General features: G+C 60.8%; 95 protein-coding genes, 3 tRNA genes and 2 pseudogenes. 47 read left to right on the forward strand and 53 right to left on the reverse strand.

Translation table 11 applies throughout. The annotated features are described in order from the left end of the window. Positions 1 to 84 precede the first annotated feature (84 nt). Positions 85 to 627: a lipopolysaccharide assembly protein LapB gene (locus tag NLM33_RS46205; protein ID WP_254105462.1), complete on the reverse strand. Its 543-nt coding sequence runs from the start codon at positions 625 to 627 to the stop codon at positions 85 to 87. Positions 628 to 899: 272 nt separating this feature from the next. Between NLM33_RS46205 and NLM33_RS46210 the strand changes: the two genes are divergently transcribed. The 4 genes from NLM33_RS46210 to NLM33_RS46225 all read left to right on the forward strand — a co-directional run bounded on the left by NLM33_RS46210 (position 900) and on the right by NLM33_RS46225 (position 3,362). After that, the gene (locus NLM33_RS46210) at positions 900 to 1,316 is read left to right on the forward strand and encodes a His-rich protein BRANT (RefSeq protein WP_254105466.1); all 417 of its coding nucleotides are present in this window, start codon (positions 900 to 902) and stop codon (positions 1,314 to 1,316) included. Between the two features lie 199 nt (positions 1,317 to 1,515). Beyond that, positions 1,516 to 1,938 (forward strand): hypothetical protein, encoded by a 423-nt coding sequence (locus tag NLM33_RS46215; protein WP_254105469.1) that lies wholly within the window; start codon positions 1,516 to 1,518, stop codon positions 1,936 to 1,938. Positions 1,939 to 2,224: 286 nt separating this feature from the next. After that, positions 2,225 to 2,932 carry an outer membrane protein gene (locus NLM33_RS46220; protein WP_254105472.1) on the forward strand — a complete coding sequence of 236 codons (708 nt, stop codon included), beginning with the start codon at positions 2,225 to 2,227 and terminating at the stop codon, positions 2,930 to 2,932. A 190-nt stretch (positions 2,933 to 3,122) separates the two neighbouring features. After that, positions 3,123 to 3,362 (forward strand): hypothetical protein, encoded by a 240-nt coding sequence (locus tag NLM33_RS46225; protein WP_254105475.1) that lies wholly within the window; start codon positions 3,123 to 3,125, stop codon positions 3,360 to 3,362. Positions 3,363 to 3,371: 9 nt separating this feature from the next. Here the strand turns inward: NLM33_RS46225 and NLM33_RS46230 are convergent, their stop codons facing one another. Beyond that, positions 3,372 to 3,626, reverse strand: a complete 255-nt coding sequence (locus tag NLM33_RS46230; protein ID WP_254105478.1) for a hypothetical protein — start codon at positions 3,624 to 3,626, stop codon at positions 3,372 to 3,374. A gap of 304 nt (positions 3,627 to 3,930) precedes the next feature. Continuing rightward, positions 3,931 to 4,311 carry a hypothetical protein gene (locus NLM33_RS46235; RefSeq protein WP_254105480.1) on the reverse strand — a complete coding sequence of 127 codons (381 nt, stop codon included), beginning with the start codon at positions 4,309 to 4,311 and terminating at the stop codon, positions 3,931 to 3,933. Between the two features lie 103 nt (positions 4,312 to 4,414). Between NLM33_RS46235 and NLM33_RS46240 the strand changes: the two genes are divergently transcribed. From NLM33_RS46240 to NLM33_RS46250, 3 genes are all read left to right on the forward strand, one after another. Then, positions 4,415 to 4,579: a hypothetical protein gene (locus NLM33_RS46240; RefSeq protein ID WP_254105483.1), complete on the forward strand. Its 165-nt coding sequence runs from the start codon at positions 4,415 to 4,417 to the stop codon at positions 4,577 to 4,579. 87 nt (positions 4,580 to 4,666) lie between these two features. Continuing rightward, on the forward strand, positions 4,667 to 5,152 hold the full coding sequence (locus NLM33_RS46245; protein WP_254105487.1) for a GNAT family N-acetyltransferase: 486 nt from the start codon (positions 4,667 to 4,669) through the stop codon (positions 5,150 to 5,152). Positions 5,153 to 5,302: 150 nt separating this feature from the next. After that, on the forward strand, positions 5,303 to 7,000 hold the full coding sequence (locus NLM33_RS46250) for a methyl-accepting chemotaxis protein (protein ID WP_254105490.1): 1,698 nt from the start codon (positions 5,303 to 5,305) through the stop codon (positions 6,998 to 7,000). A gap of 78 nt (positions 7,001 to 7,078) precedes the next feature. Here NLM33_RS46250 and NLM33_RS46255 read toward each other — a convergent pair whose 3' ends face one another. After that, a complete protein-coding gene (locus NLM33_RS46255; protein WP_254105493.1) occupies positions 7,079 to 7,810 on the reverse strand; it encodes a dienelactone hydrolase family protein in 732 nt (243 codons plus the stop codon). Between the two features lie 100 nt (positions 7,811 to 7,910). Here NLM33_RS46255 and NLM33_RS46260 point away from each other — a divergent pair, with 100 nt between their 5' ends. The 3 genes from NLM33_RS46260 (at position 7,911) to NLM33_RS46270 (ending at position 11,772) form a co-directional block, all read left to right on the forward strand. Further along, positions 7,911 to 8,627: a class I SAM-dependent methyltransferase gene (locus NLM33_RS46260; protein ID WP_254105497.1), complete on the forward strand. Its 717-nt coding sequence runs from the start codon at positions 7,911 to 7,913 to the stop codon at positions 8,625 to 8,627. 103 nt (positions 8,628 to 8,730) lie between these two features. Next, a complete protein-coding gene (locus tag NLM33_RS46265; protein ID WP_254105500.1) occupies positions 8,731 to 10,572 on the forward strand; it encodes a PQQ-binding-like beta-propeller repeat protein in 1,842 nt (613 codons plus the stop codon). A 1,026-nt stretch (positions 10,573 to 11,598) separates the two neighbouring features. Then, complete coding sequence (locus tag NLM33_RS46270; protein ID WP_254105503.1) at positions 11,599 to 11,772, forward strand: hypothetical protein; 174 nt, start codon at positions 11,599 to 11,601, stop codon at positions 11,770 to 11,772. A 261-nt stretch (positions 11,773 to 12,033) separates the two neighbouring features. Here NLM33_RS46270 and NLM33_RS46275 read toward each other — a convergent pair whose 3' ends face one another. From NLM33_RS46275 to NLM33_RS50085, 3 genes and pseudogenes are all read right to left on the reverse strand, one after another. Next, positions 12,034 to 12,294 (reverse strand): hypothetical protein, encoded by a 261-nt coding sequence (locus NLM33_RS46275; RefSeq protein WP_254105506.1) that lies wholly within the window; start codon positions 12,292 to 12,294, stop codon positions 12,034 to 12,036. Positions 12,295 to 13,021: 727 nt separating this feature from the next. Continuing rightward, positions 13,022 to 13,138: pseudogene (locus NLM33_RS46285) on the reverse strand (IS5/IS1182 family transposase); the annotation flags it as partial. Positions 13,139 to 13,465: 327 nt separating this feature from the next. Further along, complete coding sequence (locus tag NLM33_RS50085; protein WP_371930094.1) at positions 13,466 to 13,627, reverse strand: hypothetical protein; 162 nt, start codon at positions 13,625 to 13,627, stop codon at positions 13,466 to 13,468. 403 nt (positions 13,628 to 14,030) lie between these two features. Between NLM33_RS50085 and NLM33_RS46300 the strand changes: the two genes are divergently transcribed. Continuing rightward, positions 14,031 to 15,371: a hypothetical protein gene (locus NLM33_RS46300; RefSeq protein WP_254105509.1), complete on the forward strand. Its 1,341-nt coding sequence runs from the start codon at positions 14,031 to 14,033 to the stop codon at positions 15,369 to 15,371. A gap of 139 nt (positions 15,372 to 15,510) precedes the next feature. Here NLM33_RS46300 and NLM33_RS46305 read toward each other — a convergent pair. Continuing rightward, positions 15,511 to 15,585 (reverse strand) — tRNA-Thr (locus NLM33_RS46305). Positions 15,586 to 15,934: 349 nt separating this feature from the next. Beyond that, positions 15,935 to 16,375 carry a hypothetical protein gene (locus NLM33_RS46310; protein WP_254105513.1) on the reverse strand — a complete coding sequence of 147 codons (441 nt, stop codon included), beginning with the start codon at positions 16,373 to 16,375 and terminating at the stop codon, positions 15,935 to 15,937. Between the two features lie 314 nt (positions 16,376 to 16,689). Between NLM33_RS46310 and NLM33_RS46315 the strand changes: the two genes are divergently transcribed. Together NLM33_RS46315 and NLM33_RS46320 are read left to right on the forward strand one after the other, a co-directional pair. After that, positions 16,690 to 17,184 (forward strand): hypothetical protein, encoded by a 495-nt coding sequence (locus NLM33_RS46315; RefSeq protein ID WP_254105516.1) that lies wholly within the window; start codon positions 16,690 to 16,692, stop codon positions 17,182 to 17,184. A gap of 60 nt (positions 17,185 to 17,244) precedes the next feature. Next, on the forward strand, positions 17,245 to 17,715 hold the full coding sequence (locus NLM33_RS46320) for a hypothetical protein (protein WP_254105519.1): 471 nt from the start codon (positions 17,245 to 17,247) through the stop codon (positions 17,713 to 17,715). 75 nt (positions 17,716 to 17,790) lie between these two features. Here the strand turns inward: NLM33_RS46320 and rlmB are convergent, their stop codons facing one another. Next, the gene (rlmB, locus tag NLM33_RS46325; protein WP_254105523.1) at positions 17,791 to 18,621 is read right to left on the reverse strand and encodes a 23S rRNA (guanosine(2251)-2'-O)-methyltransferase RlmB; all 831 of its coding nucleotides are present in this window, start codon (positions 18,619 to 18,621) and stop codon (positions 17,791 to 17,793) included. A 212-nt stretch (positions 18,622 to 18,833) separates the two neighbouring features. Between rlmB and NLM33_RS46330 the strand changes: the two genes are divergently transcribed. Then, positions 18,834 to 18,919: transfer RNA gene (locus NLM33_RS46330), tRNA-Tyr, on the forward strand. Between the two features lie 80 nt (positions 18,920 to 18,999). On the opposite strand, the gene NLM33_RS46335 is transcribed toward NLM33_RS46330, so the two are convergent. Beyond that, complete coding sequence (locus NLM33_RS46335; RefSeq protein WP_254105526.1) at positions 19,000 to 19,899, reverse strand: LysR substrate-binding domain-containing protein; 900 nt, start codon at positions 19,897 to 19,899, stop codon at positions 19,000 to 19,002. A gap of 270 nt (positions 19,900 to 20,169) precedes the next feature. Between NLM33_RS46335 and NLM33_RS46340 the strand changes: the two genes are divergently transcribed. Genes NLM33_RS46340 through NLM33_RS46380 form a run of 9 tightly spaced genes read left to right on the forward strand, consistent with a single transcriptional unit; the run spans position 20,170 to position 28,311 of the window. Next, positions 20,170 to 21,204: an ABC transporter substrate-binding protein gene (locus tag NLM33_RS46340; protein WP_254105528.1), complete on the forward strand. Its 1,035-nt coding sequence runs from the start codon at positions 20,170 to 20,172 to the stop codon at positions 21,202 to 21,204. 4 nt (positions 21,205 to 21,208) lie between these two features. After that, entirely contained in the window at positions 21,209 to 22,252 is a 1,044-nt protein-coding gene (locus NLM33_RS46345) for an ABC transporter ATP-binding protein (protein ID WP_254105530.1), read from the forward strand. Beyond that, on the forward strand, positions 22,249 to 23,136 hold the full coding sequence (locus NLM33_RS46350; protein ID WP_254105532.1) for an ABC transporter permease: 888 nt from the start codon (positions 22,249 to 22,251) through the stop codon (positions 23,134 to 23,136). Before NLM33_RS46345 ends, NLM33_RS46350 begins: the two co-directional genes overlap by 4 nt. Next, the gene (locus tag NLM33_RS46355; RefSeq protein ID WP_254105533.1) at positions 23,133 to 23,939 is read left to right on the forward strand and encodes an ABC transporter permease; all 807 of its coding nucleotides are present in this window, start codon (positions 23,133 to 23,135) and stop codon (positions 23,937 to 23,939) included. Before NLM33_RS46350 ends, NLM33_RS46355 begins: the two co-directional genes overlap by 4 nt. Positions 23,940 to 23,947: 8 nt before the next feature. Next, positions 23,948 to 25,084 carry an FAD-binding oxidoreductase gene (locus NLM33_RS46360; protein WP_254105536.1) on the forward strand — a complete coding sequence of 379 codons (1,137 nt, stop codon included), beginning with the start codon at positions 23,948 to 23,950 and terminating at the stop codon, positions 25,082 to 25,084. 31 nt (positions 25,085 to 25,115) lie between these two features. Beyond that, positions 25,116 to 25,412 carry a (2Fe-2S)-binding protein gene (locus tag NLM33_RS46365; protein WP_254105538.1) on the forward strand — a complete coding sequence of 99 codons (297 nt, stop codon included), beginning with the start codon at positions 25,116 to 25,118 and terminating at the stop codon, positions 25,410 to 25,412. Beyond that, complete coding sequence (locus NLM33_RS46370; RefSeq protein ID WP_254105540.1) at positions 25,409 to 26,827, forward strand: NAD(P)/FAD-dependent oxidoreductase; 1,419 nt, start codon at positions 25,409 to 25,411, stop codon at positions 26,825 to 26,827. Before NLM33_RS46365 ends, NLM33_RS46370 begins: the two co-directional genes overlap by 4 nt. Further along, positions 26,824 to 27,945: an FAD-binding oxidoreductase gene (locus tag NLM33_RS46375; protein ID WP_254105542.1), complete on the forward strand. Its 1,122-nt coding sequence runs from the start codon at positions 26,824 to 26,826 to the stop codon at positions 27,943 to 27,945. The genes NLM33_RS46370 and NLM33_RS46375 overlap by 4 nt, the downstream gene beginning before the upstream one ends. Positions 27,946 to 27,963: 18 nt before the next feature. Beyond that, a complete protein-coding gene (locus NLM33_RS46380; RefSeq protein WP_254105545.1) occupies positions 27,964 to 28,311 on the forward strand; it encodes a RidA family protein in 348 nt (115 codons plus the stop codon). Positions 28,312 to 28,320: 9 nt separating this feature from the next. On the opposite strand, the pseudogene NLM33_RS46385 reads toward NLM33_RS46380, so the two are convergent. Then, a pseudogene (locus tag NLM33_RS46385) lies at positions 28,321 to 28,481 on the reverse strand (LLM class flavin-dependent oxidoreductase); the annotation flags it as partial. 75 nt (positions 28,482 to 28,556) lie between these two features. Here NLM33_RS46385 and NLM33_RS49440 point away from each other — a divergent pair. Beyond that, complete coding sequence (locus tag NLM33_RS49440; RefSeq protein ID WP_256570599.1) at positions 28,557 to 28,682, forward strand: hypothetical protein; 126 nt, start codon at positions 28,557 to 28,559, stop codon at positions 28,680 to 28,682. Here the strand turns inward: NLM33_RS49440 and NLM33_RS46390 are convergent. The 4 genes from NLM33_RS46390 to NLM33_RS46405 form a co-directional block, all read right to left on the reverse strand. Beyond that, a complete protein-coding gene (locus tag NLM33_RS46390; RefSeq protein ID WP_254105546.1) occupies positions 28,679 to 29,866 on the reverse strand; it encodes an acyltransferase in 1,188 nt (395 codons plus the stop codon). The two genes, NLM33_RS49440 and NLM33_RS46390, sit on opposite strands and share 4 nt — an antisense overlap. Positions 29,867 to 30,266: 400 nt before the next feature. After that, entirely contained in the window at positions 30,267 to 31,904 is a 1,638-nt protein-coding gene (locus tag NLM33_RS46395; RefSeq protein ID WP_254105547.1) for a beta-(1-6) glucans synthase, read from the reverse strand. Next, entirely contained in the window at positions 31,819 to 32,094 is a 276-nt protein-coding gene (locus NLM33_RS46400; protein WP_254105549.1) for a hypothetical protein, read from the reverse strand. Before NLM33_RS46400 ends, NLM33_RS46395 begins: the two co-directional genes overlap by 86 nt. Positions 32,095 to 32,228: 134 nt before the next feature. After that, the gene (locus NLM33_RS46405) at positions 32,229 to 33,095 is read right to left on the reverse strand and encodes a LysR family transcriptional regulator (protein ID WP_371930183.1); all 867 of its coding nucleotides are present in this window, start codon (positions 33,093 to 33,095) and stop codon (positions 32,229 to 32,231) included. A 178-nt stretch (positions 33,096 to 33,273) separates the two neighbouring features. Here NLM33_RS46405 and NLM33_RS46410 point away from each other — a divergent pair, with 178 nt between their 5' ends. From NLM33_RS46410 to NLM33_RS46420, 3 genes are read left to right on the forward strand one after another with little or no spacing between them, the layout of a single operon-like run. Further along, entirely contained in the window at positions 33,274 to 34,632 is a 1,359-nt protein-coding gene (locus tag NLM33_RS46410; RefSeq protein ID WP_254105553.1) for an MFS transporter, read from the forward strand. After that, entirely contained in the window at positions 34,629 to 35,126 is a 498-nt protein-coding gene (locus NLM33_RS46415; RefSeq protein ID WP_254105554.1) for a GAF domain-containing protein, read from the forward strand. Before NLM33_RS46410 ends, NLM33_RS46415 begins: the two co-directional genes overlap by 4 nt. Positions 35,127 to 35,143: 17 nt before the next feature. Then, positions 35,144 to 36,391, forward strand: a complete 1,248-nt coding sequence (locus NLM33_RS46420; protein ID WP_254105555.1) for an amidohydrolase family protein — start codon at positions 35,144 to 35,146, stop codon at positions 36,389 to 36,391. A 24-nt stretch (positions 36,392 to 36,415) separates the two neighbouring features. Here NLM33_RS46420 and NLM33_RS46425 read toward each other — a convergent pair whose 3' ends face one another. Beyond that, entirely contained in the window at positions 36,416 to 36,661 is a 246-nt protein-coding gene (locus NLM33_RS46425) for a hypothetical protein (RefSeq protein WP_254105556.1), read from the reverse strand. A 47-nt stretch (positions 36,662 to 36,708) separates the two neighbouring features. Beyond that, the gene (locus NLM33_RS46430) at positions 36,709 to 38,772 is read right to left on the reverse strand and encodes an ATP-dependent helicase (RefSeq protein WP_254105557.1); all 2,064 of its coding nucleotides are present in this window, start codon (positions 38,770 to 38,772) and stop codon (positions 36,709 to 36,711) included. 129 nt (positions 38,773 to 38,901) lie between these two features. Here NLM33_RS46430 and NLM33_RS46435 point away from each other — a divergent pair, with 129 nt between their 5' ends. Then, positions 38,902 to 39,504 carry a TMEM175 family protein gene (locus NLM33_RS46435; protein ID WP_254105558.1) on the forward strand — a complete coding sequence of 201 codons (603 nt, stop codon included), beginning with the start codon at positions 38,902 to 38,904 and terminating at the stop codon, positions 39,502 to 39,504. 16 nt (positions 39,505 to 39,520) lie between these two features. On the opposite strand, the gene NLM33_RS46440 is transcribed toward NLM33_RS46435, so the two are convergent. Next, a complete protein-coding gene (locus NLM33_RS46440) occupies positions 39,521 to 39,907 on the reverse strand; it encodes a YciI family protein (RefSeq protein ID WP_254105559.1) in 387 nt (128 codons plus the stop codon). Positions 39,908 to 40,124: 217 nt separating this feature from the next. Here NLM33_RS46440 and NLM33_RS46445 point away from each other — a divergent pair, with 217 nt between their 5' ends. Then, on the forward strand, positions 40,125 to 40,304 hold the full coding sequence (locus NLM33_RS46445) for a hypothetical protein (RefSeq protein ID WP_254105560.1): 180 nt from the start codon (positions 40,125 to 40,127) through the stop codon (positions 40,302 to 40,304). Positions 40,305 to 40,362: 58 nt separating this feature from the next. On the opposite strand, the gene NLM33_RS46450 is transcribed toward NLM33_RS46445, so the two are convergent. Beyond that, positions 40,363 to 41,079: an ABC transporter substrate-binding protein gene (locus NLM33_RS46450; protein ID WP_254105561.1), complete on the reverse strand. Its 717-nt coding sequence runs from the start codon at positions 41,077 to 41,079 to the stop codon at positions 40,363 to 40,365. Between the two features lie 334 nt (positions 41,080 to 41,413). Here NLM33_RS46450 and NLM33_RS46455 point away from each other — a divergent pair, with 334 nt between their 5' ends. Beyond that, on the forward strand, positions 41,414 to 43,810 hold the full coding sequence (locus NLM33_RS46455; protein ID WP_254105562.1) for an ATP-binding protein: 2,397 nt from the start codon (positions 41,414 to 41,416) through the stop codon (positions 43,808 to 43,810). Positions 43,811 to 44,116: 306 nt separating this feature from the next. Here NLM33_RS46455 and NLM33_RS46460 read toward each other — a convergent pair whose 3' ends face one another. Continuing rightward, positions 44,117 to 44,278, reverse strand: a complete 162-nt coding sequence (locus NLM33_RS46460) for a hypothetical protein (protein ID WP_254105563.1) — start codon at positions 44,276 to 44,278, stop codon at positions 44,117 to 44,119. Between the two features lie 93 nt (positions 44,279 to 44,371). Between NLM33_RS46460 and NLM33_RS46465 the strand changes: the two genes are divergently transcribed. Beyond that, a tRNA-Gly gene (locus NLM33_RS46465) sits at positions 44,372 to 44,445 on the forward strand. Between the two features lie 57 nt (positions 44,446 to 44,502). Here the strand turns inward: NLM33_RS46465 and NLM33_RS46470 are convergent. The 6 genes from NLM33_RS46470 to NLM33_RS46495 form a co-directional block, all read right to left on the reverse strand. Then, positions 44,503 to 45,393 carry a hypothetical protein gene (locus NLM33_RS46470; protein WP_254105564.1) on the reverse strand — a complete coding sequence of 297 codons (891 nt, stop codon included), beginning with the start codon at positions 45,391 to 45,393 and terminating at the stop codon, positions 44,503 to 44,505. A 356-nt stretch (positions 45,394 to 45,749) separates the two neighbouring features. Then, complete coding sequence (locus NLM33_RS46475; RefSeq protein WP_254105565.1) at positions 45,750 to 46,055, reverse strand: hypothetical protein; 306 nt, start codon at positions 46,053 to 46,055, stop codon at positions 45,750 to 45,752. A 161-nt stretch (positions 46,056 to 46,216) separates the two neighbouring features. After that, positions 46,217 to 46,432, reverse strand: coding sequence for a phage head-tail joining protein (locus tag NLM33_RS46480; RefSeq protein WP_254105566.1), 216 nt, complete (start codon positions 46,430 to 46,432; stop codon positions 46,217 to 46,219). A 1-nt stretch (position 46,433) separates the two neighbouring features. Then, positions 46,434 to 48,200, reverse strand: coding sequence for an HK97 family phage prohead protease (locus NLM33_RS46485; RefSeq protein ID WP_254105567.1), 1,767 nt, complete (start codon positions 48,198 to 48,200; stop codon positions 46,434 to 46,436). Then, entirely contained in the window at positions 48,193 to 49,611 is a 1,419-nt protein-coding gene (locus NLM33_RS46490) for a phage portal protein (protein WP_371930095.1), read from the reverse strand. The genes NLM33_RS46485 and NLM33_RS46490 overlap by 8 nt, the downstream gene beginning before the upstream one ends. Then, entirely contained in the window at positions 49,608 to 49,961 is a 354-nt protein-coding gene (locus NLM33_RS46495) for a hypothetical protein (RefSeq protein WP_254105568.1), read from the reverse strand. The genes NLM33_RS46490 and NLM33_RS46495 overlap by 4 nt, the downstream gene beginning before the upstream one ends. Positions 49,962 to 50,131: 170 nt before the next feature. Here NLM33_RS46495 and NLM33_RS46500 point away from each other — a divergent pair, with 170 nt between their 5' ends. The 4 genes from NLM33_RS46500 to NLM33_RS46515 all read left to right on the forward strand — a co-directional run bounded on the left by NLM33_RS46500 (position 50,132) and on the right by NLM33_RS46515 (position 53,160). After that, the gene (locus NLM33_RS46500) at positions 50,132 to 50,614 is read left to right on the forward strand and encodes a hypothetical protein (RefSeq protein WP_254105569.1); all 483 of its coding nucleotides are present in this window, start codon (positions 50,132 to 50,134) and stop codon (positions 50,612 to 50,614) included. 29 nt (positions 50,615 to 50,643) lie between these two features. Beyond that, complete coding sequence (locus NLM33_RS46505; protein ID WP_254105570.1) at positions 50,644 to 51,996, forward strand: AAA family ATPase; 1,353 nt, start codon at positions 50,644 to 50,646, stop codon at positions 51,994 to 51,996. 665 nt (positions 51,997 to 52,661) lie between these two features. Next, positions 52,662 to 52,898, forward strand: a complete 237-nt coding sequence (locus NLM33_RS46510) for an excalibur calcium-binding domain-containing protein (protein WP_254105571.1) — start codon at positions 52,662 to 52,664, stop codon at positions 52,896 to 52,898. A 100-nt stretch (positions 52,899 to 52,998) separates the two neighbouring features. Beyond that, a complete protein-coding gene (locus NLM33_RS46515) occupies positions 52,999 to 53,160 on the forward strand; it encodes a hypothetical protein (protein WP_254105572.1) in 162 nt (53 codons plus the stop codon). Between the two features lie 200 nt (positions 53,161 to 53,360). Here the strand turns inward: NLM33_RS46515 and NLM33_RS46520 are convergent, their stop codons facing one another. Continuing rightward, positions 53,361 to 54,302: a serine protease gene (locus NLM33_RS46520; RefSeq protein WP_254105573.1), complete on the reverse strand. Its 942-nt coding sequence runs from the start codon at positions 54,300 to 54,302 to the stop codon at positions 53,361 to 53,363. A 148-nt stretch (positions 54,303 to 54,450) separates the two neighbouring features. Here NLM33_RS46520 and NLM33_RS46525 point away from each other — a divergent pair, with 148 nt between their 5' ends. Then, a complete protein-coding gene (locus tag NLM33_RS46525; protein WP_254105574.1) occupies positions 54,451 to 54,690 on the forward strand; it encodes a hypothetical protein in 240 nt (79 codons plus the stop codon). A gap of 125 nt (positions 54,691 to 54,815) precedes the next feature. Here the strand turns inward: NLM33_RS46525 and NLM33_RS46530 are convergent, their stop codons facing one another. Both NLM33_RS46530 and NLM33_RS46535 read right to left on the reverse strand, forming a co-directional pair. Continuing rightward, positions 54,816 to 55,256: a hypothetical protein gene (locus NLM33_RS46530; protein ID WP_254105575.1), complete on the reverse strand. Its 441-nt coding sequence runs from the start codon at positions 55,254 to 55,256 to the stop codon at positions 54,816 to 54,818. Positions 55,257 to 55,621: 365 nt separating this feature from the next. Beyond that, positions 55,622 to 56,272, reverse strand: coding sequence for a hypothetical protein (locus NLM33_RS46535; RefSeq protein ID WP_254105576.1), 651 nt, complete (start codon positions 56,270 to 56,272; stop codon positions 55,622 to 55,624). A gap of 413 nt (positions 56,273 to 56,685) precedes the next feature. Between NLM33_RS46535 and NLM33_RS46540 the strand changes: the two genes are divergently transcribed. Beyond that, a complete protein-coding gene (locus NLM33_RS46540; protein WP_254105577.1) occupies positions 56,686 to 57,996 on the forward strand; it encodes a tyrosine-type recombinase/integrase in 1,311 nt (436 codons plus the stop codon). Here the strand turns inward: NLM33_RS46540 and NLM33_RS46545 are convergent. From NLM33_RS46545 to NLM33_RS46570, 6 genes are all read right to left on the reverse strand, one after another. Further along, a complete protein-coding gene (locus NLM33_RS46545) occupies positions 57,960 to 58,154 on the reverse strand; it encodes a hypothetical protein (protein ID WP_254105578.1) in 195 nt (64 codons plus the stop codon). The genes NLM33_RS46540 and NLM33_RS46545 overlap by 37 nt on opposite strands. 207 nt (positions 58,155 to 58,361) lie before the next feature. Then, positions 58,362 to 59,306 carry a hypothetical protein gene (locus NLM33_RS46550; protein ID WP_254105579.1) on the reverse strand — a complete coding sequence of 315 codons (945 nt, stop codon included), beginning with the start codon at positions 59,304 to 59,306 and terminating at the stop codon, positions 58,362 to 58,364. A 219-nt stretch (positions 59,307 to 59,525) separates the two neighbouring features. Further along, positions 59,526 to 60,968: an SEFIR domain-containing protein gene (locus tag NLM33_RS46555; RefSeq protein ID WP_254105580.1), complete on the reverse strand. Its 1,443-nt coding sequence runs from the start codon at positions 60,966 to 60,968 to the stop codon at positions 59,526 to 59,528. Between the two features lie 10 nt (positions 60,969 to 60,978). Beyond that, positions 60,979 to 61,758 (reverse strand): hypothetical protein, encoded by a 780-nt coding sequence (locus tag NLM33_RS46560; protein WP_254105581.1) that lies wholly within the window; start codon positions 61,756 to 61,758, stop codon positions 60,979 to 60,981. A gap of 259 nt (positions 61,759 to 62,017) precedes the next feature. Beyond that, positions 62,018 to 62,860: an IS5 family transposase gene (locus tag NLM33_RS46565; RefSeq protein ID WP_254099474.1), complete on the reverse strand. Its 843-nt coding sequence runs from the start codon at positions 62,858 to 62,860 to the stop codon at positions 62,018 to 62,020. A 61-nt stretch (positions 62,861 to 62,921) separates the two neighbouring features. Continuing rightward, entirely contained in the window at positions 62,922 to 63,950 is a 1,029-nt protein-coding gene (locus NLM33_RS46570; protein ID WP_254105582.1) for a nucleotidyl transferase AbiEii/AbiGii toxin family protein, read from the reverse strand. 283 nt (positions 63,951 to 64,233) lie between these two features. Between NLM33_RS46570 and NLM33_RS46575 the strand changes: the two genes are divergently transcribed. Both NLM33_RS46575 and NLM33_RS46580 read left to right on the forward strand, forming a co-directional pair. Next, positions 64,234 to 65,088 (forward strand): type IV toxin-antitoxin system AbiEi family antitoxin domain-containing protein, encoded by an 855-nt coding sequence (locus NLM33_RS46575; protein ID WP_254105583.1) that lies wholly within the window; start codon positions 64,234 to 64,236, stop codon positions 65,086 to 65,088. After that, entirely contained in the window at positions 65,075 to 65,986 is a 912-nt protein-coding gene (locus NLM33_RS46580) for a nucleotidyl transferase AbiEii/AbiGii toxin family protein (protein ID WP_254105584.1), read from the forward strand. Before NLM33_RS46575 ends, NLM33_RS46580 begins: the two co-directional genes overlap by 14 nt. 14 nt (positions 65,987 to 66,000) lie before the next feature. Here NLM33_RS46580 and NLM33_RS46585 read toward each other — a convergent pair whose 3' ends face one another. Both NLM33_RS46585 and NLM33_RS46590 read right to left on the reverse strand, forming a co-directional pair. Further along, on the reverse strand, positions 66,001 to 66,360 hold the full coding sequence (locus NLM33_RS46585) for a hypothetical protein (RefSeq protein ID WP_254105585.1): 360 nt from the start codon (positions 66,358 to 66,360) through the stop codon (positions 66,001 to 66,003). A 321-nt stretch (positions 66,361 to 66,681) separates the two neighbouring features. Next, a complete protein-coding gene (locus NLM33_RS46590; protein WP_254105586.1) occupies positions 66,682 to 68,628 on the reverse strand; it encodes a DUF4209 domain-containing protein in 1,947 nt (648 codons plus the stop codon). Positions 68,629 to 69,234: 606 nt separating this feature from the next. Here NLM33_RS46590 and NLM33_RS46595 point away from each other — a divergent pair. The 4 genes from NLM33_RS46595 to NLM33_RS46610 all read left to right on the forward strand — a co-directional run bounded on the left by NLM33_RS46595 (position 69,235) and on the right by NLM33_RS46610 (position 72,391). Then, a complete protein-coding gene (locus NLM33_RS46595; RefSeq protein WP_254105587.1) occupies positions 69,235 to 70,140 on the forward strand; it encodes an ArdC family protein in 906 nt (301 codons plus the stop codon). Positions 70,141 to 70,262: 122 nt separating this feature from the next. Continuing rightward, complete coding sequence (locus NLM33_RS46600) at positions 70,263 to 70,739, forward strand: hypothetical protein (RefSeq protein WP_254105588.1); 477 nt, start codon at positions 70,263 to 70,265, stop codon at positions 70,737 to 70,739. 137 nt (positions 70,740 to 70,876) lie between these two features. After that, positions 70,877 to 71,173 carry a hypothetical protein gene (locus NLM33_RS46605; protein WP_254105589.1) on the forward strand — a complete coding sequence of 99 codons (297 nt, stop codon included), beginning with the start codon at positions 70,877 to 70,879 and terminating at the stop codon, positions 71,171 to 71,173. A gap of 3 nt (positions 71,174 to 71,176) precedes the next feature. Then, positions 71,177 to 72,391 (forward strand): HNH endonuclease signature motif containing protein, encoded by a 1,215-nt coding sequence (locus NLM33_RS46610; protein ID WP_254105590.1) that lies wholly within the window; start codon positions 71,177 to 71,179, stop codon positions 72,389 to 72,391. Between the two features lie 10 nt (positions 72,392 to 72,401). On the opposite strand, the gene NLM33_RS46615 is transcribed toward NLM33_RS46610, so the two are convergent. The 9 genes from NLM33_RS46615 to NLM33_RS46655 all read right to left on the reverse strand — a co-directional run bounded on the left by NLM33_RS46615 (position 72,402) and on the right by NLM33_RS46655 (position 84,458). Beyond that, positions 72,402 to 72,986 carry a hypothetical protein gene (locus NLM33_RS46615; RefSeq protein ID WP_254105591.1) on the reverse strand — a complete coding sequence of 195 codons (585 nt, stop codon included), beginning with the start codon at positions 72,984 to 72,986 and terminating at the stop codon, positions 72,402 to 72,404. A 202-nt stretch (positions 72,987 to 73,188) separates the two neighbouring features. Beyond that, positions 73,189 to 74,235 carry a hypothetical protein gene (locus tag NLM33_RS46620; protein WP_254105592.1) on the reverse strand — a complete coding sequence of 349 codons (1,047 nt, stop codon included), beginning with the start codon at positions 74,233 to 74,235 and terminating at the stop codon, positions 73,189 to 73,191. Between the two features lie 199 nt (positions 74,236 to 74,434). Beyond that, entirely contained in the window at positions 74,435 to 74,614 is a 180-nt protein-coding gene (locus tag NLM33_RS46625) for a hypothetical protein (RefSeq protein WP_254105593.1), read from the reverse strand. A gap of 342 nt (positions 74,615 to 74,956) precedes the next feature. Continuing rightward, positions 74,957 to 75,139, reverse strand: a complete 183-nt coding sequence (locus NLM33_RS46630) for a hypothetical protein (protein WP_254105594.1) — start codon at positions 75,137 to 75,139, stop codon at positions 74,957 to 74,959. A 137-nt stretch (positions 75,140 to 75,276) separates the two neighbouring features. After that, complete coding sequence (locus tag NLM33_RS46635; RefSeq protein ID WP_254105595.1) at positions 75,277 to 79,938, reverse strand: S-layer family protein; 4,662 nt, start codon at positions 79,936 to 79,938, stop codon at positions 75,277 to 75,279. Between the two features lie 192 nt (positions 79,939 to 80,130). Beyond that, positions 80,131 to 81,260, reverse strand: a protein-coding gene (locus NLM33_RS46640; protein ID WP_254095161.1) for an IS3 family transposase whose coding sequence is annotated in 2 segments (ribosomal slippage) — positions 80,131 to 81,008 and positions 81,008 to 81,260 — 1,131 coding nt in all. Because the reading frame shifts where the segments join, the coding sequence is not laid out codon by codon here. Positions 81,261 to 81,297: 37 nt separating this feature from the next. Next, on the reverse strand, positions 81,298 to 82,878 hold the full coding sequence (locus NLM33_RS46645; protein WP_254105596.1) for a hypothetical protein: 1,581 nt from the start codon (positions 82,876 to 82,878) through the stop codon (positions 81,298 to 81,300). Continuing rightward, positions 82,875 to 83,471, reverse strand: a complete 597-nt coding sequence (locus NLM33_RS46650; RefSeq protein WP_254105597.1) for a hypothetical protein — start codon at positions 83,469 to 83,471, stop codon at positions 82,875 to 82,877. The genes NLM33_RS46645 and NLM33_RS46650 overlap by 4 nt, the downstream gene beginning before the upstream one ends. A gap of 642 nt (positions 83,472 to 84,113) precedes the next feature. Next, a complete protein-coding gene (locus NLM33_RS46655; protein WP_371930096.1) occupies positions 84,114 to 84,458 on the reverse strand; it encodes a DNA -binding domain-containing protein in 345 nt (114 codons plus the stop codon). A 380-nt stretch (positions 84,459 to 84,838) separates the two neighbouring features. On the opposite strand from NLM33_RS46655, the gene NLM33_RS46660 reads away from it, so the two are divergent. Continuing rightward, on the forward strand, positions 84,839 to 86,686 hold the full coding sequence (locus NLM33_RS46660; protein WP_254105599.1) for a ParB/RepB/Spo0J family partition protein: 1,848 nt from the start codon (positions 84,839 to 84,841) through the stop codon (positions 86,684 to 86,686). Between the two features lie 67 nt (positions 86,687 to 86,753). Here NLM33_RS46660 and NLM33_RS46665 read toward each other — a convergent pair whose 3' ends face one another. Then, positions 86,754 to 87,854 carry a tetratricopeptide repeat protein gene (locus NLM33_RS46665; protein WP_254105600.1) on the reverse strand — a complete coding sequence of 367 codons (1,101 nt, stop codon included), beginning with the start codon at positions 87,852 to 87,854 and terminating at the stop codon, positions 86,754 to 86,756. A 142-nt stretch (positions 87,855 to 87,996) separates the two neighbouring features. Between NLM33_RS46665 and NLM33_RS46670 the strand changes: the two genes are divergently transcribed. Next, entirely contained in the window at positions 87,997 to 88,614 is a 618-nt protein-coding gene (locus NLM33_RS46670; RefSeq protein WP_254105601.1) for a site-specific integrase, read from the forward strand. A 317-nt stretch (positions 88,615 to 88,931) separates the two neighbouring features. On the opposite strand, the gene NLM33_RS46675 is transcribed toward NLM33_RS46670, so the two are convergent. The 4 genes from NLM33_RS46675 to NLM33_RS46690 form a co-directional block, all read right to left on the reverse strand. Further along, positions 88,932 to 89,384 carry a hypothetical protein gene (locus tag NLM33_RS46675; protein WP_254105602.1) on the reverse strand — a complete coding sequence of 151 codons (453 nt, stop codon included), beginning with the start codon at positions 89,382 to 89,384 and terminating at the stop codon, positions 88,932 to 88,934. 9 nt (positions 89,385 to 89,393) lie between these two features. Continuing rightward, positions 89,394 to 90,653, reverse strand: a complete 1,260-nt coding sequence (locus tag NLM33_RS46680; protein ID WP_254105603.1) for a DUF4407 domain-containing protein — start codon at positions 90,651 to 90,653, stop codon at positions 89,394 to 89,396. A gap of 328 nt (positions 90,654 to 90,981) precedes the next feature. Further along, positions 90,982 to 91,647, reverse strand: a complete 666-nt coding sequence (locus NLM33_RS46685) for a hypothetical protein (RefSeq protein ID WP_254105604.1) — start codon at positions 91,645 to 91,647, stop codon at positions 90,982 to 90,984. Between the two features lie 12 nt (positions 91,648 to 91,659). Beyond that, positions 91,660 to 91,971 (reverse strand): PadR family transcriptional regulator, encoded by a 312-nt coding sequence (locus NLM33_RS46690; RefSeq protein ID WP_254105605.1) that lies wholly within the window; start codon positions 91,969 to 91,971, stop codon positions 91,660 to 91,662. 748 nt (positions 91,972 to 92,719) lie between these two features. Here NLM33_RS46690 and NLM33_RS46695 point away from each other — a divergent pair. Beyond that, the gene (locus NLM33_RS46695) at positions 92,720 to 93,373 is read left to right on the forward strand and encodes a hypothetical protein (protein WP_254105606.1); all 654 of its coding nucleotides are present in this window, start codon (positions 92,720 to 92,722) and stop codon (positions 93,371 to 93,373) included. On the opposite strand, the gene NLM33_RS46700 is transcribed toward NLM33_RS46695, so the two are convergent. Then, positions 93,367 to 94,938 carry a type IV secretory system conjugative DNA transfer family protein gene (locus NLM33_RS46700; protein ID WP_254105607.1) on the reverse strand — a complete coding sequence of 524 codons (1,572 nt, stop codon included), beginning with the start codon at positions 94,936 to 94,938 and terminating at the stop codon, positions 93,367 to 93,369. The two genes, NLM33_RS46695 and NLM33_RS46700, sit on opposite strands and share 7 nt — an antisense overlap. Before the next feature lie 172 nt (positions 94,939 to 95,110). Here NLM33_RS46700 and NLM33_RS46705 point away from each other — a divergent pair, with 172 nt between their 5' ends. Beyond that, positions 95,111 to 95,953, forward strand: a complete 843-nt coding sequence (locus NLM33_RS46705; RefSeq protein WP_254099474.1) for an IS5 family transposase — start codon at positions 95,111 to 95,113, stop codon at positions 95,951 to 95,953. The last annotated feature ends 8 nt before the right edge of the window (positions 95,954 to 95,961 follow it).

Below are 95,961 nucleotides of genomic sequence, written 5' to 3' on the forward strand. Positions count from 1 at the left end.
TTCGCGAAAGCTAGCCGACAAGACAGAACCGGCGCAACCCCCGAGAGTTGCGCCGGTTCATTCATCTCTGGAGTGGAGCGGTCGTCAGTAGACGAGCGTCGCGCCGGTCGGCTTGTCGAGCGCAGCCGCAAGCGAGCGATATTCGTCGCTGCTGGTGCCGGCGAGCGATGCGATCTTGTTCAGATGATACTGCGCCTGTTCGCGGTTGCCCTGCTCGAGCTGCCAGAGCCCGTAATACTGCCAGGTGCGGACGTGGTTCGGATCGTCCTTGAGCGCGAGCTCGTAATAGGTCTGCGACTGCTTGTAGTCGCCGAGCTTGCGATAGGAGTAGCCGATCAGGTTGGCGACGTCGGCAACGTTGTCGCGCTTGAGCGTCTTGAGCTGGTCGATCGCGCTCGCATAGTCGTGGCGATCGTAGATCGTCGTGTAGGCCGTGCGATAGGCGGCGAGGAATTTGGGATCGCTGACGGAGGAGCTCTTCTTCTTTTTCTTGGTCGACGTCGTGTCTGATGACCCGGAGCCGGAGGGGCTATCGCTGCCATTGGCATAGGCGCTCTGGATAGCCGGCACGGCGACCAGCGTCACGCAGACGAGTGCCGGAACCAGAAACTTTGCAACTTTGCTCATCTATCTCTCCCGTATGGAATGCGGCGATCCTACACGATTGCCTCAAGACGGGAACACCCGCGCCGCAAAAACATTCCCGGCCGCCCGGCTTATTCCCAGGACAAGCATGGCCAGACGCTCCGCCGAAACATGACAAAGATGTCATCGAGATGAACGGAAGCGAACATTGCGCTTCAGAATGGGTTCAGCGCGTCCCGCCTAACGTCTGCTCCATGATCGAAGGGTCGGCGAGAGGGCGCCGCCTCAAGATCCTTCAAAGAGGAGACAACACCATGTTGAAGACCATTTCCGCAGCCTTCCTTGCAGCTTCCGTCATCGCCGCTCCGGCCTTCGCCGCAGAGTCCGGCAAGACCACGACGCAGGCCCCGGTGATCAAGTCGGAGCAGACGCAGACCAAGGCGTCGAACACCGGCGCCAAGACCGACGTCAAGGCGGATGCCAAGACGGATGCCAAGACGGGTGCCAAGACGGATGCCAAGACCAGCATCAAGACCGACGCCAAGACTGATGCCAAGCTCGACAGCAAGACGAAGGCGATGAACGCCAACGCCGCGATCACCCCGAGCGAGCACAAGTCGCTCCACAAGCATCGTCATCACCACAAGATGCTTTCGGCCAAAAAGCAGCCGAAGGCCCAGCCCGACGTCACCAAGCCGGGCGCGCCGGTGACGACTGAAAAGCGCAGCTAGTAGCTGATCCTGCGCGGTGGCGACCACATTGCCCCGCCACCGCGCGCAGGGTTCAGGCCCGGCCCGACTGCCATCGCGGCTCGCGAAAGCGTGAGCGATGGCGGCGGGCCGGTTGAGCCGTTTCAGGCGCGAGAAGCGAATTCCCTCGGCCCGACCTTGCGGCTAGAACGGATTTGCGTCCGGTCGAGAGAGGGGAGTCGTGGGGGAATTGGCAAAACGCGCGAGCGTCCTGATGTTGCCGCTGATGCTTGCGGCCTGCTTCGGCAGCGACGGCGGCCGGCCGTCCCTGGTGGACGACGCGGGAAACCCAGCCCAGCAGCCCTTTCCGGACAATTTCCGCAGCGAGGCGCTCGCCATCATGCACAGCTATTTGAACGACCCGGTCGGCGTGCGCGATGCCGCCATGGCGGATCCGGTGCTGCGCACGGTCGGTGGCCGGCCGTTCTATGTGAGCTGCCTGCACTTCACCCCGCGCGAGAGCGACGGCAGTTATCGGGGCATACGCGAGCGGGCGATCGTCTACGTCAATGGACGCGCCGACCGGGTCATCGAGCGCGCCGGTGAGATGTGCGCGGGTGCGGTTTACGCACCCTTTCCAGAACTGGAAAAGATGACGCGGTAGCGCAAAGCGCGTCTTCACCTGCGCCTGCTAGGACAGGGGCGGCCGGAAGCCGCTGATCACATTTCGGGGAGCTTTGAACGAGGCCGTCGGACCTTGCGACAAATCATCACGGCAGTGTGCGCGCAGCGAAAAAATCTGTCGTGACGAGGGAACGCTGGAGCACAAAAAACCGTTGTTGCGGCCTCGTCACGGCACCGAACGATCAAGGCTCCGGCATCGCCGCGAAGCAACCAAATTCAGGCCACGTTGTTTGCTGAGGGTGAATTCGAAATAACGGGGATCATCCATGAAGACGTTCTTGCTTGGCGCAGCCGCTGTGCTTGCGCTGGCAGCGCCAGCCGCCGGAGCCGACATACAGGCGCGTCCCTACACCAAGGCGCCCGCCTATACGCCGCCGCAGGTCATTTATAACTGGACGGGCTTCTACATCGGCGGCCATGTCGGCGGTGCGTTCGCCGGCGACAACACCTTCCAGTCGAGCGACGCCCGCTTCCTCGGCGGCGTGCAGGGCGGCTTCGACTATCAGTTTGCGCCCAACTGGGTGATGGGTATTGAGGCCCAGTATTCCTGGCTGCCGTCCAACAACCACGGCGCCCTGTTTCCGGGCGGCGCGCTCGTGACCTCCAACACCGACCAGCTCGGCTCGGTGACGGGCCGCATCGGCTACACCTGGGGCCCGGCACTGGTCTACGCCAAGGGCGGTTACGCCTGGCGCAACAACAATTTCGGCGCCAGCGTCGGCGGCGTGCCCACCGCGGTCACCACCACCGGCAACAACAAGGACGGCTACACCGTCGGTGCCGGCCTCGAATACATGTTCGCGCCGAACTGGTCGGCCAAGGCCGAGTACCAGTACTATAATTTCGGCAGCACCACCGTCACCGCCGGGCCGGCCGACGTCGTCGGCGTCCGCGGCAAGGAGGACGAGCATACCGTCAAGGTCGGCGTGAACTATCGCTTCGGCTGGGGCGGCCCGGCCGCCTCGCGCTACTGATCCTCAGGCAGCAAACGAAAGACTGCAAAGGCCGGCTTCGCCGGCCTTTGTTTTTTGGGAAGCTGGTCGCACAAGCGTGGTCTCACCAACGTCATGGGCACGCGGTAAAGCAAAAATAATTTTTGCCGCTTACGGAACACGCGCCGGAACGCGTTATTATGTGATTGCCGGGCTGGGTGGGATGACGAACATGCGTATCTTGGCGTCGGTGGTGATCTTCTTATTCGTCACGCTGCCGTGCTCGGCACAGACGATCCTCAAATCCGAACCGCTGGTATTGGCGCCCTATGAGGTGGCCTTCGTGCAGGATTTCTCCTGCGGGCAGGGCCGGGTGCTGAAGGTCACCGGCGCGATCCGCGGCCTGCATCGGCGCAAGGCCTGCGTGGTGCTCTCGGGCGAGCAGGCATCGTTGGTGATCGCAACGCCCTGACGCTCGTCTTCACGAACTGAACTGCAGCTCCATCCTGGATTGCTGCTCCGCGTCGGCCTTGTTCTTGGCAGGATCCTCGCCAGGGCCTGTGGGGCACAGCTTGATCTCGTAGTCGTTGTCCAGGACGCGGCGCGGCCCCGGCCTGTCCTCGTCGGTCGCGACGTCCACGACAAGGCCGCTCTCCTGCGCAATTTTCCAGACGTCGGCCTCGCTGGGGTAGGCCTTGCTGAGCTGGGCATCGTTGCAAAACAGCGCGTAGGGCATCGGTGCTGCCTTTCGGAGCGGCCTTAACGCTTGAGCGGATCGAGGGTTTCAGCCCGGCTTCAGCGGACGGTTCGTCATCACGGATACGTGAACAGAGCGGCCTGGGCGTGAGTCGTAAACGAGTCCTGAATCCCAAAAAAAGAATCCCTGGGACTCCCAGGCTGGAATCAGCGGATGTTTCTGGCCATGACGACCGGCCTGAAAACCTCCTGCGAGCACATGCTCCTGCCGCTCACGCTGGCGCTGTTCGGCGCCTGTACGGCCAATCTGCTGCTGGTCTGGTCCTGGCTCTGATGGCCGGGGCTCACGTCCGGGCAGGCGGCCGGGGCGGAGGATCGCGGATGGCGTCCCTCACCTTGGCGAGGGTCGACTGGCAAAATTCCTCGCGCTCGCGCTCGAAACGCTCCTGATTCTTGCGGAAGTTGGCAACCCTGGCCTGCACTTCGCTGCGGAAATCGCCCGATCTTCTGGGTGGCGCGACCTGGGGGGGCGGGGGCGCCGCCTGCGGCGGCTGGTCGACCTCACGGGCCTCTTCGATCACCACCACGGAGGTGACCTCCACGGTGGTCGGAGGGGGCACGGAATCAGGCTCCGTCAGGAGCTGCTCCTCCTTCCGCCCGGTCACGGATTGAACAAAGGCCAATGTCTGCGCGATCAGCGCATCGCGTTCCCTGATCCACTTCATGGTCCACCTCTGCGCACGTCCCATTCCAGCAAACCGGCTGCTCCGAATCAAGGCATGCTTGCAGGGGATTGCATATTTTTCCCGATCGCCCGAAACTGCGGCAATGAAACCGAAGGATGAATGGTCGGAAGAGGCCGAGGGCCTGAGCCTGGTGCGCGCCTTCCTGTTGCTGCCACCCGACAAGCGGCGTCTCGTGCTCAAATTCGCCGATGAGCTTGCGCGCGCACAGGAGCGCCACGAGGAAGGGGCGGAAGCGTCCCCGACCTGAGCAATATCGAGCGGCGCCCTCGTTCTGGCTGTAGCCGTTTCCCGGCACAGCTTGCGCGTTCGTGCGGCCTCGGCTCTTATCGGCGCCGTGGCTGAGATAGAGACCTACATCGTCAACCCCGACACGCCCGAGATCGACATCTGCGCGCGCTGGCGCGCGGAGACGTTTTCGGTGCTCGGGGGGAGCGTCGAGCAGGAGCGACGCACGCTCAATCGCTTCGCGGCGGACCAGACGCGGCAGGTAGCCCTGATCGCCAAGCGCGGGACGGTGCCGGTCGGCACCTGCCTGCTGGTGCCCTCCGAGATCGAGCCCAATCACCAGGTCTCGCCGTGGCTTGCAGGATTGTTCGTGGCGCCCGACCATCGGCGGCATGGGGCCGGCGCCGTTCTGGTGCGCGCGATCGAGGCGCAGGCCCGTCTGCGCGGCTTTGCACGGATCTTCCTCTACACGACCAGCGCTGCGGGATTCTATCAGCGGCTCGGCTGGGACCTCGTCGAGCATACCGACTGGAAGGGTTTCGGACGAACCGCCTTCATGTCGCGCACGATCCAGTTGACGTCGCTGCAGACATAGAAAGCTTACACGAAGCTTACGAAGCCGCGGCCAAGAGCTATTTTCCAGTAATTTTACGCGCGGCAAATTGTATCAAATATTAATGTCCGTGGGTTCCATTGGGTTCTACTTCGGGAACGCTGGCGCGTGGATCCAATCGGATGGGTTGCAATGGGCTTTTTGAATAATCTGAAGATTGTCTTGAAAGTCGGCCTGATCGTTGCGGTGTTGGGCTGTGCGCTCCTGGGCGTGGCGGCGTTCAGCGCCGTCCAGCTCTCTTCGACGGTCGATAGCTTTTCGGCGCTGACGGAAGCCGAAGCGGCGGGGCTGGGCCTGACCCGCGCGCAGCGGCGGGCGGAAACCTATCACGCCGCGCTTTATGCCACGCTGACCGAGACCACCGAGGAGGGCAACGCCAGGCGCCTGAAGATCGCAAGCGAGAACCGCGATCAGATCGCCGGCTTCCTCGAGACCGCGATCAAGGAGGATGCGGGCCGTGCTGGCGAAATCCGCGCTATCCGCGACAAGCTGAAGGGCGTGTTTGCCGCCTGCGATCCGGTACTCGAAGCCGGCGCCAAGGCGAGCACCAGCGAGGAGAATGCCAAGGCTGCGGATCGCGCCCACAAGGAGTGCGATCCGGTGATGGATGCGGCGCTCGCTGATATCGCCAACTTCGCCGCACGGACGGCCGATCAGGTTACCAAGCGCAGGCAGGAGCTCGGCGCGCAGGCCAGCGCCTCGATCCAAACCGTGATCGGTGTCAGCGCGGCCGGCTTGCTGCTCGGTGTCGTGATCGCGCTCTTCATCGGCCTCAAGGCGATGTCGCAGCCGATCGCCCGCCTCAAACTCGCGATGGAGGGATTGGCCCGGAATGATCTTTCGACCGAGGTGCCCGAGAAGGATCGCCGCGACGAGATCGGCGAGATGGCGAAGACGGTCGAGATCTTCAAGACCAATGCGCTCGAGGTCGAGCGGCTCAAGAAGGTCCAGGAGGACGCCGAGCGGCAGGCCGCCGCACAGCGCCGGCGCGATATGGTCGATCTTGCCGATGGATTCGAGCGCGCGGTCGGCGAGATCGTGGACACCGTCGGCTCCGCCTCCACCGAGCTCGAAGCGTCCTCCTCGACGCTCGCGACCACGGCGCAGCGCGCGCAGCAACTGACGTCGGTCGTCGCGGTCGCCTCGGGTGAAGCCACCGGCAACGTCCAGTCGGTCGCCACCGCGACCGAGGAGCTGTCGTCCTCGGTCAACGAGATCAGCCGCCAGGTGCAGGAATCCGCACGGATGGCCATCGATGCGGTGGGCCAGGCGCGCTCGACGACCGAGCGGGTCAGCCAGCTCTCGACCGCGGCGACGCGGATCGGCGACGTCGTCGAGCTGATCAACACGATTGCCGGCCAGACCAATCTGCTCGCGCTGAACGCCACCATCGAGGCGGCGCGCGCAGGCGAGGCCGGCCGCGGCTTTGCGGTCGTCGCCTCCGAGGTCAAGTCGCTGGCCGAGCAGACCGCGAAGGCGACCGGCGAGATCAGCCAGCAGATTTCCGGCATCCAGACCGCCACCCAGGATTCGGTGACGGCGATCCGCGAGATCTCGGCAACCATCGAGCGGCTGTCGGAAGTGTCCTCGACGATTGCCGCGGCGGTGGAGGAGCAGGGCGCCGCGACGCAGGAGATTGCGCGCAACGTTCAACAGGCCGCCCACGGCACCCAGCAGGTGTCCTCGAACATCGGCGACGTGCAGCGCGGCGCCGCCGAGACCGGCTCGGCCTCCTCGCAGGTGCTCTCGACCGCGAAGATGCTGGCCACCGACAGCAACCGCCTGAAGCTCGAAGTCGGCAAATTCCTGTCGACGGTACGCGCCGGTTAGGCGAGGGAGCACCAGTGACCCGGCGGCCTTGCGCCGCCGGCGCGTCGCAGACCCTACGCTTGATCGCGCTGCTGTCACCTAGCCCGCGAGCCGCGCCGCAAAGAACCGGCTGACGCGGTCGATCGCATCCGCGGTCATCGGATCGCTGTCGGAGAAGTCAAAGCCGTGGGGCTTGCCGGGATAGGGCACGAACTCGGCCTCAGCGCCGACGGACTTCGCAAGCGCGATCAGCTTCTTTCCGTTCGCGATCGAAACGTTCTGGTCCGCCTCGCCATGCAGCTCGATCATCGGCGGCATGTGCTTGACCTTGCTGGCTGTGGCATTGGGCATGCCGCCATAGAGCACCGCGAGTGCGGCGATGCGCGCGTCACGCGCGGCCGTGTTGGCGGCGATGAAGCCGCCGAGCGAAAAGCCCAACAGGCCGACGCGCCCCGAACTGTCGGGCCGGCCGAGGATGCTCGTCACGGTCGCGGCGACCGTGTCGGACCAGCCGTCGAACCGTGTCGTGTCATAGGCTTCGCGGCTTTCCTTCGTGCTCATCTTCGAATTCAGCGTCGCCATGTCGGTCTCGGTCATGTAGCGGAGAAGATAGGCATCGATGCCCTTGGCCGACAGGGCGTCGGCATATCGCTGATAGGCGCGCGGCCTGATCTCGATGCCGCGCGAGCCGTGCAGCAGAATCACGGCGGGGCGTTTTCCGGAAACCTCCGCGGGATAACGCGTCAAGGCGTCGTTGCCGGGCTCGGCGCGCGCCGCAGGCGACAGCGAGAGCAAGGCCAGACCTGCAAGGGTGGTTCGTCGCGTGATCATCACTCAGCTCTCTTCAGACGGGATTCCGATCGGCGAGCGTCGCCTGTATAGTGCACTGCGACGGAAATTTGACCGCTCATTTTTCTCGAGGCCTTGCCCGATGATCCCCGATCGTCCGCCCGTGCTTGCTCACCAGCGCTTCGTCGCCGACCGCGAGAATTTTGCCGGTCTCGATCTCGCCGGACGGTTCGAGCGCATCGTCCGCACCAATCTGTGGGGCGCTCCGACCTCGGTGTCGGGGCTCGGCTCTGAACACCCGGCGGCCGCCGAGATCGAGGTCGCGCTGCCGCCTTTGCTCCGACGCCTCGGCGTGCGTTCGCTGCTCGATGCGCCCTGCGGGGATGCCGGCTGGATCGGCAGATGTGGGCTCGACGTCGACTATATCGGCGTCGATATCGTGCCGTCGCTGATCGAAGCCAACCGCCAGCGGGTCGCGCAAGGCGAGCTCCTGGGCCGTTTCATCAGCGCCGACATTACGCGAGATGAGCTGCCTCAGGCCGACGTCATCCTGTGTCGGGATTGCCTGGTGCATCTGAGCTTTCAGAACATCTCCCGTGCCCTGGGGCGTTTCCGCGCCAGCGGTGCGCGCTTCCTGCTCGCCACCACTTTTCCGGAATGGCACGACAATCTTGATTGCGAGGATGGCGACTGGCGCGCATTGAATCTCGAGCGGGCGCCGTTCGGCTGGCCGGCGCCGCTGGAGCTGATCAACGAGCGTTGCGAGGAGGGCGGAGGCGGCTGGCGGGACAAGAGCCTCGGGCTGTGGCGGCTTGCCGATCTGTCCGGCGAGGCAGGAGACATCGCGAGGACCGTGTGACTGATGTGGCCACGACGCCCGGTTGCGCTCTCCGGCGCCTTCGCACTACACTTCGTCTTGCGTGACAAGATTTTGCTTCGCTGCTCTTGCCGGGGTGTGAACGATGAAGCTGAACGCGATCGTGGCCTTGTTGCTTATCTCCTGCGGCGCTCCTGCGATCGCGCAGCAGGATGGCGCCGCGCTCTATGCCGGGCAATGCGCCCAATGCCACGATAGCAGCGACGCGCAGAGCCGGGTGCCGCCTCGCAGCGCGATGCAGGCGATGTCGTTCGAGCACGTGCTGGCGACGCTCACGACCGGCAGCATGGCGGCGATGGCGCAGGGGCGCAGCGATGACGAGCGCAAGGCGATCGCGTCCTTCGTCACCGGCAAGACGGCCGTGAGCGGCGCGGCTGCGGCCGCCGACGCGTCCGGCCGCTGCACGCAAGCCATCACCGCCTTTCCGCAAGGCATCGACGGGCCGCGCTGGAATGGCTGGGGCGCCGATCTCAACAACAGCCGCTTCCAGCCGGACGGGATGGCCGGGCTGACAGCGGAGCAGGTGCCGCATCTGACGCTGAAATGGGCGTATGCCTTTCCCGGCGCGTCGCTTGCCTTTGCGCAGCCGACGGTCGCCGGCGGGCTGTTGTTCGTCGGCGGCGCCGATCGCAAGGTGCGTGCGCTCGATGCGAAGAGCGGCTGTACGGTGTGGACATTTGCACCCGACCTCGCGGTCCGCGCGGCGATCAGCTTCGGGCAGGTCCCGGGCACGGATCAGTTTGCCGTGTTCTTCGGCGATGGCCGCGCCAACGTCTATGCCGTCAATGCGCTGACCGGCGCGCTGATCTGGAAGGTGAATGTTGAAGAGCACCCGGCCGCCCGAATCACCGGCTCTCCGGTGCTTTATTCCGGCGTGCTTTACGTGCCAGTCTCCTCGCTCGAGGAGGTGGCCGGATCGCAGCCGAGCTACGAATGCTGCACCTTCCGCGGCAGCCTCGTCGCGCTGGAGGCTGCGACGGGCAAGCTGATCTGGAAGGCCTACACGATCCCCGAGGTGCCGCAGCCGACGACGAGGAATGCGCGCGGCACGCAGCTCTATGGTCCGTCCGGCGCCTCTATCTGGTCGGCGCCGACCATCGACACCGAGCGGAAGGCGGTCTATGTCGCGACCAGCAATTCCTATTCGGACCCGCCGGCCGCGACCAGCGATGCCGTGCTTGCGTTCGAGCTTGCGAGCGGACGGCTGCTCTGGAAGCAGCAGGCGACCCCGAAGGATGCCTTTGTCGTGGCCTGCTTCACCACCGACCAGACCAATTGTCCGAACGCTCACGGGCCGGATCATGATTTCGGCCAGTCGCCGATCCTGGTGAAGCTGCGCGACGGCAAGCGCGTCCTGGTCATCGGCCAAAAGTCCGGCGTCGTGCACGCGCTCGATCCGGATAGCGAGGGCAAGATCCTCTGGCAGACGCGGATCGGGAAGGGCGGTCCACTCGGCGGCAGCGAATGGGGCTCGGCTGCGGACCAGGACCGCATCTATGTCGCGATCTCCGACGTGCGCTTCCTGCGCGACGGCTCGCGGCGGCTCGACTCCACGCAAGGCGGCGGGCTCTTCGCGCTCGATCTTGCGAGCGGCAAGGTTGCGATGGAGGTGGCACCGGTGCCTTGCGGCGAGCGCCCGAAATGCAGCCCCGCGCTCTCGGCCGCGATCAGCGTCATTCCCGGTGTCGTGTTCTCCGGCGGCGTCAACGGTTACTTGCGCGCCTATGCGACGTCGGATGCCAAACTGCTCTGGGAGTTCGACACCTCGCGGGACTACAAGGCCGTCAACGGCGTTCCGGCGTTCGGTGGCGCCATCGACGGCCCGGGCCCGGTGATCGTCGACGGCATGCTCTACACCAACTCCGGCTATGGCCAATGGAGCGGCACCGCCGGCAACGTGCTGCTGGCGTTCGAGGTGGGGAAGTGAGGCGAGGGCGATGACAGTTGAGGGTGTGGAGCGCACGTGCCTCAATCTCGCGAGTCGCAATGACGGAGGATGTCGCAGCGGCTCTCTTCCAATTCGCATCTTGTTGCAGACACAGCTTCGCATTCTCGCGGCGCATTTCGCCCGAGCTTTGCTTCCGTCATACCCTCCATCGGAACAGAGGGCGCAGGGAAGGCCGGGTGCCGGCTGGCACCCGCGGTCCGCTGCGCGCAGGTCAAACAAGAGAACTGCACAGCGGCATACAGGTTAAGCCGGAAACAACACCCGGCCTTCCCTGCGCAGTGGGCTTACGGCTTATGTCGCGCTCTCCCCGGGGAGCGATGCACTATTGCCCCCGTCGCCTTGCAGCGCAACGATGCGAGCCGCCCGGTCGGACCGACCCGCATCACCGCAAGACTTGACGCACAGACTCCGGGCGCCAGGACCACACGATTTTGCCGTACGCCGACAGCGTTGTCGTACCGCGCGATGCCGTCGCTCACGGGGACTACCCGCCCTGCGACCGCCCTTCGCGCCGACGCTGCCTGCGTCCACCGCCGCTCATCCCGCATACCGTGACGATCGCGATACGCCCCTCTGCGTGGGATGAGGTGTGGTGAAAATACGATAAATCAGAATTCCGTCAATCGATATATTTTGGTCGATGCGAATTGCCCCAGCGCTGGCGTGATTTGCCCGTCGGGCAACACAAGATATTGCAGTAGGCCAGATGGGCCGTGAGCCGGTTCCCGGCGGCCGATTCACATAGGCAAGTGCGGGAACCCGCGAAGCAGAGCAGCTTGTCGGCGTGCCGTTTTGACACCGGCGCGGACGTGCGGCCTCAGCATTAAGCCTCCACCAGGGCCCCCAGATGCTGAGGCCGTTTTTTTTGCTCGTCTCCAGACTGTCTCGCTGCGGGACGAACGCCAGTCTCCATAATTTACAAGCTGTGCACCATGAAAAATGATCGGAAAATTTTAGCGAAACGATCTGCGGGCCCTTTGCGTCAGTCTGCTGGAGGGTGCAGCGATGGTCACAGATGCAGGTTTCGACGAGCGTGAAAGCGAGATCGCCCGCTACAGGATTTTGGCGCAGGAGGTGACGGACCCGCTCGCCGCGCGCCTGTTGCAACACATCGTGATCGATCTCGAAGCCGACCTGCTGCGCGATCGCGCCGCCAGTGCAGGCAGGCCGGATGGATGAGGTGAGCACGTCAGCGTTCAGACCGGCGGCTTTGGTCTGATCGCAGCGGCCAACATCTTCAATGTCGCCGGCTCTTTCACGGGTACGTTTGGCGTCGTCTCCAGCGGCGCTGACGGAGTGACCATCGGCAACGTTTTTAGTGCGGTGGGGACGCCTGGATCGGATTCTTGCACGACGGCAAAGGCGCCAACTTTGTGACCTTGCGCCCGAACGGCATGTCGGTGTCAGTAGGGGCAGCACGAGGCAAGGGCGTGCTCGCAGTTATCGACGGTGCATGCACGCCTGCACGTAATCCTTCATGGCGGGATCCAACATGCTCCGGTTGAGACCCATCGATAGGGCTTCCTCTTTGCACCGTTCTATCTTTGCACCAACCTGCGGATGGTTTGCTTCGACGCACTGACGGCGGAAAGGACCGGGGGGATATTGCACGCAGTTTTGCGCTTGAGCGCTGGTGCTGCCTAGAACCACTGCGACGGCAATCAGCTTTCGGATCATGTCTGAACGAATGGTCTGTGTCATACCATTTCTCCTCGCCCTGATCTCGACAACGCCACAGAGGCTCGGGCAACCGCAGGTCGCGCGCAAGCAGATTTCCCCAAGCGGGGGGACTTAATTGACCGTTAGGGCAAATCAGCGGAGGAGATGCAACTAGGCCGGACGGTTGAGCAAGCGCTCGACGACCTCGCCCAGGCAGGGAGAGCGCAGCAATGAGCAACGTGGTCGACCTACGACGGACCGTCTATTTCGAGAACGAGTGCGACATCGAGGACATCGTCAGGCTCAGCCAGCGGCTGGCTGCTCATGCCCGCCGGCTAAGGCGGTGACAAACAGGAAGGCGCCGGGATCTCCGGCGCCATCCTCGTCTTGGTCGTGTAAGGTCGATGTCAGTTTGCCGTGTGATCCTTTCGTGGTCGTCGATTCCCTGCACGGGATAGGCGCCTGCGAGGTCCGGTTGGATTTGCCTCCAATGCCGGGCCTCGCTTCCGGCCGCCGTTCAAGGCTCGCATGATGCCAATGCGTGCAAACATCGTCGGGTCGCCTTGCTCTGCCACGAGGATCAGCGCTTCCATCGCCGTTTGCCATTCTGGCCGATCGGGCTCAGCCTTGGGCAGCTTGGCGATGTAGTGGCCGGCATCACGCAAGGTGACGAGCTTGCGTCGGCCAACCTCGATCGGCTCCTCGAAAGGACGCCCCCAGCCCCGATCAGTCTTCTTGCGCGGCCTCACCGTTCCGCTAGGGTCCGGACTCAATTGAGCCAATAGGTGACTGCGGCGGCGATGAAGGCTGCACTGAGGTAATTCCTGGCGAGTTTGTCGTATCGGGTGGCGATGCGACGCCAGTCTTTGAGTCTGCACCACATACGGCATTTAGGGTTGTGCTGGGGCCGTTTCTAAAAAAATGTTTCGATCGGGTGCCTCATGATCAGAACACTGATTGGCGCTACGATAGTGCTCGGCAGCTTAGTATCGCCGCCGAAGCGCAAAATTGCAGGCAGTATCCGCCAGGACCTTTCCGCTTCCAGTGCAAGGCGGAGAGACATCCGGAAATCATCGAGAAAAAGGAAATGTGCCGCGATGAGGCCCGCGCGATGGGTCTCGTCAAAGCCAAGAAAGATCCCGGCTTTAAAGATTACGTGCACGAGTGCATGCACCGTCGATAATAGCGGGCCAGTATGCGCTCGGCGTTGGGGCTAGTCTCGGCCCTTCGAGATCCGGACATAGGTGCCGCTCTCGTGCAGATCGAGCCAACCGCGTTCGATTGCGTGCTTGATGCCCGCGCCGAACTCCTCGCCGCTGGCCTTCAGTGTGTAGAGGAACGGGGCGTTGATCTTCTCGATAATGAATGCGCCCATCTTGGACGGCTTCGATGCCGGCGGCGAGCTCGACGAGCTTGCGCGCTGCGACTTCCGGGTTGGCGAAGGGACGTTCGGCGGTGAGCTTCATCGATATCCCACAGCCGGAGTCGGAGGCCTACTCCAATTGAAGTCCGGCCGGACATCTGCACCGCGGCGGCCGCAAGCAGAGCAGGTAAAGCGCTGTTCGATGTCCGATAGCCGCAGCTCGTCCGGCCAGTGATCGGCGCTTAAGGCGATGTTGTGGCTGCAACGATAGTCCTGGCAGTAAACCAGGACGCCGCGCACGCCCATGTCGCTGCGACCCGGTTGCGTGCCGCCTGTGACTGATTGCGCTTACCGCCGCGGTTGAGTAGCCTGCGCCGGGGGCTGGGAAATGCATAGTCGAACGCGCATTTTGTGCGTGGGTATCCTTGCGGTGCTCGCGTCGTATTTTTTGATTTGGCCGGTCTGGCGGGCTCAATTCCCGATCGAGATTTGGTTCACCGAGTCGTGGAACGCCTTCCATCAGGACGCTGCGGCGGCTGGGCTGGGGCTATATCCGGGTGCCGACCAGCTTATCGTTAACAACTATCCTCCGCTGTCATTCTTCGTCGTTGGCGGGCTCGGTAAGCTGTTCGGCGATAGCCTCTTTGTAGGGCGTGCTCTATCAATCATTGGACTTCTCGCCATTGCCGTAGAGATTGTATTGGCCGTCAGGATGCTGGCGGGCTCGCTTCTCGCGGGCGCGGTCGGCGCAATGTGGTTCGTCGCCATCATGGCGCACAACGCGACGCGCTACGTGGGCGCGAACGATCCTCAGATTGCGGGGCAGGCAATCATGGGGGCCGCGCTGGTTTGGTTTCTCCATCGGGACAAGGCGAAGGCGTCGCCATTGCCGCCGCTGTTGCTGATGGTTCTGGCCGGCTTTTGGAAACACAACATCATCGCCATCCCAGCGACCGCGATACTCTGGCTTTGCTTCCATGACTGGCGATCGGCGGCGCGGCCGGTGCTGATCAGTGTCGGTGCTGTTGTGCTAGGGCTCGGCGCCTGTGGCGCCATCTTCGGTTCTGCTTTCTTTGCGAACCTGCTGACCGCCAGAGCCTACTCACTGGGGCATCTGGTCAGCCAAATCGGGCATCTGCAATGGCTGGCGCTCGCTGCCGTCATGTGGGGCATCTGGGCCTGGTTCGATCGCGCGAGCTACGCCGCGCGCTTTACAGCGCTGCATACCGCTGTTGCGTTGCTCTCCTGTCTTACGCAATGGCTCGGGGATGGCGTCTTTGGGACCGCTGCATTCGATCTGACCATTGCGCTCGCGATTGGCACAGGCGCGGCACTCGCGCGGATCGCCGCTTCGCCGGCGGCCGTGGCGATCGGCCTAAACCGTGCGCGAGTAGCGGTGGTTGTTGCGCTCGCGCTGCGCCTCGTCTTATCCGGCCGGCAAGAGAGCGCCCAGGTGCTGCTTGATCCACAGTTCCGCGCGCGGTACGCGGCGTCAGCCGAGATCATGGCCACGGCAGCCGCGAGCGTGTCCAGGATTCCCGGGCCGGTCTATTGCAAACTGAACAATCTTGTTTGTCGCGCTGCCGGCAAAGCCTTCGTGGTCGACGATTTCAAGACGGATCAGTTCTTGGCGACGGGGAAGGCGACCGAGGCCGATATCGCTGCCATGTTGCAGAGCCGGGGAATTACCGTGATCGAGAGTTCGGCGCTGCTTGTCGCCGCAGGCCCCCAGAGCGCCATCTTGAAGAGCCCCTAGCCGGGCTCGAGAGAATAGAACGTGGCGTGAACAACTGTGCCTGTTTTTGCGACTGGCACACCCGCCGGTTGTTTCCGGTTTGGCCGCATTTTCCGCACCTGCGAAAACGCTGGAGCCTCTATATTTACAGGCAATTTCATGGTGCCGGCTGAGGGGATTGAACCCCCGACCTTCGGTTTACAAAACCGCTGCTCTACCGCTGAGCTAAGCCGGCCACTTTCAGGGAACAACAAGCCGGCTGGGCCGGCGGGTCCGCTAGGGTGCGGTCGCAATACCAGACTTGTCCGAAAAGTGCCAGAACCCGCCGACGCTGTCTCAAGGAGCCGCAGCTCGAGCGTAAGCATCACCGGTGCGGCCCAGATCGTCGCCGTGACCGGGCGGTCACCGGGTCCAGATCGTCGCGGTGACCGGGCGGTCACCGGATCCAGATCATCGCCGTGTCCGGCCGGTCACCGGGGCAGATGTCGGCTGTGTCCCTTGGCGGGGAGACTTGTCTGAAAAGTGCCGGAAGAACAACAGGCGGCCCGAGGGCCGCCTGAACCATTCAGCTTGAGAGCGAACGCCTACTGGCAGAGGTGCCGGCGGCCGTCGTCGCCTTTAATCCAGGTGCCGGGCCTGCAGACGATGCCGTTGCGGGCGGCATAGCTGTTCCAGTCGCCGTGCCAGCCGGGACCGCCTTGGTCATAAGAGGCGTAGGAATTGTTCCAACCTCCGGACGGCGCTGTTGCGATAGCGCCCGCGGTGCCGACGGCGGCGCCAGCGGCAGCACCTGCCGCATCGGCCGGCCAGAAGCCGGTCTGATCATTCGGGTTCGCCTGCTGGTAGGCGGCGTGGCGGTGACGATAGCGCCGGTCAGCGGCCGTGCCAGGCGTCATGGCCTGGCAGGCGGGATCCTGGAAGAGACCCGTGCAGCGGGGGTTGTCGGTCATGGTTTGTGCGAAGGCAGGCGTCGCCAGCGCGGACGCGAGAAGGGCCGCCGCGCCAAGAAGTTTGGGGCTCGTCATGGCATTTGCTCCATGTGGTTGAGACCTTGGGTAAGTACGACGTCCGGCCGTGGTTCCGCGGTTTGTCGCCTGCGGAGTCACATCGACGTGAACCCGTGCAGGATGTTTGTTTGCTACCACGCAACCGCGCAGCAATGGCATCATGCGACGGGCGCCGCGCGCCGTTGCCGTTAACGCTTCGATAGCGCCTGCGAGCGCATTTGAGCGCCCGCCAATCCTTACGCGTTAGGCTTACCGGAATTTCAGCGCCAGGCCTTAACACTCTGACCGTGGTGATCGGATAGGTTCTCGGCCGATTAACCCGGGACATTTTCATGCGCGCTGTCGCGCTCCTTGCCGCTTTGATCGTATTGCCTGCGACGGCCCTTGCCGGCGAGGGCTTCGACATCGTGATTCCAGGCCGTCCCGGCGTGCCCATCATCATCAATGGCATCGATGCTTCCTACACCGTCGTCGAAGGCGAGTGGGGGCTGGCGAAGAACCTGCAGGTGCAGCCCACGATCTATGGCGGGCGCTACATCGGCGAGCGACAGCCAAGCGATGTCGGCCACTATTATCCGAGCATGGGCTTGCGGCCCGGCTATGGCCGCCTCGAGGTCGAGCCGCCCACGAACCGCAAGCTGCCGCAGCCGGCCGAGAGCTACTACCGGAGCTGGGGCGTGCAATCGGCGCCGCTGCCGCCGCAGATGGATGTGCCGGCCAATCCGCCGCCGGTGATCCTTGCGCCGCAGATCGACGTCGATCCGCATCGTCGTGTCCACCCGTCGCCTCATGCGGAGGCGCCCGGCAATCATGAGCTGCACAGGTAAGTCCAGGCAGATCAATACCCGAAGCAAAATCCAACAAACGGAAATCGACAGGAGAGAGTAATGCGTCAGATGATTTCAGGATTGGTCGCGGCGGCAGCCGTGATGGTGGTGGGGGCGGCGCCCGCCATGGCCTGCGGCTGGAGCCCCTGTGCGGCGCCGGTTGCGCCGGTCTATTCGGGCTGCAACACCGGTTGCGGTGGCTGGGGCTTTGATCGCCTCGCCGAACCGAGCACGCAGTATTACTACGTCAACCAAGGCCCGACCTACACCGGCCCCGGCGCGTTCGCACCGTATCCGACCTATCGGGAAGACGCTGTGGTGAACTATGGCCCGCGGCATTACGGCTATGGCGCGGCCGTCGCAGCGCCCGCCTACTATCACCACCGGCCGTACTACCGTCCGTATCGCTACGGCTACGGTCCGCGCTACGGCTATCTGCCGCGCGTGCACTATGGCTACGGCCCGCGCTATGGCTATCGTTACGCGCCGTACCATTATCACGGCCACCGCGTGCTGCGTCGCTATTACTGATCGCCTGATCGGTTGAGTTGAATCACGAAGCGCCCGTTCGCATCACGCGGACGGGCGTTTTGCTTTGTCTCGCGTTCAGCTCTTCATCAGCCCGAGCCGGCTTGCGCCGACATAGAGCGAGAGCACGGCGGCGTTGGAGACATTGAGGCTCTTGATCTCGCCGGGCATGTCGAGCCTCGCCACCACGCTGCATGTCTCGCGCGTCAATTGCCTGAGGCCCTTGCCTTCGGCGCCGAGCACCAGCGCAAGCGGCTCGCGCAAAGCGACCTCGGAGAGATCCTCGCCGCCCTGGCTGTCGAGGCCGACGGTCTGGAAGCCGCGTTCGTTGAGCGCGGTCAGCGCGCGGGCGAGATTTTGCACGGTCACGATCGGCACGAGTTCGAGCGCGCCGGAAGCGGCTTTCGCCAGCACCCCGGTCGCCTCGGGGCTGTGGCGCGCGGTGGTGACGATCGCCTTCACGGCGAAGGCTGCTGCGGAGCGCAAGATCGCGCCGACATTGTGAGGGTCGGTGATCTGGTCGAGCACCAGCACCATGCCTTCCTGCGCCAGGGTCTCGATATCAGGCGAGCGCAGCGGATCGGCCTCCGCCAGCAGGCCCTGGTGCACGGCATCGGGCGACAGCAGCCGGTCGATCTCCTGGGGGCGGACGATCTCGGGAGCGATGCGGGTCTCGATGTTCTCCTCGGCGAGACGGCGGGCCGCATTCTCGGTCAGCGTGAGCTTGCGGATCCGCCGTTCGGGGTTTTGGAGCGCCATCGTGACGGTGTGCCAGCCATAGAGGATGACCGGTCCGTCGGCGTGCGAATCGCGGTCGCGCCCGGCCGGCCGGGGGCCGGATTTTGCGCCTTTGTTGAAGGGCTTAGCCCCGCCGCGTCGGGGTCTGGGACCGAATTTGCGATCGTTCATGGGCTCGCTTGTGTCACGGGTTCCGAAAGATGGCAATTTGGGTGTCCAAAGAGGCGATTTTAGCTGCTTAGCTCGGTTGACTTTGCCCCGCTGCTTCGCCCATAAACGCGCCCGGCCGCGCCCCGTGTCCCTTCGGGCCGTCGCGGTCTTCACGTCTCCATGGCCGTTTCGGTCCGCCGGCAAGGTCCGGTCCGATTGTGCTGCCGTCGAGCGGGGGAGTGTCCCGAGTGGCAAAGGGAGCTGACTGTAAATCAGCCGCCTCATGGCTTCGCAGGTTCGAGTCCTGCCTCCCCCACCAGCCTTCGCTCGCGAAGCGAGAGAAGGCTGCCACGCCGTAGCCCGCAGGGCGAAGGCGGGCTTTCCCAGGCATCCCCCAGTTCACCCCTCCATCTCCCCAAGCGCGCGCCGCAGCGCTTCGACCAGATCGAGCGCCACCGGCGAGGGGCTGCGCTGGGCGGGAAGGACGGCGGAGAATTCGAAGTCGATGCGCGGCAGGAAGCGGCGCACGATGACGCCGCGGGTCGTGAACTCCTGCGCCGTGAAGGGATCGCAGATCGCGACCCCAAGCCCCGACGACACCATTCCGCACATGATCTCCGACAGCGTGGTCTCGACGCGCAGCACGCGGCGGACGTCGTTGCGGTGGAAGGCCTGGTCGACGAGGTGCCGGCTCGCAGATCCCGCCGAGAGCGATATGAACGTCTCGCCCTCGAAATCGCGCGGCTCCAGCACGTCCTTGTCTGCGAGACGATGCCCGGCCGGCAGCACCGCGACGCGCGCCAGTGCCGGCAATCGCAGGCGTGGTAGGCCGGAATGCGCAATCGGCACCTCGGCAAAGCCGATGTCGCACTGATTGTTCAGCACCCAATCGACCACGATCGGCGAGATCACGCCGAAGAAGGCGAGGTTGAGGTTGGGCCGCTCCTTCAGGAAATGCCCTGCGAGCCGGGGCAGGTAACCGTTCGCGAGCGCCGGCAACGCGGCGATCCGCAACGAGCCGGTGCGGCGGCCGCGGATTTCCTCGGCGGCGGCGGTGATACGTTCCAGGCCGACGAAGGACCGCTCGACTTCGGTGTAGAGCGCGGTTGCGACTGCGGTCGGCACGAGCCCGGTGCCCCGGCGCTCGAACAGCTCCATCTTCAAGAGCGCCTGGAAGTCGCGGAGCAATCGGCTGACCGCCGGCTGCGTCACGGCCATCAGCTTTGCGGCCTCGGTCACGCTGCCGGTCAGCATCATCGCGCGGAAGGCTTCCACCTGCCGCGAATTGATCCGCACCATCCCCGTACTCTCTTCATAACATTTCGGCATGCAGAGGATGCCATTATTCATTGGACGATGGAAGCATAGCTCTGCGATCTTTTTCATCAGCGCTGGAGACAGCCCGCTTTTTCGGCAGATCGGGGCCTGAAGCCCGCCGATCGCACCAAACCCGTGAGCAGGGGCCGGAGCCCTGTTCGGATCGGATTGGCGCCGAAGGGAACGCGGGCGCGCTTCGGCCGTCTGATCGTCCACACGTCACCCCCATCCCGGTCTTGGAGATTGGTCCTTATGAAGACTCTCAGCCTTCTCACAGCGGTCAGCATCGCGGCACTCGCCGCGGCCCCGTCGGTCGTCTCGGCACAGCAGAAGACGCTCTATGTCGCCGGCTATGGCGGCTCGTTCGAGAAGACGATCCGCGACGAGGTGATCCCGAATTTCGAGAAGGAGAACGGCGTCAAGGTCGAATACGTCGCCGGCAACTCGACGGATACGCTTGCCAAGCTCCAGGCGCAGAAGGGCAACCAGCAGATCGACGTTGCGATCGTCGACGACGGCCCGATGTACCAGGCGATCCAGCTCGGCTTCTGCGGCAAGCTCGACGGCCTGCCGGCCGATCTCTACTCCGCCGCGCGCTTCAAGGACGATAGTGCCGTTGCGATCGGCCTCGTCGCGACCGGGTTGATGTACAACACCAAGGTATTCGCCGAGAAAGGCTGGGCGCCGCCGACCTCGTGGAACGATCTGAAGGATCCGAAGTACCAGAAGCAGCTCGTCATCCCGCCGATCAACAACACCTACGGCCTGGAAGCGCTGGTGATGCTCGCCAAGATGAACGGCGGCAGCGAGGCCAACGTCGATGCGGGCTTCAAGATCTTCAAGAACGACATCAATCCGAACGTGCTCGCCTATGAACCGTCGCCGGGCAAGATGACCGAGCTGTTCCAGTCCGGCCAGGCCGTCATCGCGGTGTGGGGCACGGGGCGCGTGCAAAGCTTTGCCAACACCGGCTTTCCCGTCGACTTCGTCTATCCGAAGGAAGGCGCGGCAACGCTGCTCACGACCGCCTGTCCGATCGCCAAGCCCAATGCTTCGCCGCTCGCGGCGAGCTTCATCAAGAAGCTGCTTGATCCAAACATCCAGCTCATCATGCTCAAAGACTATGGCTACGGGCCGGTGCTGAAATCGCTCGTCGTGCCGCCGGAGCTCGGCAAGATGGCGCCGATCGGCGAGCGCGCGGCAAAACTCTATAATCCCGACTGGACCGTCATCAACGACAAGCGCGAGGAGTGGACCAAGCGGTGGAACCGCGAAGTCGAGCGCTAACGCGATGGCCTTCCTCGCGCTCGATCGTGTCGGCAAGCAGTTCGGCTCGCAAACCGTCGTCGACGATTTCAGCCTTGCGGTGGAGAGGGGCGAGTTCATCTCGTTCCTCGGTCCCTCCGGCTGCGGCAAGACCACGACGCTCCAGATGATCGCGGGCTTCCTCGAGCCGTCGCGCGGCGCGATCCGGCTGGAGGGGCGCGACCTGACCAAGGTGCATCCGGCGAAACGCGGCCTCGGTATCGTGTTCCAGAGCTACGCGCTGTTTCCGCACATGACCGCGGCCGAGAACGTCGCCTTCGGCCTGGAGATGCGCGGCGTGCCAAGGGACAAACGCGCGGAACGCGTCCGGGCGGCGCTTGCGATGGTCGGGCTTGCGGGTTTTGAGGAGCGTTATCCGCGGCGCATGTCGGGCGGCCAGCAGCAGCGCGTGGCGCTGGCGCGGGCACTGGTGATCCAGCCGAGCGTATTGCTGCTCGACGAGCCCCTGTCGAACCTCGATGCCAAGCTGCGCGAGGAGATGCAGATCGAGCTGCGCCAGATCCAGCGCACCATCGGCACCACCACGATCCTCGTCACCCACGACCAGAACGAGGCGATGTCGCTGTCCGACCGCATCGTCGTGATGAGCCAGGGCAAGATCGAGCAGATCGGCACGCCGCAACAGACCTATGAGCGACCGGCATCGGCCTTCGTGTCGCAGTTCCTCGGCAAGACCAATGATTTCGCCGCGACCGTCGATCGGACGGCTCAGCCTGCGCGGCTGGTCGCCGGCTCCTGGCATGTGCCCGCGCCGGCGGGCGCGAATGGTGCGGTGACGATCAGTCTTCGTCCCGAGCGGATCAGCTTTGCTGACACTGGCCTTGCTGCAAAAATCGTCACGCGGATCTTCCAGGGCAATCACTGGCTGTTCCAGTGCGAGACCGAATGCGGACCGGCGATCGTGATCCGGCAGAATGATGGTACGCCGCAGCCGGTCGAAGGCGAGGCGGTCCGTCTTGCATGGCGCGTAGAGGACATGAGCCTGCGCGGAAGCGGAGGCGTCGCATGACCGCCGCCGCCGATACGTCAACGCAATCTGCTGAGACGCGCGCGTCCTGGGCGCTGACGCTGCCCGCGCTGATGCTGTTCGTCGGCGTGCTGGTGATCCCGCTTCTCATGACCGTGATGCTCTCGTTTCACGACTGGGGCCAGTACAAGGGTATCGAGCCGGTCTTCATCCTCAAGAACTGGCGGGAGATCGCGAGCGATCCCTACTACGCCGAGATGTTCTGGCGCACCTTCCGCATCGCGCTGCTGGCGACGCTGATCACCGCCGTGTTCGGCGCGCCCGAGGCCTACATCCTCAATCGCATGAGCGGACGCTGGAAGGGTATCTTCCTGCTCCTGATCCTTGGGCCGCTTCTGATCTCGGTGGTGGCGCGCACGCTCGGCTGGGCGCTCCTGTTCGGTGGCAATAACGGCCTCGTCAACAAGCTGTTGATGTCGCTCGGCCTGATCCGCGCGCCCTTGCCCTTCATGTTCACCGAGACCGGCATGGTGGTTGCGCTCGCGCATGTGATGATGCCGTTCATGGTGCTCTCGGTCTGGGCCGCGCTCCAGCGCGTCGACCCGCAGATCGAGAACGCCGCGATGTCGCTCGGTGCCGGCGCCTTCACCATCATCCGCCGCATCATCCTGCCGCAGATCATGCCCGGCGTGCTGTCGGGCGCAATCATCGTGTTCTCGCTGTCGGCGAGCGCGTTCGCGACGCCGGCGATCATCGGTGGCCGCAGGCTCAAGGTCGCGGCGACGCTGGCCTATGACGAGTTCCTCAACACGCTGAACTGGCCGCTTGGTGCAGCGGTCGCCGTGCTGCTGCTGCTCGCGCTGGTGCTGATCGTCGTCGGCAGCAACGCGCTGATCGAGCGCCGCTATGCCGAGGTGTTCCGATGAGGACCAACGGCCCGCTCGCGCTTCTTTTCCACGCGCTCTTCGTCGTCTTCATGCTGGCGCCGATCGTTGTGGTCTGCCTCGTTGCCTTCACGCCCGAGGGCTTTCTCTCGCTGCCGGTCAACGGCTTCTCGCTGCGCTGGTTCAGGACGATCGCGAGCTATCCGGAATTCGTGCACGCGTTCTGGGTCAGCCTCGGGCTCGGCATAATCTCCTCCTTCGTCGCGCTGCTGTTTGCGGTGCCTGCTGCGCTCGCGATTGCGCGCTACAGATTTCGAGGCCGCGATGCGCTGGCAACGCTGTTCCTGTCGCCGCTGATGATCCCGCATGTCGTGCTCGGCATCGCCTTCCTGCGCTTCTTCACTTCGCTCGGGCTCGGGGGCACCTTTGCGGCGCTGCTGATCGCGCACGTCGTCGTCGTGTTTCCCTTCGCGCTGCGCCTGACGCTTGCGGCTGCGACCGGCATGGACCGCTCGGTCGAGATGGCCGCGGTCTCGCTCGGCGCCGGCGGCTTCACATTGTTTCGCCGTGTGACCCTGCCGCTGATCCTGCCCGGCGTGATCAGCGGCTGGGCGCTCGCCTTCATCCAGTCCTTCGACGATCTGACCATGACCGTCTTCCTGGCGGCGCCAGGCATCGAAACGCTGCCGGTCAGGATGTTCCTCTACATCCAGGACAACATCGATCCGCTCGTGACGTCGGTCTCGGCGAGCGTCATCGCAATCACCATGACTGCCCTCATCCTGCTCGACCGCTTCTACGGGCTCGACCGCGTGCTCGCAGGCAAGAGCGATCCCGGGCGATAGGAGAACGCATGCACAGGGAATATGACGTCGCCGTCGTCGGCGGCGGACTGCTCGGCTCCGCCATTGCCTGGGGGCTCGGCCGGCTCGGCAAGCGCGTGGCCGTGCTCGACGAGGGCGACATCGCCAAGCGCGCCTCGCGCGCGAACTTTGCGCTGGTGTGGGTGCAGAGCAAGGGGCTCGGCATGCCCGCCTATACCGTGTGGACGGTGCGGGCGTCGCAGGCCTGGCCCAGCCTCGCCGCCGAATTGAAGGACCAGACCGGCCTCGACGTCTGCCTCCAACAGAACGGCGGCTTCCACCTCACGCTCGGTGAGGACGAGTACGAGCAGCGCACCCAGCTCGTCACGCGCATGCATAACCAGGCCGGCGCGGCCGACTACAAAATGGAGATGCTGCCGGCATCCGAGGTGAAGAAGATGCTGCCGCTGATCGGGCCGGAGGTGTCAGGTGGCAGCTTCTGTCCGTTCGACGGCCACGTCAATTCGCTGCGCACCTTTCGCGCCTTCCACACCGGCCTCAAGGCGTTCGGCATCGACTATTTTCCGGAGCGGCCGGTCTCGGCGATCACGAAGAGCGGCAGCGAATTCCGCCTGACGACGCCGCAAGGCGAGATCCGCGCCCACAAGATCGTGCTCGCCGCGGGCAACGCGAACCAGACGCTAGCGCCGATGGTCGGCCTCCTTGCTCCGATGGGGCCGACGCGCGGCCAGATCGTGGTGACCGAACGCACCATGCCGTTCCTGCCGCATCCACTGACCACGATCCGCCAGACCGACGAGGGCACAGTGATGATCGGCGACAGCAAGGAGGACGAGCTCGACGAACGCGCGCTGAAGCATTCGATCAGCGCGGTGATGGCTGATCGCGCGCAGCGCTTGTTTCCGCATCTGGCGCGGCTCAACGTCGTCAGGAGCTGGGCCGGCATCCGCGTCATGCCGAAGGACGGATTTCCGATCTATGACCAGTCGGAAACGCATCCCGGCGCCTTCGTCGCCTGCTGCCATTCCGGGGTGACGCTCGCCTCCAACCATGCCTTCGAGGTCGCGCGCATGGTCGCATCGGGTGCGCTCGAGCCGGAGCTGGTCGGCGCGTTCTCGGCGCGTCGCTTCGGCGGCGAGGGCGCAGCGAACAACAGCGGCTACTAGCGACTTCAGAGAGGGAGCCAAGAGGCATCCAATGTTCAGACGATCCGACCAGGACAAGCGTCCATCGTTGCAGATCTTCGTCGACGGCGTCGCCGTCGAGGCGCGCGAGGGCGATACCGTATCGGCCGCGCTGCTTGCCTCGGGGCGCGACGCGCGGCGCGCGACCGCGGTGAGCGGTGCGCCGCGGCTGCCTTATTGCATGATGGGCGTCTGCTTCGATTGCCTCGTCACCATCGACGGCGTCGGCAACCGCCAGGGCTGCCTGGTGCCCGTTGCCGCGGGCATGCAGATCGAGATCCAGAAAGGCAAGAGGGAGATCGGCCGATGAACACCGCTCCTCAGCGTGACGCCTACGATGTCGTCGTGATCGGGGCCGGGCCGGCAGGCCTTGCCGCGACGGCGACGGCGTCCGCAGCCGGCCTGTCGACGCTGCTGCTCGACGAGAACCCGGGCCCCGGCGGCCAGGTCTGGCGCGCGATTGCGTCGACGCCCGTGACGGCGCGCGACCAGCTTGGCGCTGACTATTGGGTCGGCGCCGAGATCGTCGGCGAGGTGAAAGCAAGCAAGGCCGAGATCATCCACCGCGCCACCGTCTGGAGTCTCGATCGCAATCTCGAGATCGGCCTCTCCGTCGGTGGCGGCTCGTCCTTCGTCAAGGCGCGGCGCGTGATCCTTGCGACCGGCGCGCTTGAGCGGCCGTTTCCGATTCCGGGCTGGACGCTGCCGGGCGTGATGACCGCGGGCGCCGCGCAGACCATGCTGAAGTCGTCGGCGCTGGTGCCTGACGGCCGCACGGTGATCGCGGGGCAGGGGCCCTTGCTGTGGCTGCTCGCGGCGCAGGTCCTGCGCCTCGGCGGCCGCATCGATCGCATTCTCGATACGACCGAGCGCAAGAACTATCTTGCGGTGCTGCCGCACGCCTTCGCCTTCGTGACGTCGCCTTACTTTACGAAGGGCCTGGCGATGATGCGCGAGGTGAAGGCGAAAGTGCCGGTCGTCACGGGCGTCACGGAGCTTGCCGCGGCCGGCGAGGGGCGGCTCGCCAGCGTGAGCTATGTCGCAGGCAACCGTCGCGAGACGATCCCCGCGGATCTGTTGCTGCTGCATCAGGGCGTCGTGCCCAACGTCAATCTCGCGATGGCGGCGGGCGTCGAGCATCGCTGGGATGATCTGCAACTCTGCTGGTCGCCGGTGCTCGATGCCAACGGCGGCACCTCGGTCGAGGGCATCGCGATTGCCGGTGATGGTGCCGGTATCGGCGGCGCTAACGCCGCAGTGGTTCGCGGCCGCATCGCCGCACGGGCTGCAGTGGAGGCCCTTCTACCTGCCGCTGCTGCGAAGCTCACGCCCATGCCCGCACTCAAGACGGCGCTGGCTCAAGCGGAACGCGGTCGGGCCTTCCTCGACACGCTGTTTCGTCCGGCGCGCCAATTCCGCATTCCTGCCGGCAACACCATCGTCTGCCGCTGCGAGGAGGTGACCGCCAAGGACATCGTCGATGCCGTTGCGATCGGCGCGACGGGGCCGAACCAGCTCAAGGCCTATCGCCGCACCGGCATGGGACCGTGCCAGGGGCGTCTGTGCGGTCTCACCGTCACCGAGCTGATGGCCGAGGCGCGGGGCAAGACCCCGCAGGAAATCGGCTACTACCGGCTGCGCGCACCGGTGAAACCGATCACACTCGCCGAGCTCGCGGCGATGCCGAAGACGGAAGACGACGTCAGGGCAGTGGTGCGCGGATGACGAAGCTTGCGGATGCCATCATCGTGGGTGGCGGCATCCACGGATGCTCGACGGCGCTGCACCTGACGCTCGCAGGCGTGAAGCCGGTGCTGATCGAGAAGGACTATGCCGGCCGCCACGCCTCCGGCGTCAATGCTGGCGGCGTCCGCCAGCTCGCGCGCCACGTTGCCGAGATCCCGCTCTCGATCCGCTCGATGGGAATCTGGGAGCGGATCGAAGAGCTGCTCGACGACGATTGCAGCTTCGAGAGTCACGGCCAGGTTCTGGTCGCGGAGAACGAGACCGAGCTTGCGGCATGCCGCGCGCGCGTTGCCGAGCTGAACGCGCTCGGTTTCACCCATGAGGAGCTGATTGATGGCGCCGAGCTGCGGCGGCTGGTGCCCGCGGTCGCCGACACCTGTCCCGGCGGCGTGGTCTCGCGCCGCGACGGCGCGGCCAATCCCGCCCAAACGACGACGGCATTCCGGCGCAAGGCAGAGCAGCTCGGCGCCGCCGTGCGTGAGGGCGTGGCCGCAACCAACGTGCGGCACGAGGATGGGCTCTGGCGCGTCGATGTCGGTGCCGACACTTATGCTGCACCCGTGCTGGTCAACGCGGCCGGCGCGTGGGCAGGGCGCATCGCCGCCGCGCTCGGCGAACCGGTGCCCGTCGAGACCGTGGCACCGATGCTGATGATCACCTCGCGCGTGCCGCACTTCATCGATCCCGTGGTGATCCTGCGTGGCCGCAAGCTCTCCTTCAAGCAGTTCAAGAACGGCACCGTGCTGATCGGCGGTGGTCATCTGGCAACGCCGGACCAGGACCACAACGAGACGGTGCTGGACTGGCCGAGCCTCGCCATCAGCGCCCGCACCGTGTTCGAGCTGTTTCCGGTGATGCGCGAGGCCACCATCATGCGCGCCTGGGCCGGCATCGAGGCGAAGACAAAGGACGATCTGCCCGTGCTCGGCCCGAGCGCCCACCATGCCGGGCTCTATCATCAGTTCGGCTTCTCGCTGCATGGCTTCCAGCTCGGTCCCGGCGCCGGCGCCGTCATGGCGGAGCTGATTGTCAATGGCGGCACCCAAACCCGGATCGGCGATCTCAGCATCGACCGGTTCCGTTCCTCCAATCCGTAACGCACAGAAGGACACCTCATGAGCATCACCCGCAGCATCCGCACGCCGATCATGCACCGCACCGTCGAGGCCAACGGCTTCGTGTTCGTCGGCGGCACGATCGCCGACGACACCAGCGTGTCGATGGCCGAGCAGACCCGCAACATCCTCGGCAAGATCACAGGCTATCTGAAAGAGGCCGGCAGCGATGCCTCCCGCATCGTCAGCGCCTCGATCTTCGTGACCGATTTGTCGAAGAAGAAGGAGATGGACGCGGTCTGGACCGAATTCTTCGGCGACAATCTGCCCGCGCGCGCAACCGTCGGCGTGGCCGATCTCGGCGGCAGCGCGCTGATCGAGGTCGTCGTCACCGCGCTCAAGGGCTGAGGCTAAACCTCAACCCGGCATCTCCCTGACCATCGGATCACCCTGCTGCCATGGAGCTTGATGCTGCGCATCAGCTTCTCGTGGGGCAGGGGGCCCGCGGAGTATTTGAGCTGGAAGCGCGAGATGCCGAGCGCCTTCGCGGTCGCGGCGATCTTGCGCGCGTCGGTCTCGGCGACCAATTATTGCAGGTGCTATAGTGTAGAGCTGACTGATCCGCAGGGCCTGAAGTCTGTGATCGAGTGTCCGTGCAAGCACCCCTCATGTTTTTGGGCGAAGGCAAGCACGCCAATGATCATCAAGCCCACCAGGACAAGTCCGGCTACGACGTTCTTCATCATGGCTACCACTCCGGCAATCCTTCGGCGACCTAAAGCACGTGCTTTGCACCCGGTATGCTTCGCAACGCTTCAGTCGCGCCCCAGCTCAGGAAGACAGTGAGCACGAATGCGATCGTGCCCTTGGCAATCGCCGGGATGTCGAAGTCGTACATCCAATAACTCAGCCACAGCACAATCGGGTAGTGCACCAAAAACATGCCAAAGGCAGCGTGCTGCATAGCATCGAGGCTGCTCCAGCCTGATTGCTTGAATCTCAGGAAATAGGCCAGGATCGTAAACATGATGGCCACGCTGAAGGCGGCGAAGCACAGTCCATAGATCGCTTCATACCAGTCGGGCAGCGTGTGCGGGTTTCCGAGTATTTCGCGTTTGATGTAGATCAGAATCCACATGAGGCAATAAGGAACGAGTGCTGGAACCGTCCAAGCCAAGCTACGCTTTCCAAGCTGGCCATCGGAGGCCAGTAATCCGCGGTCCATGTACCTGACGCCAATTCCCACACCAAAAAAGAAGTAGGTCGCATACAGCAGTACGCGTCCGTGCTGGACCGAGAACGGTCCGAACTCGAACCAACTGAATGGTCCAAAGTGAACGCGACCCGGGATGTAGAGCGCGGCGGTGACGGCAAGCAAGGTTGCGTAGAACTGCGCGGGATTGTCATGGCCGCGCAGTGACAGGCGATTGATCGGCTCGATAAGTGTGGGCGCGAGCTTGTAAAGGACGCTTGCGACCACGTCGAAGGCAAGCAATACCCAAAGGAACCAGACCGGGCCACTCGGCCAAGGTCCTTCGGTGATGGTTTTCAGCCAGAAATCGCTGAAGCTGACGCCTGGATGCTGACGCAGTTCAATCGCGTAATAGGCCAACGGAATGATCGTGAAAGCGCAGATCACGAAAGGCAAACCGAGCCGGATCAGGCGGTCGCGGAGATAGTCCAGCGGTCCCTTGCGCGCGAGTCCAGGCCACACAAACAGGCCCGACAGAAAGAAAAACATCGCCATGAAGAAGCTGTCGGTGGCGAGCACGATCATGTCAAAGCCGATCCACGACTTTGGATCGGTGTGACCGAAGTAGGTGTATGGAATGATGGCGTGATGGAGCAGCACCACCAACGTGAGGAAGGTGCGGGTGCGGTCGAGTGCGGCGTTGCGCGCCTTTGTTTTTGGCTGCGCCTGAACGTCCGCCGGCACTGCCGTCTGCGAGATTGATGTCATCATGCACCTCGCCTAACCGGAGAGTTTACGGTCCCCCGCCGAGGTAACTGTAGAAAGCGGCGCGATGAAAGTCGCCGCATTCGCTCTTAGTCCCGCCTGGATTCGATCGTCCGCTGCAAGACACGCGAGATGGTGACGCTCGGCGCCCCTGCCGCAAGAAACTCGCCGATGATCGCCTGCGTCTGCACCAGCATGAAGGTGTAACTGATCTCCTAATCGTACCAGCACTTCGACCTTGGTGCAACTTCTCGGGCAAATCGAGACTGCAGGGATGCACTTCACCCTTCTGATCGCTTGCTGCCGAACAGGCTCGAACCAGCTGTTTGACGCGATTCAAGATCGGCTCCGCCAGCATTGAGCGAGCCGACTTTCCGGTTCTGGCGAACAGAATGAACGCGGGCTCTTATTGATGTCCCTGCGCATACCGTTCCTCGAAGGATTCGGTGCCCGTTTTCCAATCTCGGGCCCGCGCCCGCCACAGCGTAACCGCAAGCAGCATATAGGCAGCGCAAGTCCACAGCGACTGCCAGTTGGCCGGCCCTTCGTTGAACCCTACATAGATCGCCGTTACAAAAAATATGCTGGCGAATACTGATTCCGCCACGGGGCGGATTCCCTTCATGGGGGGATTGAGCAGCGTCAAAGCCGCAAAGGGCACCGCCGCCATGGTAAGAGCCGCAAAAGGAAAATCAATGAAGCGCGGGTCAAACACAAGGCCGAGTGCAGTCTCCGTACCGATCACGACGGTTACGATCAAAGCCAATCCAAGCATGATCGTCGGCATCGATTTGGTCCTGTAGCCCTCGGGACCCAGCAATTCGAGAAAGCTGGGCGATGAGCGACCCGACATAAGTGCGTTGGCGCCAAACACCGGCGAAGCCGTCGTCGCCAGCAGAAGTGAGCCCCATAGAAGCCAGCTACCCGCTCCGTAACTTTCATAGAACACTCTTTGGGCGGCCACCCCAAACAGGATTCCGGTTGTGGTTGCCGATATTCCGACCGCAAGCCATGCGGCGAGGCCGGGCTCCCTGGGCTTGCGGCGTAAGGTCAGCCATGCCACGCCGAATACCAGGGTCGCCAGCGCCATGCCGCTGCACATTTGCAGCTTCCAGAGCGGAAAATTGCTGATGGGGGTTCCGGGCGGATATTTCGGCGTGCGCCACACGGAATCGAACAGGCCCCATGACCCGCCGACTGTGCCCTCGATCTCTTGCTTCCACGATTCATCATAGGCCTCGAACAGGTTGACGCGGAAATTCTCGCGCCGGGCAAGGTCGAGAATCTCCGACACGACCCGGGCCTGATTGACCCGCGAGGGGAGCGCCGCTTCGCGCATCCGCCCCTCGCTAGGCCAACCTATTTCTCCGATCAGGATTTTTTTGCCCGGAAAAGCCGACGCTACCCGCCGGCGGATCGTGTCAACGTGGGCGGCGGCAAGTTCCGCCGGGACTGGAACATTTTCCCAATATGGCAGGATGTGAATCGTGACAAAATCGACGGCGTCGTTTAGTTCGCGATTGCTCAGCCAGAATTCCCAGACGTCGGCATAGGTGACGGGGACGGTGACCTGTGCCTTGACCGAGCGGAGCGTGGCGGCGAGGTCGGAAGCCGTTATGTCCTTACGCAACAAAGTCTCGTTGCCGACCACGAGCGCGATGATGGTTCCTGGATAATCTTTGGCGAGGCGTATCGCCGTCGATATCTGCGTCGAGTTCTTCTGCCGGTCCTTATCAAGAAAAATACCCTGAATGACCTTCAGGCCGACCTTGGCCGCAAGTTCGGGAATCTGATCGAGACCAAGATCGGTCGCATAGGTACGAATGCAGTCGGATATCTTCGCAAGCTGGGCGAGATCTTCCTCGATCTGTTCGCGAGACACTTGCGTCGCTGGTGAAAGTGACGTCTGACGGCTGCGGAAGGGGGCGTATGATATGCATTGCAGCTTGTCGTTCGGATCAATCGGCGCGCGTGCCAAATTGACCGGTATGCCCAGCCACCACCACGCCGCAGCAATGGCGCCCAAGGATATCAGGAAAAGCATGAGCGGGATGCGGAGAGAAGCCAGTGAGCGGGTCGAGGATTTGACCAACGTGCCCCTCCATGATCTTGTCGCCGTAGTTGCCGATCCGCGACTTGCCCTTGAACTGCGCTGACGGCAAGTTTGGAACGTGCCCGATCGAAAACGGTCGATAGAGGAAAAACAGCTTACCGGCCGCCTTCTGCCGCCGCATGAAGTCTATCGAATTATCTACCAATTCATAGTCTATGTTTGTGCGTCGATTTAGACCATGACCCGCGCTTCAAAAGCTGCCTTAGGAAAAGCTCGGTTTCCATTTTTGTATCCGAGCGGCCGCCAAGGTCTCGCTCACTCCGACTTCGCGAACATCCCGACCAGGGTCTCGCGCAGCCAGCGCTGCGCCGGCACGGTGTCGTTGCGCTGGTGCCAGAACAGGCTGACGATGCGCGGCGGCGCCTGGAGCGGAAGCGGCATGGCGTGAAGGAACGGCGCGTGCCGCGACTGCGAGCGGAGATCACGCGGCAGCACGGCGACGAGGTCGGACTGCCGCACCACCTCGTAGGCGGCGCTGTAGTGATTGACGGTCGCGACCAGGTTGCGCGACAGCCCGCGCGAGGCGAGGAAGAGGTCGTAGGACGGCAGGGTCTTGCCGGCCAGACTCACGTCGACATGCCGGGCATTGAGGAAGCTGCGCGTGCTCAGGCGCTTCTTGGCGGCTAGCGGATGGTCGCGCCGCATGAAGCAGGCATAGTCGACGGTCCAGAGCGAGCGTGAGCGAATGGCGGCCGGCTGCTGCGCCTCGTTGACGTAGACGCTCAGCACGCAATCGACCCGGTTGTCCTCCAGTTGATCGGCGATCTCCAAAATCGTGTTGGGGACCGTGTGGACGCGGGCCTTGGGCGCGACCTCGCCGAGATGGTTCAAGAGGTTCGGCATGACGAGCGATGCCACGTAGTCCGACATCGACAGCGCGAACTCGGTCTGCGCACGGCGCGGATCGAACACCTGCTCGTCGAGCGCGCCGCGCACGCTTTCCAGGGCCTCGCCGATCGGTTGCCACAGCACGACTGCGCGCTGGGTGGGGCGGATGCCGGTGCCGGATCGCACGAACAGGGGATCGCCGAGTGCATCGCGCAGCCGCGCCAGCGCGTTGCTCACCGCGGGCTGCGTCATGACGAGCGCGTTCGCAGCGCGCGTGACGCTGCCCTCGGTCATCAAGGCTTCGAAGACTTTCAGGAGGTTGAGGTCGAGCGCGCGGAACGACACGGGCCAACATTCATCACGGTGATATAGTAGATCATGATTATAAATTATGACGATAATGTTACTTTGTCTATGGTTCTCTCCCGAACGACACGCGGCGTGTCGGGCCGCCGGATCGAGGGGGACTTTCATGTCAATGATATCGGCGCGCATCGAGCGCCTTCCGTTCGCGCGCTTCCACACGCACCTCCTGCTGATGGGCGGGCTCGGTTACACGTTCGACGCGATGGACGCAGCGGTGCTGGCGTTCATCCTTCCGGTGCTGCGCACGGCCTGGAATCTGTCGAGCGTCGAGATCGGCGTGCTCGGCAGCAGCACCTATATCGGCTTCCTGTTCGGTGCCCTCTGTGCCGGCACGCTAGGCGACCTGATCGGCCGCCGTGCCGTGATGATGTCGGCGCTGGCGCTCTACTGTGCCGCATCGCTCGCCAGTGCGGCGGTGGACAGCTGGCCGTCCTTCTTCGCTGCCCGCATCGTCGCCGGCATGGGCACCGGTGCGGAGAGTGCGATCATCGCGCCTTATCTCGCCGAGTTCGTGGCGCGGCGCTTTCGCGGCAGCTTTACCGGCTCGCTGGCCGGCTTCTTCTCCTTCGGCTTCGTGGCGGCGGCCTTGCTCGGCTACTTCATCGTTCCGTCCTACGACAACGGCTGGCGCATCGTGCTTGTCATCACGGCCGTGCCGGTCGTCATGCTGTTGTGGTGGCGCAGGGCGTTGCCGGAATCGCCGCGCTGGCTGGAAAGCCAGGGCAGGGAGAAGGAAGCCGAAGCCGTCCTTGACAGGATCGAGGCCACTTTCGTGCGCGAGGGCTATGCCCTGCCGCCGCCGGTGGTCGAAGCCGCCGCGCCAGCCGGAACGACGGGGACGCTGCTCGCCAATTTCGCAGCTCTTCTCGCAGGCCGCCAGGCGCGCATCACCATCATGACCTGGATCATGTGGCTCGCGATCACCTTCAGCTATTATTCATTCTTCGTCTGGATCCCCGGCCTTCTGGTCCAGAACGGCATGAGCATCACCAAGAGCTTCTCCTACTCGCTGGCGATCTATTGCGCGCAGGTGCCCGGCTATTTCAGCGCCGCCTGGTTCAACGAGCGGATCGGCCGGCAGGCGACGATTGCGTCCTACATGCTGCTCGGCGGCGCCAGCGCGCTCGGGCTCGCCTTCGCGCAGAGCGAGCAGCAGATCATACTGGCCGGCATCTTCCTGTCCTTCTTCATGAACGGCACCTATGCGGGCGTCTATGCCTACACAGCCGAGGTGTTCCCGACGCCGGTCAGGACCACCGGCGCCGGGCTCGCCTCCGCGATCGGCCGCATCGGCGCGATCATCTCGCCGATCCTGGTCGGCTATCTCTATCCCAATTTCGGCTTCGCCGGCGTGTTCGGAATCACCACCAGCGTGCTGCTGATCGGCGCCGTCACGGTGGTGTTGATGGGCGTGCCGACGCGCGGCCGTTCGCTGGAAGACATTGCAACGGGCGAAGTCGCATGACGCGGACGAAACGCCATGCCGATCCGCTACTCTGCACCGTGGCGGCCGCGCAGGGCAGTGCGGATCAGCCGGATGCACTGTATGCGGCGCTGGATGAAGCCTTGAAGTCGGCGATCGGGCACAAGCTGTTCACGATCCTGACCTATGACGAGGTCACGGGGGAAGCGGCGCGGGTTTATTCCAATCTGCCCGGCCCGTATCCCACGGGCGGACGCAAGCGCCTTGCACCCGGACCTTGGACAGAGGCGGTGCTCGACCGCGGCGAGGCCTATATCGGCCGCACGCAGGACGATCTGCGCACCGTGTTTCCTGACCATGAGCTGATTGCTTCGCTCGGCTGCGCCAGCGTGCTCAACATGCCCGTGCGCTGGCGCGGGCGCACGCTAGGCTCGCTCAACCTGCTGCACGAGGCGTGCTGGTACGGCGAGGACGACGTGCGCGCGTGTCTCCCGTTCGCCCAACTCGCACTGCCCGCGTTACTCACACCGTCCTGATCGGACAGGAAACCGTCATGCCCAGCATCCTCCTCAAGAATGCCGCTCTGCTCGATCCGCTCAAGCCGGATTTGCTGGAGGGATATCACGTGCTGGTCGAGGACAGCCTGATCAAGGAAGTCTCGGACCGGCCGCTATCGGCCTCCGCAGACCGTATCATCGATCTGAAGGGCAAGACGCTGACGCCCGGCCTGATCGACCTGCACGTGCACGCGATCGCGGTCGAGCTCAACCTCGCGCAGCAGGTCCACATGGCGAACGTGCTGGTGACGCTGCGCTCGACGCTGCTGCTGCGCGGCATGCTGCGGCGTGGCTTTACGACGGTGCGCGATGCCGGCGGCGCCGGCCACGCGTTGAAGCAGGCGATCGAGACCGGGCTGACCGATGGTCCGCGGCTGTTCGTTTCCGGTCGCGCGCTCAGCCAGACCGGCGGGCACGGCGACATGCGAGCGCGCTCGGATTACCTCGCCAGCGATGCACCCTGTCCCTGCTGCGTGCGCGTCGGTGCGCTGGCGCGCGTCGCCGATGGTGTCGATGGCGTGCGCAAGGCGGCGCGCGAGGAGCTCCAGATGGGCGCCGATCAGATCAAGATCATGGCGTCCGGCGGCGTGGCCTCGCCGACCGATCCAGTCGGTGCCTTCGGCTACTCCGAGGATGAGATCCGTGCCATCGTCGAGGAGGCGCGGGGCAGGCAGACCTATGTGCTCGCCCATGCCTACACCGCCGCCGCGATCGAGCGCGCGGTTCGCTGCGGCGTGCGCACCATCGAGCATGGCAATCTCGTGGATGAGCCGACCGCGCGGTTGATGGCCGAGAAAGGGGCCTATGTCGTTCCGACGCTCGTCACCTACGAGGCTTTGGCCAATGAGGGGGCGCAGTACGGCCTGCCGCCCGAGAGCGTCGCCAAGATCGCCGACGTGCGCGACGCCGGTCTGCGTTCGCTCGAGATCTATCGCAAGGCTGGCGTGAAGATGGGTTTTGGCAGCGACCTGCTTGGACCGTCGCAGCGCCTCCAGAGCGACGAATTCCGCATCCGCGCCGAAATTCTCGGGCCTCGTGAGGTGATCGTCAGTGCGACCGTGATCGGCGCCGAGGTGCTCGGCATGGAAGGCAAGCTTGGCCGGATCGTGCCTGAGGCTTTCGCGGACCTGCTGGTGGTCGAGGGCAATCCCTTGCGCGATGTCGCCTGCCTGCTCGGCCAGGGCGAGCACATTCCGCTGGTGATGAAGGCGGGCAAGATCCAGGTCGACAGGCTGGGCGCGTAGCTGCGGCTGGCGCTGTAGCTCGCATCAAGGCACGAATTTTTCCGTCATGGCTTCGGGGGCGCGCGCCTGGAGAACGCGACGCTTCAGCTGCTTCAGCTCCTTGATTTCGGCGACGATGGCCTCGACGGCCCGCTTCTGCTGCTGGCGCAGGGTGCGCTGGTCCTTGACTGGAAGGGGCCTCTTGCCCTTCGACGTCTGGATCACCTCGCGTGCGAGCTTCCGCAGCGTGTCGAGCTCCGCCTTGATCGCGTTCTTTCCTGCTGTCGTCATCTCCGTGCTCCCTTAGAACTCGAGAGGCATCCTGCGCGTCGCTGGCATTAGCGCCACATGCCCCGCATCCTGGCTCCGATATCGATCTTCGGCCCCTGCGCCGCGGTCCGCGCCGTGCCGGCTTGCGCCTTCGGCCAGGTCGTCCGCTCGAACAGCGGCACGAGCGATTCCGGAATGAAGCGCGTGCGCGAGGCGTAGACGTGGCGATCGCCTGAGGCGGCCTGGCCGTGGGTGAAGAAACGCTGCGGCACGACCAAATGCAAGTCGTCCTTGGCGCGGGTCATCGCGACGTAGAGCAGGCGGCGCTCCTCCTCCAGCTCAGCGCTCGTGCCGGCGCCGAGATCGGACGGCATGCAGCCGTCGACAACGTTGAGCAGGAACACCGACTTCCACTCCTGGCCCTTGGCGGAGTGGATGGTGGACAGGATCAGATAGTCCTCGTCGAGCAGGGGAACGCCGGCCTGGTCGGACGTCGCATCCGGCGGATCGAGCGTAAGCTCGGTGAGGAATTTTTCGCGCGAGACATAGCCGCTCGCGATCTGCTCGAGCTGCACGAGATCGGCGCGGCGCGTCTCGGCGTCTTCATGGATGCGGTCGAGATGCGGCCCGTACCAGAGGCGTGCGCGCTCGAGGTCGGCCGGCCATTCGGAATAGCTCAGGTTTTCGACCGTGCGGATGAAGCCGGTCCAGTCGTCGCCGGTGCGCGGCGGCGCGGGAAGCTTGCAGAGCGCGGCAAGCGGCGAGGGGCTCTCCGCCATGTGGTCGAGCACGCGCTGCGCGGTTGCAGGTCCGACCCCTGGCAACAGATGCAGGATGCGAAAGCCCGCGACGCGGTCGCGCGGGTTCTCGATGAAGCGCAGCAGCGCCAGCATGTCCTTGACGTGGGCAGCGTCGAGGAATTTCAGCCCGCCGAACTTGACGAAGGGGATGTTGCGGCGGGTCAATTCGATTTCCAGCGGGCCGGAGTGCGAGGAGGTGCGGAACAGCACTGCCTGATGCTTGAGCAGCGAGCCCTGCTCGCGATTGGCCAGGATCTGCTCGACGATGTAGCGCGCCTGCTCGGCCTCGTCGCGCACCGCGACGAGCTGCGGCTTGTGCGAGGAGGTACGGTCGGTCCAGAGGTTCTTGGTGAAGCGCTCGCGTGCAAGGCCGATCACGCCATTGGCGGCCGCCAGCACGGCTTGCGTCGAGCGGTAGTTGCGGTCGAGCGTGATGATCTCGGCCCGCGGCGAAAAGCTTTGCGGGAATTCGAGGATGTTGCGCACGGTGGCGGCGCGGAAGGAGTAGATCGACTGCGCATCGTCGCCGACCACGGTGAGGCCGCGGCCTTCCGGCTTCAGCGCCAGCAGGATGGTGGATTGCAGGCGGTTGGTGTCCTGATATTCGTCGACCAGCACGTGATCGAAGCGGCCGCCGATCTCCTCGGCGATGCCTGCATCGCTCATCATCTGCGCCCAGTAGAGCAGGAGGTCGTCATAGTCGAGCACGTGCTGCGCCTGCTTGGCCTCGACATAGGCCGCAAACAGCCGCTTCAGCTCGGAAGCCCAGCCCGCGCACCAGGGATAATGCTGGCCGAGCACCTTCTCGATTTCCATCTCGGCATTGACGCAGCGGGAGTAGATCGACAGGCAGGTGCCCTTGGCAGGAAAGCGGTTTTCGGTCCGCGACAATCCGCAGTCATGCCGCACGAGGTTCATCAGGTCTGCGGAATCCTCGCGGTCGTGGATGGTGAAGGCGGGATCGACGCCGATCCGCTCGGCATATTCGCGCAGGAGCCGCGCGCCGATGCCGTGGAAGGTCCCGGCCCAGCTCAAGGCGTCGCGCATGATCGCGGCGTTGTTCTCGCCCAGCACCTTTCTGGCGATGCGTTCCACACGGGCCGCCATCTCGGCGGCCGCGCGGCGCGAAAACGTCATCAGCAGGATCCGGCGCGGGTCGGCGCCCGCGACGATCAGATGCGCGACCCTATGGGCGAGCGTGTTGGTCTTGCCGGAGCCGGCTCCGGCAATGACGAGGAGGGGGCCGCCGACAGTGCTGCCATCAGCCACGCCATGCTCGACGGCGCGGCGCTGCTCGGCATTCAGCGTGTTCAGATATGTTGCAGCCGCCACGAATCGCCTCGGTGAATGCCGCAGATTCCGCGATCCGGCCGCGATCCGCAATGCGGCTGGACGGGGCGCGCTTTAGGATTTAGGGGACAGGACGGGGCTTAAGGTTCCAGCCCCGAGAGGGGTGCGCAGATGACCGACGTCACGACCGACCTCAGGAACGACCAGTTCGAGATGCGTCGGCTGGAATCACTGAGCAACACCATTTTCGGCGTGGCGATGACGCTGCTCGCCAACGACCTGCCCAAGGCCGGCGAGTTCAAGGCGATGCCGACCTGGCACGATCTCGGCCAGCTCTATTCCGGCCGTCTGGGCGGCCTGATCCTCAGCTTCATCATCGCGGGCGTGTTCTGGATCAGCCATCACCGCCGGCTTGCGCGCCAGCCGGAGGCCGGCCGCGATGTCGTGCTGCTCAATCTCGTCTTCCTGCTGTCGATCATCCTGCTGCCGGTGACCAACGGGCTCTACTCCAATTACGCCATGAGCAGCGCGGTCGCCGTGATCTACGGGCTGCACCTGACCGCCATCGCCGGGTTCAATGCCTGGCTGTGGTGGCTGGTGCTGGGCGGCTGGCGTCATGAATTCGTCGCGGCGCTGTTTCCGATGCTGGTGTTCCTGCCGGGCACGGCTGTGGCGACGGTCGCGCCACAATACGCGTCCTTTGTGTGGTTCCTGGCCTTTGGTGCGCTCCTGATCCGCCGGCTCGCCAGCACGCCGCCGGCCGGCGATGCCTAGGTCGCGGTGTGCTGGCTCAAGTCTCCGTCGCTGTCGCGCCAAACCCATCGGCCGGCAGGAAGAGCTTGATGGGGCGGATTTCGTAGACCGCGCCCGGATTGGCCTTGCGCAGCTCCCGCGCGGCGGCGATTGCGCCTGCCTCGTCCGAAAACTCCATGATGTAGAAGCCGAGGAGCTGCTCCTTGGTTTCGGCAAAGGGCCCGTCGAGCACCACGCCCGTGCCGGGCCCGCGCAGCGTACGCGCTTTCCTGGTCTCGTCGAGCCGGGCCGCCGGCCCGAAATGTCCCTTGGCTTTCAAGGGGGCTTGGACCGCGCGAAGCCCCGTCATGACGGCGGCGTCCTCGTCCTTCGTCCAGGACATGACTTCGCGTTCCACGTGATAGGCCAGGATGGCGTAGAGCATCGTCACCTCGCTTGTCTTGTCGCTTGTCTTGCGCCTTCGTCGGTTCAAGGACGTATGACGTCCGCCGAATCCGACAATCGCCGATCAGGAAATATTGCGTGATCGACAACGAAACCGTCCTGAAACCCGATTGTCCGGCCTCGCCTTGAACGAAGGTTCCCGCGATCGCGACTGATGGCGACGAAGAACACGACAGGCAGCAGCGGCGGAGGCGGCAATGTCAGCTCGGACCATCAAGATCATCAGCGATGCGCGGCGCGCGGCGCCGTCAGAACCGGCCGATCTTCACGACGATGCCGGCCACCATCGCTACTACGGCAGCTCGATCCTGAACGGCGGCGAGCCGATCGTCGAGAGCCGACGGGGAAAACGGCCGCGCAACGTCTGCGGTTTCTAGCTGATTGCGGCAGCCGCCGTGCACGAACGGTATCGCGTGCTTTGAGTGTCCTCGGCGGTCAGGACTCGCTCAGCACCTGCTTGACGAGCTGCTCGCGCAATCTGGCGAGCTCGCCGCTTGCGGTCATCTCCTCGATCACCTTTCCGACCTTCGGCACGAGGTCGCGGTGGCGTTCGTGCAGATAGTGATAGATGTCGATACGCGCGAGCGGCGGCGACAGCGGATAAACCCGTGCCTGCAGATTGAGCTTGCGCACGGCGACGAGGCCGCTGAACAGATCGGTGACGATCACGTCGAAGCGGTCGGCGTCCAGCATCTGGATCAGGCTCTCCAAGTTCGTGGTCGCGGTGACGCGGCCAAATCCACGCGTGCCGTTCTCCGAGGAGCCGACGCCGCGCACGATGCCGACGCTGAAGTCCTTGATCGAATCCCAGCCGGCGACGTCAAAATGAAGCTTGGTCGCGAAGACCGCTGGCTCGATGTAGTTGATCGCGGGCGTGACGCGGACCAGCGTCGGGTAGTCGTTGGACAGCGTGCCAATGCGCTGGATCTCGCCATCGAGCTCGCCTGCGCTCGAGAGCGCGAGCGCCCGCTTGCCGGGAACGTCCTCGAATTCGAGCTTGATGTTCAGACGCGCATAGACCACGCGCAACATCTCGCCGCCGACATACTGGTCGGGGATGTTGGCGATCCGCGCCAGCCGGATGACCGACTGTGCCTGCGACGGCTGGACGAACAGCAGCAGCAGCGCGCCTACAAGACCTATTCGCCACATGACGCGTCTCCCGTTCGCCCTTGCTACCGCTGGATTTAAGGAATCGATACCATCTACCGCGGATGGTGATTCGAATCACGGCGGCCATCGGCCACTCGGAACACGGGGCGACTCCGCGCTTTCAGCGATGTCATTTTAGCACGCATGGTGCTAGTTTGCGCAGGCCTCCTGCGGTTGGGCGCAAAAATTGACCCCCACAGACGATGAATCGTCCAGGATATGGCAGGGAGGCTGCGCGAGCGGGTCTGCTCTTCCAGGGGAGGCCGAACTTGTCGAACCGCGAAAGGCCGCGGCGGGTCGACGCAGGATTGCCGCCATCTCGGGGGAGTGGTGCATGGGCAACACAGGTGAACAAGATCCCAATCGCGGCCGCGCGATCGCGCCGGCGGCTGCGAATGAGGATCTGCCGCGAATCGGGGTCCCGATCGGTGCCCCGCTGCCGCGCGTCTTCTCCTGGTTTCGCAGCGGCATCGGCCTGCGCTTGCTCGGCGCCGTGCTCCTGTTCTCCTCGATCGTGACGCTGACCCTGACTGCGCTTCAGCTCTATCTGGATTACGACCGCGAGGTCGGCGTCATCGAGACGCGGCTCAACGAGATCGGCCGCAGTTATCTCGGCAGTCTCGGCGAAAGCCTGTGGAGTCTCGACAGGAATCAGCTCGAGCTGCAGCTCAATGGTATCCTTCGTCTGCCGGACATTCAGGCGGTCGAGATTCGCGAATTCGCCGATCGTCCAAAGCCGCTTCGCGTGGCGGTCGGCGACAGCGGCGGCCGCTCGGTGGTGGCCCGCGACTACCCCATCGACTACGTCACGCAAGGCGAGAAGCACAGGATCGGCACGCTGCGTGTCGAGGCGACGCTGACCGACGTCTACAGGCAATTGCTGAACCGAGCCCTGATCATCCTGGCGAGCCAGGCGGCCAAGACGTTCCTCGTCTCGCTCTTCATCATCTACATGTTCCATCTGTTGGTGACCCGGCATCTCGTCGCCATCGCCGAGTTCGTCAGCAAATACACGCTGGCGCGGCCGCAGCCGCCATTGCACCTGGAGCGCGGACCGTCGCAGGAGATCGACGAGCTCGACAAGGTGATCGACGCATTCAACGCCATGAGCGCGAGCCTGCAGCGCGCGTATGGCGATCTGCGGCTCGCCAATACCAATCTCGAGCGCGATCTCCAGGTCCGGCGCGGCGCCGAGGCCGATGCGCGGCGCAGCGAGCAGCGCTTCCGCGACTATGCTGAAACCGCGTCCGACTGGTTCTGGGAGACCGGGCCGGATCACGTGTTCACCTACATCTCGGATCGCGCCGGCGCCTTCGGGATGCTGCGCGATCGCGTGGTCGGCAGGCGGCGTCCCGACGGTGCAATCGATCTGGAGACCGAGCCGCAGAAATGGCGCGACCACATGGCAGCGCTGGATCGCCACGAGCCGTTCCGCAAGTTCGAGTATCGCGGCCGCGATGCCGCTGGACGCATCAGGCATTTCAGCGTCAACGGCCGGCCGGTGTTCGACGCCGACGGCCGCTTCCTGGGGTATCGCGGCTCGACCACCGACCTCACCGGACAGCACGAGACCGAGGAGCGGCTGCGGCAGTCCCAGAAGATGGATGCGATCGGTCAGCTCACCGGCGGCGTCGCGCACGATTTCAACAACGTGCTGACGGTCATCACCGGGACTATCGAGATCCTGCAGGAGGGCCTTGCGGACAAGCCGCAGCTTGCTGCGATCGCGCAGCTCATCGACGATGCCGCGACGCGCGGCGCCGAGATCACCTCGCAGCTTCTGACTTTCGCGCGGCGCCAGCCGCTCGACCCGCGAGAGATCGACGTCAACGGCCTCGTGGTCGAGACCGCGCGGATGCTCAAGCCGATCCTCGGCGAGCACATCGAGATCGACGCCGAGCTCACCGACGATGCGTGGTTCGCGATGGCCGATCCGTCACAGCTTTCCTCGGCGATCGTAAATCTCGCCGTCAACGCGCGCGACGCCATGCCGGGCGGCGGCAAGCTGACGCTTCAGACCGCCAATCGCATACTCGATGGCGCGGGCGAATCCGGCGATCGCGAGATGGAGCCGGGCGAGTTCGTGATGATCGCGGTCGCCGATACCGGCCATGGCATCCCCGCCGACATCCGCGACCGCGTGTTCGAGCCGTTCTTCACCACCAAGGGTGTCGGCCGCGGCACCGGGCTCGGGCTCAGCATGGTCTACGGCTTTGCCAAGCAGACCGGCGGCACGGTCGCGATCGAGAGCGAGGAAGGTCGCGGCACGGTAATGAGGCTGTTCCTGCCGCGCTCGATCGGCCGGATGGCGAGCCAGGCTGGGCCGGTGGCCGCGCCCAGCCTGGCGCGCGGGCACGAGACGATCCTGGTGGTCGAGGACGATCCGCTGGTGCAGGGCTATGTGATCGCCCAGCTCGGCAGTCTCGGTTATCGGACGGTGGTTGCCAGCGATGGCGCGGCTGCGCTCGCGCTGGTGGGGCAGGGCGTCAAGTTCGATCTCCTGTTCACCGACATCATCATGCCCGGCGGCATGAACGGACGGGAATTGGCGGAAGCGATCCGCGAGCGCCGTCCGGATGCGAGGGTGCTCTACACGTCGGGCTATACTGACGACGCCATCGTGCATGAGGGCCATCTCGATCCCGGCGTGTCGCTGCTGAGAAAACCGTACCGGAAGTCCGAGCTGTCGCAAAAGATTCGCGAAGTGCTGACCGGCAGCCTGCCGTATTGATCCTGCGGGTGGGGCAGAAGCCAGCATGTGCCCAAAAAAGAAAAGGCGCGGCGGGGACAACCCCGTCGCGCCCGATCTGTTGTCTCGCTGGTCCAGGGCTGAGAGCGCCCCGTTGCCAGGCTTCACGTCAAAGCCTAGCGGGCGATCCCAGCGAGGTGACAGCGCTTGAGATAAGACACTGGATCACCTCCTTTCGTTGGTTTCGGGAGACTCAATATAGGTCGAGATCGCGCTGAAGGTAAGGGGCGGAATTGTTGCCGCTGGCCAGGAATAAATCTCCACCTCCGATGATCTCGTCGTGCGCGCTCAATCGTCGCCGTCAATCTGTACGCCGATGACGGCGGCAATTTCGGTTGCGAGGAGATCGAATTCATCGCGCCCGCGGTCGAAGCCGGCCAGCGCGAGGGCATCGCCGCCGAGATGGCCGGTCGCCGCGGCAGGGAGCTGCGGGCCGCGGCGTCCTGACACGGCGGCGCGCGACGGAACAGTGTTCGCAACGCCCAAAAGGCGCGGTCTGGACGGTTGAGGAGCCCGGCGAGCCGTGTTAGGGGATGCCTAGATGCGGGTGTAGCTCAATGGTAGAGCAGCAGCCTTCCAAGCTGAATACGAGGGTTCGATTCCCTTCACCCGCTCCAATGATTTCAGGCACTTGACGCGCGATCAGCCGTCCATTCGGACAAGCGGGCTGATGCTCATTCGGACAAATGGCCGTCTTTTGTTCGAGCTGCGCGGCGCTTCTTCGCGCCGTTGACGATCTGTCGCGTGGTGCGCTTGGTGTACTTCGGCAGCACCTTGACAGTCGTGTGGCGGCCCTGTGCCAGCATCTCGCGGTCGGTCAGTTCGGCGTCACCGCCCTCTGTGAAGCCGCCGTGCCGGAATGATGTGAACGACAACTGGTCGCGCAAGTTCGCCGCACGGATAACCTCCTTTACCTTTCGGCTGAGATGAGTGAAATCCGGCTGATCCGGCTTGGGCCACGTGGGCCAAGGTACGCGATTGCCCCAATCACGACAGAGCATCAAGCCGCCGATGCGGTCGCGCTTAATGGCATCAAGCTCCGCCATCAGCTCGGGATAGAGCGGCGCGCCTGCATCGTCGAGCAGAGGTATCCAGCCTTCCTGCTTCGTTTTTTCGTCCACCACGCGCACCATGTTCGGACGCTCTTTCGGGCGATAGTGCGAAACGTCGAACGTCGCGAAGATGTCAGTCTCCCGCTGCAACCATTCCCAGCCAATCAGCGCGGCGGTGGCGAGCGAGGGCAAGCCAAGCGCGACGGCCTTGGCGCGGAATGCCAACAGCTCTTCATACGTCGCGGTCGGCGTCTCGCGATTGGATGACCGCAGACCCATTTGTGCGAATGGATTAACTAATGGCAGCTTGCCGGGATGGCGACGCGCAACAACGTTCCAAGCGCGGCGACAGGATTTCATCGCATGATTGACGGTGGTACGGCGCTCGCGTTCGATCAGGTTGCCCTTGGCGTCAGTGATCTTGAGGATCAGCAGCTTCTCATAGAGATCATCGGTCAACGCAGTGTCGATGGCGGACAGCCGCTTCTCGCCCAGCCGCTTGCCGTCCTTCAAAATGTAGCCGCCGACTAGCTTGAAGCCAACTTCGTGATTGCGCTTGGATTTCGGACCGAGCTTTGTGTACCTGCGATCCGAGCGATACTCGGCGAACAGCCAGTCAAGTGTATCCACGGCGGCCAACGGTGGCGCGACGGCGACCTTGCCAGTCCGCCACGCATCGAAGGCGGGCAAGAGAATTGTTTCGGCCCGTGACACCGCAGCATTGTAGTCCGTGCCGAGCGGCCCATTCTCAATGGTGCAGCCTGCCTTGCGCGCCCAAGACGGCACGTGAAAGAAATAGCCCCAGCCACCACTTTTGAGCGGCTTGCGCTCGACGTAGCGGGGCAGGGGCAGGGCAGAACGAGGCGGTTTCACAGGAGCCTCCGCAAATCCTCAGAAGTTTCTTCGGTGATGTGCGTCGTCGCGGACTTGCCAAACGTCAACGTTACGCTGCCGTCTGCATTGACGGTCGCGCTGTTCACTGCAACTCCGGCGTGGCTCGCCTGCCGCATCGCGCGCGCGAGGGTCATGCGAGGCTTGCGCATGCGCTTCTGTTTGGGCGGGAAAGTTTCGATGTCCCAACGCTCACGGTCGTCGCCGGGGACAAATCCCCCCTTGCTGAACTCGATGAACGCCTGCCAGGCGTCGTCACGGCCAACCATGGTGATGCCTTTCACACTTAATATAGTGTCGGCTTGTCTCGACGTACATGTCGAAAGCCGGTAATTGCTGCGGCCTCGCCGACCTTGACCCCCAAAGGAAACATCGACACAGCGGGGAGGTTGGCTTTCCGTTGTTGGGCTGACCGCTTCGCCCTCATTTTATGCTGTGCCGAAGCTCAATAACCTTTCGTGGAGCGCACGACGGCGACTGTCGGCGTCGTTGTGCCTGTGATCTGCGCAATTTCGTTCTGGAGCGAGGCGATGGCCGCGCGCATCTCCTCGCCGCTGGTGTAGGTGATCGAACGGCCGTCGTACTCTAGCGAGCGCGTGCCGGAACGGTACGCGCTCTTCAGCGTGTCGAGTTGCGCCTGCAACGCCGCAACGTCGGCCATGTTACTGGCCCGCGTTGGTGACGAGGCCGCGCCATTCCACGGCACCACAGCCGTAGTCGAGGCGCACCTTGGTCTGCACGCCGTCAACCTCGAAGCCCGCGCGGCTCTCCGTCTGCGGACCCGGCGCACCCGCCAGATAGGCGAATTCGATGCACGGCAGCAGCGCCGGATCGGCGGCGAGATACCAGCGATGGGTATCGGCCAAGCGCGGCTCGACGATCAAATCGAGGAACGCGAACGGGTTGACGTTGGCGGTCTGTGTGGCCTGCACGGACGTGATCAGCTTCTCGGCGCTGGTCTCCAGCGCGCTCGGCACGATCAGGTAGCGGGGCACAACGCTGATGCCGCCGCCGCCGGGACCGGTCTGATTGCGCATCAACAGGCGCGCTTCCGACAACGTCGTCTCGCTCGGCACGCCGCCGGTGCCGACGTTGCCATGGCTCGCGTGGAACAGCGTCGCACCGTCGCTCATCGCCGGACCGAGGCCCGCGTTCTGGACGATCAGGCCCACGAGCTTTTGCCGCTCGAATTCGGCCGCAGCGAGGCCGAGGCGCTGGGTGATGTCGCCGAGGCCACCCAAGTCGTCATTGACCAATGCTTTGCGCGTGATGGCAAAAATCTTGCCATAGGTCGCGACGCTATAGCTCTCGGCGCTGTCGATGAAAGCCCCATAGGGATACTCGGCGCTCTCATTGATGAGGTCCAGCGTGAAGCCGGAATGGTCGATCAGAATGCGGCTCTTGGCGCGGAAGTCGTTGGCTTCCGTCTGACGGGCGATGCGGCGGATGCCGCTCGGCGCGATCTGGTAGGCTTCGCGCAGCGACTTGTTCATGAGGTTGGCAAGCAGCGCCGGATAATCCGAGGTCGTCTGCAACGCGCGGGTGATCACCGTCGGCGGAGCCATGCCGAGCGACGAGATGCCAGCGCGATGCAGACATTCGCGGGCCATGTCGGCACAGCTCATGCCGACGTATTGGCGAGCCTGCGGCATCGGCGTGAAGTTCGGCGCGATGCGCGTGTACATGGCGTCGGCGGCGGCGCGCTGGAAAACTTCAGGGTTATCGAGCGTCATAACGTTGTACATATTGGCTGTTCCTGCGCTGCGAACGGTGACTGACCGATCCAGCATGTCATTGAGAAAAGCGCGGCGCGCATCGTCGATGCTCGCGCCGCATTCGATCAGGGTATTGACGCGGTCCGTCGCAACACCGGCACGGCGGGCGAGTTCACGGATGGCGCGGTCATCGTTGGCCGCGCGAGTGCGCGCCGTGGGATCGGCGGGCACGGCGACAAAGCTCGCCTCGCGCACCGACCAGCGGACGGCGGTCATGGTGCGCACACCGTTGGCGTCTTTACTGGCGCGCCACTCGCCGACTTCATAGCCGACAGACAGATTGCGGATGATGCCGTTGCGGATGTCGGTCACGACCGGCGCGATCTCCGGACGCGACGAGAAGCGCAAGCGCGCAACCACTTCGCTGCCGTCGATCCAAACGTCGTCAATCGTGCCGAGCACGTTGTCGATGCCAGCCTGCTGGTGGCTGTCGAGCACCGACGCGCCACGGGTGACGCCGAGGTCCAAGCCTGCCGGATCGAGGATTTCCATGAAATCACCACGCGCATCACGACGCCGAACCGGCGTGGTCGATGCGATGACGGCTTCGATGGTCATGGCCTCGGCGTCAAAGGTGCGCGGACGCGGGATCGCGTCGCGGCGGGTCAGGTCAACCGCGCTTTCGCGCAGCAGCAGTGCAGTAGAACTACGCATTCTCATTCTCCGTTTCGTTTTGGCTGGCGATATCGCCAGCGCTTGCCGACAGATCGTCGGCGGCAAAGGGATCGTTCTCGATTTCGGCATCAACGTCGGCGGGATCGCGCCCGCCCTCGCTGATGATCTCTTGGCGCGAGCGCAGCTTGGCCGCGACCGCGAGCGTGTCGGCTTTCGCTTTCTTCAGTTCGTCGATGGCGGGCCAGCCGGGGAACAGGAAGGACGCGCCGTAGCGCTCGGGGTTGGTCTCATAGTCGGGTGCGCGCATGCGACCGCTCAGCACTTCGAGCAGCACCAGCCGGTCCCAGATCGGGTTCAGGAGCTGGGCCACGATATGGTTCTGCTGAATGGCCTTGATACGACGCTGGAACGTCGCCAAGCCGAGCTTGCCAGCGGAAAAGTTGATCGCGCCGAAGTCGCCCGTTGCCATGAACGCGGGCACGCCAGCGCCCGCGCAGACCAAGCGCTCGATATGAGACAAGACTTCCGCGACCGTGTTCATTTCGGAGGTCGGCGGAAAGCTGACATCAGCGCCGGGCGGCAGACGCAGGGTCGCGCCGGGTTCGAGGTAGAGCGATGCCGGATCAGTGGTCTGATCAAACGGAAAATTGCCCTCGGGGTCGCGGACCACCATTCCGACAAGGCAAGTGGTGCGCAACTTCACGACCGCCGCGTCGATGCAGTTGTCGAGTTCGAGCGCAAGCGGCGCAACCGCCGTAAACGGCGACATACCGCGCGGCGCGCCGGGAAAGCGCGGCTCGAACACATGGCAGATGTCGAGCGCCGAAATGCGGGTGGAAGGCTCGACGCTGGCCCACGGTGCATCGGGCGGCGTGGGAAGAACCCAGAAGCCAACTCGGTGGCCGGTGCCGTCGAATTCGACACCGGCCACGATCATGGGCGTATCGCCGGTCATGCCGAGCGACGGAACGGTCTTGGAATGATCGACCTGATCGGCCGTCAACAGACGCAGCTTCAGCCGCATGGTGGCCGGATCGGTGACAAGCTGAGTGAAGCTCTCACCATCGACATAGAAGCCGCGAGCGACACGAGACAGATAGCCGCCGAGCGACATGCCGCCTTCGACGCTGCAATCCTGGAAGAACGCATTCCAGACACGCTGCAAGTGCGCGTTGGTCTCAGGATCGGGATGCATCGCGCGCACGGTGGGACCGTCGCCGACAATCGCGTTCACACCGTGCAAGATGATGCTGCTGACGAGCGCGTTGTTCTCGGCCTGATGGGCGATCTTGCGCGACGCCAGCCGACCGGCGGCGAGCTGCTGGGTGACCGGAGACGGCAGCATGTACTGCGTCGGCCAGCGGCCGGAGCCGCCGGTCACATCATAGCCGGAGAAAGCGCGGGTAAAGGCGCGAAAGGCGTTGCGAGCGCGGGTGATGATATTGGTCATTTGCGATCAATCGAGATGTTGAGGGCCTTGAGCACGTGATCAATGACGGCCGTCAGATCGATCACGATCATGACGCCGCCTGCCTTGCTCAACATGCTGCGGAAATCTTCGTGTTCGAGGAAGTAGATGTCCGGCTTCTCGTTGCCGTCTTTCGCGTCCCAACGAAAGCCAAGCACGCTGCTGACGGTTTCGCCGCTCAGGAGCGCAAAGATTTGCAAGCGCACAAAATCGTCGTTGGCGGCCATGATCGCGCCTTTGGCGCTGATACCGGCGTCGGTGAGCAACTTGACCGCGCGCGCCACGCAGGCGTCGGCCAAGGAAAGGCGCTTCTCCACCTTGGTGCGCGTCACGGTGTCCGCAAACAGGTTGAGGCGATTGCGCCACGCGTCGAGTGTCGGGCGCGGGCAACCGACCGCGTCGGCGACCTCCGGAATGGGAAACTGGGGAGCTGCGAAGTCCATGACGGCTAATGTACTTGCATTATCTCGTATAATGCAAGTACATTAAATGCGATTTACGCATGAAAAACCCGCCTACGGTTGAGGGACCGGAAGCGGGCCAAAGAGGAAAATCACCTGTGGAAACAGCAGTATACGACACCAGCCGGGAAGTGTCCACCACCGGACCGGTGAAGGTCGGCGACTACTGGGCCTGTTCAGCCGGGTTCTCGACCGAGGACTTCGGCGATCCGGTCCCGGACGACGTCCAGCGCAGCCAAGTGGAGATGGTCAAATCGATCTTTGCTCGTTGTCGCCCGACGCGCACTGTGCAGCCCGATGAGTATCTGACCATTGGTTGGCTCAAGCATGATGTCGAGCGCTTGACGCGCCATGGCTACATCTCGCGCGGCGCGGTGTTGGTCGCGGCGTCAGAGATGGGCATCAACATCATTCCCGTTTTCGGTGAGGACGGCCCGGCTGACGAAGGCTTCGCGCCGGTCACCGCTTACATCTGCATCAACCGTCGCGACGTTGATCGCTTGCTGCGCGAGGTGCGCGCATGAACGAGAGCGCAGACACCGAAGAAAAGTTCTTGGCGCAACTCAAGCGCCGGACGTCGTTAATCGTGCAGTCGAATAACATGGCTCAGGTGATCGAGGAACTGATCAAGGATCACGAAACCGATCACGACATCCAATCATTTTGCGCAGCATTTCGCCGTCATACCCCGGCCGAAATCCACAAAATGATTGCCAATGCGCGCAAGACGCTTGCGATCTCGGAGCATATGTCGCGCGGCCAGATGCGCGCAACACCGTATCGCTGGACGCCGCCAGAGCAAATTCCGATGCGGGAGTTTCTTTACGGCAAGCATCTCATCCGTGAATATGTCAGCGCCACGATTGCGCCTGGCGGCCTCGGTAAATCGTCGCTGATCATTTCCGAAATGCTCTCGACGGTCTCGGGTCGGGCGTTGCTCGGCGTCACTTCCGAACAGCTCCGCGTCTGGTATTTCAATCTTGAAGATCCTGCCATGGAGACGACGCGTCGCATCCAAGCCACTGCCAAATACTTCAAGCTCACGGAAAACGACATCGGCGACCGGTTGTTTATCAACCATGGCCGTGAACGCCCCCTCGTCATCGCCAAGACGGAAGGCCGTGACACCGTGATCTGCGCGCCTGTCGTTGACGCCTTGATCGCGGAGATCAAGGCGCGCGGCATCGACGTTGTGATCGTCGATCCGTTTATTTCGTCGCATAAGGTTCCTGAGAACGACAACAATGCCATCGATATGGTGGTGAAGGAATGGGGCAAAGTCGCCGACCAGGGTAATTGCGCTGTTGAGCTCGTCCATCACGTTCGGAAGGGCGAACAAGAGGTCACGGTGCAAAGCGCGCGCGGCGGCGTCGCTTTGACTGATGGTTGTCGCTCGGTTCGCGTGCTCAATCGGATGACCGAGGCCGAAGCCAAGAATGCAGGCGTCGATCAGCATCGGTCGTATTTCACAGCCTATGCCGACAAGGCCAACCTGACCAAGCCAGCCGACAAGCGGGATTGGTTCAAGCTGGTTTCGGTCGATCTCGACAATAACCCGCTGAACCGTCTCAGCGGCAACCCGTTCGGTGATCTGAACGGCGACGATATCGGTGTAGCGACCCGGTGGGAATGGCCGGACTTGCTGGCTGGGGTCACCGGATCGGACTTCGAGCGGTGCGCTCAGGCGATCAAGGCAGGCCAATGGCGCGCCGACCAGCGGGCGAATAGCTGGGTTGGCATCGCGATTGCCAAAACAATGGGCCTCAGCCTTGCCGACAAGAAAGACCGCGCCAAGGTCGTTGCGTTGATCAAGACGTGGCGTGAAACCGGCGCTTTGATCGAGGTCGAGAAGCAGGCCGCGAACCGGCAGATGAAGAAGTTCATCGAGGTGGCCGACGACGACTGAGGGATGCTGATTGCTCCAGTTGCTCTAGTTGGCCGGAGCAGAACTGGAGCAAGTGGAACAACTGATCTGCTCCGCTCCAGTTAAATCCCTTTAGGGATTAACTGGAAGTGGAGCAGCCGAGGATCGGTCGGAATGACTGGAGCAGATCGGGGGGCGTCGGGATGAAGCGCCAAGGTGCGTCGGGGAACTGGACCCTTTGGGTCGCGAAGTTATGATGGTAGGCTCTCTGAGCATGTGACTTCAGGCCACCATTAGGCCCCCGCCACATTTTGGCGGCCTAGTTTCTGGGGGGTGACAGTGACAGTGAAGCAGCGAGTATTCGATCTAATCGTTGCGCGGCCCGACCTCACCGAGGCGGAAATTGCCGAGCGCCTGTTTGGAGGAAGTGGGTATCAGCAGAGGGTCAACCCAGTTTGCCGAGAGTTGGTGCGCGAACTGTGGGTTGAGCGTCGGGGTAGTGGCGGGCCGGGCGATCCGTTCCGCTACCGCCGCCGTCGAATCTTGCGAGCCGGGTGAGCCAGACCGTGGCAAATTCAATGCCGCGCCTTCCGAACCCCAATCCCGTTCGTCCCGGTCCCGGTCCTGCACAGCGACTGCGCAGCTTGCAGCGTCGTTTCCGTGCGGTATCGGCGCGCCATGATCGCACCAGTAAGCTGCGGTGGGCTATGACGGCATTGATCGCAATCGCTGCGATTTTGGTTGCCTATCCGGCTATTGGGCTCCTTGTTTCGAGTTCTTGGCCGATCACGACAACGCTCAGACATATTGCGTCCGCCCCCAACTGTGATTTTGCCCGCTTGGTCGGCTTGGCACCCGCTAGACGGGGGGAGCCCGGCTATTGGAAACACCACGACCGCGACGGGGATGGAATTGCTTGCGAGCCGTGGATGCGCCGCTCGTGACGCCCAAGTTCACAAGTCGGTGAGAGCCTTTGATGGAATTCTTCGGCGACTGTATTAATAGGGGCAGCAATGGTGCTGCGCTTCAAGACAGGAGCGCCACATGGCGACGAGAGCCAGCTACGAGGAAAAGTACGGGGCAAATGCTCACACTGTCCTGTCCAGCAAGAACCAAGTGGCGGCGGCTGGAAGATGGGATGACGAAGAAAAGATCAGCGCCGAACGTGCCCGCCATTACAAGCTAATGGAAAGCCTGCCCAAATAGACGGACTGCCAGATTGTCAGCGCGGCCCCGGCAAGGGGCCGCGCCGCTTCCGTGGCGTGGGTCCTCTGCCACAACAACAAATGCGGTTGCGGCCGCAGCCCCCGGTAGGGCTAGGCCCAGAAATTTCCAAGAGGGTTGAGGTTTAAATTCCCAGGTAACGTGGTGGATCAGAAATCCCCGTAACTGTGCCGTCACAGCGGTTACCCGAACCAGATTTTGTATACCATCTCTCTTTCAGTGGTTCCGGCGAGCGCGTCGCGACCTTCAATCGCCATCAGCCGTTCATCAAGGGAAAGCAAGCTAATTGGCGTTTGATAAAGCCCCGGCGGCCAAGGCACCTCAATCAATCGTCCCATAGCCTTGATTATCCACGACACGTACGTAGGCCCATCACCATCGACTGTTTCGAAGCCGCGCGAAACGATGCCCATTAGGAGACCGTGCTTGTCGATTGCTGCGCCTCCACTCATGCCGCCGAGCGAGCCGCAGTTCAGTTCAATCACCGGATAGGGCATCAATACTCGATCTCTCTTAGGGTAGACGGCTGTAACAGTTCCGACCGATGTCAACATATGACCAGCAAATTGGTCGCCCCCGGGCTCTTCCACGAGCGTTTCGCTGCGAAATCCTACGATATGCAGCTCCTCTCCGTTCTTCGGCGCGCGGGTAGTTAAGCCCATCCGAGAGTACTGTCGGTCTTCTGGAATTTTTGAGGATGCTGCTAACGATAGCAGCGTTATGTCGTCGTCTTCACAATAGGAGAACTTTACAACTCTCCAAAGCTCCAGCGTCGTTCCTCTAACACCTAGACAATAAGGAACAACCGCCCCTTTCTGTAAGTCATCGAGATCGTCCGAGAAAATGTGGCTCGCCGTGATCGCAATGCCCGGGGCAACCATCACGGCGGTGCCTGTCATTCTGCTCGAATTGGCTGACTTCAGGACAACACCGAGGATGGCCCCATCAAAGAACTCCCAATTGTTGACCGATTGGGGGCGACTATTCGCGTTGGAGCCTCCGAAAGAAATCAAACTGAAGGTTACGCTGGCCCCTACCGGCTGATCCCTCAACGGGTCAGATGAGACTACACCGCTTGCCGATTTTCCGACTTGGTCCGAGAGCGGCTTTTCTGGATGTGACATGGTGCTTCAAATTCCGCCCACGATGCTTAGAGGCCAAGTTGAGAACTCCTTGTGGATGTTCTCAAAGTGCAAGTCGCGAAGTCTTTACTGGCTTTTGATACGATCCTACAACCACGGCGCGAGGGATTAAAACGAACAGGATGTGGATATGGCTTGCGAAGACTTGGTAGCTGGATGTTTTGCGGGGGACTTAGCGCCGTTCGGCGTTCATCCCCTCGATGAGGAGCGCGCGCTAGAGTACATGATCTGCTGTAGAAAAAATCAGATGAGCTGGGCGCAAGCGGCCGAGCAGATAACGAACTACCTTCAAGGCAAGGGCTGTACGCCGGAGCGAATTGTTTCCGATTTGGAAATGGCCCGCCAGAAGCTCCAGCCTTGGCTGGATTAACAACGTAGTGCGATCACATTGCGAGCTTAATGACGGCCGCATCGTCCTGCCAGCCTAGGGCCAGAAAGTTTCATCAATCCCTGAAGCGGCGGCCCGGCCGCCGCCCTTCTCATCGCGCTCCAATTTCAATTTTTACGCTCCAAACGATAGTGCTGGTTCACTTCAGCATTTCTGCATCCACCAAAATCGCAGTGGCACTCGACGAGTTTATCGCGGTCATCAGTGACCCACGCTCGAAAGCCGTTCAGACCAAGCGGGTTCACGGGTCGGACGTGGTTGTGAACTAAGAAATGATCGGCGGGAAGTTTGGTCGCGGGGAGAAAATCGCCGCAATAAACTGCGTGCTTCGTCGGGCCGGTATATGTTTCCAGCTCTTTAGCGCTAGGCGGTGCGCCCCATGCACTTTCGAATAATCGGTGATAGCGCTCACGCTCAACAACCCATGTGACCTGATCATCTTCAACGTGAAGTAAGTGGCGTTTGAGGCGCTTGATCCGGTGTTCGAGAGGGAGTCCTCGCGTTTGAGCGAATGCGGCGAGTACTTGGGCTTCAGTTGGGCGCGACATTGCATCTCCTCACAGGTTGGTTGAGCGCACGATGGCGCGTCTTCTGAACTCCCGTGGGAAACCAGAAGCGTTGCGGGTCAAAACTATGCATGCCGCAGCAATGCTGCGTGCAGCTCAGTCATGTTTGGGAAGCTGTTTCCGGCTAAAACGCCGTGAGACCGTGCTTGCCTAGGCTCGGCCGTTGAAGCGCAACGCTTCGTGATGCGCCCTGAGTGGGCGCAGTATCGAAAAGCTGCCGACGCCAGCTAAGCAGATGATCGCAGGCGAGCCAAGCGGTCCGAAACGGCCTGTGAGTTGCGGGGATAATACCCTACCTCCGCCGCACCATTAGATGCAGATGACGCGCTTACCCCGCTCGCTGCATCTCAAACGATGTTTTTCTCCGCCGCCAAATCGGCAAATCTCTGGAGTATTTGGCGCAAATCACCCGGCTCTTTCTTTAGGTGAGGGTACACCCTGACGGCTTCTTGATCGAACTTTTGGCAGTCCGGCACATTGAGCAAATTCATAGAACGGAGAGCCGGATCGAAACAACTGAGCAATCGTTCTTGGATCATCTTAACGCGCGTTAAGCGGATTGCCTCGCTCGTATCTGGGTCTTTGGAAACAAGCTCGATTGCATCTCTCAGAACAGAGAGACGAAAATAAAACTGTGTCACGGCAAGCAGTATCTCAGCGTCGAGCAATCCGAGCTTCCCCGCTACAGCGGGCAGCACCAGAGGGAGTGACGGCAGAAATTTGGCGTCTTCACGTTCAATCTTTCTCGCGAAGTTCCTCCATGGAACGATGTAGTCGTTCGCACATCGTGCAACTCGATCGACGATCTCGGCATAGAGACTTGCTCTCATAGCTTCGATCTCTTTTTTCTGCCGCCTGTTATCGTGATAGGTGACGGCGCCAACGCTGATCACACCACCGAGAACCGTGCCCACCAGTCCGCTCAGGCCCGTAACGATACCTGTGGCGAAGTAGGTTGCCGCTAAAGCTGTAAGTGTGCCCCCGGCCAGAAAAGCCATTGTTGTGAAAAAAATGCATGTCTTGCCGATGGAAGCTAAGCTGCCTCGTCGGCGATCTAATTTCCTTCATGCTCGCGTGCCTCTGCTTGAGGGCATAGAGACTATCATGGTCAGGCGGGGAGGGCTCATCAGCGCAGTCTGACGGTTCGGACAATCCCCGAAAGCCGTTTGCGCTCAATGAGGTAGATAGGACGAATTTGTCCGAATGGTCCTTGAAAGTATTCAGCCGCCGAAACCCTTCCAAGCTGAATACGAGGGTTCGATTCCCTTCACCCGCTCCAGTCCTTCCCAAACTTTCCCAAAAATTCCGTAAACAACCGAAATACATAGACTTTTCAGGCTGCGTTTGATACGTGTATTCTCAAGAAACGTCCAACAAAACGTCCAACATTTCGTCCAACACGTTTTTGAGAATGCCCGATTTTCTCACCCGCCGTCATGGCACCTGGCAGTTCGTTCGTCGCGTACCGATCGAGTTCGCGAAGCTCGACCGTCGTGGTGTCATCAAGCATTCCACACGCATCAAGATCGCCGATGATCGTGCTGGACGACGTGCCGTTCGAGTCGCGCAGCAGCTCAATGAGCAACTCGAAATCTTCTGGAAGGGACTCGCCAACGGACATCGCACAGAGCAGCTCCACGGCTATGAGTCCGCGCGGCAGCGCACGCGCTTATTGGGATTTGAGTACATCGAACACGACGAACTGCTTCGTCGGCCGCCGGAGGCTCGTTTGCAGCGCCTGGAGGCCCTCGTCGCAAAGGGAGTGGCTGACGATAGTGCAACCCGTGCAGCTTTGTTCGGGGCTGAAAAGAAACCAGCCTTCATGCTGTCCGATCTCTTTACCGAATACGAAGCCATGACCAAGGACGAGGTGAGGGATCTTTCACCCGATCAGCTCCGTATCTGGCGGAATGGCCGCTCGCGGGCCGTCGAACGGTTCGTGAAGATTGCCAAAGACAAGCCCATCAATGAGATCATCGAAGAGGACGGCATCAATTATTGCGAATGGTGGCGTGGCCGCATCATTGCTGAAGAGGCCGAGCCCAAGACGGCCAACAAGGATATTGGCCAGCTAAGCCGGATGCTGAAGGAGGTCAGCGTTCGACGGCGGCTCAACCTGCCTGATATTTTCAAGGGACTGCGGCTGAAGGGTGAAATCGAACGGCCGCGGGTGCCCTATGAAACGGAGTTCGTTCAGAAGCGCCTGCTTGCGAAGGGCGCGCTGGATGGTTTGAACGAGGATGCCCGCCTGGTCTTGTACGTGGTGGCTGATACTGGCTTGCGGCCTTCAGAGGTCGTGAACCTCCAGGAAGACGCGATCATTCTGAAGGGGCCGATACCGCACGTGAAGATCCTGCCGGAAGGACGTCGCCTCAAGACGGCTGACTCGCAGCGAGAGATACCGCTGGTGGGTGCTGCGCTCGCCGCTATGAAAAAGCGGCCGCAGGGCTTCCCGCGCTATCGAGACAAGTCTTCCAACCTTTCCGCCACGTTGAATAAGTATCTTCAGGAGAATGGGCTGCGGCCGACCAAAGAACACACGGTCTACTCCCTGCGACACAGCTTCAAGGATCGACTGATTGCGGCTGAAGCCCCGGATAGCCTCATCGACAGTCTCATGGGCCATAAGACCTATAAGCCGAAGTACGGAAAAGGCCCGTCTCTCGAATTGAAGCTCAAGTATCTTCAGCGGATCGCTTTCAAAGCCCCGGCGGCACTGTAAGCCATCAGTCGACGGCGGGCGCGCGCCTTGGTGTCCTCCTTGTCCTTCAGTTCCTGAAGCTCTGCTTCGAACTTCTCGTACATGGGGAGCCAGAAATCGCCATCCTGCTCGATGAAATAAGCGAGCAGCACCAGAGCGCGCTCTATGCGCTCGATCATGGTAAGCTGGGATGTCTGCTCGGTTCGCATGTGCTGCCGTCTGGTCGTTTAAACCAGCGTACAACTCAACAGCGAATGGCGTTCTCGCAATCATTGGGAAACGGCCGGCGCTCCCAACCTTTCCCATTCCGTTCTAATTTTTCAGGTCCCTCATTTGCTCGATCGGCAAGTGGGAATATCTCCCTGGGGGCTGGATGCTAGTTGCGCTTAATGGGGTCGTATTGTTAGACGCGCCGCTTCGGCCTCTATTCGTAACGGAAGCTCATCAAGCGATGACACGACACGCTCGGAGAATTTCACTCGATGCTTGATAAGAAGATCGCTGAAGGCCCTGTCTCCGCGCCATAGATCGACATGCGGCAGATAGCTCGTGTGAATGAAATCAATTGCATCGGAGCGTTTGATCGGGCGCGCCTCGCGATGAAAAGCGAAGAGAATTTGCGCCGCGATCAGCGCCCCTTCCTCTCCGAGCATGTCCTTCCAGGCCGGCACCTGCCTTGACAACTCCTCCGGTGATAAGGTTTCGGCACGAAATGTCTTGAGTTCCGTCTTTATTTTAGATAGCTCCGCACGACCGTCAGGTGACAATGCTTGTTCACCCTCTAACGCAAGAGCGTCGTCTATTCTCCTGCGCAGATCGTCTTCATTGCTTAGCATGCTTCGTAGATCTTCAAGCATGATGCAAATTTTTGCCGAGAGTGCATCGCGACGTTCTGCAATCGGATCGCCACGGTCATAGAGATCGAAATAGGTCGCATAAACTGAAACTGGGTCTGTGATATGAAAGCGAAGTTTGGCGTTTGCCGCTTGACGTGTCATGTCTTCGGACAAGTAACGGGCCAAATCCCCGTCCGTCGCGAAGTCGCGCGCAAACAAAAGTGGCCACCGTCGTCCGTGGAGCTGGCTTGCATGTGATGAGCAATCCCTAATCCATGCAGCCAGATACTTCCGGTCCGAATGCACGCGCCTTTCAAAGTTACTTGAAGCAGGATGATTGATGACTTCGGATATTAGGTGCTCCAGGACATTCTCGATCTCAATTTCTTCGAGTTCGACGTGTGGCACCCACAAACCATCGTTCGAAAAGCGAGCTCCCCGTCCGAGATCGCTGGGATAGGGCAATGCATTTCGCCCGCACAGTTCGCTCAACATGCGAGCGCGCTCCATTCGGTCGGCGCGATGTTCTTGGCTAGCCTTTTGCAGCAGTTCGAAAACCACATGATAAGATAAGCCAATTTCGACCTGTCCAGCGCGGACTAGGTTCCTTAGGATACCTCGGACTTGCTCCGCAGACGAGCCCGAGGGAGCACGGTACATCCTCGCGTAATCCGATGTATCGAGATGAAGTCGTACCGGGCGCATGCTGCAAGCCTAGGGTCGAGTCTCAAGCCTGTCGAGGTTGGCCAATCCACGTATGTTAAGGGCATTGTATTGCCAACGTGGCAGCCATCTGCCTTTAGCTCCGTCCAAAGAATAGGTCTGCGCCAATTGCTCTAGCTCCGCCTTGTCTTTGACGCCGATCGCAGGAGCGAGTTTTGAAAAATAGCGCTTGGACTCGGATCGCGCAAAAAGTTCGAACGGAGGACGAAACCGGAATGTCGAGTACATGAGCGTCTCTGGATACCAATGGTCGTAGCTTCCCGTGAAGGTCGTTGCTCGTAGAAACAAAATGAAATCACCGGCCATGAGCTGCGCGAATGGAATGCCAGTTGTATGGCTACGCTGTTCTAGGAGGTCGGCCCTCAGCGAAACACGACGTAGTTCGACTTCCTTGGGGCGCAGCGCTTCCAGGGGACTCCAGATGATCGAGTACGGCTGCATCGCCTCATCGTCGCGATGCTCACTACTTCGGATAAAGAAACGCAGTTCGATTAGCTCATTTACGACATCAAAGCGCTCATATTTGAGTAGGATCCCGACAGTGTACAGGAATAGCTCGTGGATGATGAATTTGAAGTTGTCCCAATCCCAAGTCCGATAAGAAGTGACGTTTTCCGGTCGCGACATGAATGGAATGATCTGCTCAAAAAAGCGCTGCAGCGACCTTGCTGTCTCCGATCCGGCCTGCGGCGCGGTAGTCATCAAGACTTCGATGAACTCATTTCGATACGGTAGAAATTTTTCAATGCTGTCGAGAGTTGCCTGGGGGAAGTCAGACGAAGAGGGGTCGACGTAGAAGTCCTTAAAAGCGGTGACCAGCGTGCCAAGAAAGCTATCGAGCGAACTCGTCGATAGAGAGAGCTGGCCTAGCGCCTCAGTGGAGGCATTCTCGACGGCTCGTTTCGCTCTGCTGCGTGCCAAATCTATCGGTTGATCTTCTTTCAGGAACACCGGCATCTTCCCGACAGCCGGCTTAACATAGAGCGGCTTGTCGTAGAGCCATCGAAGAAGCTGTTCGAAATTTGACCCATACAGTGCTTCGGTCATTAGGATATACACGCGGGACGTAAAGAAGCGAGGTAGATAAGGTTCGCCGTTTTCGTCGACCTCGGGCACGATTGCGACGAATTTGGTTTGGTCGGTCTTGTTGTAAATCTCCGCTGACATGATTTGGGATTCGGTGCCGACGCCGCCTGCTCGCTTGTCGGCCTTATCCGCGTATTTTTTATCGCATATAACCAGTACCTTGGTGACTTTTGGATCGGTCACCATCGACTCCATGTAAGCATGCGCGTCCTGTCCCTCGCGCAGGTCCCACTTGTCGAGGCGAACCTCGATACCGTTGTGTACCAGCTCTGTTGCAAGCTCCATCACCCATTGCTCGTGCTTGGGGGAGCTCCAGCAGTATGAAATGAAGGCAACTGGATTTGACATTGCTGGTCTCTTAACGGGTTCGCAGAAGGTCAAAGGGGCCGCGGGACTGTGTGGCGCGCCGTTCTACATCTTCGTGCAGGCGCGGATGCTCATCGTCGAAGAAACCCATATTTCGCAATGCGCGTATGACTTCGTCCCAAGTCAATTCGTCCGGCCAACTGTCCTGTCGTCGCCGAGCATAGTTGAATCCGGACGACCCGCCTGCGTAGATGATCGTACCGTCGACGATGCTCCGCTCCAGATCACTTCGGACGATAACCCGCGATCGCGACGGATCGTGATTGTCTTGCAGTATGCCGCGCAAACGAGAATCGTGGATCTGAATCATCGCGACGGTGGATGCAATCACATCGACGCTCATTTCATCGGAGTACTCGATGAATTCGGAGAATGACTTTAAGGTTTCAGACGGCAGCGGCTTTACGAAATCAACTTGTACGACGTCAAAGGGCAGGGTTTCTTGATCGCACTGCGTGATCAGTGTTTGCAAAGCCTTTGCGGTCTGTTCTGCATAAGCACCCACTTGGGCCAATGCGAGTGGCAACATCGCTCTTAGAGCAGTCTGCTTTTGTCGGCGTCTTCGTGTTTCCAGCTTTTCACTGTGGGCCAAGGAACGATTGGTGTTCCAATATGCGATGGTGGCCGCAACCACCGCGACGCTTGCGCCGATCAATGTTTGCCAACCTTGTAGCCACTTGGCAAATCCGTCCGGCAAAGGTCCAAAAATGCCGAGCCACACTGTAACTAGCACAATTAGGATCAATAGAATTGGGAACCACGGGTCACGCATGTGTTGTCGCTAAGCCCGGCCGTCACGGGCTGTTCTCCCGGCGATCTGTCTCGTCACGGTATCTGACGGCAGTCAGAACATGACTTGATCTCGCGGTGTGAATGATAAGTTTGTTGCGGTGATATTTCTGAGCTCGTCCGAAAAGAAGCATTTGATGCCTGGTCCGCTTGTTCGGCCGCCTGTGCGATCGTAGGCCCAGAAATATTCGAACCCGCGGTTGTCTTTCTTGCGAACCTTGAATTCGATCTTAGAGTCTGACTCAAAATTGCATTGCTGTTTTTATGGCTGCGATGCGCCTTGTCATGAGTTGGACGGAGGCGAGGAAGAGCCAGGCAGTTGCGCTTTCGATGGTTCGCTCGAAGTCCTTGGCCAATCTGCGGTTGCGGCCGAGCCAGGCGAAGGTTCGTTCGACCACCCAGCGGCGCGGAAGCACCTCGAAGCCCTGTGCGGCATCGGAGCGCTTGATGATCTCGACAGTCCACCGGCCGATCTTTCCCAGCACCGCCTTGAGCTTTCCGCCGGCATAGCCGCCATCGGCGAAGATATGGCGCAGCCAGGGGAAGCGGTAGCGAATGCTGCACAGGACATCTGGCGCGCCATCGCGATCCTGGACGTCGGCAGCGTGAACGATCGCGCCGACCAGGAGCCCTTGGGTGTCGGTGACGATGTGGCGCTTTCGACCCTTGATCTTCTTCCCCGCGTCGTAGCCGCGAGGGCCGCCACCTTCGGTGGTCTTGACCGATTGGCTGTCGATCACACCAGCCGTCGGCGAGGCCTCCCGGCCGATCGCCTCGCGCGCCAGCATCAGGAGTGCGTGGTTGATCGATTGCCACAATCCGCTGTCCCGCCATTGGTAGAAATAGTACTGCACCGTGGTCATTGGTGGAAACAGAGTGGGCGGCAGCATGCGCCACGGCAACCCGCCGCGCAGCAGATAGAGCACTGCCTCGACGATGTCCCGATAGCTCCATTTCGGGCGCCGCCCGCGCTTGGCCCGCACAGGAAGCAACCTCTCCAGCACGACCCATTCCGCATCCGTCAAGTCGCTTGGCAAACGCAGCTCCTCTCGGGCAAACTGTGCCCGAGTGATATCAGTCCACATTCTCGATCCCTTTGATGCTTCGCAACACCAATGGAATCAGAACTCGCTGATATCACTCAACTTATTTTTCGGTCGGACACTTATAGGGCTCCATCAACCGCCGGACGCCGTGATACTCCGCTTCGATCATGGTTCGTGACCGACCCGCTTCGATAATGATTTGGCGTGCGCCAGGAATGAAGCTTCCACCGTAAGCGAATGCTCTAGAAACGGGACGTCTAATACCGCCAGTGGGACCTGCCATAGCCGGCTCGAGCAACCCGAAGAGGTCCTCAATCAGTGCGGCAAAGCGACCCTGGATCATGTCAAAACTGATGCGGCTTGCCCTAGGCGTCACAAGATCGTCCCAAAGGCTGCGGAAGAGTTGAAGCGGAACAGCGAGCAATTGCGTTCGCGCCTGCTGGGCTTCAGCGTCGTAGATCGATTTCTTTAGAAACGTGCGCACCACCTCGGCACGACTGACCGGGAAGTCTTTGCTGAAGACGATCGAGTAGAACAGGTCGAAGAGATCCTGGGCCTTGCGCCGGAAGAGCAAGGTGGTCAGTTTCGAGGCCAGAAGTTCTTCAAGCTTCTGACAACGGATTGATCCCGAGCAGGCGATCTGGTCGGAATAAGGATGCAGCAGCGGCCGCGTCTGGATCGGCAGGTATGGCTTTTCAAATTCGCTGATATCGAGGTGAGAGCGCAGGGTCACACTCTCTTCTGCATAGAATCCCTTGAAGTACACCCGCACTTCCAGGGCGTGGACATCGGGAATCTTCAACTGCTTTTCTGCAACGCGGGTCCGGTCCATGACGAACTGAACGCCGCTGCCGGCTTTGGCTGCTTCGAGAACCTCGTTCAGGTCAGCATGGAGCTGGGGTTCGTCGAGGGCGGTCTCGCAGGAAAAGTCCAGGTCCTTGGAATATCGCGTACCGGGCAAATAGCCTTTGCGAATGCCATTGCCTCCTTTGAGAACCAGAAGGTTCGAAAGTCGCTGATGCGCAAAAATTTCGCGCAAGAGCCAGCCATGGACGTAGTCACGCTCGACATTCTGCGGGGAGATATCCAGCTCGGCGGCTTTTTGCTCGATTTCGGTATCGGTAATCATTGAGTTGGAAATCGTCTGTCCTGATCAGCAAATCGGGTGACCAAGACTGGCTCGGTTCGGCCCATTTCGCTTGTAAGCAGGAACTGTAGCAACTTAAGCGAAATTGTTCTATCTTTGTTCGGCTTTCAGCTTTGTGCCATCGGGGTTTTCCCCCTTTTTCACCCTTTAAAGCAGCGACCAAAAGCATTTGGTTTACATATCATCAAAAATATCAATTGTCGGTTGATCTGCGGATCCATCTTCGAACTGGAGATTGGTTTGAAGTTGTGCTATTATATCAAGTATGGATAGACAAAAAAGCCAACTCTTAAACCAGCTCGATAAGCTCCTTCCCGAAGGGTTGGTGGTCGATTCTGCTTGGCTCAAGCGGCAGGGCTATTCCACCCAGCTCCAACATCTCTATGTGCAGCGCGGTTGGCTTGAACAGCCAGCCCGAGGGGTCTTCCGGCGGCCACGCTATGAACTGAGCTGGCAGCAAGTGGTGATATCCCTTCAAGGCATCCTGAATTATTCACCGCTCGTTCTGGGCGGACGTACGGCGCTCGAATTGCAAGGATACGCTCATTACCTGCCGCAAGCGACGACCCGTGTTCATCTCTACGGCCCCAAGTCGCCGCCATCCTGGGTCGATAAGCTGCCGCTGTCCGTCAAGTTCGTCTACCATAATGACCGGCGGCTCTTCAAAAACGATCCCGTCTCGAAAGGCATAAGTAGCGTCCGCTGGAATGTCGAAACCGGAAAGATGACGGACGTCACGGCCTTTCGGGGAGGCGACGTCGCTCAACTGAATTGGGGGCAATGGGACTGGTCTCTGACCTTGTCAACGCCTGAGCGCGCCGTTTTCGAGCTGCTCGACGAATTGCCAAACAACGAGAGCTTCGAACAGGTTGATGCCCTGCTCGGTGGCCTTGCCAACCTTCGGCCGGACCGCCTGCAGAAGCTTCTGAAGGATTGCGCAAGCGTAAAGGTCAAGCGTCTCTTCTTCTATTTTGCCGATCGTCACAACCATGCCTGGCTCAAACGGCTTAACAAGGAAGCCGTCGATCTCGGACACGGCAAACGCATGCTCGTGAAAGGTGGCGTTCTCGACCCGACCTATCAGATAACGGTGCCGGGAGAGCTCGATGGCGTTCGCTGACGTCTACAAAAAACAGGTCGCGCTGCTGTTGCGCCTTCTCCCGCTTGTCACCGAGGAGAAGTGTTTCGCCCTGAAAGGGGGCACCGCGATCAATCTTTTTGTCCGCGACATGCCACGCCTCTCCGTCGATATCGATCTGACCTATGTTCCTGTCGCGCCGCGAGCTGAATCACTTGCCGACATTGATGAGGCCATGAAGCGCATCGTTGCGAAGATAAAAGACAAAATTCCCGGCGCGCAGGTCCATGAGACCCGAAAAGAGGGGACGATCGTCAAACTCGTGGTTCGCTCGCAGAACGTCCAGATCAAGATTGAAGTCACGCCTGTGCTGCGGGGCTGCGTCTTCGAGCCGGTCCTGACTTCGGTGCGTCCCGCCGTTGAGGAGGAATTCGGATTCGCTGAGGCTCGTACCGTCTCTTTTGCAGACCTCTATGGCGGAAAGATCGTTGCCGCTTTAGATCGCCAGCATCCGCGTGATCTGTTCGATATTCGCGATCTTCTTGCCAATGAAGGTATCACCGATGAACTCCGCAAGGCCTTCATCGTCTATCTCTTGAGCCATGACCGGCCGATGTTCGAGGTGCTTGGCTCGCCTCAAAAAGACATCAGCGATGAATTCCTTCACGGCTTCGAAGGGATGACGGATCAGCCCATTTTGAAGTATAACCTTATTGCGGCGCGCAACACCCTAATTCAAGAAATTGTCGGCAACATGCCAGAGGCTCACCGGAAATTTCTCGTATCGTTCGAACGCGGCGAGCCCGATTGGGACCTCCTCGGCATACCCGCAGCGGCCGAATTGCCGGCCGTCAAGTGGCGTCAGCAGAATCTCGACAAGCTGTCCAAGGAAAAGCGCGCGGAGCTCGTTGTGGCTCTGGAAAAGGTTCTCTTCAAATAAGCCTCGCACCCAGCTTACCGACGCGACATGCCTTTCAGCTCCTTGCGACGCTCTGCCATAAGATGTCGTGCTTCGGCCGTATCGAAACCGGCTTGTTCGAGCTGTTGGATCGTCCCCGATAGCGCGGCGATCTGAGCCTGAATCTGAAGCAGCCTGATGGGGCGCTGCTCTTGCACCCTGATGTACCCGCTGAGCAGCGACTTCCGCGCGCGCAGCATTCCCCCCAATCTGAAGATGGGCAGTTTCGAAGTCTCTGCCAGATAATAGACTTTGCGCCGAAGCTCCCGTGATCCAAACAGGTATTCAGCGATCGCGGCTGCGCCCTCCAACATGTCATTGCCGTATTCGTCGGGGCTGTCGCTCTTCGGGTCCATTTGTCCTCCCAATTGCTGTTGATCCATCCCTTGCGACTGCAAAGGACATCCCCGGGGGAGATAGGTCGGAGTATTCGCTTGAACCTAGCTGGCCGGTCTCTTGGGTGAACTGCCGAAAACAGGTAACTCCGCGATCTTTGCCCGCCTCTGGTCTCAAAGAGCGGGCTTGGGGAAGGCTCCTATTGTCTTTTTTTGGTAGCCCCAAAGTCAATTTAAAAAGCTGCGATTTCAAAAGGTTACAAAACATTCCGATGAAATGCGTTGCTGACATACACCGGTATCGCGAGCGGTGACGCTGGCTCATGCCCGGTTATGCAGTCGTCATTCTTCTGCTGCGACATCGAGGCGGCTGCTTTGATCTTCCGTCGCCCGGTCGAAAGGCAGCGTCAATTGTGAGCGAAACTCAAAAAGCGGCAGCATGCACAGATGAAAGATCAACCAGCAGCCATAGATCGCATCATCACCATAAGGGTCGCCGTCGCTCAGCAAGCCGTGCGAAAGCCGGTTGCGGAGATTGGGGCCCATCTTCTTCAGGAACACATTTTCAATATCCGCGACGATCGAATCGCCGAATATCGAAACCAGCTCGGTCCGCATTTGCTCGAAGAGCGACGAGATCGTACGGTCTTCCTGCGTCTTGGTTGCGTCATTCAGTTTCGTGACGTCATATCCGGAGTTCTTAAGAACATGGCGGAGCGATTGCTCGAGAAGAGGTGTCAGGACGTAGACTGCGCTGACAAAGTCGCCCTGGAAGAAACGGGTGAATCCGCGGCTATAGCTCATCACAAGATTGCGCGGCACGAATGGGCTATGCGCGAGCAAATCCGCGAGCATATCGTCGGAGATATAATGATCCGCCACTATCCTCCGACGCGCGACCTCAATTTTTCCCGACGCCGCATGGTGTCGCCGAATATTTTCGCCCAAAGCAACCTGACGCTCGATGGCGGAGGCATCTGTACCATCGCCAAACCCGGCGCCTGCACTCCGGTGAACGACTTTGCCCTCGCGATCATGGTGCGAGCTGCCAAAGAGCGACGACAACGGGTGTTCCCGGATAGCCTCTCTTGCTTCCTGCTCGAGGTCGGCAGGATCGGGTGATCGGGCGAGCGCAGCGAAAGAAAATAGCTTGTCGCGCAGCAACGGATGTTGCATTTGCTGCTCCGTCCACCGGGCGATCTCCTCAAGATCGGTAGGGATCGTAAAACCCGACATCTCATCCACGATGCCGGCTTGAACGTCGATCAAACGGTGCCGCAACTCTTTGCGCCGATCCTTCTTGCCGGGCACCCCATGCAACTCGGCTATCGCTTCGGTCAGCGTCTGCGAGGCTATAATTGCCATTGGCTGATTGGCGGCTATGTCGACGAGTTGCTCAGCGGCCGCCGACTGCGAGCGGTGCTGATCTTCGGTTTTCTTGGCAATGCGATAGGCCCGCGCCGCCATGCGCCAGAGATTGACAATCGTGTGCGGGTCGGAGCCATCGGGAAGTCTGCCGATGAGCGCTTCGATTTGACCGCCGATCTCGCCAGCGTCGCCAACACCAAAATCGAGGGCAAGATGGCCGAACCACAGCGACGGCACCATCAAGCCTTGCCCGAAAGCCTTCATCCTCAATCTCGTCACGATATCGCGCGCTGCCGCCGGGCCTGGCTTGTCGGCCCCGATCGCGCGGCCGATCAGGAGAGCGCGTCGCAACAGGTCACGGGCTTCGAATGTGAGTACCCCTCGATCATTTTCGCCACGAAACCGAAGTTCGCCCGCTTCGACTTTCGCGACGATGTCCGCGTAGGCTTCGGCGGCTATGGCCGCGAGCTGGGCGTTGCGATCGATGACCCAGCCGATATCCGCGAGCCGCGCGCGAAGGACCGGGTGTCTGGCGTGGAGGGCCATCTCGGCCATGACCTCGGCAGGCGGACCGCGAAAATCGATCGGCAGGGCGGTGCGAAGGCCATCGGATCGAACCATCATCGCCCCAAAGGGCTCATTGGGTTCGCTTGACCGAAACATCATGCCAGTAGCCGCCGCCAGCATATGGAAAAGGCGGGTAGAAGGTGTATCCGGCAGTTCGCCATTCGGACCGATAGCCCCCACAGCCGCTCGGAAAAGATCCGATAGCTTCGCGCTATCCGCGCTGTCTGATTTCTCGACGGGATCTTCGAAGTCAACACCAGCCAAATCGGCCAAGGTAGCCCGCGCCCACAGTACTGGTTGCGGGCTAGCCTCGCCTTCGTCGGTCGCAGCATTGCCGGCTGTTGTATCGTCCATGATCTTCTCGTTGTCGGTTTATGTTCGCGCAAAGGTTGATCGAGATATCATGTGGGAAGCCATAGGTAAGCGGTCAAGGCGCGTCCGCTGACCGCGGATCAGGCTTTACGCCACCGCTATCGCGGATGTCGCCGAGCCAGGTTGTCTCGGCCCTGCGGGTCACAATCCTTCGCGCAAAGTCTGATGCGCTCCTCGCCGGGGGCACTCGGAAAAGGGGCTCGCCTTCCTCCTACGCCAAGGCTTCGGAGGACAAGTCGGCGACCGCTATCACTGCCCATCCAGTCGGGTGCCGCTGTTGAACCGATCTCGTCGCTACACTCGTCCCGCGTGCCCCTTCGGGTCGCTATGCTCACGCGGCCCGGGTGCCATTTCAGTTGCGGCGATGCGCGTTCGCGCACGCCGGGTCGGGGCCTGCGGCCCCCGGGCCGTCAAGGCCAAGCCCCTCATGAAGAATGAGGGGCGAAAAACGGCGGCCGTGTAGTCGCCGCGTTGCGGCTCCGGCCCGCACCAAGCCCGCTCGTTTTCCGGCCTGTGACGGCCCACCCCTGCTCATCGGCGCTGGCCTAGTTCCGGTTGCATGCGCAACCGGCAAGCCAGGAGGCAAAGATGAGAACCGATGTTTATCAGAAGATCACCGATCACATTGTTCGCGAACTCGAGAAAGGCGTGCGGCCCTGGCACCAGCCGTGGAAGGTCGAGCACAGTGCAGGACGCATTACGCGGCCCCTGCGCGGCAACGGCGTTCCCTATCAGGGCATCAATGTTCTGATGCTGTGGTCCGCCGCTGTCGAAAAAGGCTATGCCGCCCCGATCTGGATGACCTTCCGGCAGGCGAAAGAACTTGGTGCGCATGTGCGCAAGGGCGAGGAAGGTTCGCTGGTCGTTTATGCCGACAAGATTATTCGCAGCGAGACCAACGCCGAGACTGGCGAAGAAGCCGAACACGCCATTCCTTTCATGAAGGGCTACACGGTCTTCAATGTCGAGCAGATCGAAGGCTTGCCGTCTCACTACTATGCGCAGCCCGAACGACGACCGGAGTCCGTGGAACGTATTGCACACGCCGAGGCCTTCTTCGCCGCGACCGGCGCCAGCATCGTGCATGGCGGCAGCAAGGCTTGCTATGTGACTTCGACCGACAACATCCGCATGCCCTGCATCGACTTCTTCGAGAGCGCCGAAAGCTACTACGCGACGCTCGCGCACGAATGCTCGCATTGGACAAAGCACGAAAAGCGTCTCAACCGCGATTTTGGCCGCAAGCGCTTTGGTGATGAAGGTTACGCGATGGAGGAATTGGTGGCCGAGCTCGGCGCCGCGTTTCTTTCCGCCGATCTCGGTTTGACACCCGAGGTGAGGGACGAACACGCCGCCTATATCGGTTCGTGGATCAAAGCACTCAAGAATGACAAGCGCGCGATCTTTGCGGCTGCCTCGCACGCCCAGCGCGCGGCGGATTTCTTGAACGAGTTGCAGAAGCCGCAGGATGTCGCCGAACATGAGGCCGCGTGAGGTGCACGATTGGGCTACCAACCATTCCCAATCGTTCCGCTTCGATTCCCAATCCTTTCGGTCCGGTCGTGGCCTGTTTTTCGGTAGACCGGAATCTACTCAACCCGAACCAAGGAGATCCTATGACAGTCATCACCATCGGCAAGAAACTTGTACCGCTCGCACATGTTGCGTTCGTCGAGCCATTCGATCCGGCGGCCAATCCGGAATTCAAGCCGGAGAAAGCCTTCAAGGCGCGGCTCGTCCTGCTTAATCGCGATATCGTTCTCACCGAGCAGACGCCGCAGGAATTCGCGAGCGACCACGGCCTTCATCTGTTCATGGAAGACTGTGTTGCCGTGAACCGGGCGATCGTGTTCCGGGTCGAAACGTTCGAGCCGACCGAGAGCTTCAATCCGGCAAAGCCCTACAAGACGCGCCTCAAATGGCGCGATCTTGCCGGCGGCGAGCAGAGCAAACTTCTGCTGACCACGCCGGAAACCATCATCGCCGAACTCCTTGGCGCCAAGGAAGAGTTGGCCAAGGCGGCGAAGCGTCCGGCGCGGCGGCCAGCAAGAGGCCGGAATGGATCGCACCGGATGGAAGCGTTCCGAGGCTGATATTGTGACCCTTCGGAACGGTGCAGATCACCCCCGCCAAGCAAATTGGCGGGGGTTTTCGCATCCTAGGGACAACGCTCGGTTGAGCACCAAAGGTAAATAGTGCAATCTCCGCAAGCTTACAGCTGGAGGTGGTGGTGACGACCGTGTTTGCAAGCGAAGCTGTTCTTAGAAGGGTTGCCAAAAGCTTTGTCGAACTTGGTTATGCCACCGCAGGCATTCCGGGCAAGGATCGCTCAGCTGCGAAAAGTGAGCTTCAGGCGCTTTGTCCAAATGCTGAGGTTCACTATGTCTTTGCCGGTGATGACCTGTTTGTCGACGCCAAGCGATGGCCAAAGACTCATCACGCCTGGAAACACTTCGCGGCTGAGCTAGCCAGCGATCCGAGCGTTACGCCCGTGGTACACGGGATATCGCCTGTGACGGACGGCTAGCCCGTGAGCCGAATTGACCGACAGCACCCCGGTATGCGGAGGGAGCCCGACAGCAGCACCAACAGAACGGATCTTGCCTTCGTTGGCTACGGCATCAGCACGACGAAGGCGGTCAAGTTAAGGAAACGAGGCTACACTGTCGCCAGGCTTAAGCAGATGAAGCGGCCCGAACTAAGAAAGCTCCGCCTTAACAAGCTTGCGGTTGACAATATTCTCGGTGATGGCCGCCCGCCGCCGCCCACTAAGAACCTGATCGAGGTATTATACGCCAACCGGTTCACTTGCTGCGTGTGCCGTCGAGAGAACCGGGGAGTCATCGTCCACCACATCAAGAAATGGACAGAATCGCGCGATCACCGCGTGGCGAACTTGTCCGTTCTCTGCACGCTGGATCACGCCAAGGTTCACACCAGGAGTGAGCTGACCCAAAATCTTGATCCGGTCAAGCTGTGCGGCTTCAAGAGGAACTGGGAAGCCCATGTGGCCGAGATGGAGACCCGTGCGATCCTCAATCAGTCACGAGAGCACCACTCAGCGTGGGTTTACTTCAACCATCAGCGCCTCTTCGAGCTCGCTGCCCAGCAGCGCGTGGCGTTTAGAAAGCTGAATGGATTCGCAGTCGCCCGAAGACTGGGGCTGTGCAACAAAGACGGTGTTCTCCTGGTTCGCTCGGAGAATACAGGATGGATGTATAGCGATAGCTACGGCCGCAATCTGTACTCGTACGTCCGCGACGTACTACATGCCGTCCTCAAGAAGCTGACAGTAGCCAATATATCGGATGATCTGGAGCGAGGCGTATTGTCGGCGCTCCTCAGTCCTGGTGACTACATCTTGGTGCAGGGTTTGCATACCTTCGCGAGGCAAAACGAACAAACAGAAGGGCCAGGCCAGACGGTAGATGGCGTGCGAAAGGCGAACAAGGTTATCATCGAATTCACCTTGGACCGGTTTGAGGCTACATCTTCCTCGGCGCATGGGCGGTGGGTTTCCGGGCGCGTGGATGTCAGCAGCATCGTGAGGGTCGGGACAATAACGTCTGAGGCAGGCAAGTTGCGCATACAAGGAACCGTTTTAGCGATCGCCATGGGCTTCTCCGGTCTCAAAACCCGAGAATATTCGACCTTCCCGTATCGGCTAGGCGTTTACCGAGTGGACGATGACTTCGACGAGGACGACGACAACCCGTTTCTCGACGATACGGACAATGACGACTGAGCTATTATTTCTATTTTTTCTCGATGAGGCTGATGGTGTAGTTGGTCTGCTCGATCGTGTCGAATAGAGTCAGCCCTGACTTCTCCAGCAAAAGCTTGAACACGTCGTCCATGTCCTTGTAGGCGTCCATTATTGGCTGATGCGTCAGTGCCTTCTGCCAATCAGCCCTCAGGTTATTTATGATGTCCTCTTGGTCGGGTGTAGCACTCACGACCCTGTTGTAGCAGATCTCGGCGGGCTTTCCGTGGGCAAGAGTGTCCCGCAAATTCTTCATCGCCCGGAAAGAACTCAACGGCCTTGTTTCCCAGACGATCGGCAGTTTGAATGCGTTGAAGACCGTGGCAACTTTGCTCTCGATCGGGTCTCGTTCGACAAACCCCTTAATGCACTTCATGCCGAAGAAGTTGATGTGGGCTTCATTAGTGAAAGCGATCGATACGGCGCAGGCGAGATAGTCGAAGGCAATACCGTCTCGCTGGCCGTCCTCGATCTTCTTCTCAATCTGACGTTTGAACCAGTAAGCGGAATTGGCAAGATGATTGTGGAGGTAGACGTCAGCCTTGCCATCGACCTTTTTCTGAAGTGCTTTGTCCATTTCTCTGCTCTCGCTTTCCTACCAAGCCCGGCTTAGCCGTTTCGGCACAAAACACATAAGCAACCATCACCCCGTCGCGAACTCCGGATTGCCGGCGCTAACGAGCTAGACCACCGGTCCCGAGGAATCCTCCTCCCCAGTAACGTCCCGAGGTTGGTTTTCCGCCCCAGGCAATGTCGCGTCAACTAGATCGGCCGCGAGACTACTTCTTTGACTTATTGCTGGCGACAACGGTTGGCTTGGTTGCAGTCGTCGCAGGCGCCGCAGATGCCGGTATCAAGCTCGTGAGGCCGACGAGCTGAGAGGCACCCGCGAGCGCGTCTTGAGGTGTAGCCGTTACGATATCCGCGTTTGCTTTCACGATCGCATCGATCAGACCGACATAGTTCGGCCGGCGAGCGATGAACACCTCACGGTCAAGTAAATACTGGCGGTATTCCTTTGCGAAATCGAGCACGCTGGTTGGCGCCATGCCCTGAAAGCGAAGGTGCGGCTCACCTTGATCATTATAGCTGTAAAGGTCGGCACGCTTAGGCTTGTAGTATGACGGGTAATAGTCGCGAATGAATCTAAGGCGCTCGGTAGCGCAAGAGTCCCAATAACTGAACGCTTTCGCTTCAGAGTCAGTCAGATTGGCGAGCGCGTGCTCGTCCTTGAGTTTCTTGGCGGCAGCCTGGAGCGCGGGCTGCATCGTGCGAGCTGCGTCGTATATAGCCGCGCCTTCCGTAGCAGAACTGACGCCGTCCGCTATTTTCAGAACGGTGCTCAGCGCACCCAGCATGCCTGCGACTTCTGCGAGATACGCGCTGCTCTTTAGCGTGTCGACATCCTTCTGGATCGTTGTCAGATTGTCGTGGAGGGCCTGGTAGCCAGACGCGATGCCCTTGATTGTTGATCCATACGTCGCGATCGCCTTCAACAGCGCGTCCTTCTCGCGTTCCTTCTTGTTGGCAGCGAGCAGCGCGTCGTAGCCTTTCGGCTTCTTGGCGAACCTCAAATCGAGCTGCTGATAGTTGTAACCGGCCTCAATGAGATAACGATCGTTCGGATCACCACATGAGTAGGTGTGGTTCGAAACAAATTCGAGTTCGTTCGACTTCCGGGCCAGATCCTTCATCAGATCGACCTCAAGATTGTCCTGGGTGGTGAATGCGGCCGAAAAAGCAGAGATGCTGCTTGTGAACCCGGCGCCGTTATCAGTGACACAACCGCCCAGCATGGGCGCTAGTAGAAGAATGCCCCAACGCATTAAAAGTCCCCCTTTGCAATCGGGGAACTCTAGGTGAGGTTGCAGGCGCATAAAGTGAGGCGAAATCCAGCGCGGCGACTTTCCCCGCAATCCACAACCGTCGGATGTGAAGGTTGTGTGAATGCATTCGAGGACACAAAGCTCCTCTTTTCACGCGAGGCGTTTGGCAGCCGAAAATGGCGATCTCGGATCGAGCCGCTCAATAATGTAAACCTCGCGCAACCATCACACGGCGGATATTGTCGAGCGTCGTCAGAACATCGCTACGCTCGCATGCGCCGGCCTCGAATTCCGCCAGAGCGTGCCGCAAGTTGCCGTCGAGGCTGCAAAGCTCGTCTCGCGTCAGGTGCATCAGTTCACTGACCGTCCAGAGCAGCATTGTTTCCTCCATCGCTAGGACCCCGCCAATCGCGGCCTTCGGACGGAGGCCGTTGCGACGGAGGAGGCACGGCGCACCTTTGGCGGAAGCGAAGCGGACGAGCGCGACGCGCTTGCGCACCTGCCGAGGCCGGTGCGATAGGCCGGAAAGGGGCGCGTGGCGCGGTTAACGGAGGAAGTTTGCGTGCGCGGGAGGGTTCAAGAATTGATGCAGCGTGACATCAAGGCGAACTGCTGCGGTCCACGCGACATGATCACGCGGAAGACGCGCCGGCGACTCGTTCAGTCAACGACCAGCCGGCGTTTTGTATAGCGAACTATGTTGGGGATACGCCGATGACAATCAGCGTTGATGACCGAGACCCAATCCCAATTTTTGAGCCTTCTGTCGAAGCGATCCCACAGTCCTTTTCATCTGCTTCGAGATCTTCTCGACCGGCGTCCTTGCCTTCGAATGCTGCTTCAGTAGTTTGATATCAGCCGCAGTGTAGGGCTTGCGAACCGGAGTCTTTTTCTTCTTCGCCACGTTATTCTCCTCAATCGGGCGGGCTACATAGCAGGTCCGATCGCCGAGTAAAATACCCCGCGCGCGTCACCCGCCTTCCTCGATACCGGTTGGCGGGATCGCATGAAATCTGACCGGTCCGTTCAGATCAGATCAGATCAGATCAGATGGAAGCCGTCACCGGCAAGCAGGTGCTCCCATTGGGGCACCTGTGGCACATGACCCAGCTGCGATGGATCGACAAACTCCGTTGAATGGCTCGCGCCAGGACTCGTGTGACCGAGATTCTCCGGATGGTCGAAGCCGGTCAGCAGTGCGAGATTCGGCATGCCGGCAGCAGGGGACGTCAGTTGATCGGCATGGAATACAAACTGATCGCCGATGGTCGTAACGCCTGCCAGTGTGTTGGCGTTGCTGAATTCGTGCGCGGCGTCTTGAAACCCCGGAGGGCCGAAATCCCGGAAATTGAAGGCATCGGAATTGCCATGGCCGGCGACTGTGTCCAGCAGCAAAGTGCCGCCGTTGCCGTCGGGCGCTACAAGCGGGCTGCCCACATTCTGGACGGAGGCAAGATGGATCGTATCGACCGTGGCGCCGTGATCCCTGACGATCAGGTCGCCCGACCCATGCCACCAGTTGAGCGCATAGCCCGCCTGAATTGACGGATCGAACGATAGGCCCGGAAGGTCAACCTCCGTGCTCAGGCCATTGTAGTGCGCGATGGTGCTGCCATTCTGAGCCGTGACCACCGTATCGGTGATGACGGTGTCGTGCGATCCCACCAGCTTGTAGGTATCGCCGCTCTGGATATGAACGATATCGTCGTTGCCGACGATGGTGGCGCCGGTCACGCCCGCATTCAGATAGATCGTGGCATGCGAGGCGTTGATGGTATCGCCGGAGCCGGCAACAATGATCGTATCGTTGCGGCCGCCGTCGTTGATCGTGAGACCGGCTGTTGCATTGGTCGTGAATGTATAGCTTGTCGGCGAACTCTCGAGACTGACGGTCTTGATGCCGGTGATGTTCGAGCCCATGGCCATGGTGCCGCCGCCGGTGACATCCAGCAGGTTGCTCCCAGTGCTGCCATGAAGGGTGGCACCGATGGTGGCGGCCGTTACATGGAAGGTATCGTTGCCGTTGCCGCCATTGACCGTCTCGGCGGTACTGCCGAGGAACACATCGTCATTGCCGGAGCCGAGATTGATGGTGTCGCTGTCATTGGCACCGTGGATGGTTATGCCCGGATTCTTCGCGCCGGCCGCCGCCGACGCCACATTGACAGTGGCGCTCAACCCGTCGCGCAGATAGAGCGTTTGCCAGGCACTGCCGGCTCCTTCCTGCGCCGTCATGGTCTGGATATCGGTCAGCGTAGCAGGGGCGTGCAGGTCAAATGTCCCGCCTCCCTGCAGCGCGAGCGTATTGTGTCCGTCCGGACCGCCATCGATCTTATCGCCGGCATTGAGCGTGCCGTTGGTGGCAACAATCACATTGTTACCCGCTCCGCCATGCACGGTATCGGCTTTGTTCGTCGGGCTGTAGGTCTGGCCGACATTGACGACAATGGTGATGGTCTGGTCGGCGAGTGCGCTGGAATAGCCGCTTGCGTTCGAGCCTGTTGAGTGGAGAGTCATGGTTTCCGTGTAGGTGCCAGCCGCGGTGGCCTTGAAGCTGACCGTCGGCGCGGTGTCGGACTGACCGGCGGCAAGGCCGCTGAAGGCCGAAAGCCCGGTCAGCGTAAAGCCGCTGGCTGCCGGAGCCGAGAAGCTGCCGGACAGAAAGTCAGATGGTCCCGCAACATCGTTCAGGACGCCGAGATTGAAGCGTGCGGTATCGGGAGCCTGGACACTTGCCGGACCGAGATCGAGCGTCAATGTCGAATGATTGCCGTTCTGGACCAGCGTACCGCCGCCCGAGATCTCCCGGATCGCGGCCTTGGCATAGTTGTTGACGGTGGGATTCACCGAAACCGTCTGCTGACCGAGGCTGGTGGTGCCGAGACCATCAATGCCGCTGCCGTCGCTGGCAAGCGCAACTGTAACCGCACCCGATACAACGCCGGCTGCGGCAGTCGAGAAATGTGCGGTGATGGTTGAACTGCTCGCCTGTGCGGCGATGTCCCCGGTCGTGCCGCTGGCCGTTATGTTGCCGCTTGTGCCGGCAACGCTGGCGACGAGGTTTTCGGAATAGCCGTCATTGGCAGCCGAGTTCTTGACTGTGAAAGTCTCATTGCCCGCATCGCCCACATGGACAATCAGATTGCCGGGCGCCGTGATGGAAGCTGCGGCCTCGCGATAGACTGTGCCCGAGACCTGAAGCGCTTGAGCCGGCAATGCCGTGACGCCGTTGCTGTCGATGCCGGTACCGTCGGATGACAGCAGGAGCGTGACCGCTCCGCTCTTTGTGCCGACCGTGGCCGTGTCGATGCCGACGGTGATATCGGTCGCATCGGTTTTGCCGGCGGCCAGTTGCGAGAAGGAACCATTGGCGGTGGCTGCACCCGACACGGACCCGATCGAAGCATCGAGCGCTTCGGCGGGAGCCGTTGCGCTGTTGGTCAGGCTAACAGCTTCGCTGGCTGTAGCGCCAACATGGATATTCCCGAAGTTGATCACAGGTGGCGCGTTCAGGGTCGCCTGGGCCAGCGAAGTTGTAACCATCGCATCGATTTGCGATGACGTCAGAGACGCGCCATCGGCAAACTGGATACTGCTGATCTTGTACTGATCACCCAGAAAGTAGTTCTGAATGGTGATCGGGTCACTGGCGATTGTCAGGACAAGGTCATTGCCGGATTTCGAGAATGTGACCTGTGATTCTACCACGCCAGCGATAGGCTGAAATGTCGCAAAATCGAATCCAGACAGGAATCGAATAGTGGATTGTCCACTATCCGTGTGAAGATTGTTGATTGTGTAATTTGAAGTGGCCGGCTGGCCGATGAAGACATAACTGTCATTGCCGCCATTACCCTGCAGCGTGGCGTTGCCTGTCCCAACAAAGAACGTGTCGTCACCCGTGCCCCCGGTCATGGTGTCAGCACCAGAGCCGCCAACCATAAAATCACCACCGCTACCGGCGGTCAGCACATCATTGCCCGATCCGGCAAATAGCGAATCGTGGGCACCGTTCCCCGCAGTCAAAAAGTCATTGCCGGTACTGCTGGCTGTTAGCGTCTCACCAGCGGCATTGTTACCGATCAACGTGGTGCCACCAGCGGCCGTCGCTGTGAGGTTGATGGCAGCGGTCGATTTGGATGAGAGATCATAGGTTCCAGTCGTCGTGGCGAAAATAGTGCCGCCGCCGACGATGTTAGGTATCGAACCGAATTGACTGGCGGTGAGATCGACGGCATTGCTGGCGACAAGCAACGTTTGCCCAGAGGTGGGATTTGGGCTCCAAGTCGTACCATCTGAAAATTCGATCGCGCTGATCTGATTGTTTGTGCCGCCAAATTCATTCTGGACTGTTATTGTGTTCCCGCCAACAGTCAGTACCAGGTCACTTCCCGATTGCGAGAGCACGACCTGCGACGGCAAGATGCCTGCTTCAAACTGAATGATGGATTGAATTGAGTTTGGATTTTGGTTGGTGATAAGAGTATTTCCAAATCCCGGCGCAAACTTGTACGTGTTGTCGCCTTCGCCGCCCTGGATTGTTGCGCCCCCTGCGCCAACGACAAAGGTATTGTCGCCGATGGCGCCCGTGGCATTTAGCGTATCGCCGCCGCCCGAGCCTGCAATGAGAATGTTGTTGCCGAAGCTATTGCTGACGTCGAGGAAGTCTGTCCCGGTCGTTGTCTTGCTGGCATCCAGCGTGTTGTCGCCAAAACTGCCACTCGCATTCAGGCTATAGCCACCACCTGATCCGGTGATGACCTGGTTGTTGCCATCGCTGTCGCTCGCGTCGAGATAATCTCCGCCGCTGCTTCGGCTCGCGTCGAGAACGTTGTCGCCGAAGCTGTTCGCCGCGTTCAACCCCTGGCCTGCCGTCGCGCCAGCTATCAAGTGATTGTCGCCAAAGCTGTTGCTGACATCGGCAACAGCGCCGCTGCCTGTTCGCTTGGATGCGTCGAGCGTATTATTACCCGAGCTTCCGCTGGCAATCAGATAGTCGCTGTCGCCGGCTCCGGCGACAAGCGTATCGTTACCTCCAGAGCTTGCGGTCAGATACTCGTTCCCGACATTGTCGCCAATCAGTGTCGTACCGTTATCGGACGCTGCGACTACCGTGAGCGGGGTATTTCCGGCCTTACCCTCAAAATTATAGATGCCGCCGACCACGGCCTCGATCGTGCCGCCGCCCTGAATCGAGCTGAAACTGCTGAGTTGGGAAGGTGCCAGCGATACCGAACCCGACATCTGTAGCGTCTGGACGCCCGAAATCGAAATGCCTGAAATATCCCCGTGCGCGTATAGAATGTTGCCATCGCCATGACCTTCGATCACAGAACCTGCTGCCGGGTTTCCGGCCGCGCCTGAAAGCGTAGGGCCGACATGATAGGGGATGCCTACTATGTCGACGCCAACAGCGAAGATGTCGCCGCCGGTGCCGCCGACCATTGTATCCACGCCGTCGCCAGCGATAAGGTTGGCATGCGTCTGATTGCCTGCAATCAAAGTATCATTGCCGAACAGGCTGGCGGTAAGATTGCGGGTCTCGTCGTTTCCAACGAGCTTTGTGCCGCTCCAGTCGCTGGCGAGCATATCGCCGCCCGAAAGAAGGGGATTCTTAGTCGTCAAATCGAATACGCCACCAGTTGCTGCAACGATGGTCCCAGCGCCGACGCTCGAAAAGCTGTTGAATTGGGCAGCCGTCAATTGGACGGTGCCACTGCCATCCAGCTCCTGTATACCGCTGATGTTAGAGCTGGCCCCGGTTGTTTGGACAGCGCCCCGCGAAAATTAAGTGGATTCCTGCCGGGTTATGCTGAAGGCGGGGCTTTACGATTTTGCTGTGGCGTCGGGAGGGCGTAAGCCCGACCAGAGCCGCAGCAAAATCGTTGGCGACGATCATGCGGCCGTCACCATCGTTTGCGCGCCGAAGTAAGCCTCGTCGGGCGTGCGTTCGTCAAGGCTCGAGTGAGGACGTCCTCGGTTGTAGAACGCCAGATATTTGGAAATCGATGCTCGCGCCTCGAGCACGCTGTCGTAAGCACGCAGATAGACTTCCTCGTATTTGACAGTGCGCCACAGCCGCTCGACGAACACGTTGTCGCGCCAGGCACCCTTGCCGTCCATGCTGATGGCGATGTTCGCGTCCAGCAGCACGCCGGTGAAGTCGAGGCTGGTGAACTGGCTACCCTGATCCGTGTTGAAGATCTCGGGCCTGCCGTGCTTCGCCAACGCCTCCTGGAGCGCTTCGACGCAGAATATCGTCTCCATCGTGATCGATACGCGATGGACCAACACCCGTCGGCTGAACACATCGACGACCGCCGCGAGGTAGACGAATCCACGTCGCATCGGAATGTAGCTGATGTCCATTGCCCAGACCTGGTTCGGCCGCTCGATCTTCAATCCGCGCAATAGGTACGGGTAGATCTTGTGGCCCGGTGCGGGCTTGCTCGTGTTCGGACGGCGATAGATCGCCTCGATCCCCATGCGCTTCATCAGCGTCGCGACGTGGCGGCGGCCAATCTGCATGCCCTCACGCTGCAACAGCGATCGCAGCATGCGCGCCCCTGCGAAGGGATAATCGAGGTGCAGCTCATCGAGCCGGCGCATCAAGACAAGGTCCTCGGCCGAAACCGGCCGAGGTTCATAGTAAACCGTACTGCGGGCAAGGTTCAGGACCTTCGCCTGGCGCACGACAGACAGATCATGGTCGCGGTCGATCATCGCTTTGCGCTCAGCAGGCCCGCCTTGGTGAGCGCGCCGGACAAAAAATCGTTCTCCAACGCAAGCTCGCCGATCTTGGCATGTAACGCCTTCAAATCGACCGGCGCCTCGGCCGGTCCGTTGTCCTGCCCAAACACTCCGGCGGCGCCTTCCAGGAGTTGGGTCTTCCAGGTCGTGATCTGGTTCGGATGGACATCAAACAATTGCGCCAGCTCGGCCAACGTCTTCTCCCCCTTCACGGCCGCCAAAGCCACCTTTGCCTTGAATGCCGGAGAATGCGTCCGGCGACTCCTCTTCGTCATCTTCGCTCCTGATTCGCGGCAAGAAGCCTCGCCGCTCTCAGGCAGAAAATCCACTCAAGCTACTGTCCGAATTTGCGGAGCCAGCTCTGTTGTCCTGCGAGAGATCGCCGGTAGCTCTTAGAATATTATCAGCCTGAAGTGTGGTGAGGACGTTGTTGACGGTGGCCTGAACGGTTGCCTGTCCCGCGATTACGGCGCCCGCGGCAGAATTGCCGTAGGGGCTCAAATCATAAAATACCTGAGCTGTCGTACTGCTGTTCGGCACAACAACCGAGGGGTTGACGGTATAGGCGGCGCCGGTGGGATGAAGAAATTCGTCGTGAGTTTCGTTGAGCTGGGCAGCGTTCCAGGCCACGCCAAGATCGTTGAGATAGCTCAACAGCGCTGCTTCAGCCGTAGAACCGTCTGCGGGAGCCGATAGATTGATAGAACCGTTGGTGCTTACAGGGATCTGAAACCCATCCGCGAGCGTTACATGTCCCGCACCTGAGCTGTTGATAGTCAGCGATCCGACGTCTATGGGATCATTGTAGGTAAGCGCACCGGTGAACGTGTTAGTCGCTACGTCATATGTTGCATCCTCGACGGTCGCCGCGACTGTAATCGGAGACCTATCGGTGAAGTTGAAGGACGTCGAAACCAACGTGTTCGCCAAGTCGTATGTTTGGTTTGTGCTGATCAGGTCTCCGGAATTGTCGGCATATTGAATAACCTGCTTCCCGACATTCGGGCTGTAGATAACCGCCGTCCCGCTGCCGCCATCTGCTCCGTTGATGGTGATCGCTTCGCCGAGAGCAGCATCGTAAATTTCAAGATTGCCGGCCCCGACTTGGTCGCTGAGAGCGGTCGGTGCCGTCACGGCGCCAAACGTCCAACTAGCGCTCGATGAAAAAGATGGAAGCTTCAAATACTGGCTCGTTGGCAACGCAGCGGCGGTAAGAGCCTTGATGTCAATGAAATGGGCATTTACGAGCGCATTCCACTGAGGTTGAAGACCCGCCGCTAGAACGCCGGCGCTTCCGGCAAAAAATCCAGCAAGTATTGCCGCCGAATCTCTTGTGCCTAACCCGAGCTGTATGTTGAAGTCTTGAAAGTAGGTTGCGTCCTGCAGCTCAGTGGTTGCGAACAGTGTTCCGCCCCAGATCGCGTTGTCAAGGTGTGCGGTTGGATGAGCGTCCTTGATGACTTGCAGCCCGGCACCAGCATCAACGGCCACAATATTGTGGATGGAGAAGCTGTTTGGACCGCTGGAATCGTCGAAGACAAAATTGTTCTTTGAAAGGGTTTTGAAAACGGTCAGCGCTATTGTGTTTGACGAAGTTTGCAGATCGTCCGAGGTGATCGTAGCGCCCTGAGCCAACGCAGCGGCGGCAGTATAGTCCCAGATGAACGTTCCTTGCGCGCTCGGATTCCATTTTTCGCCATTTACAAGCGGCGCCTGCTCGAACCACGCGAGCGTGGCTACGTTGATGTTACCGTTTGCAGCTAGGTCACTATAGATATCATTGTATGCTGCTATGTAGTTGACATTATTCTGGCCAGGATTTCCCAGCCCGTCTGACCCGAGTGCAAGATTGATAGCAGCTTGAGTGGCCGCACTGAGTACCAGCTGGGTCATTTTTCGCTCTCGTTGGTGGTAAAGGACTCTATTAGGGCTCGAATACCTTGGTCGATCTGCTCGGCGTTTTTGATTTGGTCGAGATCGATGCGATAGAAGAGAGCGCCGCCATTCGACAGCAAAGACTCCGTGCTGCAAACAGCTCCAATCTTTCCGCTATTCTCGTAATAGCTGCAGTCGATAATGAGCGTGTGGCGGGACGTCCTCTTTCGATAGATATCGCGCCGCCTGCCGCCCGCCCCCCATTGGTACAATTCGAAACCCGACGGCCCCTCTCTTAGAGCTGGAGGAGAGATCTGTTTTGTCATGTTCTTAAATAGGTCGTCATCAGACAAACGCCCCCCGGCCTGAATCCAAAATTCGACGGGAATGCAACCTGGCGGCCAGTAGGCCCGCGGCTCTGTCAGACACTGCCTTGTCTGTTCAGTTAGAGGAAGGAAACCGGGGAAAGTGACTTTGATGTCAACCAGGCCGTTCTGGGGTCCGCCGCTCCAGTTTGGCATGGAAACGATATAGTTTCTGGGCACCACGTAGTTCACATCGGCAACGCTGAACGAAACCAGCGTCTGGTCTGGTGACGGCTCATCCTTCAAAACTTGCGACCTGTTCCGAACCTCGTCGTATTTTGGATCGTCGCTTAGCTTAGGCGCAGAGGAGGATGGCGGAGCTAGACGCCGATTGTCTTCAGCAAACGCGGATGTGATGCACAGAACAAGCGAGACGAGAGCAACGCTGGTCCGAAGCAATTTTGGAAACTTCGTGACAGACAAATCTCTCATTGACGCTCGGCGACCTGCCGCTGTGTACTTCCTCCAGATGGAGTTAGAGTCCGGTCCACAGAAGGACGGACAGATGAAGCGAGCAAGGTTGTCGGCCGCAATCGAACGCGACGTCTCTCCGATGAGACCGAGAAGCACAGCGAGGAGTGCCAAAACGTATCTCGCTTGAAGCTTCTTATACATGAAAACACCAAGAATGGTCACACGACTGACGGCTCATCCTCAACAACTTCAGGGTGCAAGCAAGCGCGAAATTACTTTCGCCGTCACGACGCCGATAGGGGAATGTTTGGTAACGGTCCCGCGCCTAACGATTTTCGGCAATAACTTGGAACGCTGACGCAGCGCATCTGCTTGATCTTCAACCACATGCAGCAAGTAAGGACGGCATGACAGCGGGATGACCCTGAAGCGCCGCAGCTTGGGTGCTTGGCCGACCGTCCTCAATAGAAGCGACTAGTTGAGGCTTGGAACGTCACCGTGCAGGAGATGACGGTAGCCATGCTCGGTCATCCATACCGCACGTGCCAGATGACTTTCATAAGCCTGCCGCGCGCGGCCCGGCTCACGGACCGGGTCGATGTGCAGAACGATTTGTGAAACTCGGCGCCAATCAACACCTTCGGCGTCTGCGTCGAGGAGGCGCAAATAAGTGACCAGATGTGCCCAGTCGTAGGGTGTCAGCATGCAATCGTTGGGGGCTGTATCGGCAACATCGGGATCAATAGCCGGTCTCTTCATCAGAGCCTCGAACTTGGTCAGGTGATCGGCGCGATCGTAGCGAGGTGAAGGCACGTGCATAGACTCAAAAAGCGCATCACGTGTTGCTCCCCACGCACCACCAAATTTGTGAAACTGGAAAATCCTTCTCCTGGAACGCGCTCTGCGCGTACATTTCTTTCATGAAGCATTGTTTTGCCGCTGCCGCGACCTGCTCTTAGGGCGCCGCCCTCGGCGCGGCGCAAGGGCAGGCCCTGAAGGGTTTTGGCTCCCCCGCGCGAGCGCGGTCCCCCCCAAAAAAGTTGCCGAAGGCAACTTCCTTCGGCCCTTGCGCCTTGCACACCCGCTGCTCGCCGCGAGGCAGAGGTTCATGGCGGCTTTTTGCCGCGCAGAACCTCAGCCACAAGGACAAAATCATGAGCAACCGAAAGAACATTCCTGCCGAAGCCCGCAACATCGTCGTGGTGCCGCTCGGAAAATTGAAGAAGTCGCCGAAGAATGTGCGCAAGACGCCGCACACCGAAGGTGAGATCACGGCACTCGCCGCCAGCATCGCCTCGGTCGGCATGCTGCAATATCCGGTCGTCGAGCCTGAGCTTGGCCCCAAGAACAAGCCGACCGGGAACTATCTGGTCAATGCCGGTGAGGGCCGTCGTCTCGCGCAATTGCTGCGGGCCAAACGCAAGGAGATCAAGAAGGACGAGCCGATCATTTGCATTGTCGATACCACGCACAATGCAACCGAAATCAGCCTCGCCGAGAACACCATCCGCAGCAACATGCATCCCGCTGATGAGTACGAAGCCTTTGCCGAGTTGAACCAGAAGGAGGGCATGAGCGTCGAGGATATCGCGGGCCGCTATGGCGTCACCCCTGCCGTCGTCAAGCAGCGGTTGAAGCTCGGTGCGGTCAGCCCAGCCCTGCTCACACTCTACCGCGAAGGCGCGATGAATCTCGACCAGCTGACCGCCTTCACTATCACCGACGACCATGCACGGCAGGAACAGGTCTGGGCCGAACTCGGCTGGAACAAGAATCGTCCCGCTATCCTGCGGGCTCTGACCGAAGGACAGGTGTCGACCGATGACCGGCGCGTAGCCTTCGTCGGTCTCGACGCCTACGAGGCGGCAGGCGGTACCGTCACCCGCGATCTGTTCGATGAGGAGGACGGCGGTTACCTGACCGATGCGCCCCTGCTCAACCGCCTTGTGCGCGAGAAGCTTCAGCGCGTCGCTGAGAGTGTCGTGGCCGAAGGCTGGAAATGGGTGGAGGTTGAGGTCGAGTACGACTATCAGCGTTCGGCGGCCATGGCGACCATCGACACGGTTGCCCGGACACTCAGCGATGACGAACAGCAACAACTTTCTGCCTTGCAGGACGAATTGGAGCTGGCCAGCAACGCCGCCGAGCAGGACGATGCTTCGGAGGACGCGTACGCCGACATCGAACGTCTCGAAAGCGAGATCGCCAAGCTCACCGAAGAGGCTTTCGTTCCCGAGGACATTGCACGCGCCGGTGCGTTTGTTGCTCTGGGCAACAACGGCGAAGCTCGCATCGAGCGCGGCTATCTGCGGCCCGAGGACGTGCCCCACGAGGAAGGCGAGGGCGACGGGGACGGCAAGACCGCACCGCTAGCCGCCAAAGCGGCGGATGGTCTGTCGGCGGCGCTGACTGCCGAACTGACGGCTTACCGAACGGCGGGCCTGCAAAACGATTTGGCGCAAGCCCCCGAGCTGGCGTTGATCGCGGTCACCCATGCTGTGGCGGCCAAGGCGTTCTATCGTTTCAACGACCTGTCCTGCCTCGGGCTTTCCCTCAGCGCGATCTCGCTTTCAGGTGTTGCCTCGGGCATCGCAGAGAGCGTTGCGGGTCAGGCGATTGCCGAGCGTCACGCGGCGTGGAAAGCGAGGATGCCGGAGGATGGCGAAGCGCTTTGGGTGTTCGTCTCTTCCCTTGCCATGGACGAACTGCTGGCCCTGCTCGCCCATTGCGCGTCGCTGTCCCTCGATGCGGTGCAGCGGTCTAATGGCGGTTCAGGCCGCACCGCGCTGGCCCATGCCGGCACGCTGGCAAAGGCGATGCCGCACGACATGACCCGTTATTGGCAGCCGACCGTTGCCAACTATCTCGGGCGTGTCAGCAAGGAGCGCATTCTAGAGGCTGTGCGCGAGGGAAGGGGAGAGGACGAGGCCCGGCTAATCGCTGGTCTCATGAAGCAGGCCATGGCCGAGCGCGCTGAAGAGCTTCTGAACGGCAAGGGCTGGTTGCCGTCGGTACTGCGGCCCACCGCTCAGGAGAAGCCAGAGTAGGATAGGCAATAATGCGGCCAAGTGGGGCACAGCGGCAGCGCAGTGTCCCACGAAGTCGATCCCCGCATTAGAATTTCTTCCGTCTGACAGCGCAGTGAATCGGATCGAACACAAACTTCTTATGGTAAGTGACGCTCAGCACGCCTGTGTAGCGGTCAAGAGTATGGGTGTGTTCGGTATCGCCAAATTCAATCCTGGAGTCAGCGACCCGCACATACTGCACCGTCTCGTATTTCTGACCGGCTCGCCCGGCGACCATGGCAATCGCACTCTCGTCGGTCTGCGAGACGACGGTGCCATTGTGATAGTGCGACGATCCGTACTGGACGTCCGCCCGGCTCGCCGGAATATCGAGGTTCGCGATGTCGCCGTTGGCCGCTTTGCACAGCAATTGAAGTCCGCTGAAATCGGAAGGCACCGCTTCGGGTGACTCTTTGTCGAGCGCCTGCATCTGCTTCAAAAATTCCTTCGCTTTTTCATTGCCCTGGTCGGCAGCTTTTCTGAGCCATTGCTGGGCCGCTGCATGATCGCGCGTCACGCCCCAGCCCATTTCATAGTAGCTGCCGACAATCAGTTGAGCCTCGTCATATCCTTGTTCGGCTGCTTGGAGATGCCAATTGAGCGACTCTTTATAGTCCTTTGCCACACCCCAGCCGTTTCCGTACAAGAGGCCAACCGTATAAAGTCCGATGGCAGAATTTTGCGCGGCCGCCTTGCGGGCCCAACTCATGGATTGTGCGTAGTCTTTGGGAACGCCAGCACCGCCTCGGTACATGGTCGCCAGCAACTCCTGGGCACGAACATCGCCTTGATCCGCGGCCCTGCGGGCCCAAAGCGCGGCTTGCGCAAAATCCCGCTTAGTACCATCACCATTGAAATACTGGTACGCGAGGTGAACCTGAGCGCCCAAAAATCCCGCTTCGGCCGCGCGGCGGCACCATGACAATGCCTGAGCGCGATCTCCGCGCGATACGAGGTCGTCGCACTTGGCATTCACGTCAGCGCCGAGCGCCGAGGGTGAGGTAGTCTGCGCGGCAACCTGGCCGAAGCTTGCCGCACCTGTCAGAAGCGAGCAAGCGATAATGACTGAAATTGGTCGGGGCTTCTTGAGCGTCGGGAATGCGAGGATGGGCGGGCGTTTGAACCCGTAAGCTACGTTTTGTTTCAAGCTGCCAAAATGCTGTTGAAATTGGCCTTCAAGAAACGTTAGACTCAGGCGCTAAATTTCCAGAGTGCACGCGCTCTCGCAGTAAATATGGGGACTTCCGTGCTGAAACAAAACGTAGCTTACGGTTTCGGCCGGAGGTTCGATGCAACAGCGCGCGGGCGGCTCACAATTCAGCCTTTTTGGTCCCTCGGGTGAGCGTAAGTACCTGAATGACGCCGAGCGGCGGCGGTTTATCCGAGCAGCCGGACGAGCGTGCACCGAAGTCCGGCTTTTCTGTCTGACCCTCTTTTACAGCGGTGGCCGTATCTCCGAAATTCTGGCTCTCTCGGCCGTCTCCATCGACCTCGATAGCCGCGTCGCCACGATCCGCACCCTGAAGCGTCGCAAGCCGGGTGTCGTCCGGCAGGTGCCGCTCCCGCGCAGCCACGTCCAAGAGCTCAATCGAGCTTTCGGCATCCGCCGCCGACAGCGTGATCCGCTGGGAGCGACCACACGCCTCTGGCGCTGGAGCCGGACCACGGCCTGGCGGCGCGTCAAGGAAGTAATGGCGAGGGCTGGCGTCAGCTATACGGCGGCAATGCCAAAGGGCCTGCGGCACGGCTTCGGCGTCAACGCCAGCGCCAGATTTGTGCCGCAGCATCTGATCCAGCGCTGGCTAGGTCACTCATCGCCGAAGACGACCGCCATCTATTGCGATGTCTGCGGTCCGGACGAGCGAACCTTTGCCGTCCGAATGTGGCGGTCGGCCAAACATCGATGAAGGCAGCGGCCAACAATATTTTCAGCGCGCAATACAAGACAATTCGGTCGTCGAACTGCTCCAATGTGTAGTCTGGGTTGGACCTGACCGGAGCGGCCAACATGCGTCATGACCCTCAGCACGAAATCTGGAATCCGTTTTGCGAACGTGTCGATGGCTTGTCTCCCTCGGAGCGGGTCGAGAGCGAGCGGGCTGCGGCCTGGACGTTGTACGCGCGCGGAGGTGGGGGCGATCCAAAGTTCTTTGACTATCAGAGCTACATTAAGCAGGCCGAGCGGGAACGCTAAGACGTTCCCGCTTGCTTTGAGATGAGTTTTTCATGACTGTAAAACTCGCTCGATCAGTCGCGACGTTTCAGCGACGGTATGCGCAAGCTGCGCCTTGTCGCGTTGGTCGAGGTCACTGCGGCACACCCTGACGAGCAATGGCAGTAGCGCGCTGAAAAGTACATGCAGCTTCACGAGCGGTTCTTCTACATCGTTCCATGATCGCTTCTGCTGCGTCCAGTATTTCGCCCGAACCGCATACATCCAGATCGCCCAGCGCGATCCAACCTTGAAGGCGGGCGTCGTCGCCTTGGTCTCCAGCTCATGGTACATGCTCCTGACGTCACGAGGATCAGTTGTTCCCCGCAGCTTCAGCGTGATCGCCTCAACGCCGATCACCTGCGCCTGCGCGAGCGGTGGCAGATCGAGCAGATGAAAGCTGTCGATACCTGCCGGCGCGGAAACGCGCCGGGATGACGATGCAGAGTTAGTGCGTTCGTTCATTGTCGGCTCCTACATTAACGGCTGGGTGATCGAAGGGACGAGGGGGTTTTTCCGAGGGCGGCCACGGCCTCTGCGAGGCGCGGGCTGGACTGGTTCTTCAGCGAGGGAGGCGAGAGGTGATGCCGCTCCGCTCGCGTTCGCCGGCGGAATGGCGGCACCACCTGACGGGCTCGGCTCGTCGTCATCGGGATTGCCGTTCAGCTCGACAGCCAGGCGGCGCGCTGAGTCCGCGGAATGCCGCAGCACGTCGCGGTAGAGGTTAACGGCGAGTTTGGTCGGAGGGCTCGCAAGAGCGAGGATCAAAATCCAGGCCTCTAAAGCCAGCCCGACGAAGTCGGTGATCCCAACTCCCGCCGCGACAACGGAATCCTTCGCCGCCGCATTTTTCAAGGCCGTCAGGCCGGCTAAGAGGCCTGATGGCGGCTTCGTGTAATGCGGATCGGATTCCGCGCGAACGCGTACGTCCGCATTGCGATTGGCCTCACGGAGCCTGTAGGCTTGATCGGAGGCCGAGGCTCTCACTTCCGCCGCCTTGATCCTGATATCGATGCTACCTAGTGTTTCGGTGTTTGCTTCACGGGCCGCCGAAAGACTTGCCTGCTGTTTCGCGTTCGAGCGCCCCACACCGCCGGACAGTTGCGTCTCCCGTTTGACGAGCGTACCTCGCTGCGCATTGAGTTCGGCCAGATCCTTGGCGTCCCGATCGCGGGTATCACGCGCCACCTTCAGTTCAGCGTCGACGGCTTTGGTGTGGAAAGCCAGGATAGGCGCGTTTTGGTTCGCAACCAAGGACGAGAGCTCTGCTTGAATTTCAGATCGGAAAAAGACCTGAGCGGTTAGCGTACCTGCGATAATGGCGACCGCCATTCCAACGCTGGCTTTCGAGAGCAAAAGCACCCACCACCCGACATCGTCAGCGCCATGGGGAAGCTTGAGCCCCATCTTGCGGAGCTGCCGATTGCCCTGAGCGTACAGGCCGCGCAGATTGACAAACGCGTCCATGCGAATGCAGAGAAGATAGGCGAGACCAAAAGCCACGACGATCGGCATTGCATCAAACTCGCCGGGCGTTCCGAACGTCGTCTCTCCGGCGATCGCCATCGTGCCGAAGCAATAGAAGAAAGCTCCAGTTTGCGCCGCCGCGCGGTTGCGTAAGGCCGAGATATCTGCGGTGGTAGCGTAGAGGTCTTGGATCTCTGTCCCGATTCCGCTTTTACTTATCAAGAACCGGGTAAGGCCGCCGGTTCTGACTGGTTGGTCCGAGTCCATGAAATATTCTCCTTCGTTTCAGAGCATGAGAATCCTCTGCGGTGGTCGCGGTACGATCGCCGGTTTTGTATCGTGGAAGTTTTGGATGGGATGCGGCGCGGCGGCCCTAGGGTGGCGCTCTACAACGTTTCATACGGGCGAACTCCATCGTGCGCGCGCAACACTGCTTGCGCGCATTGTTCAGATGCGATCAGGGAGACAAGCATGGACGTTACGGCATCGTTCGCGCACGATGTCGGTCGTGTTTACTGTCCGGCGATTTCAGAGGGCCGGTTCGGTTATGCGGTTAAGCGTAGCCAATTGTCTGCATAAGACCGAAGGTCCGAAGTCATTGGGCTCTCGCACAATCTGGCGACAAGTACTTGGCGTAAACGTTCAGAATGGCGCCTCCCGCGACGAACAAGGGCAGGAGCAGCCGAGTCAGAAACCACAGATTGAGATAAGCAAGATCAAGGAGAGCCATGCCAATCGCGAAAATGTAGAAGCCAACGACAGCACCCTTCCCAGCAGCGTAGAGCATCGCCAGCGGTAGCAGTTCGTGTCGCCTGTATGCGGTGCGGCACACCATCAAGAATGTGAAAGCCGCGAAAATGAGCAAAGAGAGTCTCGCGCCGGGAGTTGTGGCGAAAACTTCCTGGTGGTATTGGAATAAGTAGTGATGGTCGATGGCCCACAACAGACACACCGCGATGAGCGCCCCGACAGTTGCTTGACCACGATATATGGCAAAGCGCTCCTTCTTGCTCATGATGACGCCGCCATTCGCTAAGGCAAGATGTTGTGGAGAGGCAAACCGTAGCCACCAATCGGCCGCTAGGGCCGAGGTGAACTGGACGGCGCACGATGAAAGTGCCCTGGTGACGCTACGCCCTGTCGAGCGGTGCTGCTCATACATATCATGCAGACAGACGAGAGTTTCGTCGGCACGGTCGGCCGACAGGGCGCTGCACAGACCGTTCACCGTGGCTTGAAATGCTCGTTGCAACAAATTCATCGCGCGCTCCCTTCACTTCTTCGCGGAGACCAAGGTCAGCGAATGGATCGCCTCACTCGTTCTGTTAGCTTCGATCAGCGCGGCTCGACCGATGTTCGTTAGCTTATAATAGACGCGTGCCTTTCCGCCGCGCTCAGGCAGGGGATCTCCCTTGCGGCGGCTGATGAATTGCTTTTTGACCGCACGATCCAGCGTTGGGTAAAGCGTGCCAAGTGTGACAGCAAAACGCTTGTCGGAAAGGACTTCCTGGATTTCGGCGGTCGACAATTCTCCGCCCTTTGCGATCTGCAACGCTAGCAACAGCGCCTGCTCTGTACGACCCATGATCGTTATCCCTTGTTATACGTTGTAAGGAATATCGACATGATGTTCGAATTGTGGCGAGCGTTCTCGATTACGAAAGATTCGGGCCGCCCTTCTTCGGTGTAGGGCGCGGCACGGGGGGGCTTCGATCAGACATATCCTGAAGAGCCGCGCGTTGACGATCTGCCTCTTCGACAGCTACTAGGCCCTTGGGTGAAAGCGAGTAATAGACATTTGCTTTGCCGCCCCGCACAGGTGCTGGATCGCCCCGTCGCCGAACCACCAATTCGCCCTCAAGCATTCGGTCGAGCGTTGGGTAAATCGTCCCCATTGGTGGCTTGGGAAGATAACGACCGATTAGTTCGGCAATCTCCGTCGGGGTCGCGCCATTCTCCATAACCTTGAGAGCAACGAGGATGCGTTCTGCTTGCGACCCTAACAATCACCGACGGTCGCGCTGATGCGAATTCGCGGGCGAAGCGTTTTGATGCGCTGGTGCGTCGGCATTCGTGTTCACGTCACTCCTTTCGTCTTGGTCTGCCAATCTTGTTAAGCCTTAAGCCCCAAGTTTAGACGTTCGTCCGAGATTTATGCAAATGCATTAAATACTTTCGGCAAACTTGGGCTTAAGCGCTTGGTGCGCAACGGAATGCTCAAAAGCGAAGATGTGGTTTGCGCGTCACCTCGGCTTGGAGCACATCGCGTCGGAAAGGATAGGAATGTTTTGTAATCGCCCCCCTCAAGTCGGATTGCGCGCTAGAATGTTGAAATGGTTCATCCGCCACCATACTCGCCGCCGTCGGTCGCATTCGATACACAACTGGCGGACATTTTGCTGGACGAGCAATTGCAAGCCCCTGCCGATGTCAGCTTGAGTGCTGCGTCGGTCGGGAGTCGTAGCCCGTTCGAGGGCTACTCACGGGTGTTGACGCCCGAGGGTGGCATCCTCATCCACTACACGGATCTCAACCTCAGTTGGCCGTTGAAGTGCATTCGTGTTGCCTTGTGCCTTGCGGTGACCACGTTGGGCGGCTGGCTGATAGTTCCCGCTGACGATGATTTCTTGTCGGCGCCGGTGCTCGGCGTCCTTGCGGCGACGGCTCTGATCGACTGGCTGATCCTCCGCTTCAAGATCAGGGCACGACACAGTGTTGAAGTCCGCCCCGACTGCATGATCATCGATGGCAAGGACGTATTCTTTGCTGAAGACATCGGCGAGAATCATCCCCAGCTGCAAGACGCGCCAGGAGAGCCCAACCAGAAGAATATCTGCGCGACTGTCGGAACCCGCTTCGTGAAGTTGATGACCGCCAATCCGAGCGACGACAACGACCGTACCCCCGACATACTTGCGGCGCATCTCAAAGAGGCCATCGAGCAACTTTGGACGCGCCGCGAGGTGACCTTTCCCGAGGTCTACTGACCAGGCAAACGGAATTGGCCAGGCTTCTGGTGCGTCATGTCTCGCGCCGCACGCAGCACCTGTCTGCGGATCGTGTCGACATCCTCATGCTCCAGCCGCAATGCGGCTGCCGGCGGCATGCCGGCCATGAGCAAAATCTGGCTTTGACGTTCACGCGAAAACGCACTGTGCAACTCGAACGGCTCGATCAGCTTACCAAGCCGACTCTCGATGTAACGCAAGGTCTCGCCATCACCATTGGCGAAGAACTGCAACAGGCCCGCATTGCCAAGTATGGTTTCCCAACCAGTCTTATAGTGGGCTTGCAGTTGCGTCAGATTTTGCAGGATCGCCCACAGCTTGACGCCAAATTCGGGGAAGTAGGCGGCTGCATGCTCCATATATTGCATATGGCCGAGCGTCGCGAACTCCTCCATCAGAAACAAGATGGGCGTACGGTCGCGTGGATAAGGCCCCATGCGCTCCAGTACGATACAGCACATTTGCACAATCAAGCGCAGCCACCTTGCGTGCGGCTCGACACGCGCCACAGGTAGGCAGAGAAAGATTGTCGTCGGCCGGTCGCTCCTCAGGGCATCCAGCCTGAAATCCGAACGCAGCAATGTCCGGCGCAACAAGAGACTGTCGAGAAAGTCGGTATGCGTTGCCGCTGTCGAGAAAATATTTCCGCGCTCGCCCTCAGGCATATTGAGAAACCGGTCACCAATCGCAGCAGCAATGCCGCCGAACCGCGGCCCCAGCGCCTTCATGCGCCGGAGCAGGAATTCCAGAGCCTGTGCATTGGCCGAGAAGTTTTTGCGACGTTTATCCGTCGCCTCGTCGGCAGCTTCCCTGGCGGCCACCATTCGGGCCCCTTCAACGAGGGGAGGATAGCTGAGGCATAGCAGTTCGCGCACCGTGACGAGGTTGCGCTCATCAGGCTCAAGCGCCAGAACGAGAAGAATGACACCAATGATCAGCTTTCGTGCGCTGTCGTTCCAATGCCTTGATCTCGGATCGCCATCGTCCGGCACCAAAGCGTTGGCAATCAAAGCCACATCGTCGACGATGGCGAGATTGTCGGGATCAAGCGCGCTCAACGGATTGAACGAGGAGCTCGGTTCACCCGACTGCCCAAAGGGGTCGAGGATATGCACCTGGTGCCCGAGGGCGCGCCTATAGAGGGCCAGATGGCTGATGCCACCTTTTGGATCAAGCACCAGCGTCGAGCCCGGATAGAGATAGAGGTTCGGCTCAATCACCGTGGATGTCTTGCCAGAACGAGATTGCGCAAACGTCACCAGAGGCCTGTCATCCATATGCCCGAGATATTGCCCCGCAAACTTTCCGAGCATGATTTGGCCGGGCACGAACCGGTGCCGCAGCAATTCGCCTGGTGACATCCAGAAATTGACACGCTCGCGATCAGGCTTTAGCCGCGGCAGCAATACGCCGCGCGGCAGTGCCCGCCCAAAGAGTTCCTGACCGCGATGATCGAGGCCCGTCAGTGATGCATGATTGGTGAGCACTATGCGCTTCGTCGGCACGCGATATTTCTGACGTTCGCTTCTGAGCCAATCCCACATCATTCTCTCCATATTGCAGGTTCGGTGGCTCAATCCTAACGCGGGTTTGTCAGCGGCCTCTCGTAAAGTCTCGTAGGGCGGATGAGATCTTAGTGTCCGACCGAAAAATAAGTTGAGTGATATCAGCGAGTTCTGATTCCATTGGTGTTGCGAAGCATCAAAGGGATCGAGAATGTGGACTGATATCACTCGGGCACAGTTTGCCCGAGAGGAGCTGCGTTTGCCAAGCGACTTGACGGATGCGGAATGGGTCGTGCTGGAGAGGTTGCTTCCTGTGCGGGCCAAGCGCGGGCGGCGCCCGAAATGGAGCTATCGGGACATCGTCGAGGCAGTGCTCTATCTGCTGCGCGGCGGGTTGCCGTGGCGCATGCTGCCGCCCACTCTGTTTCCACCAATGACCACGGTGCAGTACTATTTCTACCAATGGCGGGACAGCGGATTGTGGCAATCGATCAACCACGCACTCCTGATGCTGGCGCGCGAGGCGATCGGCCGGGAGGCCTCGCCGACGGCTGGTGTGATCGACAGCCAATCGGTCAAGACCACCGAAGGTGGCGGCCCTCGCGGCTACGACGCGGGGAAGAAGATCAAGGGTCGAAAGCGCCACATCGTCACCGACACCCAAGGGCTCCTGGTCGGCGCGATCGTTCACGCTGCCGACGTCCAGGATCGCGATGGCGCGCCAGATGTCCTGTGCAGCATTCGCTACCGCTTCCCCTGGCTGCGCCATATCTTCGCCGATGGCGGCTATGCCGGCGGAAAGCTCAAGGCGGTGCTGGGAAAGATCGGCCGGTGGACTGTCGAGATCATCAAGCGCTCCGATGCCGCACAGGGCTTCGAGGTGCTTCCGCGCCGCTGGGTGGTCGAACGAACCTTCGCCTGGCTCGGCCGCAACCGCAGATTGGCCAAGGACTTCGAGCGAACCATCGAAAGCGCAACTGCCTGGCTCTTCCTCGCCTCCGTCCAACTCATGACAAGGCGCATCGCAGCCATAAAAACAGCAATGCAATTTTGAGTCAGACT

It is taken from the genome of Bradyrhizobium sp. CCGUVB1N3, assembly GCF_024199925.1.
GTDB lineage: Bacteria > Pseudomonadota > Alphaproteobacteria > Rhizobiales > Xanthobacteraceae > Bradyrhizobium.

Bases quoted from the DNA above. Each gene is read 5' to 3' on its own strand.
- NLM33_RS46405 (WP_371930183.1), bottom strand. From the start codon at position 33,095: ATGACCGAGGGCAGCGTCACGCGCGCTGCGAACGCGCTCGTCATGACG.
- NLM33_RS46315 (WP_254105516.1), top strand. From the start codon at position 16,690: ATGCGCGCTGTCGCGCTCCTTGCCGCTTTGATCGTATTGCCTGCGACG.
- NLM33_RS46400 (WP_254105549.1), bottom strand. From the start codon at position 32,094: ATGCGGCGGCAGAAGGCGGCCGGTAAGCTGTTTTTCCTCTATCGACCG.
- NLM33_RS46440 (WP_254105559.1), bottom strand. From the start codon at position 39,907: ATGCTCTACGCCATCCTGGCCTATCACGTGGAACGCGAAGTCATGTCC.
- NLM33_RS46490 (WP_371930095.1), bottom strand. From the start codon at position 49,611: ATGACCAATATCATCACCCGCGCTCGCAACGCCTTTCGCGCCTTTACC.
- NLM33_RS46410 (WP_254105553.1), top strand. From the start codon at position 33,274: ATGTCAATGATATCGGCGCGCATCGAGCGCCTTCCGTTCGCGCGCTTC.
- NLM33_RS46655 (WP_371930096.1), bottom strand. From the start codon at position 84,458: ATGCACGTGCCTTCACCTCGCTACGATCGCGCCGATCACCTGACCAAG.
- NLM33_RS46545 (WP_254105578.1), bottom strand. From the start codon at position 58,154: ATGATCGAGCGCATAGAGCGCGCTCTGGTGCTGCTCGCTTATTTCATC.
- NLM33_RS46250 (WP_254105490.1), top strand. From the start codon at position 5,303: ATGGGCTTTTTGAATAATCTGAAGATTGTCTTGAAAGTCGGCCTGATC.
- NLM33_RS46205 (WP_254105462.1), bottom strand. From the start codon at position 627: ATGAGCAAAGTTGCAAAGTTTCTGGTTCCGGCACTCGTCTGCGTGACG.
- NLM33_RS46580 (WP_254105584.1), top strand. From the start codon at position 65,075: ATGGCGTTCGCTGACGTCTACAAAAAACAGGTCGCGCTGCTGTTGCGC.
- NLM33_RS46555 (WP_254105580.1), bottom strand. From the start codon at position 60,968: ATGTCAAATCCAGTTGCCTTCATTTCATACTGCTGGAGCTCCCCCAAG.
- NLM33_RS46510 (WP_254105571.1), top strand. From the start codon at position 52,662: ATGACGGCATTGATCGCAATCGCTGCGATTTTGGTTGCCTATCCGGCT.
- NLM33_RS46455 (WP_254105562.1), top strand. From the start codon at position 41,414: ATGGGCAACACAGGTGAACAAGATCCCAATCGCGGCCGCGCGATCGCG.
- NLM33_RS46355 (WP_254105533.1), top strand. From the start codon at position 23,133: ATGAGGACCAACGGCCCGCTCGCGCTTCTTTTCCACGCGCTCTTCGTC.
- NLM33_RS46375 (WP_254105542.1), top strand. From the start codon at position 26,824: ATGACGAAGCTTGCGGATGCCATCATCGTGGGTGGCGGCATCCACGGA.
- NLM33_RS46390 (WP_254105546.1), bottom strand. From the start codon at position 29,866: ATGATGACATCAATCTCGCAGACGGCAGTGCCGGCGGACGTTCAGGCG.
- NLM33_RS46540 (WP_254105577.1), top strand. From the start codon at position 56,686: ATGCCCGATTTTCTCACCCGCCGTCATGGCACCTGGCAGTTCGTTCGT.
- NLM33_RS46210 (WP_254105466.1), top strand. From the start codon at position 900: ATGTTGAAGACCATTTCCGCAGCCTTCCTTGCAGCTTCCGTCATCGCC.
- NLM33_RS46515 (WP_254105572.1), top strand. From the start codon at position 52,999: ATGGCGACGAGAGCCAGCTACGAGGAAAAGTACGGGGCAAATGCTCAC.
- NLM33_RS46225 (WP_254105475.1), top strand. From the start codon at position 3,123: ATGCGTATCTTGGCGTCGGTGGTGATCTTCTTATTCGTCACGCTGCCG.
- NLM33_RS46435 (WP_254105558.1), top strand. From the start codon at position 38,902: ATGACCGACGTCACGACCGACCTCAGGAACGACCAGTTCGAGATGCGT.
- NLM33_RS46670 (WP_254105601.1), top strand. From the start codon at position 87,997: ATGCAACAGCGCGCGGGCGGCTCACAATTCAGCCTTTTTGGTCCCTCG.
- NLM33_RS46255 (WP_254105493.1), bottom strand. From the start codon at position 7,810: ATGATCACGCGACGAACCACCCTTGCAGGTCTGGCCTTGCTCTCGCTG.
- NLM33_RS46230 (WP_254105478.1), bottom strand. From the start codon at position 3,626: ATGCCCTACGCGCTGTTTTGCAACGATGCCCAGCTCAGCAAGGCCTAC.
- NLM33_RS46560 (WP_254105581.1), bottom strand. From the start codon at position 61,758: ATGCGTGACCCGTGGTTCCCAATTCTATTGATCCTAATTGTGCTAGTT.
- NLM33_RS46380 (WP_254105545.1), top strand. From the start codon at position 27,964: ATGAGCATCACCCGCAGCATCCGCACGCCGATCATGCACCGCACCGTC.
- NLM33_RS46700 (WP_254105607.1), bottom strand. From the start codon at position 94,938: ATGTGGGATTGGCTCAGAAGCGAACGTCAGAAATATCGCGTGCCGACG.
- NLM33_RS46600 (WP_254105588.1), top strand. From the start codon at position 70,263: ATGACAGTCATCACCATCGGCAAGAAACTTGTACCGCTCGCACATGTT.
- NLM33_RS46480 (WP_254105566.1), bottom strand. From the start codon at position 46,432: ATGGCCGACGTTGCGGCGTTGCAGGCGCAACTCGACACGCTGAAGAGC.
- NLM33_RS46365 (WP_254105538.1), top strand. From the start codon at position 25,116: ATGTTCAGACGATCCGACCAGGACAAGCGTCCATCGTTGCAGATCTTC.
- NLM33_RS46575 (WP_254105583.1), top strand. From the start codon at position 64,234: ATGGATAGACAAAAAAGCCAACTCTTAAACCAGCTCGATAAGCTCCTT.
- NLM33_RS46350 (WP_254105532.1), top strand. From the start codon at position 22,249: ATGACCGCCGCCGCCGATACGTCAACGCAATCTGCTGAGACGCGCGCG.
- NLM33_RS46525 (WP_254105574.1), top strand. From the start codon at position 54,451: ATGGCTTGCGAAGACTTGGTAGCTGGATGTTTTGCGGGGGACTTAGCG.
- rlmB (WP_254105523.1), bottom strand. From the start codon at position 18,621: ATGAACGATCGCAAATTCGGTCCCAGACCCCGACGCGGCGGGGCTAAG.
- NLM33_RS46445 (WP_254105560.1), top strand. From the start codon at position 40,125: ATGTCAGCTCGGACCATCAAGATCATCAGCGATGCGCGGCGCGCGGCG.
- NLM33_RS46615 (WP_254105591.1), bottom strand. From the start codon at position 72,986: ATGGACAAAGCACTTCAGAAAAAGGTCGATGGCAAGGCTGACGTCTAC.
- NLM33_RS46485 (WP_254105567.1), bottom strand. From the start codon at position 48,200: ATGCGTAGTTCTACTGCACTGCTGCTGCGCGAAAGCGCGGTTGACCTG.
- NLM33_RS46520 (WP_254105573.1), bottom strand. From the start codon at position 54,302: ATGTCACATCCAGAAAAGCCGCTCTCGGACCAAGTCGGAAAATCGGCA.
- NLM33_RS46220 (WP_254105472.1), top strand. From the start codon at position 2,225: ATGAAGACGTTCTTGCTTGGCGCAGCCGCTGTGCTTGCGCTGGCAGCG.
- NLM33_RS46625 (WP_254105593.1), bottom strand. From the start codon at position 74,614: ATGCTGCTCTGGACGGTCAGTGAACTGATGCACCTGACGCGAGACGAG.
- NLM33_RS46425 (WP_254105556.1), bottom strand. From the start codon at position 36,661: ATGACGACAGCAGGAAAGAACGCGATCAAGGCGGAGCTCGACACGCTG.
- NLM33_RS46310 (WP_254105513.1), bottom strand. From the start codon at position 16,375: ATGACGAGCCCCAAACTTCTTGGCGCGGCGGCCCTTCTCGCGTCCGCG.
- NLM33_RS46340 (WP_254105528.1), top strand. From the start codon at position 20,170: ATGAAGACTCTCAGCCTTCTCACAGCGGTCAGCATCGCGGCACTCGCC.
- NLM33_RS46420 (WP_254105555.1), top strand. From the start codon at position 35,144: ATGCCCAGCATCCTCCTCAAGAATGCCGCTCTGCTCGATCCGCTCAAG.
- NLM33_RS46360 (WP_254105536.1), top strand. From the start codon at position 23,948: ATGCACAGGGAATATGACGTCGCCGTCGTCGGCGGCGGACTGCTCGGC.
- NLM33_RS46275 (WP_254105506.1), bottom strand. From the start codon at position 12,294: ATGACACAGACCATTCGTTCAGACATGATCCGAAAGCTGATTGCCGTC.
- NLM33_RS46450 (WP_254105561.1), bottom strand. From the start codon at position 41,079: ATGTGGCGAATAGGTCTTGTAGGCGCGCTGCTGCTGCTGTTCGTCCAG.
- NLM33_RS46235 (WP_254105480.1), bottom strand. From the start codon at position 4,311: ATGAAGTGGATCAGGGAACGCGATGCGCTGATCGCGCAGACATTGGCC.
- NLM33_RS46645 (WP_254105596.1), bottom strand. From the start codon at position 82,878: ATGACCCAGCTGGTACTCAGTGCGGCCACTCAAGCTGCTATCAATCTT.
- NLM33_RS46415 (WP_254105554.1), top strand. From the start codon at position 34,629: ATGACGCGGACGAAACGCCATGCCGATCCGCTACTCTGCACCGTGGCG.
- NLM33_RS46370 (WP_254105540.1), top strand. From the start codon at position 25,409: ATGAACACCGCTCCTCAGCGTGACGCCTACGATGTCGTCGTGATCGGG.
- NLM33_RS46240 (WP_254105483.1), top strand. From the start codon at position 4,415: ATGAAACCGAAGGATGAATGGTCGGAAGAGGCCGAGGGCCTGAGCCTG.
- NLM33_RS46680 (WP_254105603.1), bottom strand. From the start codon at position 90,653: ATGGACTCGGACCAACCAGTCAGAACCGGCGGCCTTACCCGGTTCTTG.
- NLM33_RS46395 (WP_254105547.1), bottom strand. From the start codon at position 31,904: ATGCTTTTCCTGATATCCTTGGGCGCCATTGCTGCGGCGTGGTGGTGG.
- NLM33_RS46265 (WP_254105500.1), top strand. From the start codon at position 8,731: ATGAAGCTGAACGCGATCGTGGCCTTGTTGCTTATCTCCTGCGGCGCT.
- NLM33_RS46270 (WP_254105503.1), top strand. From the start codon at position 11,599: ATGGTCACAGATGCAGGTTTCGACGAGCGTGAAAGCGAGATCGCCCGC.
- NLM33_RS46320 (WP_254105519.1), top strand. From the start codon at position 17,245: ATGCGTCAGATGATTTCAGGATTGGTCGCGGCGGCAGCCGTGATGGTG.
- NLM33_RS46530 (WP_254105575.1), bottom strand. From the start codon at position 55,256: ATGTCGCGCCCAACTGAAGCCCAAGTACTCGCCGCATTCGCTCAAACG.
- NLM33_RS50085 (WP_371930094.1), bottom strand. From the start codon at position 13,627: ATGGGCGCATTCATTATCGAGAAGATCAACGCCCCGTTCCTCTACACA.
- NLM33_RS46595 (WP_254105587.1), top strand. From the start codon at position 69,235: ATGAGAACCGATGTTTATCAGAAGATCACCGATCACATTGTTCGCGAA.
- NLM33_RS46620 (WP_254105592.1), bottom strand. From the start codon at position 74,235: ATGCGTTGGGGCATTCTTCTACTAGCGCCCATGCTGGGCGGTTGTGTC.
- NLM33_RS46550 (WP_254105579.1), bottom strand. From the start codon at position 59,306: ATGTTGAGCGAACTGTGCGGGCGAAATGCATTGCCCTATCCCAGCGAT.
- NLM33_RS46695 (WP_254105606.1), top strand. From the start codon at position 92,720: ATGGTTCATCCGCCACCATACTCGCCGCCGTCGGTCGCATTCGATACA.
- NLM33_RS46345 (WP_254105530.1), top strand. From the start codon at position 21,209: ATGGCCTTCCTCGCGCTCGATCGTGTCGGCAAGCAGTTCGGCTCGCAA.
- NLM33_RS46535 (WP_254105576.1), bottom strand. From the start codon at position 56,272: ATGGCTTTTCTGGCCGGGGGCACACTTACAGCTTTAGCGGCAACCTAC.
- NLM33_RS46675 (WP_254105602.1), bottom strand. From the start codon at position 89,384: ATGAACGAACGCACTAACTCTGCATCGTCATCCCGGCGCGTTTCCGCG.
- NLM33_RS46260 (WP_254105497.1), top strand. From the start codon at position 7,911: ATGATCCCCGATCGTCCGCCCGTGCTTGCTCACCAGCGCTTCGTCGCC.
- NLM33_RS46690 (WP_254105605.1), bottom strand. From the start codon at position 91,971: ATGGGTCGTACAGAGCAGGCGCTGTTGCTAGCGTTGCAGATCGCAAAG.
- NLM33_RS46585 (WP_254105585.1), bottom strand. From the start codon at position 66,360: ATGGACCCGAAGAGCGACAGCCCCGACGAATACGGCAATGACATGTTG.
- NLM33_RS46705 (WP_254099474.1), top strand. From the start codon at position 95,111: ATGTGGACTGATATCACTCGGGCACAGTTTGCCCGAGAGGAGCTGCGT.
- NLM33_RS46500 (WP_254105569.1), top strand. From the start codon at position 50,132: ATGAAAAACCCGCCTACGGTTGAGGGACCGGAAGCGGGCCAAAGAGGA.
- NLM33_RS46590 (WP_254105586.1), bottom strand. From the start codon at position 68,628: ATGGACGATACAACAGCCGGCAATGCTGCGACCGACGAAGGCGAGGCT.
- NLM33_RS46335 (WP_254105526.1), bottom strand. From the start codon at position 19,899: ATGGTGCGGATCAATTCGCGGCAGGTGGAAGCCTTCCGCGCGATGATG.
- NLM33_RS46685 (WP_254105604.1), bottom strand. From the start codon at position 91,647: ATGAATTTGTTGCAACGAGCATTTCAAGCCACGGTGAACGGTCTGTGC.
- NLM33_RS46565 (WP_254099474.1), bottom strand. From the start codon at position 62,860: ATGTGGACTGATATCACTCGGGCACAGTTTGCCCGAGAGGAGCTGCGT.
- NLM33_RS46570 (WP_254105582.1), bottom strand. From the start codon at position 63,950: ATGATTACCGATACCGAAATCGAGCAAAAAGCCGCCGAGCTGGATATC.